We start from the raw sequence: 113810 nt of genomic DNA, 5'->3' as shown, positions 1-113810 counted from the left end.
AGTTCGCGCGGCGGCGTGTCGCTCGGGCGCGGCAGCCTTCCCGCCGGCACCGTCCATGCCTTGCTGAAGCGCCGTCTCGTGCGCCTCACGCCGGAAAACACCTTCGCCATCACCGAGGCCGGACGCGCCGCGCTGATGCACCTGCAACACGGGCCGGCGCCGGATTCCCCCACACCGGGCCCCGACCGGCGGCTTCGCGAAAAGACGCCGGCCGGCGGAGACGGACACACCCCGGCCCTGCAGGTGAACGAGGCTGAAAGCCCGCTCGCCTGGCTCCACAAACGGCGCGACCGCAACGGCGTGCCCTTCCTCGATGCCGCCTGCTTCGAGGCGGGCGAGCGGCTGCGCCGCGACCTGACGCTGGCGCAGATCATGCCCCGTGTCACCAGCAACTGGTCGCCGGCGCGCGGCGGCAGCGGCAACGGCGGCCCTGCACCCGCCACGGAAGCGATGGTTTCCGCGCGCCAACGCCTTCACCGGGCGCTTGACGCCGTCGACAGCGAATACGCCGGTATCCTGATCGACGTCTGCGGCTTCCTGAAACGCATCGAGGAGGTGGAGCGCGAGCGCCGCTGGCCACCCCGTTCCGGCAAGGTCGTGCTGAAGCTCGCACTGCGCCGTCTCGCCGATCACTACGGCCTCGGCGCGCAGGCCACCGGCCCGACGCGCGGCAGCGGCATCAGGGTCTGGATGGACCGCTGACATACCGCCGGAGCGGAACGGCGCATCCTTGAAAAGGCATGAAAAAAGAAATCCGGCCTCGCGGCCGGATTTCAGCGTTCACGGGTCCGCGACGCGCCTCAGCGCGTCGGAACGGGCTTTTCGCCACGATAGTCGTAGAAGCCACGGCGGGTCTTGCGGCCGAGCCAACCCGCCTCGACATACTTCACCAGCAGCGGGCAGGGACGATACTTGGAATCCGCCAGCCCCTCGTAGAGCACCTGCATGATCGACAGGCAGGTGTCGAGGCCGATGAAGTCCGCGAGCTGCAGCGGGCCCATCGGATGGTTCGCGCCGAGACGCATGGCGGTGTCGATGGATTCCACCGAACCCACACCTTCATAAAGCGTATAGATCGCCTCGTTGATCATCGGCAGCAGGATGCGGTTGACGATGAAGCCGGGGAAGTCCTCCGCCACCGTCAGGCTCTTGCCGATTTTCTCCACGAGAGCGCGGGTCGCCTCGAAGGTTTCCTCGGAAGTGGCGATGCCGCGAATGACCTCGACCAGCTGCATCACCGGCACCGGGTTCATGAAGTGGATGCCGATGAACTGCTCCGGCCGGTCGGTGGTGGAAGCAAGGCGCGTGACCGAGATGGACGACGTATTGGTGCCGATCAGCGCGGTGGGCTTCAATGCCGGGCACAGGGCCTGGAAGATTTTGCGCTTGATGTCCTCGTTCTCGACCGCCGCCTCGATCACCAGATCGGCGTCGTTGAAATGTTCATAGGTCGGCGCGGACGTGATGCGCGCCAGGATCAACGTCTTCTCTTCTTCCGTGAGGTGCCCCTTCGACACCTGCCGCGCGAGGTTGCCGTTGATGGTGGCGAGACCCGCGTTGATGCGCTCCTCGCTGATGTCGTTGAGCGCAACCTCGTAACCCGAGGCTGCGGCAACCTGCGCGATGCCGCCGCCCATCTGCCCGGCCCCGATGACGCCCACCTTGCGAATCTCGATCGACATGTTACCCGTCCGTTGCGTTGTTGCTGACTGGTGTGGTGAATCCGTTGGCTGACTGGGCGGCAGCGGGCACAGTGTCGCTTCCGATCCCAGGATCGCCGGACACCTTATAGATACATTTTGACGTATTTTCTTCAGACGGGCCAGTCAATCCATCTGAAGACGTCCCGCATCGCGAGGATGCGGGACGGAAGGCTCAGCCGAGCGCCTTTTCCAGCTCCGGCACCACCTTGAACAGATCGCCGACGATACCGTAATCGGCCACCTGGAAGATCGGCGCGTCCTCGTCCTTGTTGACGGCGACGATGACCTTCGAGTCCTTCATGCCGGCAAGGTGCTGGATAGCCCCCGAAATGCCGAGCGCGATGTAGAGGTCGGGCGCCACGACCTTGCCGGTCTGGCCGACCTGCAGGTCGTTGGGCGCGTAGCCCGCGTCCACGGCTGCGCGGCTCGCGCCGATGGCGGCGCCCAGCTTGTCCGCGAGCGGCGCGACGACTTCCTGGAACTTCTCGGCCGAACCGAGCGCGCGGCCGCCGGAAACGATGATCTTCGCCGCCGTCAGTTCCGGCCGCTCCGACTTCGCCACTTCCTCGCCCTTGAACTGCGACACCGCCGGGTCAGCGGCAGCCTCGACGTTCTCGACGGCGGCGGAACCGCCCTCGCCTGTCGCCTTGAACGCCGCGGTGCGCACGGTCAATACCTGCTTGGCGTCCGTGGTCTGCACGGTCTCGATGGCGTTGCCCGCGTAGATCGGGTGCTCGAACGTATCGGGCGAAACCACCTTCGTGACGTCCGACACCTGCGCGGCGTCGAGCAGCGCCGATACGCGCGGCAGAACGTTCTTGCCGTTCGAGGATGCGGGCGCCACGATCGACCGGTAGTTGCCGGCGAGGCCGGCGATCAGCGCCGCGAGCGGCTCGGCAAGCCCGTGCGCATAGACAGCGCCCTCGGCGAGCAGCACCTTCTCCACACCTTCGAGCTTCGCGGCGGCGTCGGCAGCGGCGCGCGCGCCCTCACCCGCCACGAGAACGTGAACCGGCTCGCCGAGTTCCCGCGCCGCGGTGAGCGTCTTGGCGGTGCCGTCCTTGAGCGCCTGATTGTTGTGATCGGCAATGAGCAAGGTCGTCATGATCAGAGCACTCCCGCTTCCTTGAGCTTCGACACCAGTTCGGCCGCATCCGCCACCTTGATGCCGGCCTGACGCTTGGACGGCTCGGCGGTGTTCAGCACCTTGAGGCGCGGCGACACGTCGACGCCGAGCGCCTCGGGCGTGGTCTCCGCGATGGGCTTCTTCTTCGCCTTCATGATGTTGGGCAGCGACGCATAGCGCGGCTCGTTGAGGCGCAGGTCGGTGGTGACGATCGCCGGCAGCTTGAGCGACACGGTCTGCAGGCCGCCGTCGACCTCGCGCGTCACGTCCACGGAGCCGTCGCCCACGACCACCTTCGACGCGAATGTGCCCTGCGCCCAGCCGAGGAGCGCGCCGAGAATCTGGCCCGTCTGGTTGGAATCGTCGTCGATGGCCTGCTTGCCGAGAATGACGAGGTCGGGCTTCTCCTGCTCGACGATTTTCGCCAGCACCTTGGCCACGGCCAGCGGCTCCACCCGCCCTTCGGCCTTGACGAGGATGCCGCGATCGGCGCCCATGGCAAGGCCGGTGCGGAGAGTTTCCGTCGCCTGCGCCGGGCCGATCGAAACCACGACGACCTCCGTCGCCTTGCCCGCCTCCTTGAGGCGCAACGCCTCCTCGACAGCAATTTCGTCGAACGGGTTCATCGACTGTTTGACATTGGCAAGGTCAACCCCCGTACCATCGGGCTTGACGCGAATCTTGACGTTGTAGTCGACCACCCGCTTGACGGGCACCAGCAACTTCATTGACGACCTCCGTTGGACTTTATTGGAACTTATCTCAAGTAAAGCCTTACCTTCACTTTTTATACTGAACGTCTCCTGCAAGGGAAAGCAACTGAATAAATTTCCGGCTGGTATTCTGTTTGCTCACGCATTCCCATCCGCCCCGGCCGCCGCTTCCCAAACAGCCGTTTGAGACGGCTGCGCGAACGTAACGACGCCGGTTCGCGCTTGTCAATCTCCATTCACGGATCGTCCGCCACCGCCGGTTTTCCCATGCCTTTGCCGATGCCCGCGCCGAAAAGCGGCTGGTCGCGCCGCCGCAGCACGACAACCAGCGCGCCACCGGCCGCGAATCCGCCCAGATGCGCCAGCCAGCCCACGTCGTCGCTGCCAAACCACGCCTGGACAATCTGGAATGCGATCCAGAAGCCTATGGCCCACAGCGCCGGCACCTGCAGCGGAATGCGGTTGAGGAACAGGCCCCACACCCGGGCGCGCGGATAGAGCAGCAGATAGGCGGCGGCGAGCCCGGACACCGCGCCCGAGCCGCCGACCAGCGGGCGCAGAGACTCCGGGTGGCCCGCCGCATAGGCCAGCGCCCCCGCCGCGCCGCAGGCGAGATAGAACAACGCGAAGCGCGCATGGCCCATCGCGTCCTCCACGTTGTCGCCGAACACGGCGAGGAACAGCATGTTGCCGGCGAGGTGCAGGAAGCCGAGATGTACGAACTGCCCGCTGACCAGCGTCGCCGGCTCCGGCACCAGCGGCAGCCCATCCGGCAGGGCGGCGCTGCCGAGCAGCACCGCCGGGATGACGCCGAAAGCCGCCGAGAGCCACGTCTCGTCCGCGAGCCTGCCGGGCAGGAGGCGCAACGCATAGGCGGCGTAGAACAGGCACGACAGCGCCAGCACGCTCCATGTCGCCCAGGCGACGCGGATCGTACGATAGGCAAGGCCGTCATAGATCGGAATGAACATGGCGACTCCCTGCGGCGTCCGGCTCCGTCGTCATAAGGGTTCCGTCAACGGTTCGCGCCCGGCCGCCACAGCACGTCCAGCGCGCCGTTGTCGTTCGCCGCACGGGCAAGCACGAACAGCAGGTCGGACAGCCTGTTGAGATAGCGCAGCGCCACCGGCGACACCTGCCCCGGCTCCCGCGCCGCCAGCGCCACCGCAACCCGTTCCGCCCGCCGGCAAACGGTGCGCGCCACATGCAGCGCCGCCGCGGCGGGCGAGCCGCCGGGCAGCACGAAGGAACGCAGCGGCGCCAGCGCCGCATTGAAGGCGTCGATCTCCCGCTCCAGCCGTTCCACCTGCGCCTCGACGACGCGCAGCGCCTCGAAAGGCTGCGGTTCCGCGCCGCCCGGCGTCGACAGGTCGGCGCCAAGATCGAACAGGTCGTTCTGCACGCGCGCCAGCGCCGCGTCGATGTCGCCGGCAGCGTGGAGCCGGGCGAGACCGAGGACCGCGTTGGCCTCGTCGACCGCGCCGACGGCCTCGATGCGCAGATCGTCCTTGCGGCGGCGCTCGCCGCCGGTCAGGCCGGTGGTGCCGTCGTCGCCGGTGCGGGTGTAGATGCGGTTGAGGCGAACCATGATGAAATTGTCACCGTCCGGATCGATATCGCGTTTCAATGGCTGCCGGCGCCGATCCACAGCACCAGCAGCACGACGACGACAGCGGCGAACTGGAACAGCACGCGAAGCTGCATCAGCTTCTGCGACCGTTCCGGACTGCCGCCGCGCATCATGTTGACGAGGCCGAGCACGAGCACGACCGCGACGGCCGCCAGCATGACCGGCACCAGGACATAACCGAGTGCACCCATGGCTTCCTCCCGCCTCCGTTCAGTCGCGGCGCAACAGGCGCTCCAGATAGTCGCGCTCCTCCGCGGGGCGCGTGGGGTCGCCCAGCCGCCGGCGCAGCTCCTCCAGAATGCGGCGCGCACGCACGATGGCCGATTCGTCTGCGCCGGGCACGCGCGTCTCACCGTCGGACCAGCGGCGCTGGCCTGTCGAGCGGCCGAGCGGATCCTGTTCGCCCGGTCCCGGCTCGCCGGTTCCCGGCTGCGAACCCGGCTCCCCATTTTCGCCCTGCTGCGCCTGCCGCATCTGCCGGGCGAGCCCCTGCGCGCCGTCCAGCAACGCCTCCAGCGCCCGGCCCTGGGCATCGACCGCCCCGTCTCCGTCGCCGTCCGCGAGCCTTTCCTCGGCATCGCGCATCGCGCGCTCGGCCGCGCCGAGGCCCGGCTCGCCCTCCAGCCCCTGCTCGGAAAGGCCGCGCTGCAGGCGCTCCAGCTGGTTGCGCAGGGCCTGCTGGCGGCCGGAGAGATCGCCGTTGCGCTCCCCGCCGCCGGCGTTCCCCTCGCCACCCTCGGAGGCCTCGCCGTTCTGCCGGTAGGTGTCGTCGCGCAGGCGCTGCTGGTTGCGGATCATCTCGTCGAGCGAACGCATCGCCCGGCCGGCCTCCCCGGCCTGCGACCCCTGCTGCGGCGCACCCTGCGCCATCTGCAGATTGTTGAGGATATTGTTGAGCTGCTGCAGCAGCCTGTCCGCCCCGGCGAGATCGCCCTCGCGCACCATCTGTTCCATGCGGTCGATCATCGCCGCGAGTTCCTCGGGCGTGATGGTCTGCGTGGGGGTGCCGCCCTGTCGCTGCGCCGCCGGATCGCGGTTGCGCGCCTGATTGCGGGCCATTTCCGACAGATGACGGTTCATCGCCTCGCGCAGCGCCTGGGCGAGACGGGCGATCTCGTCCGCCGGCGCGTTGCGGTCGATGGCCTCCTGCAGCGCCTGCTGGGCGGCGCGCAGGGCGCGTTCCGTATCGCCGGCGTCGCCGTCCTCGATCCTGAGCGCCATGCCCCACAGGAAATCGGCGACGGCGACAAGGCCCTCCCCGCTGGAGGCGGAGGAGAGCATCCGCTCCGCCGTCACCAGCCCCAGATAGACAGCACTGTCGGGCGTGAAGATGTCCGGCGCGATCATCAGCGCGCGCAGCGCGAGCCGTACATCGCGCCAGTCATGCGGATGGAAGACGAGGTTGCGGCGCTGTTCGACCAGCGCCTTCGCCAGCGGGTTGGTGAACGGGCGCTGCGGCAGCGTCACGGTCAGCGTTTCGCTGCGCCCCTCCTGTCCGGCACCGTCCCGCGCCACGAGCGTGAACTGCACGGTGGCACCTGCCCACGGATGCGCTGCGAGGTCGGCGGTGGTACGCAGCTCCTGCTCCGCCTCCCCGACGCGGGGTAGCGGCAGGGCGACAACGGGCGGCGGCACGAGCGCCTGCGCCGTATCCTCGCCGGGCAGGGAAACGACGCCCTGCGCGGCCGTGACGCCGTAATCGTCACCGGCGCGGAAGACGACGGTGAGCCCACCGCGCCGCGTGGCTTCCGGCGGCCCGACGAAGGCGATGACGGGCGGCCTGTCCGGAACGACGGCGATGCCAAGGGTCGCCCGGCCGTCGCCCGTGTCGCGCGCGACGGTTCCCGAGCCCTCGATGGTATAGCGGTTCTCATGGATGCCGTCGGCGGCGGGCTGCTCCGCAGGGCGGGCTATGAAACCGCCGGATATCGCCACGTCCTCCGCCGCGCCGCCGGCGGAACGCAGCACCAGCACGCTGCCGGCGGGTACCGAGACATCCCGCGTGCCGGCGCGGGTGAGATCGAGCATGACCGGCGGCAGGCGCGTGTAGGCGGGCGGGTCGATCCAGCCGTCGACGCGCGCCGCCACAGGATCGCCGGAGGCCTCGAAGCGCCAGTCGAAGGCAAGCGCCAGCCGCCTGCCCCGCTCCGTCCCCGCGATGAAAGCCGCCGCGACGAGCGCCACGATCAGCGCCCCGCGCAGGCCGTAACGGTCGTACTGTGCCGTCAGCGGACGCGGGAAGCGCGGCGGCAGCTTCGAGATCGCCTCCGCCGCCCGGCGCTGATGCAGCGTCCACAGCGCGCGGCTGGCGGCATCGTGCTGCCCCATCGCCTGCGTATCCGCGAGCGCGCTCGCGGGATCGGCCAGACCGGCGCCGTCCGCCCCGCCGTCGAGCGCCCGCAGCGCCTCGCGCCGCGAGGGATAGCGCACGGCGACGGCGGGCACGATCGCGGCGACGAAGGCCAGCGCGAAGACGATGACGCCCGCCATGCGCCCGCCAGCCGGCAACAGCGCCCACAACCCGAGCCAGGAGACGGCGAGGAAGATGCCCGCGACGCCGAGCGGCCACCACAGGCGCGGCCAGACGCGCTCGCCGTACAGCGCGATCCGCGTGCGCCGCACGGCGCGCTCAAGCTGCTGGCCCGCCTGTTGTGCCTTCACCTGTTGCCCTTCGGGGCCGCTCACCGACGTGGTCCTCGACATGTTCCTGAAAAAATCCCGTATGCGACGGTAGCACGCCCGGCTGCCCGGCGCACGCGCGCTGATCGATTTAACCGTTCACAAGAGGCGTCATCCGGGATGGCAACCGGGGCGCTGCCGGAAAGCCGCCCGTCTGCCGCAGCGCCTCGCCCAGCAGCATCGCCGCCGTCGCCGCCACGTTGATGGAACGCATCCCCGGCCGGATCGGCACGACGATCCGCGCGTCGGCCGCCGCATGCACCTCCTCGGGCGCGCCCGCCGATTCCCGCCCCACCATGATGACGTCGTCCGGCCCGAAGGCGAAATCCGTATAGACGGCGGCGGCCCGCGTCGTCGCCAGCACCAGCCGCAAGCCCGCCGCCGCACGCCATTCCTCGAACCTGCGCCAGGAATCGTGGCGGTTGATGACGACGTCTTCCAGATAGTCCATGCCTGCCCGGCGGAAGGCGCGGTCGGACACCGGGAAGCCCGCCGGCTCGATGATCTCGGCCGCCACGCCGAGGCAAGCGCACAACCGCAGCATCGTGCCGGCGTTCTGCGGAATGTCCGGCTGGTAGAGCGCGAGCCTCAGCATGAAACGCCCCCGCTCATTCGCCCACCAGCGACAGCGGCGGCTCGTCGACGCCCAGAAAGCCGCCCGACTGGCGCCGCCAGAGGCCAGCGTAGATGCCGCCCCTGCGCACCAGTTCGTCGTGGGTGCCCTGCTCCACGATCGCGCCCTGCTCCATGACCACGAGCCTGTCCATGCGGGCGATGGTCGACAGCCGGTGCGCGATGGCGATCACCGTCTTGCCGGCCATGATCGTGTCGAGTTCGTCCTGAATGGCGGCCTCGACCTCCGAATCGAGCGCCGAGGTCGCCTCGTCCAGCACCAGGATGGGCGCGTTCTTCAGCAGCACGCGCGCGATGGCGATGCGCTGACGCTGGCCGCCGGAGAGCTTGACGCCGCGCTCGCCCACATGGGCATCGAGCCCGCGCCGCCCGGCGGGATCGACGAGCGAGGGAATGAAGCCGTCGGCATGCACCTGCCGCGCCACCGCCCGGATGGCCTCCTCGCTGGCGTCGGGCCGGCCGTAGCGGATGTTGTCGCGCACGGAGCGGTGCAGCAGCGAAGTGTCCTGCGTCACCATGCCGATGGCGCCGCGCAGGCTTTCCTGCGTGACAGAGGCGATATCCTGCCCGTCGATCAGGATGCGCCCGCCCTGCAGGTCGTGAAAGCGCAGCAGCAGGTTGACCAGTGTCGACTTGCCCGCGCCCGAGCGTCCGACGAGCCCGATGCGCTCGCCCGCGCCGATGCGCAGCGTCAGGTCCTCGATGACGCCGGACTTGCGGCCATAGTGAAAGCGCACGTGTTCGAACGCCACTTCCCCGCGCGTTACCTGCAGCGGCTTCGCGCCGGGCCTGTCCACGACGGCATGCTGGCGCGAGAGCGTCTCCATGCCCTCCTGCACCACGCCGACGTTCTCGAAGATGCCCGTCACCACCCACATGATCCAGCCCGACATATTGTAGATGCGGATCGCGAGCCCGGACGAGAAGGCAATCGCCCCAGTCGTCACGCTGCCCTGCGTCCACAGCCACACGGCAAGGCCGGTCGTCGAGCCGATCAGCAGGCAGTTCAGCACCGAGACCGTCGCCGACATGGCGGTGACGAGCCGTGTCTGCTTCTGCGTCGCCTCCACGTTCTCGCCGATGCTCTCGCGGATGTACGCATCCTCCCGCTCGGCGTGGGCGAACAGCTTCACCGTCATGACGTTGGTATAGCCGTCGACCACGCGGCCCGTCAGCGTGGAGCGCGCGTGCGACACCGCCCTGGCGCTCTCGCGGATGCGCGGCACGAACCACGCCAACGCCGCGCCGTAGAGCGCCACCCAGATCACCAGCGGCATGGCGAGCCGCCAGTCGGCCTCCGCGAACAGCAGGATTGCCCCGCCCGCGTAGATGACGACGAACCAGAGCGAGCCGAACACCTCGACCACGGACTCGCGCAGCGCCATGCCCGTCTGGATGACGCGCGTCGCCAGCCGGCCGGCAAAGTCGTTCTGGAAGAATTCGAGGCTCTGGCGGATGACGTAGCGGTGGGCCTGCCAGCGGACCAGCGCCGGAAAGGCGGGCAGGATCGTCTGGCGCACGATCATGTCGTTCAGCACGTTGCACAGCGGGCGCACCAGCAGCACCAGCAGCGCCATGAACAGGAACCGGCCGCCGTAGTCCGCGAACAGGCGTTCCGGCGTCGTCTTGCCGAGCAGGTCGATGATCTCGCCGATATAGCGGAACATCAGCACCTCCAGCGCGGCGGCAGCGCCGCCCGAGATGACGAGCGCGACGAACACCGGCCACACCTGCCGCACGTAATGCCGGTAGAACGCCAGCAGCGTCTCCGGCGGGCGCTCGATCGGCACTTCCCGGAACGGATCGATCCGGGTTTCGAACCAGCGGAACATCGTCATCTCCTGTCGCGGCGGAGGCCGCCGCACTGCCTGTTTCCGGCCCGGCGGAAACAGGCCGAACACACACGGCCCCCGCGATCGCATGCCGTATAGAGCAAAATGCACCGAATCTGAATCGCCATTTTACCCTATCTCATTGTTTATTCATCAAATTCGTCCGGAAAACGGCGCCCGTTTTCCGGTTTTATGCCATAGCCGGCTATCATCGTTCCCCGCGCCCCAAAATGCCCGATCACGCGCGCCGGGCCTATGCGCGGGGGGCGCGATGGCGTATCAGGCGTGCGGTGCCGCACGTTCGGCTTTCGACAAGGGACACACTCGCACCATGGCTTTGCCCGCCAATCTGGACGACCTCAAGGCACGCGCCAGCGCGTGGTTCTCGACCCTGCGCGACCGCATCTGCGCCGACTTCGAGGCGCTGGAGGACGAGGCGGCCGGCCCCTTCTTTCCCGGCCACGGCGAGCCCGGCCGCTTCGCGCGCGAGGTGTGGGAGCGGAAGGGCAGCGATGGCACGGCGGGCGGCGGCGGCGTGATGTCGCTGATGCACGGGCGCGTGCTGGAGAAGGTGGGCGTCCATGTCTCTACCGTGTTCGGCGAGTTCTCGCCCGAGTTCCGGGCCCAGATACCCGGCGCCGCCGAGGACCCGCGCTTCTGGGCCTCCGGCATCTCCCTCATCGCCCATCCGTGGAACCCGAACGTGCCGACCGTGCACATGAACACGCGCCTGGTCGTCACCACGAAAGCCTGGTTCGGCGGCGGCGCGGACCTTACCCCCGTGCTCGACAGGCGGCGCGCGCAGGACGACCCGGACGCCATCCGCTTCCACGCCGCCATGCGCGCGGTGTGCGACGCGCACGCGGCAGTCGCTCCCTACGGGAAATACAGGGAGTGGTGCGACAGTTACTTCTATCTGCCGCACCGCGACGAACCGCGCGGCATCGGCGGCATCTTCTACGACCATCACTGGTCCGGCGACGCGGAGGCCGACCTCGCCTTCACCCAGGCGGTTGGCGAAGCGTTCCGCGCCGTCTATCCCGCAATCGTGCGCGCCAACCTGCCGACACCGTGGACCGCAGCCGACGTCTTCGAGCAGGAGGTGCGGCGCGGACGTTACGCCGAGTTCAACCTGCTCCACGACCGCGGCACCATCTTCGGCCTGAAGACCGGCGGCAACGTCAAGTCCATCCTGTCGTCGCTGCCGCCGAGGGTGCGCTGGCCGTAACGGGGCTTACTTCCCCCTCAGCCAGTCCGGCACGCGGTCGAGGCCGATCAGGTCGTCGTAGGTCGGGCGCGGGCGCACCACCGCCGCCCGCGCGCCGTTCACCAGCACCTCCGGGACCAGCAGGCGGCTGTTGTAGGTGCTCGACTGCGTCGCTCCGTAGGCGCCAGCTGTCATCACCGCCAGCAGATCGCCGGGCGCGACCGCCGGCAGGGCGCGCTGCAGCGCCAGATAGTCGCCGCTTTCGCAGACCGGCCCCACGACATCGGCCACGATGCGCGGCGTGCCGGGCGCCGGCTCCCGCACGGGCTTCACCGTGTGATAGGCCTCGTAGAGCGTCGGGCGGATGAGGTCGTTCATGCCCGCGTCGACGATGACGAAGATGCGCCCCTCGCCCTGCTTCACGTAGATGACCTTCGTCACCAGGATGCCGGCGTTGCCGACGATCATGCGGCCGACCTCGAACACCAGCTTCAGGCCGAGACCGCGCGTGTGGCGCTTGACGATATCGGCGTAGGCGGAGGGCAGCGGCGGCGGCTCTGCATCCTCATGGTAGGGAATGCCGAGGCCGCCGCCGAGGTCGACGTGGTCCAGCCTGTGGCCCTGCGCCAGCAGGTCGCGCGCCAGTTCCACGATCAGCGCCGTGGCGTTGTCGAAGGGCGCGAGATCCGTGATCTGGCTGCCGATGTGCATGTCGACGCCGGTCACCGTGATGCCCGGCAGCGCGGCCGCGCGGGCATAGACGGCGCGCGCGTGCGACAGCGGAATGCCGAACTTGTTCTCCGACTTGCCGGTGGAAATCTTGGCGTGCGTCAGCGCGTCCACATCCGGGTTGACGCGCACCGAGACGGGCGCCTTCACGCCCAGCGAGACGGCGACTTCCGACAGCGCCTCAAGCTCGGGCTCCGATTCGACGTTGAAGCACAGGATGCCCGCCTTCAGCCCCGCCGCCATCTCCTCGCGCGTCTTGGCGACGCCCGAAAACACGATGCGCTCTCCCGGCACACCCGCCGCGAGCGCCCGGCGCAGTTCGCCCTGCGACACGATGTCTACCCCGGCGCCCTGCCGGGCGAGCGTGGCAATCACCGCCTGGTTGGAATTGGCCTTCACGGCGAAGCACACCAGCGCCGGCACATCCGCGAAGGCTTCCGCGAACACGCGGTAGTGGCGTTCGACGGTGGCGGTGGAATAGCAGTAGAACGGCGTGCCGACCTCGCCGGCAAGCGCCGTCAGATCGACATCCTCGGCCTGCATGAGGCCGTCGACATAGGAAAAATGGTGCATGGCGTCGCCCGGAATGAAAACGTCTGCGTCAGGAAATGGCGGCGGTCAGAGCAGCGGATCGAGGATGAATTTCTTGTCCGGCGTCACATAGCCGCGGATCACCTTCTGCCCCTCGCGCCCCGACGAGTGGACACGCTGACCCGAATCGCGGATTTGCGGATCGTTCGGGTCCACGGGATATTCCAGCCCGCCCCGCCTTCCGCAGCCCGCGACCGCCGCGCACACGGCCACGGCAAGGCAGAGGCGGAACGCCGCATTGCGGGAAGATTTCAGGCGAAAACGGAGCACAGGGGAACGGAGCACGGGCAAACCTCCATGAAGCGGGCGCACTATAACCGACTGACGCGACAATTCGAGCCCTGTTTCGCATTCTCGCGCGGGAGATCGCGCCGCCGCGATCACGCAGATGCGATCACGCACACGCACGGGCGGGTTGAGATCGCCGCGCAATGGCTTACCTTGTCCCTGCCGGGTCGGCGCGGCGCGAACGCCGGGAATGTCCCTTTGCAGCGTATAGGTCCAACATGAGTGTTTCGTTTCGCCGCCTCGCCGTCACCGGCGCCGTGGCGCTCGTCATCGTCGGCGGCGTCATCGGCATCCGCGCCTACCGGGGGGGCGGCGCGCCGGGCGGCACCTGCCCGGCCTCGGCAGAGGTGCTCACGCGCCTGAAACCCTTGGCGACCGGCGAAGTCGCCGCCGTCCAGGTGGAGAATCGCGCGGCGCCGCTTACCGAACTCACCTTCCTGTCGGCGGACGGAAAGCCGCTGTCCCTCGCCGATTTCCGCGGCCGCACCGTTCTGCTCAACCTGTGGGCGACGTGGTGCGTGCCGTGCCGGGCGGAGATGCCGGCCCTCAACGCCTTGCAGAAAAAGCTGGGCGGGAGCGATTTCGAGGTCGTGGCCGTGAACATCGATACCCGTGAGCCGCAGAAAGCCATGCAATGGCTGAAGGACAACGGCATCGACAGCCTCACGCCCTACAGCGATCCGAAAGCGAAAATCTTCCAGACGCTGCGCGCGGACGGCAAGGCATTTGGTATGCCGACGACCGTGCTTGTCGACCGGGACGGCTGCGCGTTGGGGCATCTCGCCGGCGCGGCGGAATGGGCCTCGAACGACGCGGTAGCCCTGATCAGGGCGGCGATCGGCGGCTGAGGCCGCCGGCTCCCGGGCCTATTCGGCGGCGACCTCGATGCCGTTGTCGGCAAGGATCTTCTGCAGCTCGCCTTCCTGGAACAGCTCGCGCACGATATCCGCGCCTCCGACGAACTCGCCCTTGATGTAGAGCTGCGGGATCGTCGGCCAGTTGGCATATTCCTTGATGCCCTGGCGCATGTCGTCGCTCTCCAGCACGTTGATGCCCTTGTAGGACACACCAACGTAATCGAGAATCTTCACCACCTGTCCGGAAAACCCGCACATCGGGAAATCCGGCGTGCCCTTCATGAAAAGCACGACGTCGTTGGACTTGACCTCGTTGTCGATGAACGCAAGTACGTCGGACATGTTCGAAACTTCCTTGTGAAGCACTGCGGCGCAATCGGCGCCAGATATTAATCCTGCTGCGTTCCGGTGGTGAGCGCAAGAGCATGCAGCGCGCCGCCCATGCGGCCCTGAAGCGCGGCGTAGACGAGCTGATGCTGCTGGACGCGCGACTTGCCGGCGAACGATGGCGAGATCACGGTTGCGGCATAATGATCACCGTCGCCGGCCAGATCGCGGATCTCCACGAAAGCATCGGGAATGGCGGCCTTGATGAGAGCCTCAATCTCTGCTGCTTCCATTGCCATTGAAAATTCCTCTGGATTCAAATCGTTATTCGGGTTTACTCATGTAATCCGGAAGCCACGCCTCATGCCGGGCATGCAGCCTCCCGAGCGATATGGAGCCTTCGCCCGCGATCTGCAACGCCGCTTCGTCCGCCGTCGCGCCGAGCCGACGCAGGGGCACGCCAGCAGCCTGGGCCGCGGCCGTCACCGCAGCCACATCCGCCTGCGCGACTGTGACGACATAGCGCGCCTGATCCTCGCCAAACCAGAAGGCGTGCGCTGGCACACCCGCCGGCGCGGCATCGAGCGTCGCGCCGATGCCCGAGGCGATGGCCATTTCCGCGACCGCCACGAGCAGGCCGCCGTCCGACAGATCATGCACGGCGCTGGCGTGCTTGTCGAGAATGAGGCCGCGCACGAAATCGCCATTGCGCCGTTCCACGGCGAGATCGACAGGCGGCGGCGCGCCTTCCTCACGCCCCACGATCTCGCGCAGGTAGACCGACTGGCCGAGCCAGCCGGCCGTCTCGCCAACGAGCAGGATCGCCTCGCCCGGCCGCTTGAAGGCAAGCGTGGCATGGACCGAGACATCCGCGACGAGCCCAACGCCGCCGATGGTCGGCGTGGGCAGGATGGAGCGGCCCTGCGTCTCGTTGTAAAGCGAGACGTTGCCGGAAACGATGGGGAAATCGAGCGCGACGCATGCCTCGGAAATACCCCGCAGGCAACCGACGAACTGGCCCATGACGTCGGGCTTCTCCGGGTTGCCGAAGTTCAGATTATCCGTTATTGCCAATGGCTTGCCGCCGACGGCTGTGATATTGCGCCAGGTTTCGGCCACAGCCTGCCGGCCGCCAGCCACCGGATCGGCCTCGCAATAGCGGGGCGTCACGTCCGTGGTGAGCGCAAGCCCCTTGGGGCCTTCGCCGATACGTACGATGGCCGCGTCGCCGCCCGGGATCTGCACCGTGTTGCCGAGGATGAGGTGGTCGTACTGCTCCCAAACCCAGCGCTTCGACGCAAGGTCCGGCGTGCCGAGGAGCCGCTCCAGCGCCTCAAGGTCTGAGACGGGCGCGGCGACCGTCGCCGGGTCGAGCACCGGCTGCGGCACAGGCTCGTTCCAGGGCCGATCGTAGAGCGGCGCCTCGTCGCCGAGCTCACGGATCGGCAGGTCGGCCTTGACCTCTCCTTTATGGCGCACGACGAAGCGCTGCGTGTCCGTGGTGTGGCCGACGACGGCGAAGTCCAGGCCCCACTTGCGGAAGATGGCCTCGGCCTCGGCTTGCCGCGCGGGGTCGAGCACCATCAGCATGCGCTCCTGGCTTTCCGAGAGCATCATCTCGTAGGCCGTCATGCCTTCCTCGCGGCAGGGCACGGCATCGAGATCCAGCTCCACACCGAGGCCGCCCTTGGCGCCCATCTCCACCGCAGAGCAGGTCAGCCCCGCCGCGCCCATGTCCTGAATGGCGATGACGGCGCCGGTCTGCATCAATTCGAGGCAGGCCTCAAGCAGCAGCTTCTCTGCGAAGGGGTCGCCGACCTGCACGGTGGGGCGCTTCTCGCCGGAGTTCTCGTCGAACTCGGCCGAGGCCATCGTCGCACCGTGGATGCCGTCGCGGCCCGTCTTGGAGCCGAGATAGACGATGGGGTTGCCGACGCCCGCCGCCGCGGCGTAGAAGATGCCGTCCGCGCGCGCGATGCCCACCGCCATGGCGTTGACGAGGATGTTGCCGTCATAGCGCGTATGGAAGCCCACCGAGCCCGCCACCGTCGGCACGCCGAAGGAGTTGCCGTAGCCGCCGACACCCGCCACCACCCCGGCGACGAGATGGCGCGTGCGCGGATGCTCCGGCGCGCCGAAACGCAGCGAATTCAGCGCCGCGACCGGCCGCGCGCCCATGGTGAACACATCGCGCAGGATGCCGCCGACACCCGTCGTTGCACCCTGGTAGGGCTCGATGAACGAAGGATGGTTGTGGCTTTCCATCTTGAAGACGCAGGCGAGCCCGTCGCCGATGTCGATAATGCCCGCGTTCTCGCCCGGCCCCTGGATCACCCACGGAGCCTGCGTCGGCAGCCCCCGCAGATGGAGGCGCGAGGACTTGTAGGAACAATGCTCGTTCCACATCGCGGACACGATGCCGAGTTCGGTGAAGGTCGGTTCGCGGCCGACCAGCTCCTTGAAACGGGTGTATTCGTCCGGCGTCAGGCCATGCTCGGCGACGAGCCCGGGGGTGATGGTCGGCTCTTTGGCGGTCATCGGAAGCTCACAATGTGACGCCGCGATTATCGCGACTTTTCAGAAAGTTACGTTAGCCTGCTCAACAAACGGACAAGCTCACGCCGCCAACAGGCTCTCGAACAGCCCGCGGCCGTCCGTGCCGCCGACGAGGTCGTCGATCAGGTTCTCCGGATGCGGCATCAGGCCGAGGACGTTGAACTTTTCGGAATAGACGCCGGCGATGTTGTTCAGCGATCCGTTCGGGTTGGCCTGCGGCGTCACCGCGCCCGCGCGGTCGGCGTAGCGGAACGCCACGCGCCCGTCGCCCTCGATCTGCGCCAGCGTCCGCTCGTCCGCGACGAAGTTGCCCTCGCCGTGGGCGATCGCGACGTCGATGGCCTGCCCCTGCGCATAGCGGCGCGTGAAGGCGGTGTCGTTGCGCTCGACGCGCAGGAACTGGCGGCGGCAGATGAAATTCAGGCCGGCATTGCGCATCAGCACGCCCGGCAGCAGGCCGGATTCACACAGGATCTGGAAGCCGTTGCAGATGCCGAGCACCAGCCGGCCCGCCGCCGCGTGGCTGCGCACCGCGTCCATCACTGGCGCGCGCGCGGCGATGGCGCCGCAGCGGAGATAGTCGCCATAGGAAAACCCGCCGGGCAGCACGGCGAGATCGGTGCCGGCGGGCAGGCTGCTGTCGGCGTGCCAAACCTTGGTCACGCTCGCGCCAGCCTGAACGAGCGCCTGCGCCACATCGCCATCGCGATTGGAGCCGGGGAAGATGATGACGGCGGCTTTCATGTCAGGCGTCCAACAATTCGATGCTGTAGTTCTCGATCACGGTATTGGCGAGCAGCTTCTCGCACGCTTCCCCGAGCAGCGCCCTCGCGTGCTCCGGATCGGCTCCGGCGAGCGCGATGTCGAACACCTTGCCCTGCCGCACGCCGGCGATGCCCGCGATGCCGAGCGAGGCCAGCGCCCCTTCGATCGCCTTGCCCTGCGGATCGAGCACCCCGTTCTTGAGGGTAACCGTCACGCGCGCCCGCGGCGCATGGCCGGGGGCATGCGCGGTCGTCTTCTGCGGGGCGGTGTGTTCTGCGGCGGTCATGGCTTGCTCCCTGTCGAACGGCGGTCCCCTCCGCCCTGCGATCCGTCTCTTGCAGATAGGTACGCGAACGGGGGCCTCAAGCCCCCGCTGTAGTCAATATTGATGCTGTTCGCAATCCACTGCGGCATTCGTCCCGCGCAATCCATCCGCGCGCGGCTGCCAGCACCGCGGAACTGTAGCGGACGTGACACCGTGCCGCGCCATCCTTCCGCGTCGCGCCTTCCGGCGCGGCGTGCTACTCCACCAGGCGGGGGGAGTCCCCGCGCGCGGGGTTCTCGCTCTCACCCAGGATGCCGAGCCGGCGCGCCACTTCCGAATAGGCCTCAACCAGGCCGCCCATGTCGCGGCGGAAGCGGTCCTTGTCGAGCTTGTCGGAGGACTTGACGTCCCACAGCCGGCAGGAATCAGGAGAAATCTCGTCGGCGACGACGATGCGCATCATATCGCCTTCCCACAGCCGGCCGGTCTCCATCTTGAAGTCGACAAGGCGGATGCCGATGCCGAGGAAGAGGCCGGTCAGGAAGTCGTTGACACGGATGGCGAGCGCCATGATGTCGTCAATCTCCTGCGGAGTGGCCCAGCCGAAGGCCGTGATGTGCTCTTCCGACACCATCGGGTCGTTCAGCGCGTCGTTCTTGTAGTAGAACTCAATGATCGAGCGGGGGAGCTGCGTGCCCTCCTCGATGCCGAGCCGCGTCGACAGCGAGCCGGCCGCGACGTTGCGCACGACGACTTCGAGCGGAATGATCTCGACCTCGCGGATCAACTGTTCGCGCATGTTCAGACGCCGGATGAAGTGCGTCGGCACGCCGATCTCGTTGAGCTTGGTGAAGATGTATTCGGAAATGCGGTTGTTCAGCACTCCCTTGCCATCGATCACCTCATGCTTTTTGGCATTGAAGGCGGTCGCGTCGTCCTTGAAGTGCTGAATGAGGGTTCCCGGCTCTGGCCCTTCATAGAGGACCTTTGCCTTACCCTCGTAAATACGACGGCGGCGATTCATCGGCGTGTACCGTATCTTGAGGAAATCCATAGGGTGCCGTGGCTCCGAATTAAACGATCCGCGGCTCGAAACAGGCGGAAAACCGGTCAGTGACTTCCGATGCCGGACAGGCGGCTTGCCGTCTGCCCCGCAACCTATCCGATCGCGCGCAAAAGCACAACGCCGGCCGGCGGGTCTGCGGCCCTCGTCCGTCCGTGCTTTTGGCGCACCGGAAATATATCATTATAATTTATTATGGTTAACGGCAAGTTATGGTTAACGGCGCCGTCCGCCACCATACTGTTTCCGCGACGGCGTCGCCGTTCTGTCATGCTGCCGTCAGACGGAACACGCAAATTTTCCGCACATCCCTGCCGGTATCTTCCGGACGTGAGTCGGAACGGGCGTCATCTGAAAATGCACTGGCCATCGCCCGCACGGCACATTATATCGACTGTATCCGCAGAGGATGTAGATGTATCTGCACGGGGAGCACGACCGATGACAACTTTTAACGATCGTCAGAAGGCAGAAGAGGCCAAGTTCGCCATCGACCAGGAACTTCGCTTCAAGGCCGTTGCCCGCCGCAACAAGCTGCTGGGCCTCTGGGCCGCCGATAAGCTGGGCAAGACCGGCGCGCAGGCGGACGAGTATGCCCGCTCCGTCGTGCTGTCGGACTTCGAGGAGCCCGGCGACGAGGACGTGTTCCGCAAGATCCGCGCCGATTTCGACGCCGCCGGCATCGAGCAGTCCGACCACCAGATTCGCCGCGAGATGGAAGCGCTGCTGGTGCGCGCCCACGCCGAAGTCCGCAGCGGCGCGTAACCGCGTCTCCCACCCGGCACCGTCCGCCGTCGTTTCGGGGTGGACGGAAGCCGGGAAGCCGGGCTCATGCCTGTTCGGGGAACGGCAGCCCGAAGGACGACGTCAGGAACAGTCCGCCGTGGCGCAGGCCGCCACCATCGATGCCATGGCCGATACGCGGCGAAAGATGCCATTGCACGCCGAGGCCCTCGCCGGCCAGCCGCTCGGCCGAGAAAAACAGCCCGTCCACCGGGATCACCTCGTCCGCCTCCCCGTGCACGAGCAGAATCGGCGGCACAGCCGCCGCGCCCGGCCGGGACGCGGGCTCCGCGCCGCCCCCGGGCGGCACCACCAGAATGCCCGAATAGCCGACAATCGCAGCCGGCGCGACCCTGCGGCGCAGTCCGACGTGCAGCGCCATCATGGTGCCCTGGCTGAACCCGACCAGCGCCAGACGGTCAGGCGTGAGCCCGTGGCGCTGCAGCTCCGCGTCGAGAAACGCCTCCAGCGACGGCGCCGCGTGATTGACGCCGCGCCAGCGCTCGTCAGGATCGCGAAAGGTCAGCGCGAACCATTGCCGGCCCATGCCGGACGCCGGGCACGGCTCCGGCGCGTGCGGGGAGACGAAGGCCGCATCGGGCAGCCAGCGCTGCCATTCGCGTCCGATGTCGATCAGATCGTTGCCGTTCGCGCCATAGCCATGCAGGAAGACGACGAGCTGGCGGGCGTTGCCCGAACGTGCGGCGAGCCGCGGTCCGTCGATAATTGCCATGGAACCTCCGGTCGATAACGCATCAAGCCTATGAAACGGATACCGTTATCGGGATCAACCCGATGCATGGACTAAAGCATTTTCCAATCAGATGATTCCAGCTGATCGGAAAGTGCTCTAAAGCAATCCCGGCGGAAGTGGAGACACCTTTTACGTCCGGAATTGCATCAAAACAAGTAACATAGGCCATTGTTGCGTTTCAACGAAACGTAGAAATGGTCTGAATTCTATATTTTTCCGCAACTTGCATTCAATTTGACAACTCAGATTGAATGCAAACTGCTTTACGGAGACGTGTACGCGGGCGAAAATGGCGGCCTCGCTGCTCCGGCTCCGCGATGCGCCTTCAGGCGATGATATCGGGCGTCAACTGATCCTCAAGATAGGCGATGCGATCCTTCAGCGCGAGCTTGTTCTTCTTCAGGCGCTGCACCTGAAGCTGGAAAGCGGCTCCCTCGCCTTCAAGCGCGGAAATCCGCGCGTCAAGCTCGCGGTGCTCGCCGCGCAGCCGCTCAAGCTCGGCCGCCAGTATCGTGCGTTCTTCAGTATCCAGATCGAATGCCATCACCGCCCCGGCACTATCCGGATTGCGCCCACGTGCGGCACCTTATGCGAGGAAATGGTCGCGCCGCAAGGGTTCTTTGAACAGTTATGGACAGGATGACGCCATCCCCACATGAGGGTGCCGGAACGCCATTCCGGCCCCTGCTGCGCCGCACAATCGTTCTTGCGTGCGACATTTTTCTCCGTGCCGCGCGCGAATCGCGTTTGACCTTCCGTCGTTTTATGTCAGACTGACGACATCGGCAATCGGTATGGAGGTTATTCGATGTCCCTTGAAGGTCACCTCTTCGAATTGGAACGCCGTCACGAGTCAATCGAACGAGAAATCAAGACACACCTCACCAAACCTTACATCAATAGCGAACAGATAGCCGAGCTTAAACGCCGCAAACTTCAACTCAAGGATGAAATTACACGTATCTATTCCAGGAAGGATGGTCAAAAGCTTAACTGAAGCTTGACACACATCCGTTAGCGCCTGTGCCACCGCCGCGATAGCGACCGTCGCGGCGGACAGACAGCGCAGGCGTATACGCCAGCCGCAACATTCCGGATATTGCGCCCGGCCAGCGATAACCGACGAAAGTTGTAATCGCTCAAGGCTTGCGCGACATTTTCCATCCTCCTACGTTCCGCTGAAAGCGCGCCGGCCCGCTGCCTCACCGAATGCCCGGGCCGAGACCCGTCGCTCGAAGCTCAACGAGGGAGGAGAGCCGTGACCGCAGACAACACCCCATCATCGCCCGACGTCACGCCTGAAGGCGCCAACAGCGCTTATGCGCAGGCGTATGCCCGATGGCAGGCCGACCCGGAGGAGTTCTGGCGCGAGGCTTCCGGCGCCATAAGCTGGGTGCGCGCACCTTCCCGCATCTTCGACCCGCAGGAGGGCGTCTACGGCCGCTGGTTTCCGGACGCGACGCTGAACGCGAGCTACAACGCCATCGACCGCCACGTCGACGCGGGGCGCGGATCGCAGCCGGCCATCATCTACGACAGCCCGGTGACGGACTCGAAAAGGGTCATCTCGTACAACGGCCTGCTGAGCGAGGTGCAGACGCTCGCCGCCGTCCTCGCCGATCTCGGCGTCACGCAGGGCGACCGCGTGATCATCTACATGCCGATGATTCCGGAGGCCGTCATCGGCATGCTGGCCGTGGCGCGGCTCGGCGCGATCCATTCGGTGGTGTTCGGCGGTTTCGCGGCGCCGGAACTCGCGACGCGCATCGAGGACACGGAGCCCAAGGTCATCCTCACCGCCTCCTGCGGCATCGAGCCCTCGCGCGTCGTCGCCTACAAGCCCCTGCTCGACGAGGCGTTGCGGCTTGCCGACGCCAGGCCCGCGGTTCTCGTGTTCCAGCGTCCGCAGGCCCGTGCCGAACTGGTCGAGGGGCGCGATCACGACTGGGCCGGGCTCGTGGAGAGGGCCCGCGAAGCCGGGCTCTCCGCGCCGCCCGTCCCGGTCAAGGCGACCGATCCGCTCTACATTCTTTATACGTCCGGCACGACGGGCAAACCCAAGGGCGTCGTGCGCGACACCGGCGGCTATCTGGTGGCGCTGGCCTGGACCATGAAGAACCTCTACGACATCAAGCCCGGCGAGGTATTCTGGACCGCCTCCGACATCGGATGGGTCGTCGGCCACAGCTACATCGTCTACGGCCCGCTCATCAACGGCAGCACGACTGTCATCTACGAGGGCAAGCCTGTCGGCACGCCGGACGCGGGCGCCTTCTGGCGCGTGATCGGCGAATACAACGTGGCGGCGTTGTTCACCGCGCCCACGGCGCTGCGCGCCATCCGCAAGGAAGATCCGCACAGCAAGCTGCTGCCGCCGTATGACCTGTCGAAGCTGCGCACTCTCTTCCTCGCCGGCGAGCGCGCCGATCCGGACACCGTGAACTGGGCACGCGACACGCTGAAGATTCCCGTCATCGACCACTGGTGGCAGACGGAAACCGGCTGGGCCATCACCGGCAATCCGGTGGGGCTCGGCGTGCTGCCGGTCAAGGCCGGGTCGTCGACCGTGCCGATGCCCGGCTATGACGTGCGCATCGTCGACGAGGGCAACAACGAGGTGCCGGCCGAGACGATGGGCTCCATCGTCATCAGGCTGCCGCTGCCGCCCGGCTGCCTGCCCACCCTGTGGCGCAATGATGAGCGCTTCCGTGACGGCTACCTCTCCGAGTTCCCTGGCGCCTACAAGACGTCGGACGCCGGCTTCAAGGACAGGGACGGCTATATCTTCATCATGGGCCGCACCGACGACATCATCAACGTCGCCGGCCACCGCCTGTCCACGGGTGGTATGGAGGAGGTGCTGGCGAGCCACCCGGCGGTGGCGGAATGCGCCGTCATCGGCATCGCCGACTCTCTCAAGGGCGAGGTGCCGTGCGGCTTCGTCGTGCTCAAGAGCGGCGTCACGGACAATCCGGCTGATATCGAGAAGGATCTGATCGCGCGCGTGCGCGAGCAGATCGGCCCGGTCGCCGCTTTCCGCCTCGCGATCACCGTGGGGCGGCTGCCCAAGACCCGCTCCGGCAAGATCCTGCGCGGCACCATGAAGAAGATTGCCGACGGCCAGGCGTGGTCGCTGCCGGCGACCATCGAGGACCCGCAGTCGCTGGATGAAATCGCCGAGGCGCTGAAAAGCCACGGCCTCTGACAAGGAAGAAGAACGGAGGCGGCTGCTCTACAGCGGTCGCCCCTCGACCGCGCTGCGCAGCTTCTCCCGCGCCGTGCGCACCCCGTCGAGATGCGGGTTGACGGCGAGCGCCCGTTCATAAAGCGTAAGCGCGCCCTTGCGGATGCCCGTGCGTTCGAGGATTTCGGCGAGGGTTTGCAGCGCGACAAAATGTCGCCCGTCCCGCAGCAACACCTGATTGATATCCGCGACGGCCCGCTCGTCGTCGCCGATAGCGGCGAACACCTGCCCCCGCAGGGCATAGGCCTCCGTCCAGTCCGGCCTCAGGACAATGGCCCTGTCGATCAGCTCGATGGCGAGGGCGGCGTCGTCGACGCCAAGCGCCGTGTGGGCGCGCGTCAGCAGCAGGTCGGCAGTATCGCTGCCTGAGCGCAGCCAGTTGCGGGCGATGGCCGCCTCGATCCGTTTCGCCTCGCGCGCATCCCGCGCCCCGGCAAGCTGCTCGTAGAGCGTGTCGAGGGCGCTCCCGCTTTCCCGTGAAGCATCGGGCGAGGCGACACCGTCGGCGCGCGCAGCAGGCGGATGACCCGCGCCCAACAGGGCAAGCGCGAGCAACGTCGCGCGCACCGGAAGGCCCGGCCCGCACTGAAACAGCTTCCTGATGGCGGCAAGCCGGATCGCGAAAATCTTCATGCGGCGATGATAGCGGCTTCAGGGCGTGTTGCCAGCCAAATCTGTGCGGACAACAGAGGCCGAACCTCGCGAAGCACGGAAAAGGCGCGGCAAGCAATGCCGGACGCAATCCCCAGACAAGGTTGCCGTGACAGCTTGGGCAACGCGCCTGAATCGCCGCGACCTTATCGGGGTTAGTAGACAGAATCTTGGTTAGCAAATGGTTAACGCCGCGCCCGTCGGGCTGATGAATGGTTTTTACGTGGGATGGCCATGACCGGTCGTGAGCATGCCGAGAAGCTGTGGGGCAATATCCGCGACCTCGGGGCGCGGCGGCTCGCCGCGCTTGCCATCGTCGGCCTGACGGTCTTCCTTGCCGTGGCGCTGGGCGCCTATTACCTCAGCCGTCCGGAGATGGAGGTTCTTTACACGGGCCTGAGCAGGGACGACGTCACGCGCATCGGGGCGGCCCTGCGCGACGGCGATATCCCCTTCGACGTCAGCGCGGACGGCACCAGCGTCTATGTCTCGCACGGCAATACGGCTGCCGCGCGCATGCTGCTCGCGGGCAAGGGCCTGCCGCAGAGCGCGAGTTCCGGCTACGAACTGTTCAATGATCTCGGCTCGCTCGGCCTCACCTCCTTCATGCAGGAGGTGACGCGCGTGCGCGCCCTTGAGGGAGAACTGGCGCGGACGATCCAGACCATCAAGGGCGTCAAGGCGGCCCGTGTCCATATCGTGCTGCCGGACCGCGGCTCCTTCCGCCGGGAGCAGCAACCGGCCTCGGCGTCGGTGGTCATCCGCACGGAGCCGTCCGACGACACGAGTTCGGCACAGGCGATCCGCAACCTCGTGTCATCAGCCATTCCGGGCCTGACGGTGGAGCGCGTGTCGGTGCTCAACACGGACGGCGTGCTGCTCGCGGCGGGCGACAGCCGCAGCGGCGTGGGGCCCGGTCAGGCGAACGCCACGGAAAAATCCATCTCCGCCGACCTGCAGGAGAACGTCAGGCGGGCGCTGACCCCCTTCCTCGGTCTCGACAATTTCGAGGTCAGCATCGCCGTCGACCTCAACACCGACAGGACCAGCACGCATGAGACGATCTACGATCCGGATTCGCGGGTGGAGCGGTCGACGCGCGCCGTGCGGGAGTCGGAGGCCTCCCAGAACGCCAACCAGCAGACGCCGGCGACCGTGCAGCAGAATATCCCGCAGGGGGCGCCGAACGCGGCGCCGGGCGAGACGGCCAGCACCGACTCGAGCCGGCGCGAGGACGTCACCAATTACGAGATTTCGTCCAAGACGGTGCAGACGGTCCGCGAGGGCTACAGCGTCGAGAAGATGTCGGTGGCGGTGCTCATCAACCGCGCCCGCATCCGGCAGCTCATCGGCGGCGACCCGTCGCAGGAAGCCGTCGACAGACAGGTCGCCGAGATCGAGGCGCTGACGCGCTCGGCCGCAGGCTATTCCGAAAGTCGCGGCGACACCATCAAGGTGCTGGCGGTCGATTTCCCGGAGGACGGGCGGCAGCTCGATCCCTACCCGCCGCTGTCGATCACCGAACTCCTGCTGCGGCAGATGGGCAATGTCATCAACGCGGCAACCATTCTCGTCGTCTCGCTTCTGCTGATCTGGTTCGGCCTGCGGCCGGCGGTCAACGCCATTCTGGCCCGCCCGGAGATCAAGGGCGACGCCGAAGCGGTGCTGGCGCTGGACGATGCGTCCGGAATGGGCGAGGCGCAGCAAGGCACGCTCCAGGCGCGGCCCGCGCTGGCCGGCCCCGGCGAGGATTTCCATCTGATCGAGGACCTGACGGAAAGCATCCAGCGCAAGGCGCAAAAGAGGCTCGAACAGGTCATCGCTCTTGATGAAGACCGGGCCGCGGCCGTTCTGCGCGAGTGGCTCCATCGTGAAAGCGCTGCATCATGAAGACATCGCTCGCCGCCTGCCTGCCGGATTTCGATACTGACGACAGCTCCGGCTCCATCGCGGACTCCTCGGGCCCGCAGCCGGCGGCGCCGACGGAACCCCCGCCTCCTGCCCCGCGCGCGGAGGCCGGCCGGTTGCCGCCCGGCGCCCGGATCCGGTCGGCCAGCAGCAAGCTGCTGTCGGTGGCGCGGCCGGCGGAGCAGGCCGGCGAGCCCTTCATTGCCCCGCTCATCGATCCGGCGCCGCCGGTCGATATCGAGGCTCTGCTGAAGGAACATGGCGACAAGGTGCGCAGGGAGGCGGCCGGAAAGGCCGAGGCCACGCTTGCCGAGGCGCTCGGCAGGGAGCGCGAGGCGCATGCCGGACAACTCGCCGAAGCCCGCGCACAGTGGGTCGCCGAGGAGTCCACCCGGCTGACCGAGCGGATGACCGCCGCCCTGCAAGAGATCGAGGATGGCCTGTCCGGAACGGTGGCGCGGATGTTCACGCCCTTTCTCAAACAGGCCATTCGTGAGAAGGCGGCTGCGGCGCTGCACCGGACGGTCGCCGCCCTTCTCGGCGATGTGAATCATGCCAGAATCGAGATTTCCGGCCCAGGCGACCTGATCGATGCGATCCGCGGCGCCGTCATGGCGGGCGCTCCCGGCCACGCGGGGCGGATCGCCTTCACCGTCACGGAAAAGCCCGACGTCCGCGTGGTCGCCGGCAGCACAGTCTGCCTGACGCAGCTCGATGTCTGGAACGGCCTCATCGAGGAGGCGCTGGGCGGGCATGCGGATACATAGAGCGGGAAGGCTGTCAGGCAAGAGATCGTCCTGCCCCTGCACCCTATCGGAGTGAGCAGACGCGATGGACAAACTCGAACACGAACCGATCCTTATCCAGCGTCGCCACCATGAGGAGGAGGAGCATGGGGCACACGGCATCTGGAAGATCGCCTATGCCGATTTCATGACCGCCCTGATGGCGTTCTTCCTGATCATGTGGCTGCTGAATTCGACCTCCAGGGATCAGCAGGCCTCAGTCGCCAACTACTTCAACCCGATCAAGCTCGCCGACGTCTCGCCAACGCGCAAGGGCGTCCAGGAACCGCTGGAAACCGTTCGGGATCCGAAGGAGGCCGGGAAAGCGCCCGGTCCGACGCGGGAGGAAAACGCGAGCAAGGGCGCGAGCGAGAAGATGTCCGGCGACGCCGCCCATCCGGCGAAGCCCCGGTATCCCGAAAGCGCCCTGTTCGTGGACCCCTACGCGATACTGGCCAAGCTCGCCGCCGACGACAAGCCGGCCGCGAAACCCGCCCGGCAGCCGGCGGAGGCCGCGACGGAGCAGGCCGGCGCTCCGACGCCGCGCACGCCGACAATCCGCGATCCCTTCGACCCGTCCTACTGGCGCCTCGCCCCGCAGGGACAGCCGGCGGCGATTTCGCAGGACGGCCAGCCGCAGGCGGGCGCGTCCGGCGGCACGGAACGGCAGACGTCCAATGCGGCTACCGGCGAGGCCACCACCGGTCAGGCCGCCACGGCGCCCGGCATCATCGAGGCGCCACAGGAGGAACGGGCGCGAGAGGCCGCAGCGCTCAGGAAGGGTGTCGCCGACGCGCTGAAGGACGAAAGCCCCGCCCCCGGCGCGCCCGAGATCAAGGTCGAGAGAACGGACGAGGGCATCCTGATCAGCCTGACGGACGCCGAGAAGTTCAGCATGTTCTCCATGGGCTCGGCAGAGCCCAACCCGGCCGTCGTGCGCGCCATAGCCCGCATCGCTGCCGCCCTCGCCGGCCGCCCCGGCACGGTGGTCATTCGCGGACACACGGACTCGCTTCCCTTCAGGTCCGACACTTACGACAACTGGCGGTTGTCCTCGGCCCGCGCGCACATGGCGTCCTACATGCTCATCCGCGGCGGCCTCAAGGAGGAGCGTATCGAACGGATCGAGGGCCACGCCGACCGTCTGCCGCGCAACGCCGCGAACACCAGGGCGCCCGAGAACCGCCGCATCGAGATATTGCTCCGGGAGAAAGGCTCATGACCGTCAGCCATCCCCCTCCCCGGCGCGCGCCGCGTGCGGCCGCCTGTCTCGCCGCCGCGCTTCTGTTGCCAGCCGCCGGAATGTTCGCGCAAGCCGCGCCGGAAGCAGCCGCGCCCCAACCGGCGTTGCCCGAACCGGCGTTGCCCGAGCCGACGTTGCCCGAGCCGGACAGCGGCTCGCCCGGTGAGCCCTACCGGCTGCTGCGCACGTTGCAGTCCATCCAGGATCGCACGGCGCATGGCTCACGCGAGGCGCTGAAACTCCAGTCGCCGCTGCTGTCGCAGATCGAGCAGCAGTTGCTGGCCACGCCGGACGCGGCGTGGCAGGAGCCGCGTAATGCCCGCGCCGCCCTGAGCTTCGTGCTCAGCGGCGGTTCGCCCGTCATCCTGCGCAAGCTCGCCCGGCTCGATCCCCCGCCCGCCGTCGCGCCGGAACTGCTGAAAGGCGTGCTCGCGTACGTCGAGGGCGACGAGGAGGAAGCGCTTGCGCAGCTCGAAAACGTCGATCCCCGCGCCCTCGCGCCTGGCCTTGACGGACGCATCGCGCTCGTCCAGTCGACGCTCCTTGCGCGCCGCGATCCCGAAACAGCGATGGCCCGTCTCGATCTCAGCCGCCTGCTGCTGCCGGGCACGCTGATCGACGAAGGCGCGTTGCGGCGCGAGATGTTTTTCGCCGGCCAGCTCGGCAAGCGCGAGAAATTCAAGACGCTGGCGAAGCATTATCTGCAACGCTATCCGCGTTCGGTCTACGCAGGCGATTTCCACCAGCGCTTTTCGGCCGCCCTCGTGCGCCTCGACATGACCGGCACGGAGGAAGAGGCAAGATGGTTGTCCGACCTTCTGGCGGCGCTGGACAGACCCGCGCAGATCAACATCAACCTCATTCTCGCCAGGCAGGCCCTGTCGCAGGGCAAGACGCGGATGGCGGCGCTCGGTGCAACGCGGGCGCTCGAACTCGCGTCCGAGGACAGCACCGCTCGCGAACGGGCAAAGCTCTATCGGGCAGCTGCGATCATCGTCAACGAGAACGAATTCGCGCAGGGCAAGCAGGCCTTGCTGTCCATCGACCGCAAGCGCCTGCCGCCGGACGATGTCGGCCTGCTGGAGTCGGCGATCTATCTCGCCAGGCGCATCCGGGACCTGCCCGGCATGCCGGAGGCGCCGGCGCCCCGGGCAAGCGACGAGGCCGCCGCCGTCGCTGAGCGGGCCGGCGGCGGCATGGAGCCGCAGCTCGATGCCACGGTCACCCGGATCAGACAACTGATCAGCGACAGCGACAGGCTGATTGACGAGGAGTTGGGTTCATGAGCGCGATCGATGCCGCAGCCGCAGCGGCCGATACCCCCGCCGCCGGCAGGAAGCCGCAATCCGGCAAGGCCACCGACGACGGCAGCTTCACCCGTGTCTACGACAGCCTCGGGCAGGAGGCAGCGACGGGCGAGGAAACGACGGAAGAAACCACCGCCGGGCGGCACGATGCGCGATCCCGTGCACCGCATGTCTGGCCCCTTGACACAGCTGCGTCTCTCAACCGTGCGACCGTTGCCTCCCCTTCCCTTGCTTCCGCACCCATCGGCGCGCGCGACGGGATTGTCGAGCCCGGCCTGCCGGATTCCGACACGCCCGATCCCGAAGACGACAACGTCACGCCGGGCAGGCCGGACACGGCCTCGCCTGCGAAAACGGACCTTCCCGCCCTGCTGGCGGGTTTGCTGAGCAGGGGCGCGGAAACATACGGGACACCGGGAGCGTCCGCCGAACCGGAACAGGAGCAGCCGGAAGCCCGTCCGTCTCCGCATGACGCGCAACCACGGCGCGGCATCTCGGCCGTCGGCAATGCGGGCGCCACCACGGAAGCGCAGACGGCGCGCCTCACCGTCCTTGGCCGGGAAACGCATTTCGCGCCAACGGACATGCCCACACGCGGCGGCTTTTCCGGCGGCGGCCTATCCCGCGATGCGGCGTCCCACACCGCGACGGCGACTGCCCCCGTCAGTGTTCCGGAGGACGGCATCACTGCCGATCGGCGCATGGTTGGACAACGTGTCGGCACGGAAACATCCGACGAGCAGCAGGTCACGGCGCGCGCGGGCACGGCGACGCGGTCTGCCGTTGTGGAATCGGCAGCGCCCGGACCGGGCCTCCCCGACAGCGCGAATGGCGCGTTCGCGCGCGCCATCGGCCAGATCGTCGCGCAGGCGCGGGCGTTGACATCAGATTCAGAGCCGGCCAGCGACGCCCAGCGCGTGCCAGCCCCCGCGCCCGCTCCGGCTGCGCAGGGCGTCGGCGGACCAGTGCGCATCCTGCGGCTGCAATTGCAGCCGGAGGAACTCGGCCTCGTCACCGCGCGGCTGCGCATCGTCGGCGGCGCGCTGGAACTGCGTCTGACAGCGGAGCGGCAACAATCCGTCGAAATCCTGCGACGCGACAGCGAGGGCCTGTTGGAAGCGTTGCGGCGCGCAGGATACAAGCCGGAGATCGCAGCCATCGATTTCGCCCGCCCGCAACCCGCCGGCCAAACTCTGCCTGCGTCCCAGCCCACGGCGCAGACGGCGGGACAAGCGCACGGACAGGCGGGATATGAAGCCGGCGCGGGCCTCACCGGCGGCGACGGAGGGGCGGAGCGACGGCAGGCACCTGACCGCGAGGGCACGGACCGGCAGGCAGCGGGACGGGAGGCAGACGATATCCACGCGGATGCCACTCCGCGCGCACGGCGCGACCCGGGCGCCGTCTATCTCTGATGGTCGCGCTCCCCGTCCCGGAGTCGCGCTTGCGCGCCGGTTCCCGCTGCCTCGCAGGGTTATCCTGCACCCTTCTCGCCCTCGCCGCCGGGATGGAACGTGCAGGCGCCATGGCACCGAACGCCTGCGAGCGCGAGATGATCCGCGCGGCGCGGGAGTTCGACGTGCCGGTCAACATCCTCTACGCCGTCGGCCTCACCGAAACGGGCCGGCGCGGCTCCCTGCAGCCCTACGCCATGAACATCGCCGGCGCGGCCTATTTCGCGCCCGATGCGCGGGAGGCCGTCAGGCGCCTCAATGCCGAGCGCGCCAGGGGCGTGAGGCTGATCGACCTCGGCTGCATGCAGATCAACCACCACTACCATCGCGACAAATTCGCTTCCGCCGCCCAGATGCTGGACCCGCGCGCCAACGTGACTTACGCCGCACGCTTCCTGAAAGAGCTGCGCAGGCGCGAGGGCAACTGGACCATGGCGGTCGCGCGCTATCACGCCGGCCCCGACAACAACCCGGCGCAGAAGCGCTATATCTGCCGCGTCATCGCCAACATGGTGGCCACAGGGTTCGGCAACTGGACGCCGCAGGCAAGACGGTTCTGCAGGTGATGCCGGCCGCTCCGCCGCCTCTCACGGCGCGGGCCGCTCTATCGCCTTGCCGATACCGTCGACGAGCAGCGGGAAAAAGGGGTTCGACTGCATGCGCGACGTCATGCGCAGCACGGGATCGATAGTGACGGTGAAGGTGCCGACCTCGCCCCAGGCGTTGACCACGCCGGTCTGGATACCGAAATCGTCCGCCGGGTCCGGCGTGAGGCCATAGAGGCCGTCGGTGAGCGGAAACGGCACCGCGATGTGCGACAGCGAATAGACCTCCGGCGGATATCGCAGCGCGAGCGGCGTTTCGGTCGTGGCTGTCGCGCCGGCCTCCGCGGTGCGCGCCACCATGTCGCTGGTCAGCCTGTCGGCGCTGGTGACGAGAACCGTGCGGAAGCGACGCGGCATGGACGGCAGCTTCGCCAGAATCGCATCGCGCGTGTCGTCGTCGACCTGTGCGCCGAAGCGGGTGTTGAGATCGAAATTGGGATCGAACAGCACCAGCTCACTGCCATTGGCGGGCAGACGCGCGTAAAGTTCGGTGATGACGGCGGACGTGCTCACCGTGAAATCGAACACCGACTGGAAGGTGAGCACCGGCGGAAATTCCGCCATGCGCCCCTCCTCATCCAGCCGCCTCAGCCCGCCCTGCACGATCTGCGTCATGTCGAAGGACCACTGCGCGGCATTCACCGGCATGGAATTATACTTGAAGGGGTTGAACTCCGGCAGGATCGACAGCCAGGCCGACTGCGCGAAGGCGGGGATGACCGCAGGCAGGCCGGCAAGCCACGTGAAGCGCGCGAAAGGCGTGATGCCGACCATCGGCGACAGCAGGACGAGGCGGTCCGGCCGCTTCAACGCTCCGTCACCGAGCGCCTCGATGGCATAGTTGAGCGCCAGCGCGCCGCCGTTGGAATAGCCGACGACATGCAGCGGCGCCCCCTCGCCCGCGAGCCGGCGCGCCTCGCGCACCGCCAGCCGGGTTGCAGCTGTCCATTGTTCGAGCCGCGTCACCTTCAGCGACCCCGGCACCGTGCCGTGACCCGGCAGGCGGATGGAGACGACAGCGAAGCCGCGCTCGCGGTAGAGGTTGCCGATATGGCGCAGGCTGTAGGGGGAATCGGTGAGGCCGTGCAGCAGCACCGCGGCGCCGACAGGCTTGCCCTCCGGCAGCATCACGGCGGAGCGGTTCCAGTCCCGCGCGAAGCGCCATGGATAGACGGGGCTCGTCGTGGAGTAGCGGTTGTAGTGCGTGCGGTCATCCGGCTGCAGCGCGCTGGCTATGTCATGCCGGACGCGGCTGAACAGCGCCTCCTCGGCACGCAGGTAGTGCGCCCAGTCGGCCCTCTCCAGCTCCGCGGCGCCCGGCTCTTCCAGCTCGTAGGTATGCCACACCTCAAGCGGCAAGCCGCGCCGCATATCCCATCCGCGCCAGACGAGCAGAGCCGCGAATACAACCACGGCGAGGATCAGAATCCGTTTGAGAAGCCGGTGCAAAAACCTGAGCATGCAGCAATTTTCCTGTCAGCCGGCGGGGCGGGCGCGCTGTCCCGCCGGCGTGGGTATCAGTTGTCAGCCTTCCTTGCCGTCCGAAAGGCCCGCGCGGCGCAGGGCCTCCGCCAACGCGGAGCCGGCGCCTGCGGAAGACGCGGACTTGACGCCCTTCCGGTTGTCCGCGCGGCGCTCTTCCACGCGCTGCGGCTTTCCTTGCTCCGGCTTTACTTGTCCCTGCTTCCCCTGCTGTGCGTTCCGCCGCCCGCCGCCCGCCTCGTCGTCGAGGCGCATGCTCAGGGCGATGCGCTTGCGCGCGGCATCGACCTCCAGCACCTTCACCCGCACCACGTCGCCGGGCTTGGCCACGTCGCGCGGGTCTTTCACGAAGGTGTTGGCCATGGCGGAAATGTGCACAAGCCCATCCTGATGCACACCGATATCGACGAAGGCGCCGAAGGCGGCGACATTGGTGACGACACCCTCCAGCACCATGCCGGGTTCGAGATCGCCGATCTTTTCCACGCCCTCCCGGAAAGTCGCCGTGCGGAAGGCGGGGCGCGGATCGCGGCCGGGTTTTTCCAGCTCGCGCAGGATATCCGTGACGGTGGGGATGCCGAAGGTCTCGTCCGTGAAGCGCGCCGGCGGCAGCCCCCGCAGGGTCGGCGTGTCGCCGATCAGCGCACGGATGTCGCTTTTCGTTGCCGCCAGAATGCGCCGCACCACCGGATAGGCTTCCGGGTGGACGCCCGAGGCGTCGAGCGGGTCGTCGCCGTCGCGGATGCGCAGGAAGCCGGCACACAGTTCGAACGCCTTGGGGCCGAGCCGCGCCACCTTCTTCAGGTCGCTGCGCTTGCGGAAGGGACCGTTCTCGTCGCGGTGCAGCACGATGTTGCGCGCCAGCCCCTCGCCCACGCCCGAGACCCGCGCGAGCAGCGGCACCGAGGCGGTGTTGACGTCGACACCCACGCCGTTCACGCAGTCCTCCACAACCGCATCGAGGGAGCGCGACAGCTTCCCCTCGGCAAGGTCGTGCTGGTATTGCCCGACGCCGATGGATTTCGGATCGATCTTGACGAGTTCCGCCAGCGGATCCTGCAGGCGGCGGGCGATGGAGACCGCGCCGCGCAGTGTCACGTCGAGTTCCGGCAGTTCCTGCGAGGCGTAGGCCGAGGCGGAATAGACGGAAGCGCCGGCCTCGGAAACCACGATCTTGGTCAGCTTGAGCTGCGGATACTTGCCGATCAGTTCGGCGGCGAGCCGGTCAGTCTCGCGTGAGGCGGTGCCGTTGCCGATGGCGATCAGCTCCACCTTGTGCCGGGTGGCGAGCGCGGCGAGCGTCCCTAGCGCCTCGTCCCAGCGCCGCTGCGGCTCGTGCGGGAAGACGGCGGCGGTATCCACCACCTTGCCGGTGCCGTCGACCACCGCAACCTTGACGCCCGTGCGATAGCCGGGATCGAGCCCCATGGTGGCGCGCACGCCGGCGGGAGCCGCGAGCAGGAGATCGCGCAGGTTGCCGGCAAATACGCGCACGGCTTCATCCTCCGCCGCCTGCCACAAGCGCGCGCGCAGATCGAGCGACAGCGACACCAGGATGCGTGTGCGCCAGGCCCAGCGCACGGCCTCGCGCAGCCATGCGTCGCCCGGCCGTCCCCGGTCGGCGATGCCGAAGCGCTGCGCGATGCGCAACTCATATGGCCCCGGCCCCGTGGAAGGCGCCTCGCTCGCCGGCACCGGCTCGAAGCCCAGCGTCAGCACCTCTTCCTTCTCGCCGCGGAACAGCGCCAGAATGCGGTGCGACGGCAGTTTGGCGAAAGGTTCGGAAAAATCGAAGTAGTCGGCGAACTTGGCACCTTCGGTCTCCTTGCCCTCGCGCACCTTCGACGCCAGCCGGCCGGCCCGCCACATGTCCTCGCGCAGCAGGCCGATCAGGTCGGCGTCCTCCGAGAACCGCTCGACCAGAATGGCGCGCGCTCCTTCCAGTGCCGCCTGCACGGTCGCGACGCCCTTCGCCTCGTCGACGAAGCGCGCCGCCTGTGCCTCGGGCGCCTGTGCGGGATCGCCGCAGAGCACCTCTGCCAACGGCCCGAGCCCGGCCTCGCGGGCGATCTGCGCCTTCGTGCGGCGCCTGGGCTTGTAGGGCAGATAGATGTCCTCGATGCGCGCCTTGGTGTCGGCGGCGAGCAGGCTGGCGCGCAGGTCGTCCGTCAGCTTGCCCTGCTCCTCGACGCTGGCGAGCACAGCGGCGCGGCGTTCCTCCAGCTCGCGCAGGTAGCGCAGCCGCTCCTCCAGCGCGCGAAGCTGGGCATCGTCAAGCGCGCCGGTCGCCTCCTTACGGTAGCGGGCGATGAACGGAACGGTCGCCCCGTCGTCGAGCAGGGTTACGGCGGCCTCGGCCTGCTCCGCCCTGATTCCGAGTTCCTGTGCGATTTTCCGGGAGATGGAAGTCATGCGTCGTACCAGTTTCCAAACGTTCCTTGCGCCACGCGCCACCGGCCGGATCGCCGTTCGCGTGGAGGATAACCGTTAAAACGAACGTTGCGGGGTTGCCACAGGCTTTCAATTTCGTTAACAGCTTTGTGTCGCCCCTGAGCGCGACGGACACACGAGAGGCTGCTAATGACCATCCCCGCGCGTTGCCGTCCATCGTTGGCCAAAGCCGCCATCTCGTTTCCCGTCCTGCTGATCGGACTGGCGCTTGGCGGTTGTGGATACACTCCGGATCGCTCGTTGACGGCATCCTCCGCGGCAGTTCCAGACAATTCGCAGCCCGCAAAGGCCTCGCAGGCCGCCAAGGCGTCCCGCAGTGTGGCAAAGGCGCAGGGCAGGAATGCGACGGAAAACGTCAAGGTCTTCTCCCGTTCCACGTCGTCAGCGCAATCTCCCCGCAGGCGGATCGCCGTTAGCATGAACGAGCGCGAATGCCTCGTGCGGGCCATGTATTTCGAATCGCAGCGCGCCAGCCGCGACGGTCTGCTGGCCGTCGGCACGGTCGTGATGAACCGGGTCAACTCCCCGAGCTTCCCCGGCACGATCTGCGGCGTCGTCGGGCAGAAGTATCAGTTCGCGTCCGGCGTGCTGTCCCGGCCCATGACGCAGCGTGACCGCGCCCACGCCGACGCCGTGGCCGACCAGCTGCTGGCCGGCAGGCGCCACGACGGCATCGGCGACGCCATGTTCTTCCATGTGGCGACGCGCCGCTACAAATACCAGAACATGCGCTATCTGCAGGTTGCCGGCGGCAACATCTTCTACACGAAGGTCGGCCGCAATGCGCCGCGTGTCGTCGCGGGCTCGGCGCTCGCCTATGCCAACACCCCGCCGGACGTGGCGAAGGTCGAGGCGGCGCAGGTTGAGATTGCCAGGGTCGAGGCCGTCAAGGTCGACGTTGTGAAACCGCAGACGACGACCGTCGCCGCCATCGAAACGGCCGTCAGCCGGGAGCCGGCGGATGCCTCCGCCGCCATCACGGCCGCAGTGCCGGCGCCGGTTTCCATCCCGCTCCCTGTTCCGGCGGAGAGGCTGTCGTTCACCGCACCCGTGGATGAAGCCCTGCTGCGCGCGCGGTCGTTCAGCGCCGCGCCGCTCAAGCTCGCACAGTACCGCCTTCCGAAGTAACTCCGTCCGGCGGCATCGGAGAATTGAAAAGCCCCTGCATCGGCAGGGGCTTTTTGTTTTCCGGGCACGTTGCGCGGCACGTGCCCGGCCGGGTTCACTCCGTGATGTCGACCACCACCGAACCGATGCCCTCGAACGTCACCTCGACATGGGAACGCGGTGCGACGAAGGTGATGCCGGTCCACGACCCGGTGGTGACGTAGGTGCCCTCCTTCAGCCCGCCGAGGCTTGTCGCACCGCCGTTCGCCAGCCATGCGAGCAGGCGCGCGGAGGGGCCGGCCGCGTTGCCACCGCGCTGGTCGAGGACGATCTCGCCGTTGACCCGCAACCTGACCGGCTGGTTCAATGCATCGACGATGGCGCCCGCCTCGCGGCCGGAGCCGACGATCAGATGCGCGTGGTTGAACTGGTCGGCGATCTGGCTGAGGCGCGTGGCGCGCCCCCAGACGGCGAAATGCGTGTCCACCAGTTCGATGGCCGCATGGATGGAACCGACAGCCGCCAGCACCTCATCTTCCGTATAGGGCCTCTCGCGCGGCGGCAGTGCCCTGTCGAAGCGGTAGACCGTCTCGGCCTCGACGCCGAGCACCGCATGGCCGGCGTGGGCCACGCTCGCCGGCGACAGCGACACCGTCTGGCTGGTCAGCGCGGCACGGAACGGCTCCGACTGCGGATCCGCAGCTCCCACCTTCCAGCCGACGACGGGGCCGAGCCGGGTGATCAGCGCGTCCTGAACGGCGTAGGCCGTTTCCCAATCCGTCGGCCGCAGCGCCGGTGGCAGGTCGACAACGCGGGGGCCGCCATTGCGGGCGGCCAGAAGCCGCTCGGCTGCGGCCTCGACAGATTCGGGGGTAAAGGTTTCAACCATGGAAAACGTGCTCCGTCGCGATGAACAGAAGAGCCGACGCGCCGGCCAGCGCCGCCACGCGGCTCCACCACTCAGGCCGGCACCCAGCGATGGCGGTCGTCGGCGAATACGAGTATGCGGCCCTGCCAGATCGGCAGTTGGACAACCGATTGTCCCGGTAAACCGGCTATGAGCGCCAGCATGACGCGCGCAATGCCGCCATGCGCCACGATCACGGTATCGCGTTCCAGCGTGTCGAGAAACGCCTGCACGCGCAACGCCGCGCCAGCATAACTTTCGCCTTCCGGCGGGGAGAAGTTCCAGCGATCGGCGTCGCGGGCGCGGGCAAGTGCCGCATCGCGGGCGCGAATCTCGGGCCAGGTCAGCCCTTCCCACACACCGAAGGCAATTTCGCGCAGGCGGTCGTCGAACAGCACGCCGTCCTCCGGCATCGCGAGCGTGTCGCGCAGCAGCGACATCGTCTCCCGCGTGCGCATCAGCGGGCTCGAAAGGTAGTCGAGTCCGGCGAAATCGGGCCGCAGTGCGCGCAGGTGTCCGGCTGCCTGCCGCGCCTGCTTGCGGCCGGTGGCGTTCAGCGGCACGTCCCGCGCCCCCTGAAGCCGCGCTTCCGCGTTCCAGTCCGTTTCGCCGTGGCGAACGAAATACAGGGTGGGACGACCACTCACGTGCTATTCCTTCGACAGGACGATATCGGGCGCGTCGGGGTTCTTCATGCCGACGACGTGGTAGCCGGCATCGACATGGTGCACCTCGCCGGTGACCCCGCGCGACAGGTCGGACAGGAGGTAGACGCCCGTGTCGCCGACTTCCTCCGGCGTCACGGTGCGCCGCAGCGGCGCGTTGTACTCGTTCCACTTCAGGATATAGCGGAAATCGCCGATGCCCGACGCCGCAAGCGTCTTGATCGGCCCGGCGGAGATGGCGTTAACGCGAATGTTCTGCGGGCCGAGATCGGCCGCGAGGTAGCGCACGCTTGCCTCCAGCGCCGCCTTGGCGACGCCCATGACGTTGTAGTGCGGCATCCACTTCTCCGCGCCGTAATAGGTCATGGTGAGGATGGCGCCGCCGTTCGTCATCAGCTTCTCGGCGCGCTGGGCGACGGCCGTCAGTGAATAGCAGGAAATGAGCAGCGACTTGCTGAAATTCTCTTCCGTCGTGTCGATGTAACGCCCGGTGAGTTCATCCTTGTCGGAGAACGCGATGGCGTGAACCAGAAAGTCGAGCCCTCCCCAGAGCCGCTCCACCTCGGCGAACACGGCGTCGATGGTCTCCGGCACGGTGACGTCGCAATGCCCGACGACATGCGCGCCGATTTCCGCCGCCAGCGGCTCGACCCGCTTCTTGAGAGCGTCGCCCTGATAGGTGAAGGCAACCTCGGCGCCATGCGCGCGCGCCGCCCGGGCGATGCCCCAGGCGATGGAACGGTTGTTCGCAACCCCCAGGATAAGACCGCGTTTGCCTGCCATCAGGGGAGAGGGCGTCGCAATTTTGTCTGCCATGACGTCGGTTTTCTCTTTTCGGAATTGGGACTCTGTCGTCCGGGAAGTCACTTATTACCCGAGCACGACGCCGGGGGCAACGGGCGAAAAAGCCGTCTGAAACAACAGGCTGCTGCGGCGCACGCCGCAGGCGCGGCCGGGTGCGGCCCCGGCGCGACTCACGTTCCGGCGGCGGTGCGCCGCTTGCGCATGAGTTCCTCTAGTTCCGGATCGGGCGATTTCGGCAACTGAACATCGAGCGTGACGATGAGGTCTCCGTGGCCGCTCTTGGCTGGCAAGCCCTTGCCACGCAGCCGGAAATTCTTGCCGGCGCTCGAATACGGCGGAATGTTCATCGCCACTGCCCCGCCAAGCGTGGGCACGCGCACGCTGGCGCCCAGCACCGCATCCTCAAGCGAGACCGGCAGGCGCAGGCGCAACGTGGACCCGTCCACCGTGAAATCGCGGTGCGGCGCGAAGTGCACCGTCAGCAGCGCATCGCCCGATTCGCCGCCGAAGGGGCTTGGGTCGCCGAGCCCGCGCAGGCGAATCGTCTGCCCGTCCTTCACGCCGGCGGGCAGCGTCACCTCCACCTCGCGGCCCGTCGGCAACTCGACGCGGCACTTGCCGCCATCCGCGATCTGCTCCAGCGTGACCACGATCTCCGCCTCGACATCCTGCCCGCGCGGACGCTCGCGCGCGCCGCCGCCGCGCGCGCCCGCGGACTGGGTCCGCCCGCCGGAGCGCATGGCCTCGCCGAACAGGTCGGAGAACAGGTCGCCCGGATCGAAGCCGCCGCCGCGCGCGCCGCCGAAGGGGCTGCCGCCACCCGTGGAATAGCGGAAGCCCGAGAAGCCGCCGGCGTCCGCGCCAGCCCCCGCTCCCGGCCCCGCCGCGCCAAAGCCGCGCGGCTTGCCCTCCGCATCGATCTCGCCGCGGTCGAACTGGCCCCGTTTATCCTTGTCGCCCAGAATCTCATAGGCCGTGTTCAGCTCGGCAAATCTGTCCTTCGCCTTGGGATCGTCCTTGTTGCGATCAGGGTGCCATGTTTTTGCCAGACGGCGGAACGCCTTCTTGATATCGGCCTCACTCGCCGTCTTTGGAACGCCAAGTATGTCGTACGGGTTGCGCATCAATCCACTCCGGCGGTGCTACCGGGCGTGTACCGCACCGGCGACCGCATTACCAACCGTCTGGCCCATATGGTCATAATGTTGCATAATAGCAACATCCTCATCGCCGCAAACGGGCTGCTGGTTGGTATGTTCTGTGGAATATCGGGCCGGTCAAGCGGCTTTTGCGGTGCAAACCGCCTTTCACGCGCCGGAGACGTCCATCGTGGCCCATTGGCCGTCCGGCAGGCGGCAGGCGGAACCCTTCAGCGCCTCCGACTGGCCCTGATACTGCAGGTTCGCGCCGAAGCGCCGGCAGACGAGATCGTTCTCCAGATAGGGTTTGCCGATCGCCACGAAATCGCCGCGGATGCCCGTGCGCGGGTTGGCCCAGGGCGCGACGGCGCCCGTGCCCAGCGGATCGAGCGCCGTGCCGAGCGCCATGCGGGCGAACTGCCAGTCCTCGGGCGCGAGTTCAGGCGACAGCATCGCCGCGCCCTTCCCCCCGACGGATGCGGTGGTCGGCGGATCGTCGTTGCCGAGCAGGCCGCCGACCGGCACCGCAATGCTGCACCCGCCGAGCAGCAGCACGGCCGACGCCAGGGTCGCGGCAGGGATAGGCGACAAATGGCGCGGCTTGTCCCGCATGATAAATCTGTACATCCTGCTGGACAGCTTCATCATGCCCTCATCCACGTTACGCACGCCCCACTCGAAATGAACGACACGATCGGGAGTATCTGGCCTTGGAGACGTTAAGGAGCGGTGACTTTTTCAGCCGCGAGGACCCCTTTGCACTGTTTTCCGACTGGTTGAAAGAGGCGGAGACATCTGAAATCAACGATCCCAATGCGATGACGCTAGCCACCGTCGACGCCGACGGTCTGCCGGACGCGCGCATGGTGCTGCTGAAATCTTTTGATTCACAAGGCTTTGTCTTCTTCACCAACGAGGAGAGCGCCAAGGGACGTCAGCTTGCGGCCGTCGCCAAGGCGGCGCTGCTGTTCCACTGGAAGAGCCTGCGACGGCAGGTGCGGGTGCGCGGCATCGTCGAGTGGGTGAGCGAGGCGGAATCGGACGCCTACTACGCTTCCCGCCCGCGCGGCAGCCGAATCGGCGCCTGGGCGTCGCAGCAGTCGCGCCCGCTCGAAAGCCGCTTCGCGCTGGAAAAGGCGGTGGCGGGCTACGCGGCGAAATACGCCATCGGTGACATTCCACGCCCCGCTTACTGGCATGGCTATCGCGTGCGGCCGCTGGCCATCGAGTTCTGGCACGATCGCCCCTTCCGGCTGCACGAGCGCGTGCGCTTCGCGCGCGACACGGCGGACGCCGCCGCGGGCGGCTGGCACAAGACGCAGCTCTATCCCTGAGCGGCGATTCCTACGACGCCGCGTCGGAGCAGGTTTGCGGACGACGCGGGGGAGACCGGCAGCCGGAGCGCCGGCAAGCCGGGTTTCATGCTGCGGGCGCGTTCCCCGAACCCGTCCGGCTGCCCGAAATTGCGGCAACTCCCGTCGGAGACATTGCCGTTCGGCGTGATTCGTCATATATGCAGCGCGGTAAAGCCGCCCGACGAAGCAGGTTCGGGGGCCGATCATACGAAACCATCGGATGCCTGCGGTGACATCGTCCTGTCATCTCGCAATGTCATCTGGCCTTGTCACATCTGAGCACCACCGCGCACGACCGCGCGGCCAGGGAACCCCATGAAGCTGCGCAATATCGCGATCATCGCCCACGTCGACCACGGCAAGACAACGCTCGTGGACAAACTCCTCCAGCAATCGGGAGCGTTCCGGGAGAACCAGCGCGTCGCGGAGCGCGTCATGGACTCGGGCGACATCGAAAAGGAACGCGGCATCACCATCCTCGCCAAGGCGACCTCCGTCGTCTGGGGCGATACGCGCGTCAACATCGTCGACACGCCCGGCCACGCCGACTTCGGCGGCGAGGTCGAGCGCATCCTGAACATGGTCGATGGCGCCATCGTGCTCGTGGACGCGGCCGAAGGCCCCATGCCGCAAACGAAATTCGTCGTCTCCAAGGCGCTCAAGATCGGCCTGCGGCCCATCGTGGCCATCAACAAGGTCGACCGTCCCGACGCCCGCATCCAGGAAGTCGTCAACGAGGTGTTCGACCTGTTCGCGGCGCTCGACGCCACCGACGAGCAGCTCGACTTCCCCATTCTCTACGGTTCGGGCCGCGACGGCTGGATGGCGCTCAATCCCGAGGGACCGAAGGAAGACGGTCTCGCGCCGCTCTTCGATCTGGTGCTGAAGCACGTGCCTCCCGCGAAGGTCGAGGAAGGCTCGTTCCGCATGCTCGGCACGCTGCTTGAGGCCAACCCCTTCCTGGGCCGCATCATCACCGGCCGCATCTCGGCCGGCACGGTGAAGCCGAACCAGTCGATCAAGGTCATCGACCGCGACGGTAACGTCGTCGAGCAGGGCCGTGTGTCCAAGATCCTCGCCTTCCGCGGCATCGAGCGCCAGCCGATCGAACTCGGCGAAGCCGGTGACATCGTCTCCATCGCCGGCCTGACCAAGGGCACGGTGGCAGACACGTTCTGCGCTCCCGAGGTCGAGGAACCGATTCTCGCCCAGCCCATCGACCCGCCGACGGTGACGATGTCGTTCCTCGTCAACGATTCGCCGCTCGCCGGCACCGAGGGCGACAAGGTCACGAGCCGCATGATCCGCGACCGCCTCTTCCGCGAGGCCGAGGGTAACGTGACGCTCAAGATCGAGGAATCGGGCGACAAGGATTCGTTCTTCGTCTCCGGCCGCGGCGAACTTCAGCTCGCGATCCTGATCGAGACCATGCGCCGCGAGGGCTTCGAACTCGCCGTGTCGCGTCCGCGCGTCGTGTTCAGCCGCGATGAGGCCGGCAGCCTGCTCGAGCCCATCGAGGAAGTCGTCATCGACGTGGACGAGGAATACTCCGGCTCCGTCGTGCAGAAGATGTCGGAGCGCCGCGCCGAGATGATCGAGATGCGCCCCTCTGGCGGCAACCGCCAGCGCCTGCTGTTCCACGCTCCCACGCGCGGCCTCATCGGCTATCAGTCGGAACTGATGACCGACACGCGCGGCACGGCGATCATGAACCGCCTGTTCCATGAGTACGCCCCCTTCAAGGGCGAGATCCCCGGCCGCCGCAACGGCGTGCTGATCTCCAACGATCAGGGCGAGGCCGTCGCCTACGCGCTGTGGAACCTGGAGGATCGCGGCCCGATGATGATCGAGCCCGGCTGGAAGGTCTACACGGGCATGATCGTCGGCGAGCACAACCGCGAGAACGACCTTGAGGTGAACGTGCTCAAGGGCAAGAAGCTCACCAACATCCGCACCACCTCCAAGGACGAGGCCGTGCGCCTGACGCCGCCGATCCGCATGACGCTGGAGCGTTCGCTCGCCTGGATTCAGGACGACGAACTGGTGGAGGTGACGCCGAAGTCCATCCGTCTGCGCAAGGTCCACCTCGACCCCAACGAGCGCAAGCGCGCCGAACGCTCGAAGGAAACCGCCGCCTGATTGCCGGCGCGGTCACCCGGATGCAAGACGCGGGAGGCATATGCCTCCCGCGTTTTTTATTGCCCGAATGGAAACATGGGCGCCCGTCTCACAGCCCCTCGAACAGCGCGGTCGACAGATAGCGCTCGGCGAAGGACGGGATGATGATGACGATGTTCTTGCCCGCGAGTTCCGGGCGCGCGCCGATCTCAAGCGCCGCGGCGATTGCCGCGCCGGAGGAGATGCCGACCGGGATGCCCTCGATGTGGGCGAGCAGGCGCGAGTTGTCGAAAGCCGTCTGGTTGCCGACCGTCACCACCTCGTCGATCACGGAGCGGTCGAGGATCGACGGCACGAAGCCGGGACCGATGCCCTGAATCTTGTGGGGACCGGGCGCGCCACCCGACAGCACCGGCGAATCCTCGGGCTCGACGGCGACGACGCGCACGGAAGGCTTGCGCTCCTTCAGCACCTGCCCGACGCCCGTGATGGTGCCGCCGGTGCCCACGCCCGCGACGAGCACGTCCACCTCGCCGTTGGTGTCGTTCCAGATTTCCTCGGCGGTCGTGCGCCGGTGGATATCCGGGTTCGCCGGGTTGGCGAACTGCTGCGGAATGACGGAACCGGGGATCGCCGCCTTCAGTTCCTCGGCACGCGCTATGGCGCCCTTCATGCCCTGCGCGCCCGGCGTCAGCTCAAGTTCCGCGCCGAGCAGAAGGAGCATCTTCCGCCGCTCGACGGACATCGTCTCCGGCATGACGATGATCAGCCGGTAACCACGCGCCGCCGAGACGAAGGCAAGCGCGATGCCGGTGTTACCCGACGTCGGCTCGATGATGGTGCCGCCGGGCTGCAGGACGCCCTGCTGCTCCAGCGCGTCGATCATCGCCACGCCGATGCGGTCCTTCACGCTCGAAATCGGATTGAAGAATTCGAGCTTGGCCAGCAGATTGGCCTTGATGCCCTTTTCGGCCGCCAGCCGGCTGAGACGCACGAGCGGCGTGTCGCCGATCGTCCCGGTGATCGAATCGTAAATGCGCCCCCTGCCCCGTTTCAACGCCTTGTCTGCTTCTCCCGCTGCGGTCATTTTCGTCTCCTGTGTGCGTTATGTGCCCCAATCCAAACTCGCCTGCGCCGAACCGGCCGCAGGGCAACACCCCGACCGGCACGGCCTGTAACAGCCATCGATAAGCGATCGGCCGGCGGGCGACAACCGGATACGTCCTCCGGCGAAAAGGCTTGCCACGCCGGCAGTTGGCGCCGATGCGGCCGGCGATCCCGCTCAGATGGTGAAATCGCTCGTCACCGTGGGCGGGCTCAACGTCGTCGTCTTCTCTGCCCGGCGGCAGATATCCTCGACAGTCACCGCGTCGAGCCGCGCCAGAAACGCGCCGGACGCCTCGCGGACGACCGGGCCGATGACCTGCTCCACCAGCGCGGATTCCGGAACCGGCGGCAGATTCTCGTCGCTTGCGGCGGCCATAGCCGCGCGCACGATGTCGCCCGCGCTGATGCGCCGCCGCTCACGCGCGAGTTCATAGCCGCCCCGGGGGCCGCGAACGCCTTTCAGGATGCCCGCCCGGACAAGCTGCTGCAGAACCGTCTCCAGATGACGCGGCGGCAGATGATGCCTGGCAGCGAGGAACTTCGCGGCAACGGGCGCCGGACGCGCGTGGATCGCGACATCGACGACGGCCGCAATGGCAAGCAAACTGCGGCGGGATAACAGGTACATCGACTATCCTTGCCTCCCGTCGCGCGCCGCCGGGTGGCAGGGCGGGCGCGACGCATCAATCACTCAACCAAAATTACCGAAACAATCAGGAAATAAAAGTCTTTTCCGTAATATTTCTGTAAGTAGGAGGCATTATCCCTATTCCACGCGGCAGAACTGATAATTCCCGCCGCGCACCTCAGATACCCGTCGATCCGAAACCGCCCGTGCCGCGTGCGGTGTCGTCGAGATCGTCGACCGCCTCCACCGCCGCACGCAGCACGGGCGCCACGATGAGCTGGGCGATGCGCAGCCCGCGCGTGACCGCGAACGGCTCGCTGCCCGTGTTGAGCAGGATGACGGCGACCTCGCCGCGATAATCGGCATCGATCGTGCCCGGCGCGTTGAGCACGGTGACGCCGTTCTTCAGCGCGAGGCCGGAACGGGGGCGCACCTGCCCCTCCGTGCCGGGCGGCAGCGCAAGCACCAGTCCGGTCGGCACGAGCGCCCGCCCGCCCGGCGCAATCACGACAGGCGCATCCTCCGCAACGGCAGCCGCGAGGTCGAGCCCGGCGGCGGCGGCGCTGGCATAGGCGGGCAGCGGCAGGCCGCGGGCGTGAGGGAGCTGCACGATGCGCAGCACGTGTTCGGTCAGCAATTCACTCATCATCGTCGTCCTTCGGCAGTCTCGGTTCTCGGCATCACGCCTGCGGATCGGCAGCCCGGAGCGCGGCCGCCGCCCTCGCCACCAGCCGGCGCGCCACCTCGGTCTTGTCCATGGTCGGCCAGCTTTCGATGCCGTCCTTGCTGACGAGATGGACGGTGTTGCGCTCGCCGCCCATCACGCCGGTGCCCTTGCCCACGTCGTTCGCGACGATCCAGTCACAGCCTTTGCGCTCAAGTTTGGCGCGCGCGTGATCGAGCACGGTATCGGTCTCCGCCGCGAAGCCGACGACGAGCCCGGGGCGCGGCGCCCCCTTGGCGACGGTCGCCAGAATATCGGGATTCTCGATGAGGGTGAATTGTGGCATCGTGCCCGCGCCCTTCTTGATCTTGGCGTCGGCCTCCTCTGCCGTGCGCCAGTCCGCCACCGCTGCGGCGAAGATGGCGATATCGACCGGAAGCGCGGCGAGCACCGCCGCCAGCATGTCGCGCGCGGTAGTGACGTGGCGCACCTTCACACCGTGGGGATCGGGCAGGTTGACCGGGCCGGAAACGAGGATGACTTCCGCGCCCGCCTGCGCCGCGGCCTCCGCGATGGCGTGGCCCTGCCGGCCGGACGAGCGGTTGGCGATGTAGCGCACCGGATCGATGGGCTCGTGCGTGGGGCCGGAGGTGACAAGCACCCGCTTGCCGGCGAGCGGCAGCAACGCGAGCTGCTTCTCGTGGCCGCCATCCCCTGACAGCAGCAGCGGCACAGGCGACAGCAGCGCTTCGATGGCGGCGAGGATTTCCGCCGGCTCCGCCATGCGGCCGAAGCCCGATTCGCCGCGCTCCGCCATGGCGCCGCTGTAGGGGCCGACGAAATGGATGCCGTCGGCCTGCAGCGTTTCCACGTTGCGTCGAGTGGCGGCATGCGCCCACATGCGCGGGTTCATGGCGGGCGCCACCAGCACGGGCTTGTCGGTGGCGAGGAGCGCCGTCGAGGCGTAGTCGTCCGCATGGCCGTTGGCCATCTTGGCGAGGAGGTCGGCGGTGGCCGGCGCCACCACAACGAGGTCGGCCGAGCGCGAAAGCGCGATATGGCCGATGTCGGCCTCATCGGTAAGCGAGAAAAGGTCGGTGAATGCCTTTTCGCCGGTGAGGCTCGCCACCGACAGCGGGGTGACGAACTCGGTCGCCGCCTGCGTCATGATGGCGCGCACGCCCAGCCCGCGGTCCTTCGCGCGGCGGATCAACTCCAACACCTTGTAAGCGGCGATACCGCCGCCGATGATCAGCAGCAGGTGCCTGCCCGCCAGATGGTTGCGCGTATTCTCGTCAGCCGCCTCGTGTTCCATGGAATACCTCCCGATCATCCATCCTCACGCGGCTGCACCCGGCCCGGTTCACAACAGGCCGAGCAGCAGCAGCAACGCGATCGCCCACAGCGCCAGCGTCGCGCCGCGGTTGCCGCGCGCCTCCGCCTTGCCGATCGACTCCGTACTCGCCGGCGACAGGGTGAAGCCTTCCGCCGACGCCTTTTCGAGGCGCATGAACATCTTCTCGCCCCGCGCCAGGAGCGCCGGCAGGCGGGCGATCACGCCGCCCACGTCCTGCGCCCCGCGCCCGGCTTCCGCCAGCAGCCCGCGTGGGCCGAGGTTATGCCCGATCCACTCGCGCACCACGGGCTCCGCCGTGCCCCATATGTCGAGCTGCGGGTCTAGCTTGCGGGCGACACCCTCGACGACCACCATCGTTTTCTGCAGCATGACGAGTTCCGTGCGCGTCGCCATGTCGAACAGCGCCGTGATCTCGAACAGCAGCGTGAGCAGCTTCGCCATCGAGATCTCGTCCGCGCGACGGTTGTGGATCGGTTCGCCTATGGCGCGGATCGCCTGCGCGAAGTCCGCGACGGAATGGTAGTCCGGCACGTAGCCGGCGTCGAAATGCACCTGCGCGGTGCGCCGGTAGTCGCGGGTGATGAAGCCGAGCAGGATTTCCGCCAGGAAGCGCCGCTCCGCCCGCCCCAGCCGTCCCATGATGCCGCAGTCGACGGCGACGAGGCGGCCCTGCGGATCGACGAACAGGTTGCCCGGATGCATGTCCGCGTGGAAGAACCCGTCACGCAGCGCGTGCCGCAGGAAGGACTGGATCACGGTTTTCGCCAGCGCGGTGCGGTCGTGCCCCGCCGCGTCGATGGCCGGGATGTCGGAAAGCGGAATGCCGTGCACCCACTCGCTGGTCATCACCTCGCGGGCCGTCGCATCCCACTCCACCTTCGGCACGCGGAAATCCGCGTCGTCGCGGGTATTCTCGCCCATCTCCGAAAGGGCTGCCGCCTCCAGCCGCAGGTCCATCTCCATGGTGACGGAGCGCGCAAGCGTCTCCACCACCTCGACCGGGCGCAGGCGGCGCGTATCGGGCAGCAGGCGATGGAAGAGCCGCGCCGCGAAGCGCATGGCGCCGAGATCGCGCGCGAATCGCTCGCGCACGCCCGGCCGCAGTATCTTCACGGCCACATCCACATCGCCGCTGAGAAGCCGCGCGCGATGCACCTGCGCGATCGAGGCGGCCGCGATGGGCAGGCTGAACTCGGCGAACACCGTCCGCAGCTCCCCGCCGAAGGCGTTCTCCACGATCCGCACCGCCTTCTCCTGCTCGAAGGGCGGCATCTTGTCCTGCAGCGATTCGAGATCGTGCGCCGTGCGCGCGCCCACGACATCCGGCCGGGTGGCCAGAAACTGGCCGAACTTGACATAAGAGGGACCGAGCCGCGTGAGCGCGGCGGCGAGCCGCTCCGCGCCGCCGCCGAGGCCGGGCCGCTCGATGACGCGCGCCAGCCGGATAGCGAGCCGCCCCGCCGGCGGCAGCTCCGCCGTGTCGATGAGGCCGAGCGCTCCCTCGCGCGCCAGCACAAAGCCGACCCGCGACAACCGCGCCAGATGGATGAGGCTGCTGATCATGCGATGGTCACCCCTTGCCGGCTCACAGTTTCCAGCCGGAATGGATGGCGACGATGCCGCCGCTCAGGGGCCGGTAGCTGACGCGGCCGAAACCCGCCTCCCGAATCATGTCCGCGAATGTATCGGGCAACGGAAACTTGCGGATCGACTCCACAAGGTAGCGATAGGGCTCGCCGTCGCCCGTCACCAGCCGGCCGATGCCCGGTATGACATTGAAGGAATAGGTATCATAGACGGTGTCGAGCACCGGCACGTCGACGCGGCTGAATTCGAGGCACAGGAAGTGGCCGCCGCGTTTCAGCACGCGGTACGCCTCGCGCAGCGCCGCCGGGATGTCCGGCACGTTGCGGATGCCGAAGGCGATGGTGTAGCCGTCGTAGGCGCGGTCGGACAGCGGCAGCTTCTCGGCGTTGCCCTGCACGAAGCGCAACCGGCCGGCGTATGTCTGCCTCGCCCGCTCCCGCCCCACGCGCAGCATGTCGCCGTTGATGTCGAGGATGGTGACCTGCGTCTGCGGCCCGCCCGCTTCCAGCACGCGGAAGGCGATGTCGCCCGTGCCGCCCGCGACGTCGAGATGGCTGAAGGGGCGCTCGCGCGGCGGGCGCAGCATGGATATCAGCGCGTCCTTCCACAGCCGGTGCATGCCCACCGACATCAGGTCGTTCATCAGGTCGTAACGGTCGGCGACCTTGTGGAAGACATCGTCGACCAGTCCCTGTTTCTCGGCCAGCGGCACGTCCGTGAATCCGAAATGGGTCGTCGCCTCGCTCGTCATGATACCTTCCCGCTGCATCCGCGCACCGTGCGCACGGTTTCGCGGACCATAGCGAAAGCCTCGGCCCTTCGCTATGCTCATCTCGTTTTCCGCCCGCGCCCGCCGCCCGTAGCATGGCGCGGCGGACAGAAAACCGGAGCCCCCGCCGCTCCGACTCCTTGGTTCATGCATCGTCTTTCGTGGAAAGCGGACGCCGCCTTCCGGGATCGTGCACAAGACACAGAAGGCCCCATCGCTCCCATGCCGGAACTGCCCGAAGTCGAGACCGTGCGCCGCGGCCTCGAACCCGTGATGAGCGGCGCGCGCATCGTGCGCCTGGAACAGCGCCGCGCGGACCTGCGCTTTCCGTTTCCCGAACGCTTCGCCGAGCGCCTTCAGGGCAGGCGCATCGACGCCCTGTCGCGTCGGGCCAAGTATCTCCTCGCCGATATCGAGGGCGAGCTTGCGCTCGTGATGCATCTGGGCATGAGCGGACGCTTCCTCGTCGAGACGCCGGCGGGAAACGGCGCGCCGGGCGACTTCCACTTCGCCGCGGGCGGCAATGCGACGCATGACCACGTCGTGTTCCATCTCTCGAACGGCGCGCGCGTCACCTACAACGACGTGCGGCGATTCGGCTTCATGCTGCTCGTGCCGTGGGACGAACTCGAAACGCATGCCCTGTTCCGCCATATCGGCGTCGAGCCGCTCGGCAATGCCCTCGACGCGCAGGTGCTGGCAGCGCTGTTCGCGGGACGGCGCGCGCCGCTGAAGGCCGCACTGCTGGACCAGCGTCTGATCGCGGGGCTCGGCAATATCTATGTCTGCGAGGCGCTGCACCGGGCGGGCCTCGCGCCGGACCGCCCCGCGGGCAGCATCGTCACCGCCGACGGCAAGCCCACGGAAGCCGCCCTCCGGCTGACGCTTGCCATCCGCGATGTTCTCAACGACGCCATCGCGGCCGGCGGATCGACATTGCGCGATTTCGCGCATACGGACGGCAACCTCGGCTATTTCCAGCATACGTTCCGCGTTTACGGACGCGAGGGCGAACCCTGCGTCACGCCCGGTTGCCGGGGAACCGTGAAACGCATCGTCCAATCGGGCCGCTCGACGTTTTTCTGCCCTGAATGCCAGCAATAGTGACTGGCACAACCGTCATCGCGCGTGCCCGGCTCATTTTTCGGGAACTCCTCCGGTGGTCGCGCGTTGCCGGAAACGGGGAGCAGCAAAGATCAAGCAGATGAGGACCCGATGACCAACGCCAATACCACGACGCCTGGAAAGACGACTTCCGCGCGCGGCTTCGCCTCCATGGACCGGGAAAAGCAGCGTGCGATCGCTTCCAAAGGCGGACGGAGCGTGCCGAACGAGAAGCGCAGCTTCTCGCAGAACCGCCAACTCGCGGCGGAGGCCGGACGCAAGGGCGGACGCAGCGTGCCGGACGAAAAGCGCAGCTTCTCGCAAAATCCGACACTGGCCGCGGAAGCGGGACGCAAGGGCGGCCAAGCCCCCCATGGCGGCCGCGCCCCCGGCGAGGACGCCGCCGAGTAGGATGCACCGCCGGCCCGGCCCGAACGAAACGGATCGGGAGACAGCGACCGTCTCCCGTCTCGATCATGTCGATTTCTTAACGTGACAGCGCTTTGGCCGCCATGCGGATATCGACCCGCAGGCCTTCCGGCGGCCAGTCGAGCGCAATACTTCCGCCAAGCTGGCCGGTGACCGTGCGCCTGATGAGGCTGGAGCCGAAGCCGGTTTCCGTCGGGGCAGCCGCTACAGGAGGGCCGCCACTCTCGCGCCAGGTGAGAACGCAGCTCTCCCCTTCCCTGCGCCACATCACCGTTACCTGCCCGGTTGCCGCCGACAGCGCGCCGTACTTGGCGGCGTTGGTGGCGAGTTCGTGCAGGATGAGGCCGAGCGCCGTCAGCGCGCCCTGCCCGATGGAAAAAGTGTCGGAGGGCTCCTCCTCCGGTTCCTCCAGCACAACTCCCCGGCCGTCGCCGCAATAGGGCGCCGCGATCACCTTCACCAGCGCCCGCAACTGCGACGCGAAAGAAGCGGGCGCGCCGTCGTCGGCATGCCGCTCGACCCGGTGCACCAGCGCCTGCGCCCGCCCCAGCGCCTCCAGCCGGCCGCGAACGCTGGCCGCCATTTCCTGTGGCGACCCGGCGGTGCGCGCCGAGGCGCTCACAAGGCCACCCGCCACGGTGAGGATGTTGCTGATGCGGTGACGCATCTCGCGCGTCAGAATCTCCTGCATGGCCAGCGCTTCCTTGAGCGCGTGAGCGTCGCGGATCATCTTGATGGCGATGCCGGCGAAGCTCGCGAGTTCCGTCAGCACCTGCGCGTCGCCGCCGTCGAAGCGCCGCCGTTCGTCGTGGGAGATCACCCACAGCGCGCCCAGGGGCTCCTTGCCGCCTTTGTAGATAGGTACGAGCAGAGCCTCGTAGCTGACGATGTCGGGCATCGCATAGGAGGAGTAGAACTGCTCCGGATAGGCGATCAGCACCGGCCCGCCCTCGTCGAGACACAGGCCGCAGGGGCTCGCGCCGCGCGGCGTGGTGCGGCCGATGAACGGCGCGCAGGCGCCCTTCAGAAAATGCCAGCGGAATACATCGCCCTCCGGCGCGTCGGGCTCATGCAGGCTGATGCCTGCCGAATGCGCCTCGCTGACCTCCATGGCGACAGCGACGAGATACGGCAGAAACGCATCCGGGCGCTCCAGCATCTGCCGCGCCAGGTCCTGCAGAGCCGACGTCTCCTTGCGCGGGTCGGACCGCCGCCGCGGCCGCAGGCCAAGCTCCTGAGTGATCACCGCGCCGACACCGGACGACGGAGAGGACAGTCCGTGTGACATCTGCACCCCTTTCCCGGCAACGAACGCGGCGCTCCCGCTCCATATCCGCTGGCCCGTTTTCCGACGATGCCACTTGCCGACGATGCCCCCCGTCCACCCGCCACCGGGCGGGAATGGGCCCGCCGAACCGCTGCGCATGCAACGCCCTTGCATTCCACTCCGGGCCGGTATGCAAGTCAAGTATAGGCAGGCAGTTCCTTGCTCAGGATGTTCCGGTGCGGGCGAGCCTCCTGTCGGCCTGTTCCGGCTCCGCGTGGCCAACGACGCGCGCCACCTCCGGCAGCTCCTGCCTCAGCAGCCGCTCCAGAATGTCGACCTGCGCGTGGACGGCGGCGATGTCGAGCGCCGGCGGCGCGCAGCAATGATAATTCACCACCAGCCCGCAGGGCGTTTCGCGCACGCGCACATGATGGATATCGTGAATGGAATCGGTGGCGGCAGCGCTGGCCCGCAGGATATCGGCGATCCGCGCGGCGACGGCGGGCGGCGCGTCCTGCCCGTCCAGCGGGTCGCTCTCCAGCGGCTCGATATGGGTCTCGACCTCGGTTTCGGCGCCGAATTCCTCGCGCAGCGCGTTCTCAAGCCGGGTCGCCGCCGCGTGGGCTTCGCCGAGCGACGTCCGGCCGTCGATCTCAAGATCGAGGCTGATCGACAGCCTGCCGCTGACGTTCTGCACCGTCACATGATGCACGGGCGCGCGGTTTCTGTGCGCGATCAGGTTGACGCGCTCCTGCACCGTCTCGGAGCCGAGCTGGACGGGGTTCGCCGTCACGGTGAACTCCGCGCGCTCCAGTTCGGCGGCGAGCGCCTGCGTCACCCGCTCGCGGATGGCCTTCACACGCTCCAGAGGCAGCGTGCGCGACACGTCGACCGCCACCTCGCCCAGCACACCGGAGCCGGCCGGGCGCACGCGCACCTGCGCCACGGCGACGACGCCCGGCACCGTCTGCACGATCTCGCGCACGCGCTCCGCCATGCCGGGGGGCGCCGTATCCAGCAGATTGGCGATGGTGCGGCGCGCCAGCCCGAAACCGGCGATGGCGATATACGCGGAAACGCCGATGGCGATCAGCGCATCCGCCGCCTGATAGCCGATCGCCGCCAGGCCCAGCGCGATCAGCACGAAGATGGAATTCACGAGGTCGGACGAGAAGTGCAGCGCATCCGCCTCCAGCGCCTCGCTGCCCGTCTCGCGCGCCACGCGCTTCAGCATCCACCAGCGCCACCCGTCGACGAGAATGGCACCGATGAGGATGAACGCCGCCATCCAGTTCGGCTCCACCGCGTCGGAACCGCTCGACAGGCGCCGCACGCCCTCCACCGCGACAACACCCGACAGCAGGAACAGGAATGCCGTCTCGGCGAGTGCCGACATCGACTCGAACTTGCCGTGGCCGAAGTGGTGCTTGTCGTCGGCAGGCTTGTGCGCCTCCCTCACGGCGAGCCACGTCAACGTCGTGGCGCCGACGTCGAGCAGGCTGTTGGCCGCGTCCGACAGCAGCGCCAGCGACCCGGTGGAGAAGCCGCCGATCGCCTTGGCAATGGTCAGTAGCGCGCTGACGAATATCGAAACCAGCGCGACACGTTCCTTGCGTCGGTTAGCGTCATCTACAGCATGGCCGTCATTCGCAGCATGCATCGATCATCTCCATCCTGCATTTGACATCGTGGATCGAAACCTGTTGGCTCATTGCCGCCGTTGCAGCATCGCGCGGGCGGAAAGCCGCAGGCCCGCGCGTAACATTGCCCGGGTGCAGGTCGCTCTATCAACGGCGGCGAGTCAAGTGGCGATAACACAGGAGAGGGATGCGCTCATGCGCTACGTTCACACCATGGTCCGGGTGCGCGATCTCGACGCCGCGCTCGATTTCTACGTCAACAAGTTTGGCCTCGTGGAAACACGCCGTACGCAGAACGAGGCCGGCCGCTACACGCTGGTGTTCCTCGCCGCGCCGGCCGATCTCGAAACCGCGCGCGAGTGGGGCGCGCCGGAGATCGAGCTGACCTGGAACTGGGACCCGGAGGAATACACGGGCGGCAGGAACTTCGGTCACCTCGCCTATCGCGTCGACGACATCTATGCGTTCTGCGACAGGCTCGCGAAGGCCGGCGTCGTCATCAACCGCCCCCCGCGCGACGGCCGCATGGCCTTCATCCGCTCTCCCGAAGGCATCTCCATCGAGATCCTGCAGGAGGGTCAGCCCCTGCCGCCGCAGGAGCCGTGGACGAGCCTGCCCAATATCGGCACCTGGTAAGCGTGCAGGGAGCAGATTCGTTTGACCTCAATCAATGGCGAACGGATCGGTATCCGGTGTGATGAGAGGTCCCGACCGGGATTGGGTGTATTCCACGGGCGCCCGTTCCGGCGGGGGTTTGCCGATGCCTCCCCGCGCGCTTCTCACTGGCCGCTGGGCGGCACAGGCGGCAAGAGCCACCATGAGAACCCCGATGACAAGCGCCGACAGAAATCTCCCCGGGCCCTTGCGCCTTCCCTCCGGCGGCATCGCCGTTTCCGTGCCGGTGCGCCCGTGCCCCTTGCTTGCCTGCCTCATAGATGCGTTCCTCCTGCAATGACTGGATTTTCTTCCAGTAGAAGTGAAACTCCACCCCCTGCCCGGTAACGCCGCGATTCCCTTCCTCATGCGCGATGCCGCAGCGTGGATACCATTGAACAGACGAATCATCCATAGAGCATCAAACCGGCAAAGGAATGCCGTTTTTCCGGATAAATCCGGTGCATCAACAAGGAGATAAAGCGGCGACGCCGCTGCTCCGGACGACCGGAGACGCGGCGGAACCCGTTTTCGCCATCCGGCTCACAACAACCACAACACTTCGGGCCGCGCGGGTGCGCGGCCGCAGACAATAACAGGGAGAAACGATGACCACAGGCGCGTTCGGGGAAATCGAGGGGCGGCGTGTCGACGAGATCGGCATCCGCGCGCCCGGGTCCGGCATCGAGGCAAAAGTCATCACCTGGGGTGCGGTCGTCCGCGACCTCAAGGTGCACCTAGGCGACGGGCACTGGCAGCGCGTCGTGCTAGGGCTGAACACGATCAGGGACTACGTCGCCCATTCCCCGCATATGGGCGCCATCGCCGGGCGCGTCGCCAACCGGATCGCCGGCGGGCGCTTCACCCTTGACGGCCGGACCTACGATCTCACGCGCAATCAGGCGGGACAGCATACGCTGCACGGCGGCAATGGCTTCGGCAACAAGCTGTGGACACTGGCGGACCACGACGAATCGGGCGTGACGCTGACGCTCGACTCCCCGGACGGCGACAACGGGTTTCCCGGCGCCGTGCGCGCCGTCTGCACCTATCGCCTGCGCGATCCCGGCATTTTGCGTGTGGAGCTATCAGCCACCACGGACCGGCCGACGCCCGTCAGCCTCGCCCACCATTCCTATTTCAACCTCGATGGCGGCGCGTCGATCTTCAATCACCGCCTGAGTATAGACGCCGATTTCTTCACACCGACGGACGCCGATCTCATCCCCACGGGCGAGATTCTCCCCGTCAACGGCACGCCGAACGACTTCCGCGCCAACCGCAGCATCCGCTTTCCGGATGCGCTTACCGGCGCGCCCGTCCACTACGACATCAACTTCGTGCTGCGGCGCGACAGGGTGGAGCCCGCCGACCCGGACGCAACGGCAGGCAAAGCCCCCGAACTCGCGCATGCCGCGGTGCTGTCGTCGCTCGTCAACAACCTGTGGCTCGACGTGTGGACCACCGAACCCGGCCTGCAGGTCTATGACGGCGGCAAGCTGAACGTGCCGGTGCCCGGCCTAGACGGCGTCCACTACGGCCCCGGCGCCGGCATCTGCCTTGAGGCGCAGAACTTCCCCGACGCCATCAACCGGCCGAATTTTCCCGACCCGGTGCTGCGCCCTGGCGACATATACCGCCAGGTCACCGAATACCGCTTCACGCGCAAATGACGACCAGCGGCACGGCATCCTGCCGGTGGATAATTTTCGCGGACCCGCTTGACGGACGATGCGGGCGCGTCTAAGTAATTCGCCATCGGGCGACACATTCAGCGCCGCTCGATGGGACCTCGTTCCCGGACACTCCGCTCGGAAGTGTCTCTACAACAGAGCGATCCCTTGCTGGGGAATAGTTTAACGGTAGAACTGCGGACTCTGACTCCGTCAGTCCTGGTTCGAATCCAGGTTCCCCAGCCAATTCTCGCTAAACTCTCTCAAAACCTTGTTTTTTGACTGCTCGCCACGCGGGTGGTTACTGTCGACGTCACGCTTGAACGGCAGACGAAGGGTTACCTCACGCGCTCCGGGAAGGCGGGCTCCGGCATCACTTGATTCGCGAGGGCTATAGCAACGCCTGGCGCCCGGCCGCAACTCCCTGCTGGAACGGTCAGGCTGAACGCGGGATGGCCCTTGCCGCACGACAGGTTCTCGACGACCGGGGATGCCGCCGCAGGTGATCATTCCCCGGCATTCGAGACCTCCCTGCCGGCGGCGGCCTGTCCGCGGTCGCCGACAACTTCCGGCCGGTCGCCCCGCCCGACGCGAGAGAGCACGGCGACGGGCAATATGCCGATCACGACGATCAGCAGCGCGGCGATCGACGCTTCCTCATAGGTGCCCCGCGCCGCCTCGCCGTAAAGATGCGTTGCCAGCGTCTCGAAATTCAGCGGGCGCAGCAGCAGCGTTGCCGGCAGTTCCTTCATGCAGTCTACAAAAGCCAGCAGCCCCGCGGAAACGAGCGCCGGCTTCGATAGCGGCAGATGCACCTTGCGGAATACGCCGGACGACGTCTGGCCCAACATGCGGGCGGCGTGGTCCAGAGACGGCGAGATGCGGCTGAAGCCGGCCTCGATACCGCCCGTCGCGATGGCCATGAAGCGGGCGCTGTAGGCCAGAACGATCGCCGTGCCGGAACCGAGCAGCAGGAGGCCGATCGATACCCCGAAAATTCGCTCCGCGCCGGTCGCAAGCATGCGGTCGAGCGCGCCAATCGGCATGAGAAGGCCAAGCGCGAGGACGGTTCCCGGAATGGCGTAGCCGAGCGTGGATATCCGCGCCGCCGTCGCAGTCGCGCGCCCCGGATAGGTGCGCGCCGCGTAAGCGACGACGAGGCCGCAGAGCAGCACGATGGCTGTCGCCGCCGTGGCGACAGTGACAGTGTTGACCACCTCTCCCAGCAGCCGTTCCGAAAGCCCCGCGAAGCGGTAGCGCTTGTAGGCCTCCACACCCAGATAGACCGCGGGCACGACAAAGCCGAGTGCAACAGGCACGATGCAGACGGCGAACGCACCCGCCGCCCGATATCCGGTCAACCGGAAAGTGCCCATCGCGCGCGGCCGCTGGGCGGCCGCCGTATAGCGCTGGTTGCGGCGCGCATGGCGCTCGATGAGCACGAGCCCCACCACCAGGAAGAGCATCGCAAGGGAGATCTGCGCGGCGCCCGGCATGTCGGAGCGGCTGATCCAGGTGGTATAGACCGAGACGGTCAGTGTCTTGACGCCGAGGAACTCGGAAGCACCGATGTCGTTCAACGTTTCCATCAGCGCCAGGCTGACGCCGACGGCGATGGCGGGGCGTGCAAGCGGCAAGGCCACCCGCCAGAATACATCGCGGCGGCGGCTGCCGAGCGTGCGCGACACTTCGACCAGGCTGGCCGCCTGCGTCAGGAACATCGAGCGCGTGGTCAGATAGACATAGGGATAGAGCACGAGGCCCAGAAGCAGAATGCAGCCCCCCATCGACCTGATGTCGGGAAGGCGGAACTCGCGAGGGCTGGAGTAGCCGAGCAGATAGCGCAATACGCCCTGCACGGAGCCGACCGGATGCATGATGTCGAGATAGGCGTAGGCGATGATGTAGGTGGGCACCGCCAGCGGCAGCAGCAGGCCCCATTCGAGAAACCGCCGGCCGGGAAAATCGTAGGCTGTCACGATCCATGCGGTGGTCGTGCCGATCAGCGTGGTCAGCACGCCGACGCCGACCAGCAGGACCAGCGTGTCACGGAGCGCCGCTGGCAGCACATACCGGATCATATGTGGCCACAGCCCTACGCTGCCCTCGAATGCAGTCAGGGTCAGCGCGGCAACCGGAAGGCAGACGAAAGCGGCAATGGCGAAAGCCGGAAGGCGCCATCTCAGCCCGAGAAGACGCCGCGAAACAGTTCTCATGGGATTGGAAATCGTCGCGGACATGATCGGCAGGGACGGCTGCCGGCCTTAAAGGCCGGCAGACGCAACAAGCGTGGGTCAGTTGTCGAAGCCGACTTTTTCAGCGAGTTCGCTGGCCTTCTTGCGGAAGCTCACGCCCTTGGCGAGGTCGACCGTGTCGGGCTTCAGCACGCCATATTCTGCGATCAGCGGGGAAACCGTCGCCTTGGCGTTGACGGGATATTCGAAGTTTGCCTCGGCGTAGATCTTCTGCGCCTCATCGGACACGAGATATTCCAGCAGCTTCACGGCTTCGGCCTTGTTCGGCGCATGGCGCGCGACAGCGGCGCCCGTGATGTTCACCTGCGTCCCGCCAGCTTCGAAGACGGGCAGAACCATCTTGATCGCCTTCGCCCATTGCTCCTGCTCGGGCCCGCCCTTGCCGCTGCGCATCAGGCCGACGTAGTACGAATTGGCCACGCCGATGTCGCACAGCCCGCCCATGATGTCGCGCGCGACTTCCCGGTCGCCGCCGCCGGCCTTCCGGGCGAGGTTCGCCTTCAAGCCCGTGAGCCACTTCTCGGCCGCCTCCTCGCCATGGTGGGCGATGTAGGAGCCGACCAGCGCGACGTTGTAGGGATGCTGCCCGGAACGGATACAGATCTTGCCCTTCCAGGCCGGATCGGCGAGCTGCTCGTAGGTGATTTCCTTAAGGTCCAGATCCTTTGCCGCATAGAGCGCACGGGCGCGCAGCGACAGCGCGAACCAGTTGCCGTTCGCATCGCGCAGCGAAGCAGGAATGCTGCCGGTCAGCACGTCCGACTGGACGCTCTGCGTCAGCCCCTTTTCCACGAGATCGACAAGATTGCCCGCGTCAACCGTCATGAGCAGATCCGCCGGCGATTTGTCGCCTTCCGACGCGACACGCTCGGCAAGGCCATCCTTCAGGAAGATCGTATTGACCTTGATGTCCGTCGATTTGGTGAACGCATCGAGCAGCGGCTGGATCAGGCCCGGCTCACGGGTCGTGTAGAGGTTGAGTTCCGCAGCCATGGCCCCGGACGTGCCGGCGACGACCGCTAAAAGCGAACCCGCCAGCATGTTTCTCAGTGTCATATGCGTCTTCATGCTTGACTCCATCTCTGTGCGCGTTTATGTAGAATTGTTATGATTACAATCTAGGTCAATCGACCCGATTGAAGGCTGGAGAAACAGCATAAAGCTGTAGCAGTAAAGTGCTACTTCGCCTAACGCATCGCCTGCGTTGAATCAGTCCTTCGGATTGCAGTCAGGTTATTGTGCCGATAAGAGATTTTCGGCCCGCTACGGCGATTCAGAAAACAAGAACCTGTTCGGGTGATACGGAAACATGCGCCGTATCGCCCTTGCGCAAGCGGCTGCGGTCCGTGGAACGAATTCTCAGGGGCTCGGCCAACGCTGCTACGGCGATGTGCATTTGCTCGATTTCGCCGATCAGCGCGCAATCCACGACCGTGCACTCCACCCCGTGGCCGTCGCCGTTCACGCGCAGGCACTGTGGGCGGATGTAGACGGTCGCCTGCGCGCCGTCGGCAAAGCCGGGAGCCGCAAACCTGCCGAGAGGCGTTTCCGCATATCCGCTCCGGCACGCAGTCCGCACCTTGTTGAAGGAGCAGAAGAATTCCGCGGCATACGGGCACGACGGACGTTCGTAGAGTTCCGCGCCCGCGCCGGACTGGATAATCCTGCCACCCCGCATGAGGACGACCATGTCCCCCGCGGAAAGCGCCTCTTCCGGATCGTGCGTGACCATGATGACGGTGGTGCCCAGCTCCTGCAGAAGTTCGATGGTCTCCGTCCGGATGTCGTTGCGCAATTCCCGGTCGAGGTTGGAGAACGGCTCGTCCATCAGCATGATTTCCGGTTGTGGCGCGAGGGCGCGGGCAAGCGCTACCCTCTGCTGCTCTCCGCCGGACAGCATGTGTGGGAAACGTGTCGCGAGGCGGTTCAAACCCAGCCGGCCGATGATTTCATCGCATCGCTCGCGCGCCGCGCGCCGGCCGACCCGCTTCAGGCCGAACAGGATGTTATCCGTGACATTCAGATGTGGAAACAGCGCATAGTCCTGAAACATGAACCCGATGTTGCGATCTTCGGGCTCCACGTGGCCTGCGGGACCGGAAATCTCCCTGCCGTCGAGCAGCACACGGCCCCCATCCGGCCAGTCTATCCCGGCGATAATGCGCAACAGGGATGATTTGCCGCAACCCGAGTGCCCGACGAGGCAGACGACGGCGCCACGTTCAACCGCGAGGGAAACGCCGTCGAGCGCCTGCACATTCCCGAAGCGGCGCGATATTCCTTCAAGTTCGAGATGACGATCGCTTATCGTCTGCCGGGTGTTCATCATTTTTCGTCCGGAAGTTTTCCTGGGTGGGTCGATAGTTTTCGGGAGCGTGTGGCCTTGCGCAGGCGCTCAAGCTCCCCCAGCGTGGACACGGCTTTTTGCGAGTCCGATGTTGCCAGACCGAGCAGGAGCATTTCCAGACACAAAACGGTCACGCCGTGCAGCGCCATTCGCTCGCTCTGCCCACGCGGAACCGCCAGCACAACGTCGGCCCGCCGGGCGAGTTCCGTGTCCTCCGAGTCGGAGACGAGAACCACGCGCATCCGCAGCCGACGCGCCTCGGCGAGCGCGACTTCGGCTTCGGGATAAGGCTTGCCGTAGGCCAGCATCAGCAGGGCATCGCCGTGCGCGAGGTCGAGAAGCTGGTCGGCAAGCTCCGCCCCCGTCCGGTCGAGCACGGCCTGCTTCTTCCCCTTTCGCCGCAACCGCGCCGCGAAATAGGCAGCGATATGGGCCGTCGGCCCGATACCGAAGAGCACAATGCGTTCCGCCGTATGCAGGATGTCCAATGCTGCCAGCACATTCCCGCGAAACGCGGGCTTGCCCAGGGCATCCAGCCCCGTGGCGAAGACTTCGAGAACCGTATCCAGCGCGGCCTCGACACTTTCCGACGCCTCGGCCAGCGTGCGCCGCAGATTGTCCACGGGCGCGTTGCGCTTGCCATAAGATGCGGCGATCTCGCTCCTCAGATCGTGCAGCCCGTCGAAGCCCAAGGCCTGGACGGCACGGATCACAGTCGCGTCCGACGTTCCGATCTCCCGCGCGAGATCGACGGCGGAGGAGGTCAGCACCGTCAGCCGATTGGCGTCGATAAAGGCCGCGACCCGTTTGAAGGACGGTGAAAGCTCCTCACAACGGCGCGCGAAGCGATCGCTGAACACATCGCGCTTTTTACCCCGTGCCCCACTGTGACCTGCAGACATCTGCGTCCTTATGCGGTGACCGTTCTTTCCGTAGTGCCTGTTACATTCATCCTGTCGGAAAGTAAATGCTACGCGATCCCATATGGAAGATTGAAGGAGGGGACTCCGCAGTCCTCTCCCGCCATCTGCCGCAGGTGCTCATCGGCGGCTCCGCCACCCAGGATCGGCTGAGTCATGGGCGTGATCCCCACGCTCCGGTGCACCTTACACTTGCGTTGCCTCGACGGGCACACTCCGCACGGCATCATCCGGCGTTTCAATCAGGCAGCTTATATCGCAACTGATGCAGTGACCACGGACATGCTGCCGACGCTCGCCATATCTGTGAAGTCGCCGGCGCTTCGTCTATATCGGCACGGCGAGGCCGTCGCGGATGGTGATCCGGCGGTCCATGCGGGCAGCGAGGTCGAGGTTGTGGGTGGCGATCAGCGCGCCGAGCCGCGAGGCGCGCACCAGCGCCACCAGCGTCGCGAAGACATGGTCGGCGGTCTTGGGGTCGAGGTTGCCGGTCGGCTCGTCCGCCAGCAACAGCCGTGGCGCGTTGGCCACGGCACGGGCGATCGCCACGCGCTGCTGCTCGCCGCCGGACAGCTCCGCCGGGCGGTGATCGAGACGCTCCGCAAGCCCGAGAAACGATAGCAATTCCGCCGCCCGCTGTTTGGCCATACGGCTGTCGAGGCCGCGGATGAGCTGCGGCAGGCAGACGTTCTCGATGGCGGAGAATTCGGGCAGCAGATGGTGGAACTGGTAGACGAAGCCTATCTCCAGCCGCCGCAGGCGCGTGCGCCCCGCGTCGTCGAGCCCGACCGTCGGCTGGGCGCCGATATAAACCTCGCCCGCGTCAGGCCGCTCCAGCAAGCCGGCACAATGCAGCAGCGTCGATTTTCCGGAGCCCGACGGCGCCACCAGCGCCACGATCTCGCCGGGCCACACGGCGACATCGATGCCGCGCAGGATCTCCAGCATGCCCTGCCCTTGCCGGTAATGGCGCCGCACCTGCGACAGGAACAGGGCGGGCGTCGGCGGCACGTTCGTCTGGCTCATGTTGTCAACCGTAACGCAGGGCTTCAACGGGATCGAGGCGCGCCGCCCGCCAGCTCGGATAGAGCGTTGCCAGCAGCGACAGCACGATTGCGGTGAACACCACGGTCGCCACCTCGCCGGGCTCGATGACCGCCGGCAGGCGGCTCAGGAAGTAGATTTCGGCGGAAAACAGGTCGGTGCCGGTCAGCGACGACAGGAACGAGCGGATCGTTTCCACGTTCAGCGTGATCACGAGCCCCAGCAGGAAGCCCGCCACCGTGCCGGAAATGCCGATGGAAGCGCCGGTGATCAGGAACACCCGCATGATGGCGCCGCGCGTTGCGCCCATGGTACGCAGGATGGCGATGTCCGCGCTCTTGTCCTTCACCAGCATGATCAGGCCGGATACAATGTTGAGCGCCGCAACGAGCACGATCAGCAGCAGGATCAGGAACATCACGTTGCGCTCCACCTCCAGCGCGGAAAAGAACGTGCGGTTGCGCTGGCGCCAGTCCGTCATCATGATCTGCCGCCCGGCCACCTGGTCGATCACCGCTCGCGCCTCGTCCACCCGATCGGCGTCCTTCAGGTACACCTCGATGACACTTACGTCCCCGTCGCGGTTGAAGTAGTTCTGCGCTTCCTCAAGCGGCATGTAGACGAAGGCGGCGTCGAATTCCGACATGCCGATTTCGAAGATGGCGACGATGGGATACGACTTGATGCGCGGCGCGGTGCCGAACGGCGTCGCCGCACCCTTCGGCGAGACGACGGTCAGCGTGTCGCCCGCCCGCAGGCTCAACTGCTCGGCGAGGCGCCGGCCGATCGCCACCCCGCCCTTCTCGTCGAAACCGGCGAGCGTACCCTCGCGGATGGTGTCGGCGACGAAGGGGGTCGCGGCGAGGTCCTGCTCGCGCACGCCGCGCACCAGCACGCCGCCCGCGTTATAGGGTGAGGAGGCGAGCGCCTGCCCCTCGACCATCGGCACGGCGCGCACGACGCCCGGCGCCGCCGCGACGCGCTGCGACACCTCCGCATAGTCGCGCAGCGGCGAATCGATGGGGGTGATGAAGATATGGCCGTTGACGCCGATGATCTTGTTCAGCAGTTCCGCCCGGAAGCCGTTCATCACCGACATGACGACGATCAGTGTCGCCACGCCGAGCATGACCCCGGCAAAGGAAAAGCCGGCGATGATGGAGATGAACCCCTCGCGCCGACGCGCCCGCAGGTAGCGCCACGCCAGCAGCCACTCGAAGGGCGCGAAGGGCTTCGTCGCGCCGGGATCGTTTGAATAGCCCTTCGCCATCGTCGTCACGTCCTCCGCCGCGCCCGCCCGTGCCCTGCCGTGCTCACGAAGCGATTCGCTCCACGGCATCCTCGACGGAGAGCAACTCGCGCTCGCCCGTCGCGCGGCGCTTGACCTCGACCTTGCCCTCGGCCAGCGACTTCGGCCCGACCAGCACCTGCCACGGCGAACCGATCAGGTCTGCGGTGGCGAACTTCGCCCCCGGGCGCTCGTCCCGGTCGTCGTAGAGCACGTCGAAGCCCCGTGTCGCGAGCGCCTTCTCCAGCCGCAGCGAGGCGGCATCCGTCGCCTGATCGCCCACCTTCAGGTTGAGCAGGCTGACATGGAACGGCGCGACAGCATCCGGCCATACGATCCCGGCATCATCGTGGCTCGCCTCGACGATCGCCGCGACGAGGCGCGAGGGGCCGATGCCGTAGGAGCCCATGTGCAGCGTATGCTCCTGCCCGTCCGGCCCCGTCACCGTCGCCTTCAACGGCGCGGAATACTTGGTGCCGAAATAGAAGATGTGCCCCACCTCGATGCCGCGCGCCGACACCTGCTTGCCGGTCGAAATGGCGTCGAACGTCGCCGGATCGTGCTTTTCGGACGTCGCCGCATAGAGCGCCGTCCAACGGTCGAAAAGGGCTTGCAGACCCTCCGCGTTGTCGAAGTCGGTATCGGCGGGCGGCACGGAAAAGTCGAGGAAATCCCGGTGGCAGAACACCTCGCTCTCGCCGGTCGAGGCGAGAATGATGAACTCGTGGCTGAGATCGCCGCCGATCGGCCCGGTGTCGGCCTGCATCGGAATGGCCTTGAGCCCCATCCGCGCGAAAGTGCGCAGGTAGGCGACGAACATCTTATTGTACGAGTGGCGGGCGCCGGCCGCGTCGATATCGAAAGAATAGGCGTCCTTCATCAGGAACTCGCGCGAGCGCATGGTGCCGAAGCGCGGCCTGATCTCGTCGCGGAACTTCCACTGAATGTGATAGAGGTTGAGCGGCAGGTCCTTGTACGAGCGGACGAAGGAGCGCACGATATCCGTGACCATCTCCTCGTTGGTGGGGCCGTAGAGCATCTCGCGGTCGTGGCGGTCGCGGATGCGCAGCATCTCCTTGCCATAGGCGTCGTAGCGACCCGATTCGCGCCACAGATCGGCCGACTGGATCGTCGGCATCAGGATTTCCTGCGCCCCCGCCCTCTCCTGCTCCTCACGGATGATCGCCGTGATCTTCTTCAGTACCCGCAGCCCGAGCGGCAGCCACGCATAGATGCCCGCCGACTGCTGCCGGATCATCCCGGCGCGAAGCATCAACCGGTGCGAGACGATCTCCGCTTCCTTGGGGGTTTCGCGGAGGTTGGGGAGGAAATAACGGCTGAGGCGCATGGGAACCCTGAATGGCAAGACGGACGCGATGGAATCGGATGATAACCCTTCATAGGGGAATAGCATCTGTCGCGCATCCTGCACACCGGTTTCCACCGCCCGCGCCCATTCCGCGGAGCGAGCGCGGCGGCTGCGCGCATGTCAGATTCAGGAAAAGCAAGATGATGACAATCTACGACGAATGTCGTATGAATGGCGCCGGCTGGCGATCGGATATCCGCGAAGGCGGCGCCGATGCAGCGGTCCAAGTCTCGGGAGGAAGTCAGTCGGGCGCGGCCAATGCCACAAAACAAGGTGGCCATATGCGTTGCGGCGGGTTGAGAATTTGGCTTTCACTTTCCAAGCAAGGCTCCGGCCTTGCTTTTTTCTTATAGCAGCTTCCATCTGGCACCGCTCACCGAAACCGCCCCCGCTCGCGCGACACTTGCGCGCAACCCTCCGTCACAACGTGACAGTGTGGATCAGCATCTGGATGAAGGCAAAAATCACCGCGGCGACGACCGTCGTGATCAGCGCCTTGCGCCACATCTTGGGGCGCTGCGGCGCGCCGGGCTCCGTGCCCGGCACCACCTCGTCCTCCCACTGGCTGCGCACGCCCAGCGGCAGAATGGCGAACAGCGTGATCCACCAGATGATGAAGTAGAGGGCGAGCATGCCCACGACGCTGTCCATGGCCGCCTCACACGATCAGGACATGCACGTGGCAGGTCGGCTTCTTGCCCCACTTGCGCTGCACCTCGGCACGCACCGCCCGCTCCACGGCGTTGACAACGGTATCGGGATCGCGCCGGCGCGCGCGCGGCAGCGATTCCAGCAGTTCGACGACGGTCTCGCCGATGATCTCGTCGAAGATCTCGCCATCGGCCGTCACCGGGGGCAGTCCGGACGTACCGACGGACACGTCGCCCGCCAGTTCGCCCTTGTCGGTGAGGGCGACGGCGATTGAGATCACACCGGCGAAGCCCAGCCTGCGCCGCTCCGGAACGGTGCGCTCGGCCGCATTGACGAGCAGATCGCCGTCCTGATACACGCGCCCGGTCGGCACCTCGTCGACGACGCCGGCAGCGCCCGGCGCGAAGCGCACCAACTCGCCGTCCTCGGCGCTTAGGATCACCTCGACACCCTGCTTGCGGGCGAAATCGCGATGCCCCGCGAGATGCATCGGCTCACCGTGGACAGGGAGCACGATCTTCGGCCGCACCCAGCGGTACATCTGCTCCAGTTCGCCCCGGCGCGGATGGCCGGACACATGTACGAGCGCCTCGCGATCGGTGATCACCTCGACACCGCGGCGCACCAGATTGTTGACGATCCCGTCGATGGATTTCTCGTTGCCCGGAATGGCGCGCGAGGAAAAGATCACCCTGTCGCCGGCCGCGAGCGAGATATCGGGATGGCTGTCGGTCGCGACCCGCGCCATCGCCGCGCGCGGCTCGCCCTGGCTACCGGTGAGCAGCGCCACCACCTTGTCGCGTGGCAGCTGGCTGTACGTTTCAGGCGTGCGAAACGGCGGCAGCCCATCGAGGTAGCCGAGTTCGCCGGCCACGCCACTCACGCGGTCCATGGCACGCCCGACGACGACGATCTCGCGCCCCGCCTTTGCCGCCGCCTCGGCCACGGCGCGGATGCGCGCCACGTTCGAGGCGAAGGTCGTCACCGCGACTCGCGCCGGCGCCTTCGCAATCAATTCGGCCAGCGAAGCGGCGACATCGGACTCGCTGGGGCTCGCCCCGTCGCGCAGCGCGTTGGTGGAATCGCACACCATCGCCAGCACGCCCTCGTCGCCGATCTGCGCCAGGCGCGCGCCATCCGTCGGCACGCCGACGAAGGGCGTCGGGTCGATCTTCCAGTCGCCCGTGTGGAGCACCGTGCCAAGCGGCGTGCGAATCGCCAGCGCATTGGCCTCGGGAATCGAATGCGCCACCGGGATGAACTCGATGTCGAACGGTGGCAGGGATATCCGCCCGCCCTGCTTCACCGTATGTAGCGGAATTTTCGGCGCGCCAGGCTCCGACAGGCGGCGCGTTTCCAGAAGGCCCGCCGCGAATGGCGTGCAGTAGACGGGCGCATTGAGCTGCGGCCACAGCTTCGCCAGCGCGCCGATGTGGTCCTCATGCGCGTGGGTGATGATGATGCCGAGGAGATCGCGGCGCTCCTCCGCAATGAAGCGGATGTCGGGGAACACCAGATCGACGCCTGGCGCTTCCTCCCCTGCGAAGCTGATGCCGCAGTCAACCATGACCCACTTGCGCCGGTCCTCGGGACCGAAACCGTAGAGGCCGAGATTCCTGCCGATCTCGCCAAGCCCCCCGAGGGCCACGAAAACCAGACCATCCGTGCGAGGCGCCATCCGCTGTCAATCCTTCCGTACCGTCGCAGCGGTGCCGAAGTGGACCTCACCGGCGGCAATCGCCAGGCTGCGTCCATCCGCCCGCTGCATTATCAGACGACCCGCGTCGTCTATCGTTTCAAACACGCCCCCGAGCACGCCCTCCGGCGTCTGCACGCTGACCGGCGCGCCCAGTCCCGACGCACGTTCGAGCCACAGATCGCGAATGACCGCCACGCCGCGCCCCTCGTCCCAAAGCCCTACACATCGCAGCCACTCGTCCGCAAGCGCGGAAAACAGCTGTTGCGCCGACATCGCCCCGCCCATCGACAGCAGCGACGTCGCCGGATAAGGCAACCCCTCCGGCGCCGCCACGACGTTGACGCCGATGCCGACCACCACGATTCGCCGCCCCGCGTCGAGCGGCTCGCTCTCCAGCAGGATGCCGGCGAGCTTCGACCCGTCAGCCAGGATGTCGTTGGGCCATTTCAGGCTGACGCGATGCCGCAGGAACGGCGCGACACGCACGATCGCCCGCTCCAGTGCAACGCCTGCCACGAAACCGAGCGTCGCCGCAAGCGCAACCGAAGCATTGGTGGTGAGCAGCAGGCTCGCGGCCAGGTTGCCCTTCGGCGAACTCCAGGCCCGGTTCCGCCGCCCGCGACCGCCCAGCTGGTGATCGGTCACAACCCACAGCGGCCCCGGATCGCCGGCGCGGCCACTCTCCATGGCCTCCGTGCTGGTCGAGCCGTTCAACACGTCAAAAGCCGCCAGTCTCACACCGGCGGCCTCAACCTCAGACGATAAAGAGAATCGATTGTCCGGGAGCATCAGAACAACGATTTCGCAGCCACAGCCGCGGCGCCCACCAGCGGCGCGGGCAACACCCAGAACAGCAGCACGACCACGCTCGACGCGCCCAGCACCAGCTTCAGCACCGGCGTCATCGGCTCATAGGGCGCCTTCGGCTCGTCGAAGTAGATGATCTTGACGACGCGCAGATAATAGAACGCTCCCACCACGCTCGTCAGCACGCCGATGATCGCCAGCGTGTAGAGCCCCGCCTCGATCGCCGCGCCGAACACATAGAGCTTGCCGAAGAACCCGGCCCACGGCGGAATGCCGGCGAAGGAGAAGAAGATCATCGCGAAGAAAAACGCGAGCGCCGGCTGCGAGCGGGACAGGCCGGCGAGATCGTCGATCCGGTCCACATAGACGTTGCCGTTGCGCAGCGCCAGAATGCCGGCAAAGGCGCCGAGTGTCGTGGCGAGATAGATCGCCGTGTAGATCAGCACCGCCTCGACGCCCTGGGGAGTGCCCGCCGCCAGTCCGACCAGCGCGTAACCCATGTGGCCGATGGAGGAATAGGCCATCAGCCGCTTGATGCTGCGCTGGCCGATCGCCGCGAACGAGCCCAGCGCCATCGATGCCAGTGCCACGAACACGATGATCTGCTGCCACTGATCGACGATCGCCGGGAACACCCCCATCAACACGCGCACGATGAGCGCCATCGCCGCCATCTTGGGAGCCGCCGCCAGGAAGGCCGTGACGGGCGTCGGCGCGCCCTCGTACACGTCCGGCGTCCACATATGGAACGGAACCGCCGAAATCTTGAACGCCAGACCCGCGATGATGAACACCAGCCCGAAGATGAACAGCACGCCATGCCCACCGGCCAGCGCCGCGGCGATATCGGAGAAGACGATGCTGCCCGTCAGCCCGTACACCAGCGAAGAGCCGTAGAGCAGCATTCCCGACGACAGGGCGCCCAGCACGAAATACTTCAGCCCGGCTTCGGTGGAGCGCGCGTTGTCGCGGTCAAAGGCGGCGATGACGTAGATCGCAAGGCTCTGCAGCTCCAGTCCGACATAGAGAATCAGCAGGCTGTCGGCCGAAATCATCAGCAGCATGCCAAGTGTCGACAGCAGCACCAGCACCGGGAACTCGAACTTGTCGAGCCGTTCCCGCACGAAGAACTCGCGCGACATCGCGATAGCCGCCGCCGAGCCGATCAGCGCCAGCAGCTTCCAGAACCGGGCGAAACCGTCGAGAACGAACGAGCCGTTGAACGCCACGATCTTCTCCGGCCCCTGGAAGGCCACAGCAATCCCCGCCAGCACCAGCAGGACGAGCGCGAGCGCGTTGACGAGGCCGCTCGCACGGTCGCCCCTGACCGCGCCGATCAGCAACAGCGCCAACGAGCCTACGGCGAGCAGCAGTTCCGGCAGCACCACGCCAATCGCCGGGAGAGTCACGGATGTCATCGCTCTGGCCTCACTGCACGGTAACGGCTGCGGTCTTGACGAGCGCAAGCGCCGCTTCGGTAGATTTTAACAGATGCTCCGTCGCCGGAGCGAACACGTTCAGAATGTCATCGGGCCGCACGCCGTACCAGATGATGAGCAGGATCAGCGGCAAGACGGACGCAATCTCACGCCGATCGAGATCAAGGATCGACTTGAGGCTTTCCTTCTCCAGCGGCCCGAAGATCACGCGCCGGTAGAGCCACAGCGCATAGGGCGCGGACAGGATGAGGCCCGTCGCGGCGAAGAACGCAACCCAAGGATTGGCGCGGAAGGCGCCGGCGAGCGTCATGAACTCCCCGATGAAGCCGGACGTGCCCGGCAGGCCGATGTTCGCCATCGTGAAGATCATGAATGCCACCGCGTAGTGGGGCATGCGGTGCACCAACCCGCCATAGGCCGCGATCTCGCGCGTGTGCATGCGGTCGTAAATGATGCCCACGGCAAAGAACAGCGCCCCCGACACAAGGCCGTGCGAGATCATCTGGAACATCGCGCCCTGAATGCCCTGCTGGGTGAGCGTGAACAGCCCCATGGTGACGAAGCCCATGTGCGCGATGGACGAATACGCGATAAGCTTCTTGATGTCCTGCTGCGCCAGCGCCACCAGCGAGGTGTAGATAATCGCCACCACCGACAGCGCGAAGACGAGCGGCTGAAAGTAGACCGAGGCATCCGGGAACATGGGGATCGAGAAGCGGATGAAGCCGTAACCACCCATCTTCAGCATGATACCGGCCAGGATGACCGAGCCCGCCGTCGGCGCCTCGACGTGCGCATCGGGCAGCCAGGTATGCACCGGCCACATCGGCATCTTGACCGCGAACGAGGCGAAGAACGCGAGCCACAGCCAGATCTGCAGGTTCGGGTCGAATTTGAACGCCAGCAGTGTCGGAATATCGGTCGTCCCCGCCTGCCAATACATGGCAAGGATGGCGAGAAACATCAGCAGCGAGCCGAGCAGCGTGTAAAGGAAGAACTTGAAGCTGGCGTAGATGCGCCGCTTGCCGCCCCAGATTCCGATGATAAGGAACATCGGGATGAGGCCGGCCTCAAAGAACACGTAGAACAGCACCAGATCGAGCGCCACAAACACGCCGAGCAGCGTCGTTTCCAGCACGAGGAACGCCACGTAGTAGGCACGCACGCGCGAGGTGATCGAGTTCCACGAGGCCGCGATGCAAAACGGCATCAGGAAGGTGGTCAGCAGCACCAGCGGAAACGAGAACCCGTCCACGCCGAGCTTGAAGGTCACGCTTTCGGCGAGCCACGGATGCGTCTCGACAAGCTGGAAGGCTGGATCGGCTGCATCGAACCGACCCCACGCGACGAGCGAGACGACGAAGGTGATGATCGTCGTCGCCAGCGCGATGGAGCGCGCGTTCGATTGCACGGCCGCGTCGTCGCCGCGCAGTGTCAGGATGACCGCCGCGCCGACCAGTGGCAGCAGCAGCAGGCCCGAAAGGATGCCAAGGCCAAACATCAGATCGCGCCCCCGAAAATGTACCAGGTGACAAAGGCCGCGACGCCGACAAGCATCGCGAATGCGTAGTGGTAGACGTAGCCCGATTGCAGCTTGACGACACGCCCCGTCACATCGAGCACCCGCGCCGAGACGCCGTCAGGCCCGAAGCCATCGATCAGCCAGCCGTCGCCCCGCTTCCACAGGAAGTTGCCGAGCCGTTTGGCCGCGCGCACGAACAGGAAGTCGTACAGCTCGTCGATGTACCACTTGTTGAGCAGGAAGCGGTAAAGCAGCGGATTGGCGGACGCGAGCTGCTGCGGCTTCGCCGGATCCAGCACATAGAACCACAACGCGATCAGGAAGCCGGCGACCATCATCACGAACGGCGCAAGCTTCACCCACAGCGGCACCTCATGCATCTCGTGCAGGATGTGGTTGTGTTCACCCGTGAAGATCGCGCCCTTCCAGAAGGCGTCATACCCCTCGCCGATGAACGCGCCCGAGAACACGAGGCCCGCGAACAGCGCGCCCAGCGACAGCACCACCAGCGGCCCGCGCATCACCCAGGGACTTTCGTGCGGTGTATGATCGTGGCCGTGATGTTCGTCATGCGCGTGGTCATCATGCGCGTGATCGGCATGAGCATGGCTGGCATGAGCATGCCCCTCTTCGGCATCGCTCCCCCAACGCGGCTTGCCCTCGAAGGTGAGGAAGTAGAGCCGCCAGGAGTAGAACGACGTCATCAGCGCCGCGAGCACCGTCGCGATAAAGGCGAAGGTCGCGCCCGGTGCGTGCGAGGCGTAGGCCGATTCGATGATCGCGTCCTTGGAGTAGAAGCCCGCCGTGAAGGGAAAGCCCGTCAGCGCCAGCGTGCCGACGGTCATGGCCGCGGCCGTGAAGGGAATGTACTTCCGCAGGCCGCCCATCTTGCGCATGTCCTGCTCATGGTGCATCGCGTGGATCACCGAGCCGGCGCCGAGGAACAGCAGCGCCTTGAAGAAGGCGTGCGTGAACAGGTGGAACACGCCCGCACCGTAGGCGCCGACCCCGAGCGCCACGAACATGTAACCGAGCTGCGAGCAGGTCGAATAGGCGATCACGCGCTTGATGTCGTTCTGGACGAGACCGACTGTTGCCGCGAAGAAAGCCGTCACCGCGCCCACAACGATCACCACCGACGAGGCGTCCGGCGCGTATTCAAACACCGGCGACATGCGCGCGACCATGAACACGCCCGCCGTCACCATGGTGGCGGCGTGGATGAGAGCGGAAACCGGTGTCGGGCCCTCCATGGCGTCCGGCAGCCAGGTGTGCAGCAGGAACTGCGCCGACTTGCCCATCGCACCCACGAAGAGCAGCAGCGACACCAGCGTGAGCGCATGCCATTCGAAGCCGATGAAGTGGAATGTCGCGTCCTTCAGCTCACCCGTGCGCGAGAAGATGTCGCTGAACGCGACCGAATCGAACAGCACGAAGGTCAGCAGCAGGCCGAGCATGAAGCCGAAGTCACCGACGCGGTTGACGATGAAGGCCTTCATCGCTGCCGCGCAGGCCGACGGCTTTTCGTACCAGAAGCCGATCAGCAGGTAGCTCGCGAGGCCCACGCCTTCCCAACCGAAGAACATCTGCACCAGATTGTCCGCCGTCACCAGCATCAGCATGGCAAAGGTGAACAACGACAGATAGGCGAAGAAGCGCGGCCGCGACGGATCCTCGTGCATATAGCCGATGGAGTAGAGGTGCACCAGCGCCGACACGGTATTGACGACGACCAGCATCACCACGGTCAGCGTATCGATGCGGAACGCCCAGTCGACGACGAGCGAACCCGACGTGATCCAGCGCGCCACCGGCACGGTGAACGTTTCCGTGCCGAACCCCACGGAGATAAACGCTACCCACGACAAGAGCGCGGATACGAACAGCAGGGACGTGGTGACGATCTCGCTGGCGCGCGCGCCGAGAAACCGGCCGAACAGGCCCGCGACAAGGAAGCCGACAAGCGGCAGAAAGACGATTGCCTGGTACATTCGGCCTGCCCTCAGCCCTTCATCAAGTTGATATCCTCAACCGCGATGGTGCCGCGGTTGCGGAAGTAGACCACCAGAATGGCAAGCCCGATCGCCGTCTCCGCCGCCGCCACGGTCAGCACGAGAAGCGCGAAGATCTGCCCCGCGATGGTGTTGGTGAATATCGAGAATGCGACGAGGTTGATGTTCACCGCCAGCAAGATCAGCTCGATCGACATCAGGATGACGATCACGTTCTTGCGGTTGATGAAGATGCCGAACACGCCGAGCGTGAACAACACCGCCGCCACCGTGAGGTAATGAACGAGCCCGATTTCCATTTTCCCTCGCCCTCCTCAGACACCCTGCCTCGACGGCACTTTCTTCAACTCGATGACGGTCTTGTGCGAGCGTGCCACCTGCTCGGCGATATCCTGGCGCTTCACGTTCGGCTTGTGGCGCAGCGTCAGCACGATCGCGCCCACCATCGCCACCAGCAGCACGAAGCCCGCCGCCTGAAAGGCGAACAGATACTGCGTATAGAGCACCTGCCCGATGGCCTGCGTGTTCGTCACCCCCGCGGCCGGCGCATCGGCGACGGCGCCCGCCGCCACCTGCAGGCTCGCCGGATCGGCGAACAGCGTGCCCACGACCATGACGAGTTCGATGAGGAACACGATCGCCACCAGCGCACCGACAGGCAGGTATTGCAGGAAGCCCGCCTTCAACTCGGCGAAGTCCACGTCGATCATCATCACGACGAACAGGAACAACACCGCCACTGCGCCGACATAGACGACAACGAGCATCATCGCCAGAAACTCGGCGCCGATCAGGACGAAGAGGCCCGCCGCGTTGAAGAACGCGAGGATCAGGAACAGCACCGACGTCACCGGGTTACGCCCGGCGATCACCATGAACGCCGACGCGATGCAGATACCCGCAAACAGATAAAAGAAGGCCGCTGCAGCCATGCCCGGATCCCGCCTTTGTGGCCCTGTCAGCAAACTTCCGCATGATGACACAGCCGATTGATATCAAACGATAAACCCGGCGAACCGGGTTCAAATTCAGCGATAGGGCGCGTCCGCCGCGATGTTGCGGGCTATTTCCCGCTCCCAGCGCGCGCCGTTGGCCAGAAGCCGCTCCTTGTCGTAATAGAGTTCCTCGCGGGTCTCCGTCGCGAACTCGAAGTTCGGCCCCTCGACGATGGCATCGACAGGGCAGGCTTCCTGACAGAAGCCGCAGTAGATGCACTTCACCATGTCGATATCGTAACGGGTGGTGCGGCGCGTGCCGTCGTTGCGGCGCGGCCCCGCCTCGATGGTGATGGCCTGCGCCGGACAGATCGCCTCGCACAGCTTGCACGCGATGCAGCGCTCCTCCCCGTTCGGATAGCGGCGCAGCGCATGCTCGCCGCGAAACCGCGGACTGATCTGCCCCTTCTCGTAGGGGTAGTTCAACGTCGCCTTCGGCTTGAAGAAATAGCGCATCGACAGCAGAAATGCCGACACGAACTCCTTCAACAACAGCGCCCTCGCAGCCTGATCGAGCCTCATCGCCCGCCTCGCTCTTTTAATGCCGCGCACCCGTGCGCGAACCTCAACCACCGATGGCAAGGCCCATCAGAAAGCCCGCCAACGGAAACAAGATCACGGTACCGGCCAGCACCATCCGCCGGAAGCCGATGGCCCACCGTTCGAGTTCGTCTCGCGTCATGGCCACCGGTTCGTCCTCGTCGCGTTCCGCCGCGTCGAGCCACGCCTCGATGACACGGGACGCAAGCCCGTATCCGATCAACCCCATTGACAGGCCGAGAAGCCCGCCAATTACCGCCGCCTGCGGCACAACCGCCGGCAGGCTCACCCGGCTTGCGCCCAGCCAGTCAACTTCAGCACGAACGCAACCGCGATCACCATGACGAGCGAGATCGGCAGGAACACTTTCCAGCCAAGCCGCATCAACTGGTCATAGCGATAGCGCGGCACGAAAGCTTTGGTCATGGCGAACATGAAGAACACCAGCGACACCTTGATCGTGAACCACACCACGCCCGGCACCCAGGTGAACGGGGGAATGCCGATCGGCGACGTCCAGCCCCCCAGGAACAGGATCGACGTCATCGCGCACATCACCATGATCGACACATATTCGCCGAGCATGAACAGCAGGTAGGGCGTCGAGCCGTACTCGACCATGAAGCCGGCCACAAGTTCCGATTCCGCTTCCGCCAGATCGAAGGGCGGCCGGTTCGTCTCGGCGAGCGCCGAGATGAAGAAGATGACCAGCATCGGGAAAAGCGGCAGCCAGTACCAGTTCAGGAACGTCAGCCATGGCAGGCCGAGCGACGTCGCGAGCCCGTGATCCTGCTGCGCGCGCACGATCTCGTTCAGGTTGAGTGATCCCGCGCAGAGCAGCACGGTGACGATGACGAAGCCAATCGACACCTCGTAGCTGACCATCTGCGCCGCCGAACGCAGCGCACTGAGGAACGGATATTTCGAGTTCGAGGCCCAGCCGCCGATGATGATGCCGTAGACGCCGAGTGACGAAATCGCCAGGATGTAAAGTACGCCGACATTGATATCGGCGATCGCCCAGCCGTCCGCGACCGGAATCACCGCCCAGGACGCCATCGCCAACACGCAGGTGATCAGCGGCGCCAGCAGGAACAGGAACTTGTTCGAGCTGTCCGGGATCGTCGGTTCCTTGAACACGAACTTCAGCAGGTCCGCGAAGGACTGGAACAGACCATAGGGGCCGACGACGTTCGGCCCGCGCCGCAACTGCACGGCCGCCCAGATCTTGCGGTCTGCGAGCAGGATATAGGCGATGAACACCAGCAGCGCGACGAGCAGCAGCAGGCTCTTGCCGAGAATGAGCAGCACCGTGAGCAGTGTTTCCATCGATCCGCTCCTATTCCGCTGCCTGACGGGTGACGCCCAGTGCAAGCGCCGAGCATTCCGCCATGATCGCCGACGCGCGGGCAATCGGGTTTGTCAGGTAAAAGTCCGTCACGGGCGATTCGAAGCCCGCCCGCTCCACCGCGCCGCCCAGCGCCGCGAGCCGCTCGATGGCAACCGGATCGGCCGGCTCCACCGCGTCGATCCGCGCCAGATGCGGATGCGACACGAACAGCGACTGGCGCAACTGCGCGATGTTGTCGAACGGCAGCCTGTGGCCCAGCACATCCGAAAGCGCCCGGATGATCGCCCAGTCCTCTCGCGCCTGCCCCGGTGGGAACACCGCCCGGTTGGCAATCTGCGCCCGCCCTTCCGTATTGACGTAGATGCCGGACTTTTCCGTATAGGTCGCGCCGGGCAGGATGACGTCGGCGCGGTGCGCGCCCTGGTCGCCATGCGTGCCGATGTAAACCACGAACGGACCGTCCGCGACCTTGATCTCATCCGCGCCGAGCAGGAACAGCACGTCAACGCCGCCCGCTGCCTGATGGGCCGCATCAAGCCCGCCCTCGCCCGGCACGAGGCCGAGATCGAGTGAACCGACCCTCGCCGCCGCCGTATGCAGCACCGAGAACCCGTTCCAGCCGTCCTTGACGGCGCCAGCTGCCAGCGCTGCACGCGCCGCGAGCGACAGAACGCCGAGGCCGTCCGGGCGCGTCAACGCGCCCTGCCCGACGACGACGAGCGGCTTTTCGGCGTTCTTCAACACTTCCGCGAAGGAATGCGTGCCGTCGGCAACGGCCGCCAGCGTCTCGGGCCCGGCGCCGAGATAGGTGTGCGTATAGGTCAGGTCGACCGGCTCGCCTATCACGCCGACCGACAGGTTGCCGCCCCGCCAGCGCTCGCGGAGGCGCGCATTCAGCACAGCCGCCTCGCGGCGCGGGTTGGTGCCGACGAGCAGCACTGCATCCGCCTCGTGCACGCCCGCGATGGTGGCGTTGAAGATGTAGCTTGCGCGCCCGAGAATAGGGTCGAGCACGGTGCCGTCCTGCCGCCCGTCGATGTTGGGCGAGCCGAGCCGCTGTAGCAGCGATTTCAGCGCGAAGCTCTCCTCGGCTGCCGCGAGATCGCCGACGATGGCGCCAATCCGGTCAGCCGCCGCCGCTTTTACCTTCTCGGCCACGCGCGCGAAGGCTTCCTGCCAGGTGGCCGGGCGCAGCCGGCCATTGTCGCGCACGTAGGGCTGGTCGAGGCGCTGCGTCTTCAGCCCGTCCCAGATGAAGCGGGTCTTGTCGGAAATCCATTCCTCATTGATGGCCTCGTTCACACGCGGCATCACGCGCATCACCTCGCGCCCGCGCGCATCGACCCGGATGGATGAGCCCAGCGCGTCCATCACGTCGATGGATTCGGTCTTGAGCAGTTCCCAGGGGCGCGCCTTGAACATGTAGGGCTTCGAGGTCAGCGCGCCGACGGGGCACAGGTCGATGACGTTGCCCTGCAGCTCCGACCGCATCGCGCTTTCGAGATAGGTCGTGATCTCCATGTCCTCACCGCGCCCGATAGCGCCGAGGTCCGGCACACCCGCCACTTCCGTGACGAAGCGAACGCAGCGCGTGCAGTGGATGCAGCGGTTCATGGAGGTGCGAACCAGCGGGCCGATATACTTGTTCTCGACCGCACGCTTGTTCTCGGCAAAACGGCTCGAATCGACGCCGTAAGCCATCGCCTGGTCCTGCAGATCGCACTCGCCACCCTGATCGCAGATCGGACAATCGAGCGGATGATTGATGAGCAGGAACTCCATCACGCCCTCGCGGGCCTTCTTCACCATCGGCGATCCGGTGAGGACCACCGGCGGCTCGCCGTTGGGGCCGGGGCGCAGGTCGCGCACGTTCATGGCGCAGGAGGCCGTGGGCTTGGGCGGGCCGCCCTTCACCTCGACGAGGCACATGCGGCAGTTGCCGGCGATCGAGAGCCGCTCGTGGAAGCAGAAGCGCGGCACTTCCGCGCCCGCCGCCTCGCACGCCTGCAGCAGCGTGTACTCCGCCGGGACGTCGATCTCCTTGCCGTCTACGATGAGCTTTGCCATCGACCTTTCCCTTATTCCGCCGCCACCAGCACCGGCTCGCCATGCGGATTGGCCGCATAGTCGTCGATGCGCTTCTCGATCTCGTGGCGGAAATGCCGGATCAATCCCTGGATGGGCCACGCCGCTGCATCGCCCAGCGCGCAGATCGTGTGGCCTTCGACGCGCGTCGTCACGTCGAGCAGCAGGTCGATCTCGCGCTTCTGTGCCCTGCCCTCGGCCATGCGCGAAATCACGCGCCACATCCAGCCCGTGCCCTCACGGCAAGGGGTGCACTGGCCGCAGCTCTCGTGCTTGTAGAACGCCGAGATGCGAGCGATCGCCCGCACGACGTCGGTCGACTTGTCCATCACGACCACCGCCGCCGTGCCGAGACCGGTCTTCATGGCACGCAGCGTATCGAAGTCCATCGGCGCGTCGATGATCTGCTCGGCCGGCACGAGCGGCACCGAGACGCCGCCGGGGATGACAGCGAGCAGGTTATCCCAGCCGCCCCGGATGCCGCCGCAATGGCGGTCGATCAGCTCGCGGAACGTGAGGCCCATCGCCTCTTCCACATTGCAGGGCGTGTTCACGTGCCCCGACACACAGAAGAGCTTCGTGCCCGCGTTGTTCGGCCGCCCGATGCCCGAGAACCACGCCGCGCCCCGGCGCAGGATGGTGCCAGCAACCGCGATCGACTCGACGTTGTTGACCGTCGTCGGGCAGCCATAGAGCCCCATGTTGGCCGGGAACGGCGGCTTGAGGCGCGGCATGCCCTTCTTGCCCTCAAGGCTTTCGAGCAGCGCAGTCTCCTCGCCGCAGATATAGGCACCCGCACCGTGATGAACATAAATATCAAAGGGATAGCCGTGGATGTTATCCTTGCCCACGAGCTTGGCCTCGTAAGCCTCGTCGACGGCCTTCTGCAGCGCGATGCGCTCCGCGATATATTCGCCGCGCAGATAGACATAGGCAGCGTGGGCACCCATGGCGAAGGACGCAATCATGCAGCCCTCGATCAGCAGATGCGGATCGTGGCGCAGAATCTCGCGGTCCTTGCAGGTGCCGGGCTCAGACTCGTCGGCGTTCACGACGAGATAATGCGGCCTGCCGTCCGACTTCTTCGGCATGAACGACCATTTGAGGCCGGTCGAGAAGCCGGCGCCGCCGCGCCCGCGCAGGCCCGACGCCTTCATCTCGTTGATGATCCAGTCACGGCCCTTTTCCAGCAGGAACTTCGTGCCGTCCCAGTTGCCGCGCTTCAGCGCTTCCGTCAGGCCCGGGCTATGGCGGCCGTAAAGGTTGGTGAAGATGCGATCCCTGTCAGCCAACATCGCGCTCACCCTTTCGTCTTGTCATCGGCCGCACGGTCCGCGGCTTTCGGCGCCGTATCGGGAGCTGCAGCCTGCTGGCTCTCGGGCTTGATCGGTTCCTTGCCCTCGGCCACACGGTGAGCCGGCGTATCCGCCACCTGCTCGCCGGCGCGCGTCGTCGCAGGCTTGGCCGGCTCCGGCACCGCCGCCTCGCGCGCGGCAAGAGCTGCCTTCTCAGCGGCCGCCTTTTCCTCCGCCGCCTTGGCCGCGGCCTCGGCACGCGCGCGCGCCTCCTCTTCCTCGAAGCGCTTGCGCCAGCTACCCACCACCGAGCCGTCGTAGAGCGACGGCTCAAGCAGCGTATTAATCGCATTCAGCGGCTCGGAGGCCACGCGCCCGTTCTGCGGCCCGGGCTTCACCGGACGGCCCGCAGCGAGATCGTCGAGCAGCTTGTTGAAGCTCTCCGGCGTCAGATCCTCGTAGTAGTCGTTGTTGATCTGCACCATCGGCGCGTTGCAGCAGGCGCCGAGGCATTCCACCTCCAGCCACGAGAACAGCCCGTCCTCGGTGACGTGACCCTGATGGCCGACACGCTGTTCCAGCACGTCCTGAATGTCCTGCGCGCCGCGCAGCCGGCACGGCGTCGTGCCGCAGAACTGGATGAAATAGCGCCCGACCGGCTGCAGGTTGAACATGGTGTAGAAGGTAGCGACCTCCAGCACCCGGATGTAGGGCATCTTCAGCAGGTCGGCGATGGTGCGGATTGCCGGCTCGGAAACCCAGCCGCCACCCTGCTCCTGCGCCTTCCACAGCAGCGAGATCACGGCCGAGGCCTGACGCCCCTCCGGGTACTTGGCGATGATCCGCTCAGCCCAAGCCGTATTCTCCGGCGTGAAGGCGAAGCCTTCCGGCTGAATTTCCTTTGGCGCTAGCCTGCGAACGGACATACCGTCACCCACTTCCTTGATCGCGTGAGAAACTCAGCGATCCACCTCACCGAACACGATATCGATCGAACCGAGGATTGCCGAGACATCGGCCAGCATGTGGCCCTTGCACAGGAAATCCATGGCTTGCAGATGCGCGAAGCCCGGCGCGCGGATTTTGCAGCGGTAAGGCTTGTTGGTGCCGTCCGCCACCAGATAGACGCCGAACTCGCCCTTCGGCGCTTCAACCGCCGCGTAGACATCGCCGGCAGGCACGTGGAAGCCTTCCGTGAACAGCTTGAAATGATGGATGAGCGCTTCCATCGAGCGCTTCATCTCGCCGCGCTTGGGCGCCACCACCTTGTGGTCCGCGCTGGACACGGGCCCCTGCCCGGCCGGCTCGCGCAGCTTGGCGATGCACTGGCGCATGATGCGCACGGACTGGCGCATCTCCTCCATGCGGATCACCTGCCGGTCATAGCAGTCGCCGTTCTTGCCGATGGGGATGTCGAACTCCATCTCCTCGTAGCATTCATAGGGCTGTGCCCGACGCAGATCCCAAGCCGCGCCGGAGCCGCGCACCATCACGCCCGAGAAGCCCCACGCCCAGCAGTCCTCCAGCGAGACGACGCCGATATCGACGTTGCGCTGCTTGAAAATGCGGTTGGGGAGCACGAGGTCTTCGAGATCGTCACAGACCTTCAGGAACGGATCGCAGAATGCCTCGATATCGTCGATGAGATCGAGCGGGAGATCCTGATGCACGCCGCCCGGGCGGAAATAGTTGGCGTGGAGACGCGCGCCACAGGCCCGCTCGTAGAAGATCATCAGCTTCTCGCGCTCCTCGAACCCCCACAGCGGCGGGGTGAGGGCGCCGACGTCCATCGCCTGCGTGGTGAAGTTCAGCAGATGCGCCAGAATGCGGCCGATCTCGGAATACAGTACCCGGATGAGCTGGCCGCGGCGCGGCACCTCGATGCCGAGGAGTTTCTCGACCGCGAGCACGAAGGCGTGCTCCTGATTCATCGGCGCAACGTAATCGAGCCGGTCGAAATAAGGCGTCGCCTGCAGGTAGGTCTTGTACTCGATCAGCTTCTCGGTGCCGCGATGCAGCAGGCCGATATGCGGATCGACCCGCTCCACGACCTCGCCGTCAAGCTCCAGCACGAGCCGCAGCACGCCGTGCGCCGCCGGGTGCTGCGGGCCGAAGTTGATGTTGAAGGTGCGAACGTCCGCCTCAGCCATGATTTCCGTCCTGACCGCCCGTGAAGAAAGCGATCGTTTCCGCTTCCGTCATCTTCTCCGTCTCGTTCGCGAGGGCGTAATAATCCGGCTTCACGTCGTAGAATATCTCGCTCGTCAGCCGCATGCCGTCATGTTCGCCGAAAGCCGCCACCGCGACCGCGTTATGGGCGCCGTCTTTCTGCCGCCAGAACAGGGACGAGCCGCATTCGCGGCAGAAGCCGCGCTCGCCCCACTCCGACGAATCGTAGATGCCGAGGGCGTCGCCCTTCACCATCGTGAGTTCGCCGCAGCGGCGTGCGAACCAGATGCCGCCCGACCAGCGCTGGCACATCGAACAATGACAGACGCCCGCCTCGTCGTTCTCCGGCACGGCCGTGAACTCAACCGCGCCGCACAGGCACCGGGCATTCAGGACAGCGTGACTCATGACGGCTTGCCTCCCGCCTTTTCGTCGCCCGGCAGCACATAGTCCGGCCCTTCCCACGGCGACAGGAAGTCGAAGGTCCGGAACTCCTGCACCAGCTTCACGGGCTCGTAGACGACGCGCTTCTTCTCGTCGTCGTAGCGCACCTCGACGTAACCGGTGAGCGGAAAATCCTTGCGCAGGGGGTGCCCCTCGAAACCATAGTCCGTCAGCAGGCGTCGCAGGTCCGGATGATCCGCGAACAGCACGCCGTAGAGATCGTAGGTCTCGCGCTCGTACCAGTCGGCGGCGGGAAACACGCCCACGGCGCTGGGAACCGGCGAGAACTCGTCCGTCTGCACCTTCACCCTGATTCGCCGGTTATGGCGCGGCGACAGCAGGTGATAGACGACGTCGAAGCGCTCGTCGCGGTCGGGATAGTCCACGCCGCAGATATCGGTAAAATTGATGTAGAGGTTCGCCGGATCGTCGCGCAGGAAAGTCAGCACCGCGACAATGGCTTCGCGCTTCGCCAGCACCGTCAGCTCGCCGTAGGCGACGAGCGTGCCCGTCACCGCGTCGGGAAGCGCAGCGGCAATAGCAGCCGCATGCTGCTCCAGCGGGGAGAGCAGTGGCCCCGTCTCCTGCACCTTGTCCTCGGTATCTGCGCTCATCGCGACAGCCCTCCCCTAGCGCTCGATCGTGCCGACGCGACGGATCTTCTTCTGCAGAAGCAGCACGCCGTAGAGCAGCGCCTCTGCTGTCGGCGGACAACCCGGCACGTAGATGTCGACCGGCACCACGCGGTCGCAGCCGCGCACCACGGAATAAGAATAATGGTAGTAGCCGCCACCGTTCGCACACGACCCCATCGAGATCACGTAGCGCGGTTCGGGCATCTGGTCATAGACCTTGCGCAAGGCGGGCGCCATTTTGTTGGTCAGCGTGCCGGCGACGATCATCACGTCCGACTGGCGCGGGCTGCCGCGCGGCGCGAAGCCGAAGCGCTCCACGTCGTAACGCGGCATCGACACCTGCATCATCTCCACGGCGCAGCAGGCAAGGCCGAAGGTCATCCACATCAGCGAGCCGGTGCGTGCCCAGTTGATCAGCTCGTCCGTCGCGGTGACGATGAAGCCCTTGTCGGCCAGTTCATCGTTGATGCCGGTGAAGAACGGGTCGTTCGCACCGACGGGCTTGCCCGTGTTCGGGTCGATGATGCCACGCGGCGCGGGAGCCACCAGCGTGCCGGGCGCGCCCGCCCCTGCCGCCGGACCGCCGGGTTGTCCGATCAATCCCATTCGAGGGCTCCCTTCTTCCATTCATAGACGAAGCCGACGGTGAGCACGCCGAGGAACGCCATCATCGACCAGAAGCCGAGCCAGCCAAGTTCCCCGAACGTGATCGCCCACGGGAACAGGAACGCCACTTCCAGATCGAAGATGATGAACAGGATGGCCACCAGGTAGAAGCGAACATCGAACTTCATGCGCGCGTCATCGAAGGCGTTGAAGCCGCATTCGTAGGCCGACAGTTTTTCCGGATCGGGATTCTTGTAGGCGAGGAGGAACGGGGACACGAGCAGCGCAAGGCCGATCACCAGCGAAACCCCCAGGAAAATGACCAGCGGCAGATAGTCCGACAGCAAATCCTGCATTCGATCCTCCAACGGCATCCCCCTTCCGGAAAACCGGACGAGGCGGTGGCTCACGAAACATGAGCCTGAGCGCGCGAGCCGTATCCAGAAACATTCCGGCGGAAACTACAGGAAAACCTGAAAAATTCCCCGCCTTAGACCGGTTCGCATGTGCGACGAAGGCTTATCGCACGCTCCGCCACGACGCAAGTACCCCCGGCGACCTTCACCCTTGTTTTTGCTTGCCCTACGACTTTAGGCTAAGGTGACGAAGTGTCCTACGACACGGAACGTTCTGCCATTTCAAGCGTTATGGTTTTAACGCAGGGATATGTCAGGAGATATGTCATGCACGATGATCTGCTAAAACCCGCCCGCCTGCAGTACTGGTCACCCGGCCGCCACGCCCGGCCCGAGCACGCGATCGATTTCCCCACGTTGGAAGACGCCGTCGCCTTCGCGATGACGCATCACAACGCCAACCGGGAGATTGCGTGGATCCGCACCGAAAGCGGCACGACGCTGCTGCCGTCCCGCATCGCCACGCTCTGGGAACTGCGCACCAACCGCGCCGCCTGACGTGCGGGCCGCGGAAGAGAGACGCGGGGAAGAAAGCGTCGCGGGACGGTCCTCACCGTGCCGCGACGTGCCTGCGTGCCGGAGACGGCTGTCAGTAGTCCCACTCCATGCCGATGCCGACCGAACCCGCTCCTTCCGCACCGGCCTCGCCCTGCAGCTTGATGTGGTCGGTGATGTTCACGTCCACCGTCACGCGGCTCGACGCCGGCGTCGCCCCCTGCTTGATGCCGAGATATATATTGTCGTTGATCCGCTTGCCGATGCCCACGTCGACATTGCCTGAGTCGTCCGCGCCGACGTCCACCGAATCAACGCCCAGCGACCGTCCGAGGCTTCCCAGCGCATCGCCGCCGCCCACGCCGGTGAGCTGCGCGATGGCCTGCGCCAGCCGGATGGTCTGCGAGGTCGAGAGCCGCGTAACCGGCCGTCCGAACAGCAGCCGTGCGAACACCTCGTCGCGCGGCAGTTCCGGCTGCGACGAGATCGAGATCTTCGGATTGGACGCATAACCCGAGACGCCGATCTGCGCCGTGACGTCGGAGGCGGGCGCCTCCGCGAGGAAATCGAGCGTCGGATCGAGGCTGCCCCCCACGAACGACACCTCCCCGCGTGAGAAGGTCAGCGTGCGGCCGACCACGGCGAGCGTGCCGCGCCGCATCTGGAAGCCGCCGTCGATCATCGGCGCGCCGCTGTCGCCGCGCACCCGGAGCGTTCCGCCGAGTTCCGCGTTGATGCCCTGCCCGCGCACGAAGACCCGGGAGGGCGCATTGATCGCCACGTCGAGCCCCAGCACGAAGGGTTTCGACGCTGCCGCCTGCGCGGCCGCGGCCTCCTGCCGTTCGATGCGCGCCCGGACACGCGGCGGCGGATGCACGTGCTGCACCTCGATGGGCGCGAGCGACAGCGGAAAGCGGTTGGGAATCGTGATCTGCAGGTTGTCGACGTTGATCGCGCCCGCCAGCTTCGGCGAGTGGGCTAGCGGCCCGGTGATGGCGAGGTCGAGGTTCGAGACCATGTTGACCATCTCGCTCGACACGAGCTGCGCCTTGTTCGCCTTGATCGTGATGTTACCCGGGAAGCCCGCGGCCGGATCGACGGCCACGCGCCCGGCGCCGTTCACTGTGCCGCCGTTGCGGGTGCGGGCGGAGAGGCTGGTGATCACAAGTTCGCGCTCGCTGCCCGTCACCACCGCCTGGATGTTGTCGAAGAACAGCCCCTGCACCGGGTCCGAGAACTGCCCGCCGGCGACGCGCACCGTGCCGCCAACCGCCGGCGCCGCCGTGGTGCCGCGCAGACGCAGGTCGATGTTCGCCCGGCCCGTCAGCGTCTGGCCGCTCGCCGAAAGGATGGTGTTGGCGATGCCGAGGTCGATCGGCCCGGTCACGGCGAGGTCGAGGTTGCCGTCGCCGAGCGGCGCCGAGCCCTGCACACGCAGCGTGACGTCGTTCTGCGCCCGGATGGTCGAATCCGTGGTCACACGCCCCTGCCCCAACGTGCCGCTCGCGGCGATGGCAAGCGGCCTCACGCCGGCGTTCGCCATCGCCGGCAGCGTCAGCCCTGCCACGTTGAGGCGGTAGCGCCCGTCCGGCCGCGCGGCGGCGCCGGTCACGTTCGCATCGCCGGACACCGTTCCCGCAAGGCCGAGGTCGGGCGCGAACAGTTCCGCGACGGCGAGCGGGAAGTTCTGGATCGTGGTGTTGATATTGAGTCGCTCGCCGGCGTCGCCTGCCACGCGCAGCCGCCCGCTGCCCGAGCGCACTTCGAGGCCGGCAATGCGCACCGTGCCGCCGGAGAGGTCGATACGCGCATTGGGCGCGACGTCAAGACGCTGGCGCCCGCGCGATACCCGCGCCTGGCTGATGGTGATGCTCGTCGCCTCGCCCAGAGCCACTCGTGCGGCTGCATTGACGTCCGAACCCTGCACGACGCCATCGATGCGCACATCGCTCGCCTGTCCGGTTCCCGTCGCGGTGATTGTGGCGCGCGGCACGGCAACGCCGCTTGCGATGGCCTCCGTCACATCAATCCGCGCGTCGAACACAGGCCGGCGCAGGAGATCGCGGCCGGAGGCATCGATGCGCGCGCTGCGCAGCGAGGCGCCGAAACCCGCGAACTGGTCGATGCCGCCGGAGACCCGCGCGTTCTGGCCGCCGTTCGCCGCCGCGAGATCCGCCTGCAGGTTCACCCGGCCGCCCAGTTCCGTAAGCAGCAGCGGCCCGAGATCGGCGAGATTGCCGGCAACGACATTGACGCGCCCGGTCGCGAGTTGCGCCGCGTTGAGCGCCACCGCGCCCTTGACCGAAACGGAGCCCAGCGCGATATCGAGGTCGTCGACGCGGGCCGCCCCGTCGCGGGCGCGGGCGAAGCGCCCGGTGCCGCGTGCCGCCTTGCCGTCGACAGAGCCGCCGAGCGCGAGCGTCCCGCTGACGGCACCGAGCAGATCCTTTGCATCCACGTCGAGTTTCAGCGCCTCGATGGGCCGCCCCATGGCGCGGGCCTGCGGCACCGACACGGTCGCCTTGCCGTCGAGCTTGTCCAGATTGCCGGTGAGCGCCACGGTGACATCGCCGCGCCCTTGCAACTGTGAATCAACCTTGGCGAGATCGGGCAGCGACAGTTTCGCTACCACGTCGGCCTTGCTTTGCGTGGCCGAGCCGTTCGCCGACAGATTGACGTGCGCGCCGTCGACCTTCAGCGCCTTGAAGCCGAAGCTGCCGTCCTCGCCGCGTTCGACGCCGCCCGCGAGCGTGAGCTTGCCGCCCGTCAGGCCGTCCGCCTGTGCCACGCCGGTGCGCAGCCCCTCCGCCGCGCCGTCGAGCGTGACGGACAGGCGCGAAAGATCGAAAGCCACATCGACATCGGCATCGAGCCGCGCGCGGCCCGCCAGTTCCGGCCCGGCGAACGCCCTGAGCGCCGCGAGGTCGGCCTTCTCCAGCGCCACCTTGCCGATGATCTCGTCCGGATCGACGATACCGGCGAAACGCAGCGAAAGCGGCGCGAGCGCGAGATGAGCGCTGTCGATCTTCGCCACCAGCGTCCGATCCGCGCTGCCGCGCACGGCGAGCTTCGCCGCGCCGCCAAGTGCCTGGGTGAGCGCGGCGTCGGGCGTGGCGATGCCGGCGATATCGCCGTCCACCGTCAGGTCGAAGCGCGTCGCCTCGTCGGCGACCGGCCCCTTGCCCAGAACATGCGCGGCGATTTTCACCTGTCTGGCGCGATAGCCCGTCGCCGCGAGGTCGCCCGCGGCGATCTCCGCCGTTGCGTCAAGTGCGGAAAGCGTGCCGCCCACGTTCACATCGAGTGTCGCGCCGGACCACGAGACGGGCGCGAGATGCGCGAACACGAGCGGCGGCCCCGCCGTCACGCGCGCACTGCCGGAAACCGCCTCCGTCGCCGGATCGAAGCTGCCCTGCGCGGTGAGCGCGGCCGCTGCCGATGTCAGTTGCGCCTGCGTCACGGCGATCTTGCCGTCGTCGTCGAAGCGCGCGGTCACGGCGAGCGCGCTGCGGCCGCTGGCGAGCGGCGCCACGGTCTGCGGCAGCAGCGCGGCGATGTCGGCGTCGATGGCCGCCGTCAGCACGCGCCCGGCATCCTGCCGCTTCACGGCGATCTCGCCGTTGGCACCCGCCTTGCCGGCAAGATCGAGCCGCAATTGCCCCTGCCAGTCATCGAGCGGCCCCGCCCCCTTTGCCGCGAAGCTGAGCGGCGGCAGGTCCGGCACGCCCGCGACTTGCGACACGATGCCGCCGGCCGGCTCCTGCGCCAGCACGTCAAGCGTCAGCACTTCGCCCTCCGGCGCGTAGCCGAAGCGGCCGGTGATGCGCCCCTCCTGCCCGTCGATGCGGTCGACGGCGAGATCGACGTTGAGCCCCTGCTTCAGATCGACGAGTTCGGCCGAGCCCTTCACGGCAAGGCTCGCCGCCTGCCCGAACAGCGCCGGGCCGAGCGCCACCTCGCCCACCTTCAGCTCGTTGAGGCGAATGCCGAACGGCAATTGCGGCAGCCCGCCACCCGCCGGCGGCGTCTCTGCCGCCGCCGCGCCCGAAGACGCCGGCGCGCGCGCCACTGCCACCTTGTCCGCCTCGACGACCGAAATATCGAGCACGCCCGAGAGCAGCGCGAGCGGGCTCCACGCCAGCCGCGCGCGGTCGACGTCGAGCCACACGCCCGTCCCGTCGCCGACCTTGACGTCACGCACCGTCATGTCGAACGGCACCGCGCCTTCCAGCCGGCCGATGGACAGCGACAGGTCCGGTCCGTTCGCCACGCTCTCGATGATATCGACCAGCGCGGCACGTCCGGTGTCGGTGCGGGTCATGAAGAAGAACCCGCCCACCGCCGCCACAGCGACGCCGCCTGTCAGTCGCAGCAGCAAGCCCGCGAGTCCCAGCTTCCCCCGCGTACGTCTTATGTGGCCGCGCCGATATCCGTTGTCATCGTTCAAAACGCTTGTCCCAGGCTGATGTAAAGTCCATAGGGCGGATCGCCCTTCTCGCGGTTCAGACCGCGCGCGACATCGAGGCGGATAGGGCCGATGCTGGTGTAGTAACGCAGGCCCAGACCCGCCGAATACCGCAGCGTCTCGTTGAACTCCGGCGTCGACGAGCGGAACGCCATGCCCGCGTCCGCGAACGCCACGACGCCGATGGTGTCGGTGACTTTGGCGCGCAGCTCCGCCGAGCCCTCGAACAGGCTGCGCCCGCCCACCACGACGCCAGCGGCGTCGGCCGGCCCAAGACTCTGGTAGTCGTAGCCGCGGACCGAGCCGCCGCCGCCGGCGAAGAAGCGATGCGGCGGCGGAACGCTCTCCAGTCCCGACCCGACGATGGAGCCGACGCGCGCCCTGCCCGCAAGCACGTAGCGCCTGTCCGCGTCCAGCGGCAGGTAGCCGGAGGCACTGACGTCGATTTTCGTCATGTCCACAGTCGAGCCGAGGAACGACGGATAGGGCGTGACCTTGCCGGAAAGCCGCACGCCCCGCGTGGGATTGAGCTTGTCGCCGGTGTTGTCGTAGGCAAGCTGCACCGGCAAGCCGACCAGCGTATACCAGCCGCTGTTGGTGTAGCTGGTGTTGGTGGGCGCCGTATACTTGGCGCGCTCCACGTCGATGCCGATCTGCCCAGTGAGTTCGTCGGAGAAAGTGCGCTTCACGCCGACCGAGCCGATGACGCCCTGGCGCGTGTAGGTTTCCGTGATCTCCTTCAGCGCCGCGACGTCGGCGACGAGATCGTCCTTCACCGTGAAGATGCCGGGCTTCAGGAAGCTAGCGCCGACCTTGTAGCCGAGTTTGTCCAGCGTGGTTGCGCGGCTGCGACCGTTGATCGTGTTGACATCGGTGCCCGAAACCTGCGCCTCCAGCCGTAGCCGCTCCGCGCCGCCGAACAGGTTCCTGTGGCCCCAGTAGACGTTGGCGGCCGGCCCCTCCGTGGTGGAATACTTGGCGCCGAAGCCCACGAAGCGCGGCAGCCGTTCGCTCACCTTCACCTCGATCGGCAACTCGTTCCCCGCCGTCAGATGCTCGGCCTCGACGACGCGCACGGAGTCGAACACGTCATACGCGCCGAGTTCCCGCCTCAGTCTGGCGATCGGCTCCGGCGAGAACACATCGCCTTCCTTGAACGGCACCCGCGCACTGACGAAATCCGGATCGAGCCTTTCGGTTCCCGAAACCGTCACCGGCCCGAAGCGGGCCTTCGGCCCGGTGTCGACGTGAAACACGACGTCCATGACGAGGCGCGAGTGATCCACCGTCGCCTGCCGCCCCGGCACCCGCGCAAGCGCATATCCCTGATCGCGGAAATAGCTGACGAGCGCCGCTTCCGTGCTGAGGACGGCGCTGCTCACCGCCGGCTCGCCGGCCCGGATGCCGAGCTTCTCCCAGTCCGGCGACGGCAGCGGCCGGCGCGTCGTGGCATCGATCAGCGCGAAGCGGCCGAAGGAATAGCGCTTGCCGGGCGTCACGGCGATGCGTACCGGCACCGGTCCCGGATGGCGCGCGGCCTCGATCCGTCTCGCGGCATCCGGACTGTCGAGCGGCGCGCCGGCGAGCGTGATATCGACGCGCCCGTTGTAATAGCCCAGCGCCTCCAGCGCCGAGATCAGCCGGCCCTTGTCCGCGTTGGCGCGGGCGATGAGCCCGATCGCGCCCGACGGCAGTTGCCGCCTGAGACGTTCGAGATCGGACACCTCCGTCAGCTTCGTCGCGGCGCTGTCTTCGGGAATGTCGAATGTCACCGTGTAGGTGACGCCGTCGGGCACCGGTATGGGCTCGGCCTCCTCCTGCGCCTCGCGCCCGAGGATCCGGTCGTAGAGGCGGCCGAAGAACGAGCGGCGCGGCTTGTCGTCCGCCGATGCGGAGGCCGGGGTATCCTGCGCCCATGCGCGGCCCGCCTCCGGCCCCGGCGCATACACGAGTGCCGCCAGCGCCAGCGCGGTCAGCGAAATGCCCCGGCGCGCGCCCGCGCCGGCACAGGGGTGCCTCCGCCCGCAGGCCGGCGAAAAGGCCGCTTCGCGGATCGGATCGGGAGCCGGTATGGTTCTCTCTTCAGTCACGCAACGTCGGGCCTCTCACGCACACTTTCTCACCAGATGCATCCGCGCGAAAGCTAATTACGCCCCGTTCATGCCACGAATGAGGCACTTCGGACGAGAATGCGTCGGCTCGCCAGTTCCGGGACACAACGGCACGGGCCCGATGAAACTGATGACAGGATGCTTATAACAAGCCTCCTTTGGCGATTGGTTAACGCTAAACCGTCATCCAGCATTCATTGCGCCAATCGGAAAGTCTCGCACAAGCGCACCCATGGCATTGTCCGGGGACAGCGAGCGGACGTGAAATCCGGGCCGCGCCGCCCCACTGTCATCACATGCGTATGCTTTGCCATCGCATGGCGCATGCGCCCACCCACCTTGCATCCAAGTCGTCAGCGAGATGTTATACGACCATGCTGGATCAGATTTTCCGCCTAGCGGGCATTATCGATTTGGGCGTCACGGACGCGGATAAAACCGGCACGGATAATACCGGCCCGGAAAGAGCCGGCTCGCGCGGGGAAACCGTGAACGGCGAGGAGAGCGGTGAGCGGCCCGAACAGGAAATGCCAAACATCTCCCTCCATGATGCAGGCAAGCGGGCGGCACCCGCCGCGCCGCAACTGGGGCTTGCGCTCGGCGGCGGCGCGGCGCGCGGCTGGGCGCACATCGGTGTGATCAAGGTGCTGGCGCGGGAGGGCCTGCGGCCAGCCGTCATCGCCGGCACGTCGATCGGCGCCGTCGTGGGCGGCTGCTATGCCGCCGGCAGACTCAGCGAGCTGGAAGCCTTCGCCCGCTCGCTCACCAAGCGCCGCATCGTCTCGCTGATGGATTTCCACCTCAACGGCTCTGGCCTGCTCGGCGGCGACCGCCTGCAGAAGCTGCTGCACGAGCATCTTGGCCCGACGCAGATCGAGGACCTGCCGATCCGCTTCGCGGCGGTGGCGACTGAACTCGGCTCCGGCCACGAGGTCTGGCTGACGCGCGGGCCGCTGGCGGAGGCACTGCGCGCCTCCTATGCGCTGCCCGGCGTGTTCGACGCCATCCGTGTGCGCGGCCGCTGGCTGATGGACGGCGCGCTGGTCAATCCTATCCCGGTGACGACGGCGCGCGTTCTGGGAGCGGAGGCGGTGATCGCCGTCAACCTCAATGGCGACCCGCGCGCCCGCGCCGCCATCATGCCCGCGATCGACCTCGACACGGAGGACGATCCGCCGGCGGATGCCTCCGGATCGGGCGACAGCCTGCGCCGCAGCTTCTTCGCGCCGCTGCAGAACGCCCTGCCCGCGACGCTCGCCGCCGGGCCGTTCAGCGCCAGCGTATCGGGCCCGCGGCGCGAACGCGGCCCCGGCCTTGCCACCGTGCTGATGGACGCCTTCAACATCACGCAGGATCGGATCGCCCGCTCGCGCCTGGCGGGCGATCCGCCGGACATCACCATCTCGCCCCGGCTGGCGCGCGTCGGCCTGTTCGACTTCGACAACGCCGCCGAGATCATCGAACTCGGAGTGCGCGCCACCGAACGCGCCTTGCCCGACATCGAGGAATACCTGACGGGCAGGCTCACGTAAGCGGCGGCTTCAGGCCGTCGCGATATATTCGCGCAGCGCCTGGTGCTCGTTCTCGAACTCCGCCAGACGGTGCTTGACGACGTCGCCGATGGAGATGATGCCCGAAAGTCGGCTGTCCTCCATCACCGGCACATGGCGGAAACGGCCCGCCGTCATCATTTCCATCACGTCGTCGAGGGTGTCGTAAGGCGTGCAGGTCTTCACCCGCGACGTCATGACGCGCGACACGGTGTTGTCGAGCGCGCGCGGACCTTCGCCCGCGAGCACGCGCACCACGTCGCGTTCCGACAGAATGCCGAGCACAGCGCCGTCGACGCCCGTCACCACCAGCGCGCCGACGCGCCGCTCCGCCAGCACGTCCACTGCCTCGCGCAAGGTCCGCTGCGGCGAGATGGTGATGACCGAACGTCCCTTGCCGTTCAGGATCGCAGTAACTGTGGTCATGGTGACCTCCCTTCTGATCGTGCCTCCTCTCTCACGGGCATTCGCTGCTTAACCGGAGAGAACCCTTATGCCCGTCTGCGCGGGCTTTACATCTATTCCATTGTGCCTTCCGTCGCCCGTGAAGGCAAGGCTTCCCTTCAGTGTTGCCCGCCCCGGCGGCGGGAGACGGGATCGAGCGGCAGGAAAAGCACGAGCCCGGCGAGGAAGCCGCCGATGTGCGCCTCCCACGCAATGGCGCCTTCCGCGCCCATGATGCCCGATGCGAAGCCAGCGAGCAGGTTGATGACGAACCATGCGACGATGAACGCCAGTGCCTGCCTGTTTTCCAGCAGCGCGATCAGCGGCTGCGCCGGCGCATCGAACCCCCGGCCCCCGCGCCCGAACAGGGCGGCGCCGCCGCCCGAGAACACGAAGCGCGACGCCGCCGCCATGACGCCCGAGATCGCGCCCGATGCACCGACCATCGGCAACACGTCGTCGGGACGCATCAGCCAGTAAAGCAGCGCCCCGGCAACGCTCGACAAGACGAACAGCACCAGAAACCGCACGGTGCCGAACCGCCGCGCCACCGGCGTGCCGAACGCCAGCAGCCACAGGGCATTGAACGCCAGATGCATCCAGGAAGCATGCAGCAGGCCGTAGGTCAGCACGGCCCAGGGCGCCGACCCGGTCGACAGCACATAGCGGGTGAGCGCCATCTGCTCGCCGCCGCCGGCGACCGCCGCCTCGACGATGGCCTGCGCCTGCGCGGGATCGAAGAACAGCGTCAGCCGGGCGGGAATGAAGGCGAACGTGAGCATCGCCTCGACTGCGGTACTTCCGGAAAGCAGCGACCGCAGGCCGTGCACCAGCACAAGGGCGGCGATGATGGCGACGATCACGGTCGGCGCATTCACGATCGGCTCGCGCGCCGGCGCGCGACGCGGATACGGATCGGGCCGATAGTCGGGCGGAGGAAGGTCTGACACGGGCACCTGCGCTGAATGGGAACGGCCGCGCGGGCGGACCGCGCACAACGCCCGCGACACTATCACGTCGGTGCGCGGGCGGGAAAGACGCTCCGGGCAGGGGCGCAGGATGCCGTCCACATATCGCGCCGCTTCTTTTCGGGTGCGGTCTTGACAGATCGGACAGCAACTGCATGTTTCCTGTCCGTTCACTTGTGATATGGCATATACCGGCGTTGGGCGGTCAGGGAATCAGACGATACGATGACGGATAACGATGATCTTTTCGGCTCGGCGGGGGAGGCCGCGGGCTCCCGGTCCGCCGCGACGGCCAGATCGGCCGCGGCCGGCAAGTCCTCCGTGACGTCCAGATCGTCCGCCGCCGCAAGGCCCGCGAGGAAGCCGGCCGCGGCGGAGCCCGCGCCCGCGTCCACCGAGGCCAGCTACACCGCCGCCTCCATCGAGGTGCTTGAGGGGCTGGAGCCGGTGCGGCGGCGCCCTGGCATGTACATTGGCGGCACGGACGAGAAGGCGCTGCACCACCTGTTCGCCGAAGTCATCGACAACGCCATGGACGAGGCGGTGGCCGGGCACGCGAGCTTCATCGAGGTGGAACTGGAGGCTGACGGCTTCCTCAGCGTCACCGACAACGGCCGCGGCATTCCCATCGACCCACACCCGAAGTTTCCGGACAAGTCGGCCCTCGAAGTCATTCTCACCACCCTGCATGCCGGCGGCAAGTTCGATTCGAAGGCTTACGAAACCTCGGGCGGCCTGCACGGCGTGGGCGTGTCCGTCGTCAACGCGCTCTCCGAAAAGCTGGAGGTCGAGGTGGCGCGCGGGCAGACGCTATACCGGCAGGATTACGCGCGCGGGCTGCCGCTCGGCCCGCTGCAGACGGTGGGGCGCGTGCACAACCGGCGCGGCACCAAGGTGCGCTTCAGGCCCGACGCTGAAATCTTCACCGCGGGCTCGCGCTTCGACCCCGCCCGCCTCTTCCGCATGGCGCGCTCCAAGGCCTTCCTGTTCGGCGGTGTCGAGATTCGCTGGCGGTGCGCGCCGGCGCTGCTGGCCGGCAACGACAAGGTTCCGCCCGAGGCCACCTTCCGTTTTCCCGGCGGCCTGAAGGACTATCTCACGCAGGAGATCGAAGGCCGCACACTCGTCGTCGACGGCCTCTTTTCCGGGCGCATCGACAAGTCCGGCGGCGACGGCAGGCCGGGCGGGCACGGCTCGCTCGAATGGGCTATCGCCTGGTATGCGGAGGACGACGGCCATGTCGCCTCATACTGCAATACCATCCCGACACCCGAGGGCGGCACGCATGAACAGGGCCTGCGCAACGCCCTGCTGCGCGGCCTGCGCGACCACGCCGAGCGTGTCAACCAGAGCAAGCGCGCGGCCCAGATCACGGCGGAAGACGTCATGGTTTCCTGCGCGGCCATGCTGTCCGTGTTCATCCGCGAACCGGAGTTCCAGGGCCAGACGAAGGACAGGCTCGCGACCGCCGAAGCTTCCCGCATCGTGGAAAGTGCGGTGCGCGACGCCTTCGACCACTGGCTCGCCGCATCGCCCCAGCAGGCGGGCCGCCTGCTCGACTGGACGGTGGACAGGGCCGAGGAACGGCTGCGACGCCGTGCCGAAAAGGACATCGCCCGCAAGACGGCAACCCGCCGCCTGCGCCTCCCCGGCAAGCTCGCGGACTGCACGAAGGCGGGGGCAGCGGGATCGGAGCTTTTTCTGGTGGAGGGTGATTCGGCGGGCGGCTCGGCCAAGCAGGCGCGCGACCGCGCCACCCAGGCCATCCTGCCGCTGCGCGGGAAAATCCTCAACGTGGCTTCAGCCGGACGCGATAAGCTCCTGCAGAACCAGCAGATCGCCGACCTCATGCTGGCGCTTGGCTGCGGCGTTGGTTCCGCCTATCGCGGCGCGGATCTCCGCTACGAAAAGATCATCATCATGACCGACGCCGATGTGGACGGCGCGCATATCGCCTCGCTCCTCATCACCTTTTTCTGGCGCCAGACGCCGCGCCTCATCGACGAACAACATCTCTACCTCGCGGTGCCGCCGCTGTTCCGCCTGACCCACAGCGGCAAGACCGTCTACGCGCGCGACGAGGCGCACCGGCAGGAACTCATGCGCACGACGTTCAAGGGCAAGAAGGCCGAGATCGGCCGCTTCAAGGGCCTTGGCGAGATGCTGCCGGCGCAGCTCAAGGAAACCACCATGGACCCACGCAAGCGCACCCTGCTGCGCGTCGTCGTCGAGGAAGACGCGCGCCCGCAGACCAGCGATGCCGTGGAAAGGCTGATGGGCAACAAGCCGGAAGCGCGCTTCTCCTTCATACAGGAAAACGCCGCCTTCGCCACGGATCTCGATATCTGACGCGGGGCGGCCAAATATCTCCGCCGGATGCCGAAAAAAGCCGCGCGGCGGAGGCAAGTTTTAACGATCATGCCGAATAGTGACGCTTGCGGAACACATTAAGAACTTGTATAGTGTTCGTGTTTCGTTTCATGGAATCCCGTTCCACGAAATGCCGCAGGGCGCTGATCCGGGAAGGATGTGTAGACCATGTTGACGCGCAAGCAACACGATCTGCTTCGTTTTATTCATGAACGCATGCGGGAATCCGGGGTTCCGCCTTCGTTCGACGAGATGAAAGATGCGCTTGATCTGCGCTCCAAATCGGGCATTCACCGCCTCATCATCGCGCTGGAGGAACGCGGCTTCATCCGACGCCTTCCCAACCGCGCCCGCGCGATCGAGGTGATTCGCCTGCCGGAGGCATTGTCCGCGCCGGTTCCGCGCGGGCGGTTCAGTCCCAGCATCGTCGAGGGCGGCCTCGGCCGGGACGGCGGCGCTGTGCGGGAAAGCGGACGCGAGACTGCGAGCCCGGTACGCGCCAGCGGGAACGTCTTGCGCGCCGCGGGCGAGCGGGTGAGCATCGATTCGGGTGAAGCGACGGCCGGCAACACGACGCAGATCCCCGTGATGGGGCGAATCGCGGCCGGCACGCCGATCAGCGCGATCCAGAACAGCAGCCACACGCTGGCGCTGCCGCCGGAGCTGCTGTCGTCGTCGGGGGAGCACTTCGCCCTTGAGGTGCGCGGCGATTCGATGATCGAGGCCGGCATTCTCGACGGAGACACGGTCATTCTGCGCAAGCAGGATATGGCGGAGACTGGCGATATCATCGTCGCTCTCATCGACGACGAGGAAGCTACCCTGAAGCGCCTGCGCAAACGCGGCTCCTCCATCGCGCTGGAGGCGGCCAATCCGGCCTACGAAACAAGGGTGCTCGGCCCCGACAGGGTGCGCATCCAGGGCAAGCTCGTCAGTCTGGTCCGCCGTTACTGAGGCGTATCGGGCAGCGAACACGTGAGCAGGCGTCTCTTCCGGCGCCGTACTCCGCAAAGCTTTGATTTGGCAAGTCTTTTATTTCAACGATTTAGCTGATCAGATCATTCCACCTGATCGAAGTGTACTCTAACGTCCTGCGGGCCGGCGCCAGGGCCGTCCTTCCCCGCCGGCCACATTGCTGTCATGCGTGCTTTCCACGATCAGTCCGCCATTGCCGGATGTCAGCGCGATGGCGCCCAACCGTTGCAGGTCTTCGCGATCGATCACATAGGCTGCGGCACAGTCTGGCGGCGTCTGGCGGGGCGTGATCAGCAGGGCGGCGCGCCTGCAATCCTCGGCGAGCGCAGCGGGGTCGCGGGTGAAGGCGACGCTGCGGCCATCGGCGAGCCGGGCGACGCAGCCGAACCTGTCGCAGGCGACGTTGTGTTTGAGCGCGGGATCGTCCGCTCGGCGCCCGTCGCCGTCCGCCTTCAACCACTGCTCGACGACGAAGGCGGAAGGATTGCCGAGGATGACGAATCGACCGCCGGCGCTCCGCACGGCGGCGCCGCGTCCCTCGCGGTCGATGCGAACGTCGGGCCGCGCGGGCGCGGCGGCAAACGCAACACCGACCGCCACCGGCAGAACAGCGAGCCACCGCAGCGGCGTCGACCACAGGCAGGCCCAGAGCATACCGAAGGCGAGCAGCGAAAGGGCGCCGACGCCGAAAGCCGGCACGACGACAACAGCGCCGGGAAAGCCGGCGGCGATCCGCGCGCCCGCCAACACCGGCACCGCAGCGAGGCCGGCGAGATGCCAGAAGGGGCCATCGAGACCGAGCGGATAAAGCGCCACGGCAAGGAAGGAGAACGGCATGACCACGAGTTCGACGATGGGCAGGCCGAAGGCATTGCCCAGGATTCCCCACGGGTTGAAGGTCTGGAAGTGATAGGTGCTGAAGGGCCCGGTCGCGAGCATCGCCACGACTGTGGTCATGACGCTCATCACCGTCATCCGGTAAAGCCGCCCTTGCCGCCCGTCGGCGGAGGACGCACCCAGCGGCCCGCCTTCCCGCAGTGGCAGGGCGTTCGCCGCCGGCTCGAGGTCATCCCACCGCTCGAAGAGCGCGATCAGCGCCGCCACGCCGGCGAACGACATCTGGAAGCTCGGACCGAGCATGGCTTCGGGCTGCAATGTCAGGCACACCAACGCTGCGAGCGCGAGGTTGCGCATGGAAAGCGCCGGCCGATCGGCGAGAATCGCACCCATGACGATCAGCGTGACGCACAAAGCCCGCAGGGTATCGATTCCCGCCCCGGAAAATACGCAATAGCCGCTCGCGCCGACGATACCGATGACGGCGGCGATTTTCCGGATCGGATAGCCGACCGCAAGGCCGGGAATCAGCGCAAGCGACAGGCGGGTGAGAAAAAAGAGCGTGCCGGCGACGAGCGTCATGTGAAAGCCGCCGATGGAGACGACATGGTAGATGCCGGCGGCGCGCAGCGCCTCGTTGGTCTCGTCGGCGATAAGTCCCCGCTTGCCCGTCACCAGCGCGGCGACGAAGGCCGCCTCCTGCCCTCTCACCCGCGTCTCGTGCGCCGTTTCCGCGCGCTTGGCACGGGTTGCCGGTGCCCGCTCTTGCCCGCCGGCCGTCTCGACGATACGGTCCGTCAACAGGTTGCGCTGCACGTCGATCCACGCAGCGAGCCGCGCAAGGAACGTCGCGTCTGCTGTCGCAGAACCGTTACCTTCGGGAAGCCGCAACGGTCCCGTCGTCGAGCCGACCGCGCCGATACGGCCGAAAAACGCATCCCGCGCGAAGTCGTAACCGCCCGGCCGCGCCGGTCCGGGCGGCGGCACGAGCCGCGCCGTCACCTGAATGCGTGTACCCGCTTCTATCTTGACGCCTTTCCGGAATGTCACGCGCACCCGCGCCGGCCGCTCGTCCGGCCCGAGTCCCGCGAACGAGGACACGTCGATCACCGCGCGCGGCCCTTGCAGGCGCTTCTCCACCGAGCGGACGTAACCTTCGAGCGGCCCGATGACGATGCGGTCGAGAACGGGCTGCATCACAAGCGCCGTTCGCAGGGCGCCGGCCGAGAAGCCGAGAAAGAGCGCGCCAAGGAAGATGGCCGTCAGACGGGTACGCCACGAATGGCGCAGCAGGAAAGCAGCCACGGCCGCAGCCGCCGCGAACAGCGGTGCGAGCCAAGGTGCCGGCTCCTGGTCTGCCGAGAAATAGAGAGCGATTCCAAGTCCGTAGACCACCGGCAACCACAGAAACGGCCGACGCCGCCCCGCCTCGGTCCGCAGCCAGTGCAGCAGGATGTCCCGCCAGCGGTCACCGAATCGGCCGATGCCGATTCCCGCCCATCCGGCCGGCCGCGCGGGCAGGACGCTGATCCATCGGCGTTCCCCGCCCATCGATTGCCCGCGCTCCCTACCCCGCAGCCCCAACTCGTGTTACACCGCCTACTATCACCGTTCCGGGCGCTTCGGCCAAGCCCGATCCGCCACATTTGGCACAAATGGATGGCGTATCAGGCCCGGAATGTCCTTTTCATCGTCAACGTTTTCCGGAATATCCGCTGCAATGTCCGCTCCTGTCGTCACGCGCTTTGCCCCTTCCCCCACCGGTTTCCTGCATATCGGCGGCGCACGCACCGCTCTTTTCAACTGGCTGTATGCGAAGCACCACAAAGGAAAGATGCTGCTGCGCATCGAGGACACCGATCGCGAACGCTCGACGGAAGCGGCGGTCGAGGCCATATTCGACGGGCTGCGCTGGCTCGGGCTGGACTGGGATGGCGACGCCATCCGCCAGTTCTCGCGCGCCGGCCGCCACCAGGAAGTGGCCGAGACGCTGCTCGCGCAGGGGAAGGCCTATTATTGCTACGCAACGCCGCAGGAGCTGGAGGCGATGCGCGAGCAGGCACGCGCGGAAGGCCGGCCGATGCGCTATGATGGCCGCTGGCGCGACCGCGGTCCCTCGGAGGCGCCGGCCGACGTTCGCCCGGTGATACGCCTCAAGGCGCCGCAAACCGGCGAGACCGCCATCGACGACCTCGTGCAAGGCCGTGTCTCGTGGCAGAACGAAAATCTCGACGATCTGGTGCTGCTCCGCTCTGACGGCACGCCGACATACATGCTCGCCGTCGTCGTCGACGACCATGACATGAGCGTGACGCATATCATCCGCGGCGACGATCACCTCACCAACGCTGCGCGGCAAAAGCACATCTACGACGCGCTCGGCTGGCCCGTGCCGGCGATGGCGCACATCCCGCTGATTCACGGACCGGACGGGGCGAAGCTGTCGAAGCGCCATGGCGCGCTTGGCGTCGATGCCTACCGCGCCATGGGCTACCTTCCCGGCGCCCTGCGCAATTATCTGGTGCGCCTCGGCTGGAGCCACGGCGATCAGGAAATTTTTTCCACAGAGGAAATGATCGCCGCGTTCAGTCTCGAAAACGTCGGACGCTCCCCGGCGCGGTTCGATTTCGCCAAGCTTGAGAATCTCAACGGTCACTACATGCGCGCGGCGGATGACGCCGAACTCGTCGCTGCCGCCGAGCGCATCCTGCCCGAAGTGGGGCCGGCCCGCGGCCTGCCGGACGCGCTCGACGCGGTGACGCGGGACAAGCTGCTCACGGCCATGCCCGGCCTGAAAGAGCGCGCGAGGACATTGGTTGAACTCATTGAAAGTGCGTATTTTATCTTTGCCGCCCGCCCGCTCGCCCTCGACGACAAGGCCCTCGGCCTGCTCGGAAACGGCGGCCGGGAACGACTGGCGCTGGTCGCCGAGAAACTCGCGGCGGCAGGCGAATGGACGCCGGAGACGACCGAAAACGTGGTACGGGAGACGGCGTCCGAAGCCGGCGTGAAGCTGGGCCAGATCGCGCAGCCGCTGCGCGCGGCGCTCACCGGGCGTGCCACCTCCCCCGGCCTTTTCGACGTTATGGCCGTCCTCGGGCGCGAGGAAAGCCTTGCCAGGATACGCGACCAGCTGGCAGTCGCGTAACCGGCGCCTCCCGCGTTACAACGTTGGAAAAATGAAACCCGCGACGTGTTTCTGAACGGCGCGGCTTTCGGTAGGGAGATTGCCGCACGTCGGGCCGAAACGGATTGCTTCGCCCGGTTCGACACGCGGCCGGCGCCACACGGTCCCGGCGACGGGAGAGGGGCCCGATCTTTCACATGCTTGAACGGCTGCCATGAATGCGCTACGCAAGCATCCGTCTTACCTCGATCGGATCGAAAACCACAGATTGTCGCGGATTTTTCATTATCATTTCAATCCCGGCTGTGCGGCTTTCGCTAGATCACTCAGCAAAGGGATTCATCCATGAGCGTGAAGACGAGCACGTTGACGATCGACGGGAAGGCGATCGAACTGCCGGTTAAAGCTGGATCGATTGGTCCCAGCGTCATCGACATCGCCCCGCTTTACAAGCATACGGGGATGTTCACCTACGATCCCGGGTTCACCTCCACCGCGAGCTGCGAATCGCAGATCACCTATATCGATGGTGACGAGGGTGTGCTGCTGTATCGCGGTTACCCGATCGAGCAGCTCGCCGAACACGGCGACTTCCTCGAAACCTGCTACCTGCTGCTCTACGGCGAACTGCCGACGCTGGCCCAGAAGCAGGACTTCGACTATCGCGTCACGCGCCACACGATGGTGCATGAGCAGATGACCCGGTTCTTCCAGGGCTTCCGCCGCGACGCGCATCCCATGGCGGTGATGGTCGGCTCCGTCGGCGCGCTGTCGGCGTTCTATCACGACTCGACCGACATCTCGGACCCGCAGCAGCGCATGATCGCCTCCATGCGCCTGATCGCCAAGATCCCGACCCTCGCGGCGATGGCCTACAAGTACTCGATCGGCCAGCCGTTCGTGTATCCGAAGAACTCGCTGGACTACACGTCGAACTTCCTGCACATGGCGTTCTCGGTGCCGTGTGAGGAATACGTGCCGAACCCGGTGCTGTCGCGCGCGCTCGACCGTATCTTCATCCTGCATGCCGACCACGAGCAGAACGCCTCGACGTCGACGGTGCGCCTCGCCGGTTCGTCCGGCGCCAATCCCTTCGCCTGCATCGCTGCCGGTGTCGCGTGCCTGTGGGGCCCTGCCCACGGCGGCGCAAACGAGGCGGCGCTCAAGATGCTGGAGGAGATCGGCACAGTCGACCGCATCCCGCACTTCGTCGCAAAGGCCAAGGACAAGAATGATCCGTTCCGTCTCATGGGCTTCGGCCACCGCGTGTACAAGAACTACGACCCGCGCGCCAAGATCATGCAGCGCACCACGCACGAGGTGCTGAGCGAACTCGGCATCAAGGACGATCCGCTGCTGGAGGTTGCACTCGAACTGGAGCGCATCGCGCTGCATGACGAGTACTTCATCGAGAAGAAGCTCTATCCGAACATCGACTTCTACTCCGGCATCACGCTGAAGGCGCTCGGCTTCCCGACCTCGATGTTCACGGTGCTGTTCGCACTCGCGCGCACGGTGGGCTGGATCGCGCAGTGGAAGGAGATGGTCGAGGATCCGTCCCAGAAGATCGGCCGTCCGCGCCAGCTCTATACCGGTTCGCCCCAGCGCGACTACGTGCCGGTCGAGCAGCGCTAGAGCGCGTTCCGATCAGAATTCGCTCAAAATAAGGAATTCAGAAGCTGTCCTGTTTCAACGTAAACAGGACAGCTTCTAACGCATAAAACCGGAAAATGGATACCGTTTTCCGGACAATATGATGCGAAAATAATTGAATTGGGCGGCGACACGATTCTTGGTTTATGCGCGGCGCCCTTGCCTCGCTCATAATATCATGTCGGCATCAGATGGCCGCGGATCTCGAATCCGCGGCCATTTTTTACGCGCCGCGTCATGCACCATGGCGTGATTCTTCCAACCCGCGGCCAGCCTGTGGCAATTTTGCCCGCATTTTCGCCACATACGATGTGAATTCAGGCACCCGGCCCCCCGAGAGGGCTGGACAACATGCCAAAATTCGACTGCTATAGGCTCGGTCGGGACCGCGATGACGGCCAGATTCAAACATGGTTCTGATGGAGTTCGATAGCCGGTCGGAATACCCGGCATCTTGATTGCCAAGACATACTTATTGTCAAGACAGCCTGCTAACCGAGACGGACGGACAGGTTTTCGATCGGCCGCATACCGCGTGAGGCGGCTGGAAGAGATCTGTTTTCCGGTTCGGATTGTCCGGCGGAGCTGATAATCTTCAAAAAATACTCAGGGGGCATCTCATCGATGGAAGTTTTCGTGCAGCAGCTCATTAACGGGCTGACTCTTGGTTCAATTTACGGCCTCATCGCCATCGGCTACACGATGGTATTCGGCATCATCGGCATGGTGAACTTCGCCCATGGCGATGTGTTCATGGTTTCCGCCTTTATAGCGCTGATTTTTTTCCTGCTGCTGACGACGTGGCTCGGGGTCAGTTCCGTCGCGATCGCGCTGCTGATCGTGCTCGTGCTGGCCATGGCGATGACCGCGCTCTGGGGCTGGACGCTGGAACGGCTGGCCTACCGACCGTTGCGCGGCTCGTTCAGGCTGGCGCCCATGATCTCGGCCATCGGTGTCTCAATCTTCCTGTCGAATTTCGTCCAGGTGGCGCAGGGAGCGCGCAACAAGGCAGTGCCCCCGATCATTTCCGACGTGATCGTGCTGTTCGAGCGGGACGGCTATGCGGTCGCGCTGTCCTACAAGCAGATCATCATCATGGCGGTCACCACCGTGCTGCTCACCGCCTTCTGGTTCGTGGTGCGCAAGACGTCGCTCGGCCGGGCGCAGCGCGCTTGCGAACAGGACCGCAAGATGGCGGCGCTGCTCGGCATCGACGTCGACCGCACCATCTCGCTGACCTTCGTGCTGGGTGCGGCGCTCGCGGCGGTGGCGGGCACGATGTACTTCCTTTATTACGGCGTGGTCGGCTTTTCAGACGGCTTCGTGCCGGGCGTGAAGGCGTTCACGGCGGCCGTGCTCGGCGGGATCGGCTCACTGCCGGGTGCCGTGCTCGGCGGGCTGATCATCGGCCTCGTGGAAACGCTGTGGTCCGCCTATTTCTCCATCGAATACAAGGACGTCGCCGCCTTCTCGATCCTTGCCATCGTTCTCGTCTTCATGCCGTCGGGCATTCTCGGCCGGCCTGAAGTCGAGAAAGTTTGACGGCGGGGGGCAGACGATGACCGCTTATCACAACGCTGTTTCTCCTACAGCGGCGGCCAGGCCCTCCGCCCTGGTGCAGGCGCTGCGCGAGGGCGCGGTCGCGGCGCTGGTGATGCTGGGGCTGTCGTTCCCGATCCTGCTCTTCCGCACGGATCAGGGCCCGAGCCTGCAACTCGTCCTCACGCCCCGCGTCGGACTGGTGGCGACGCTGTGCGCCCTCGCCTTCGCCGCGCGCGTGCTGGTCCATCTCAACGCCGTGCGGCGCGAACGGGCGGCTGCGGCACGCGCGGCGAACGCGCGGACCGTCGCGAAGGGGGCTGAAGCCGCGCCGGGCGCCGTCGCGCGCATCATGGGGACGATCGGCGTGCCGCTCTTCCTCGGCATGGCGATCACGTTTCCGCTGCTCGCGAGCCTCGCGGCAGGCAGCCTCAACGGCGCCCGCTACTGGATCGACCTCGGCATCCTGATCCTCACTTATGTGATGCTCGGCTGGGGGCTCAACATCGTCGTGGGCCTCGCCGGCCTTCTCGACCTCGGCTACGTGGCGTTCTACGCGGTGGGGGCCTATACCTACGCCCTGCTGTCGACGACGTTCGGCCTGTCGTTCTGGATCTGCCTGCCGGTGGCGGGCGTGCTCGCGGCGTTCTGGGGCATCATACTCGGCTTTCCCGTGCTGCGGCTGCGGGGGGATTATCTCGCCATCGTGACGCTCGCCTTCGGCGAGATCATCCGGCTGGTGCTGATCAACTGGGTAGAACTCACCAACGGCGGCGCGGGCATTTCGTCCATTCCGCGCGCGACCTTCTTCGGCATCCCCTTCGAGCGCGGCGAGGGCGGCTTCGCGGCAACGTTCGGCCTACCGTTCAATGCCATGCACCGCATCGTGTTCCTTTACTATCTCATCCTGGTGCTGGCGCTGGTCACCAACGCCGTCACCATGCGGCTGCGGCGGCTGCCCATCGGGCGCGCGTGGGAGGCGCTGCGCGAGGACGAAATCGCCTGCCGCTCGCTCGGCATCAACACGCGCAACACGAAACTCACGGCTTTTTCCATTGGCGCGGGCTTCGGCGGGTTTGCGGGCGCGTTCTTCGCCGTGCGACAGGGCTTCGTCAGCCCGGAGAGCTTCAACTTTCTCGAATCGGCAATCATCCTCTCCGTCGTGGTGCTGGGCGGCATGGGGTCGCAGTTCGGGGTCGCGATCGCGGCCGTCGTGATGGTTGGCGGGCCGGAACTGCTGCGGCATCTAACATTCACAAAGGCGATATTCGGCGCCGATTTCGATCCCAACGACTACCGCCTGCTGATATTCGGTCTTGCGATGGTCGTGATGATGGTATGGCGCCCGAGAGGGCTGATCGCGCACCGCGATCCCTCGATCGTACTGAAGGAGCGCAAGGCGATATCGGGGTCGCTCGTCAAGGAAGGGAACGGATAATGCGTTGGGAGAACGATCCCATTCTCACCGTGGAGCATCTCCGGATGCGCTTCGGCGGACTCGTGGCGGTCAACGATCTGTCCTTCAAGGTCGGCCGCCGGGACGTCACGGCGCTGATCGGCCCCAACGGCGCGGGCAAGACGACCGTCTTCAACTGCATCACGGGCTTCTACAAGCCGAACGAGGGCATGCTGACGCTCCGGCAGACCGACGGCGACGCCCATCTTCTGGAGCGCCTGCCGGGCCATCGCATCGCGCAGGACGCGCGGGTGGCGCGCACGTTCCAGAACATCCGGCTGTTCTCCGGCATGACAGTGCTCGAAAACCTGCTGGTGGCGCAGCACAACACGCTGATGCAGGCATCCGGCTTCACGCTCGCCGGCCTCTTCGGTCTGCCCGGCTTCCGCAACGCGGAGAAGGCGGCGGTCGAGAAGGCGCGCCACTGGCTGGAGAAGATCAACCTGATCGACCGCGCCGACGATCCTGCGGGCGATCTGCCTTACGGCGACCAGCGGCGGCTGGAGATCGCGCGCGCCATGTGCACCGACCCGGTGCTCCTGTGCCTCGACGAACCGGCGGCGGGCCTCAACCCGCGCGAAAGCCAGGAACTCAACACGCTGCTGCTGTCGGTGCGCAATGACCACGACACCGCCGTGCTGCTGATCGAACATGACATGTCGGTTGTGATGCAGATATCCGATCACGTCATCGTGCTCGATTACGGCACCAAGATCGCGGACGGCACGCCGGAGGAAATCCGCAACGATCCGCGCGTCATCGCCGCCTATCTCGGAGTGGATGACGAAGAGGTCGAGCAGATCGAGGCGGAGGTGGGGGCATGAGCGCCGTGATGCAACAGGAATCCGCGAGGGCGCCGCTGCTCTCGATCCGCGGGGTGAAGACCTATTACGGCAACATCATTGCGCTGAAGGGCGTCGATATCGACGTCAACGAGGGCGAAATCGTCACCCTGATCGGGGCGAACGGCGCGGGCAAGTCCACGCTGATGATGACCATCTTCGGCAGCCCCCGCGCGCGCGAGGGCACCATCACCTATGCGGGACGGGACATCACCCGCCTGCCAACCCACGAGATCGCGCGGCTCAACATCGCGCAATCGCCGGAAGGGCGGCGGATATTTCCGCGCATGACGGTGTACGAGAACCTGCAGATGGGCGCGGCCATCAACCAGTTCGCCCATTTCGACGCCGATCTGGAGCGGGTCACCGTGATGTTCCCGCGTCTGAAGGAGCGCCTGCACCAGCGCGGCGGAACGCTCTCGGGCGGCGAGCAGCAGATGCTGGCGATCGCCCGCGCGCTGATGAGCCGGCCGAAGCTGCTCCTGCTTGACGAGCCCTCGCTCGGCCTCGCGCCGCTCGTCGTGAAGCAGATTTTCGACGTCATCCGCGAACTGAACCGGAAGGACGGCATGACGGTGTTTCTCGTCGAGCAGAATGCCTATCATGCGCTCAAGCTCGCGCACCGCGCCTATGTGATGGTGACGGGCGCCATCACGCTTTCGGGCAGCGGGCGGGAGTTGCTGGAAAATCCGCAGGTTCAGGCCGCATATCTGGAAGGCGGGAGGTAAACATGCAGGGCATTCTTTACGAAGAATCGTCGGTGTGGCTGTTCCTGTTCGTCACGCTGGTGCTCGGCGGCGGCGCGGCGTGGATGACGGGGCGCGCGCTGGCGGTCACATGGGCGCCGGTGTGGCAGGGCATCGTCTACTTCCTGCTGCTGGGGGCGGCGGTGCGCTTCATCCATTTTGCGCTGTTTCATGGTACGCTGTTATCGCTACATTACTATCTCGTCGACTCGGTCTTCCTGATCGTCATCGGTCTCGCCGGGTTCCGCTATACGCGCGCGCGGCAGATGACGACCCAGTATTCGTGGCTTTACACACGGACGGGTCCTTTCACCTGGCGTGACAGGAACGCGGCGTGACGCTTCACCGTGGTGAATTTTATCGTGAACGGAGGGGTTATGTAATGAAGAAAACGATCGTTGGAACTCTGGCTCTGGGCCTGAGCCTTGCGTTGTCCGGCGCGGCCTTCGCGCAGGTGAAGATCGGCATCGGGGCGCCGCTGACCGGCCCCAACGCCGCTGTCGGCGACCAGTTCCAGAACGGCGTGGAGCAGGCCGTCGCCGATCTCAACGCGGCGGGCGGCATTCTGGGCGAGAAGATCGAGGTGAGCCTCGGCGACGACACGTCCGATCCCAAGCAGGGCGTGTCCGTGGCCAACAAGTTCGCGGGCGAGGGTGTGAAGTTCGTGGTCGGCCACTATAACTCCGGCGTGTCGATCCCGGCGTCGGAAACCTATGAGGAAGCCGGCATCCTCCAGATCTCGCCTGGCTCAACGAACCCCGTCTTTACCGAGCGCGGTCTGTGGAACACTTTCCGCACTTGCGGCCGGGACGACCAGCAGGGCGCTGTCGCGGGCGAATATCTCGCCAAGCACTACAACGGCAAGAACATCGCCGTCGTCCACGACAAGACGCCCTATGGCAAGGGTCTCGCGGACGAGACCGTGAAGGCGCTGCAGGCCAAGGGCCTGAAAGCCGTCGTCTACGAAGGCGTCAACACCGGCGAGAAGGACTACTCCGCCCTCGTCTCCAAGCTGAAGGCGGCCAATGTCGACGTGGTGTACTTCGGCGGCCTCTACACGGAAGCGGGCCTGATCACCCGCCAGATGCGCGACCAGGGCCTTTCCGCGCCGCTGATGGGCGGCGACGGCATCGCATCATCTGAGTACGCGGCCATCGCCGGTCCCGGCGCGGCAGGCACGCTGATGACCTTCAGCCCCGATCCGCGCAAGAACCCGGCCGCGCAGCAGGTGGTCGAGAAGTTCAAGGCCAAGAACTTCGATCCCGAGACCTACACGCTCTACAGCTATGCCGCCGTGCAGGTGCTGGCGCAGGCTGCCGAGGAAGCGAAGTCGCTCGATCCGGAGAAGGTTGCCGAGACCATTCGTTCCGGCAAGGCATTCAAGACCGTGATCGGCGATCTGTCGTTCAACGAAAAGGGCGATATCACCCGTCCGGACTACATCGTCTACGAATGGCGCAAGACGGCTGACGGCAACGTCGGCTACTCGGGCAACGAGGTCGAATGACCGTCGGCTACCCCCGACATTCAGAAACCCCGGCGGGCAATCGCCGGGGTTTTTCGTGGAAAGGCCGCCGGATGGCTGAGAAAACAGCCACCACGCCCCTGCCTGCCGCTATCCGATCTGCCCGAGCGCCGGAAACGTCTCCAGCAGCCAGAACGAGAACTGGTTGATGCTCCCGGTGAGAAAGGCGATGCCGGTGAGCACCAGCAGGCCGCCCATCACCTTCTCGACAAGGGCGAAGCGGGTACGCATGCGCCGGATGAACGACACCAGCGGCTTCATGACGAAGGCGGTGGCGATGAAGGGAATACCGAGGCCCAGCGAATAGACGGCGAGCAGGCTCGCCCCGCGTCCCACGCTGTCCCCCGACCCCGCGACCGCGAGAATGGCGGCGAGGATCGGGCCGATGCACGGCGTCCAGCCGAAGGCGAAGGCCAGCCCCATGACGTAGGCGCCCCAGAGCCCGGCGGGCTTGTCCACCTGCATGCGCGCCTCGCGATAGAGGAAGCCGAGGCGGAAGATGCCGAGGAAATGCAGCCCCATGATAATAATGACGATGCCGGCCAGCATGCCGAGCACGTCGAGATACTGCCGCACGACCTGCCCCAGCGCGGAGGCGGTCGCTCCGAGCAGGACGAAGACGGTCGAGAAGCCGGCCACGAACAGCAGCGAGGCGAAGAAGGCCCGCCGCGTCACGCCCGCGTCGTGGCGTTTGGTCAGACTGTCAAGCGTCGTTCCGGTGAGGAACGTGACATAGGGGGGCACCAGCGGCAGGACGCAGGGGCTCAGGAAGCTCAGGAGGCCGGCGAGAGCGGCCGCTGGATAAGTGACGTCGATCATGCAAGGGCTTGTATCCGCGAGGCCCCGTCCGCGGCAATATGGCATGAACGCGCATGGGCCGATATAGCGGCAATTTGATCGGCGAAAGTTCCGGAGGGCAGCATGGCGGATGAAACGCACAATCTGATCACCGATGTTCCGGGCCTGTGCGTCGGGCATGCGCACGATGCCGGCGCTGCCACCGGCGTCACGGTAGTGGTGTTCGACGAAGCGGCCGTCGCCTCGCTCGCCATTCTGGGCGGCGGGCCGGGCGTGCGCGACACCGCCCTGCTCGAACCGGAAATGACGGCGCAGGCCGTCGACGCGCTGGTGCTTTCGGGCGGTTCCGCCTTCGGGCTCGATGCGGCCGGCGGCGCCATGAGCGCGCTGGCGCGCCACGGGCGCGGCTATGCGGTGGGAAGCGTGCGGGTGCCGCTGGTGCCGCAGGCTGTGATATTCGACCTCCTCAACGGCGGCAACAAGCCCTGGGCCTCGGGCGTCGGGGCGCCGCCGCACCGCGAACTCGCCGAGCAGGCGGTCGAGGATGCACTCGCGTCCAGCGGGGTCTTCGTGCTCGGCACAATCGGCGCGGGCTATGGCGCCACGACGGTGAACCTCAAAGGCGGCATCGGCTCCGCCAGTGCACGCACCACGGAGGGCCACAGTGTCGGCGCCATCGTGGCCGTGAACGCGGTGGGGTCGGGCGTAATCGGCGGCGGCCCGCACTTCTGGGCCGCGCCGTACGAGCAGAACGCGGAATTCGGCGGGTTCGGCCTGCCGCCCTCCATTCCGCCGGAAGCGCTTGTGCCGCGTTTCAAGGGCGGGCCGGGCGAGAATACGACGATTGCCATCATCGCCACCGACGCGGCGCTGACCAAGGCGCAGGCAAAGCGTCTGGCGCTCGCTGCTCACGACGGCATGGCACGGGCGTTGCGCCCCTCCCACGCGCTGCTTGACGGCGACACCGTCTTCGCCGCCTCGACGGGCAGACGGCCGCTCGGCCCGTCGCCCTATGAACTGTCGGCGCTCGGAGTTGCCGCTGGCGATTGCCTGGCGCGGGCGATTGCACGCGGCATCTTCGAGGCGACGGCCCTGCCCTTCCCCGGCGCGCAGTTGGCCTGGCGGGACAGGTTCAGCCCAACGCCGCGATAAGCGCGCGCACCTCCGCCGCAGGATCGGCCGCGCGCATCACGCCGCCCATGACAGCGACGCCGGCAGCGCCCGCCGCGAGACAGACAGGAGCGGAATTCGCATCGATGCCGCCGATGGCGATCACCGGCACGCGCGCCGCCTGCACGATGACCGCGAGACCCGTCGCGCCAAGCCACGGCCCATAACCCGGCTTGCTGGCAGTGGCGAAGGCCGGACCGGCGATAATGTAGTCGAGGTGGGCGGGATCGGCGTCGCGCGCCTGCTCCGGCGTGTGCACGGACTGGCCGATGAGCGCATCCTCGCCGAGCACGGCCCTCGCCGCCGCCGCGTTGGCGGCCTCCGGCAGATGGACGCCATCGACCCCCGCCCGCAACGCAATCTCCGCCGCGCCGTGAACGGTGACGCGCCCCCCGACGGCGGCGGCGCGCCGCTTGAGGTCGCGTGCGAGTTCCACCTGCGCGTCGGCGTCCAGATCCTTCTCGCGCAGGCTGATCCAGCGGCAGCCACCCGCGAAGGCCGTGTCCGCCAGCGGCCCCAGCCCGCCCGCGCCGCCCGCAAGCTGACGCCTGTCGGTGACGATGAGGACGGACGGCGCTGGAAGCCGCCGGTTCACGATTCGATCAGGCCGAGCTGCGGGCTCGATGCCTCCGCGTTGCGGCGCCGGGGAATCCGCCCGGCGAGATGCGCCAGCCTGCCGCCGGCCACCGCGTGCCGCATCGCCATGGCCATGCGCACGGGATCGTTGGCCTTGGACACCGCCGTGTTCAGCAGCACCGCCGAGCAGCCGAGTTCCATGGCGAGCGCGGCGTCGGAGGCCGTGCCGATGCCGGCGTCCAGCACCACCGGCACGGCGCTCCGCGCGCAGATCATCTCGATCATGTGCGGGTTGGAGATGCCGAGGCCCGATCCGATCGGCGAGCCGAGCGGCATCACGGCGGCCGCGCCCGCGTCCGCCAGCTTCCTGCAGGCGATGGGGTCGTCCGTGCAATAGGGCAGCACCACGAAGCCCTTGTCGACGAGTTCGGCGGTGGCGCGCAGCAGTTCCTCGACGTCCGGATACAGCAGTTCGCGGTCGCCGATTACCTCCACCTTCACCCAGTTGGTGTCAAGCGCCTCGCGTGCGAGTTCCGCCGTCAGCACGGCATCGCGCGCAGTCTGGCAACCCGCCGTGTTGGGCAGGAAATGCACCGCACCGGCGAGCACGTCGACGAGGCTCTCGGCCGCACCTGTCAGGTCGATGCGGCGGATGGAGGCCGTGGTCATCTCGGTGCCGCTTGCCTTCACCGCGTCCAGCATCGCCTTCTGGTTGGGATAGCCCGCCGTGCCGAGGAACAGGCGCGATGTGAACGTGCGCCCGGCGATAACCAGCGGGTCGTCGTGAATGTCCGTTGCCATGATATCAGCCGCCCTGCCTTGCCTGCACGATCTCGATGCGGTCGTCGGCGTGCAGCGCCGTCAGCATCCACCTGTCGCGCGGCAGCACCGCGCCGTTCAGCGCCACCGCCACGCCGCGCGTGTCGAGGCCGATGTCGTGCCGGGCGAGAAGCGCCGCCAGCGTCGCGTCGCCGACCTGCTCGCTTCTGCCGTTTACACGCACCTGAATTTCACTCATTTTCCCGATCCCGGTTCGATCTTTTCAGCTTATGCCGCATGGGCATGAAAACGTTCCAGCGCAAAGGGCGCCGCCAGCGGATCGTGCTCGCCGTCCAGAATGAAGCGCGAGACGATGTCGGCCGTCACCGGCGTGAGCAGGATGCCGTTGCGGTGATGGCCCGTGGCGTAGACGAGGCCCGCGACCGGCCCTGACCCCAGGATGGGCGCGTCGTCGCGGCTGCCGGGCCGGAAGCCCGCCCACGTCTCGATCAGCGGCAGCTCCTCGATGCCGGGCAGCGCGCGCCAGGCGTTCTGCAGCAGCGAGAGGATGCCGCCCGCCGTCAGCCTGTCGTCGAAGCCACGCTCCTCCGCCGTCGCGCCGACGATGAGCCGCCCGTCGATACGGGGCACGAGGTAGACGCCGGATGCCCAGACCACGTGGCGAATCAGCGGGTTACCCGCATCCATGCCAACCGCCAGCATCTGCCCCTTGATGGGCCGCACGGGCGGGCGAATGTCCGGCGTGAGTCCGCCGATACCGCGCGACCATGCGCCCGCCGCGAGCACGACGGTAGATGCCGCGTGGCGCTCGCCGCCGACTTCGACACCCGCCGCGCGGCCGTTTTCGATGACGATGCGCTCCACCGCCGCATCCTCGCGCAGGTTCACG

103 protein-coding genes, 1 tRNA gene and 1 pseudogene (2 of these 105 only partly in view) are annotated in these 113810 nt (G+C 66.6%); 34 read left to right on the top strand and 71 right to left on the bottom strand.

Features of this window, described 5'->3' with window-relative positions:
• On the top strand, positions 1–702 hold the 3' portion of the coding sequence (locus tag FHS82_RS03705) for a DUF6456 domain-containing protein (RefSeq protein ID WP_166948791.1). Its footprint begins 144 nt before the window's first position; 702 of the gene's 846 nt are visible here — the last part of the coding sequence; its start codon lies off the left edge, out of view; its stop codon occupies positions 700–702.
• A gap of 98 nt (positions 703–800) precedes the next feature.
• Here the strand turns inward: FHS82_RS03705 and FHS82_RS03700 are convergent, their stop codons facing one another.
• The 9 genes from FHS82_RS03700 to FHS82_RS03660 all read right to left on the bottom strand — a co-directional run bounded on the left by FHS82_RS03700 (position 801) and on the right by FHS82_RS03660 (position 10316).
• On the bottom strand, positions 801–1682 hold the full coding sequence (locus FHS82_RS03700; protein WP_166948789.1) for a 3-hydroxybutyryl-CoA dehydrogenase: 882 nt from the start codon (positions 1680–1682) through the stop codon (positions 801–803).
• A 193-nt stretch (positions 1683–1875) separates the two neighbouring features.
• A complete protein-coding gene (locus tag FHS82_RS03695; protein ID WP_166948787.1) occupies positions 1876–2808 on the bottom strand; it encodes an electron transfer flavoprotein subunit alpha/FixB family protein in 933 nt (310 codons plus the stop codon).
• A gap of 2 nt (positions 2809–2810) precedes the next feature.
• Positions 2811–3557 (bottom strand): electron transfer flavoprotein subunit beta/FixA family protein, encoded by a 747-nt coding sequence (locus FHS82_RS03690; protein ID WP_166948785.1) that lies wholly within the window; start codon positions 3555–3557, stop codon positions 2811–2813.
• Between the two features lie 221 nt (positions 3558–3778).
• A complete protein-coding gene (locus tag FHS82_RS03685; RefSeq protein WP_166948782.1) occupies positions 3779–4513 on the bottom strand; it encodes a rhomboid family intramembrane serine protease in 735 nt (244 codons plus the stop codon).
• A 44-nt stretch (positions 4514–4557) separates the two neighbouring features.
• Complete coding sequence (locus FHS82_RS03680) at positions 4558–5130, bottom strand: cob(I)yrinic acid a,c-diamide adenosyltransferase (RefSeq protein ID WP_166948989.1); 573 nt, start codon at positions 5128–5130, stop codon at positions 4558–4560.
• Between the two features lie 35 nt (positions 5131–5165).
• Positions 5166–5363 (bottom strand): twin transmembrane helix small protein, encoded by a 198-nt coding sequence (locus tag FHS82_RS03675; RefSeq protein ID WP_166948779.1) that lies wholly within the window; start codon positions 5361–5363, stop codon positions 5166–5168.
• A gap of 19 nt (positions 5364–5382) precedes the next feature.
• Positions 5383–7875: a TIGR02302 family protein gene (locus FHS82_RS03670; RefSeq protein ID WP_166948777.1), complete on the bottom strand. Its 2493-nt coding sequence runs from the start codon at positions 7873–7875 to the stop codon at positions 5383–5385.
• Between the two features lie 67 nt (positions 7876–7942).
• Positions 7943–8446, bottom strand: a complete 504-nt coding sequence (locus tag FHS82_RS03665) for a tRNA (cytidine(34)-2'-O)-methyltransferase (protein WP_166948775.1) — start codon at positions 8444–8446, stop codon at positions 7943–7945.
• 13 nt (positions 8447–8459) lie between these two features.
• Complete coding sequence (locus FHS82_RS03660) at positions 8460–10316, bottom strand: ABC transporter ATP-binding protein (RefSeq protein ID WP_166948773.1); 1857 nt, start codon at positions 10314–10316, stop codon at positions 8460–8462.
• Positions 10317–10647: 331 nt separating this feature from the next.
• Between FHS82_RS03660 and hemF the strand changes: the two genes are divergently transcribed.
• Positions 10648–11544 carry an oxygen-dependent coproporphyrinogen oxidase gene (gene hemF / locus FHS82_RS03655; RefSeq protein WP_166948770.1) on the top strand — a complete coding sequence of 299 codons (897 nt, stop codon included), beginning with the start codon at positions 10648–10650 and terminating at the stop codon, positions 11542–11544.
• A 6-nt stretch (positions 11545–11550) separates the two neighbouring features.
• On the opposite strand, the gene lysA is transcribed toward hemF, so the two are convergent.
• Together lysA and FHS82_RS03645 are read right to left on the bottom strand one after the other, a co-directional pair.
• Complete coding sequence (gene lysA, locus FHS82_RS03650; RefSeq protein ID WP_166948766.1) at positions 11551–12825, bottom strand: diaminopimelate decarboxylase; 1275 nt, start codon at positions 12823–12825, stop codon at positions 11551–11553.
• A 45-nt stretch (positions 12826–12870) separates the two neighbouring features.
• Positions 12871–13128, bottom strand: coding sequence for a lipoprotein (locus tag FHS82_RS03645; protein WP_166948763.1), 258 nt, complete (start codon positions 13126–13128; stop codon positions 12871–12873).
• A 221-nt stretch (positions 13129–13349) separates the two neighbouring features.
• Here FHS82_RS03645 and tlpA point away from each other — a divergent pair, with 221 nt between their 5' ends.
• Complete coding sequence (tlpA, locus tag FHS82_RS03640) at positions 13350–13979, top strand: thiol:disulfide interchange protein TlpA (RefSeq protein ID WP_166948761.1); 630 nt, start codon at positions 13350–13352, stop codon at positions 13977–13979.
• An 18-nt stretch (positions 13980–13997) separates the two neighbouring features.
• Here tlpA and grxD read toward each other — a convergent pair whose 3' ends face one another.
• From grxD to purC, 6 genes are all read right to left on the bottom strand, one after another.
• Positions 13998–14330, bottom strand: coding sequence for a Grx4 family monothiol glutaredoxin (grxD, locus tag FHS82_RS03635; protein ID WP_166948757.1), 333 nt, complete (start codon positions 14328–14330; stop codon positions 13998–14000).
• Positions 14331–14377: 47 nt separating this feature from the next.
• A complete protein-coding gene (locus tag FHS82_RS03630; protein ID WP_166948754.1) occupies positions 14378–14614 on the bottom strand; it encodes a BolA family protein in 237 nt (78 codons plus the stop codon).
• A 25-nt stretch (positions 14615–14639) separates the two neighbouring features.
• Complete coding sequence (purL, locus tag FHS82_RS03625; RefSeq protein WP_166948752.1) at positions 14640–16853, bottom strand: phosphoribosylformylglycinamidine synthase subunit PurL; 2214 nt, start codon at positions 16851–16853, stop codon at positions 14640–14642.
• Between the two features lie 78 nt (positions 16854–16931).
• Positions 16932–17615, bottom strand: a complete 684-nt coding sequence (purQ, locus tag FHS82_RS03620; RefSeq protein ID WP_166948750.1) for a phosphoribosylformylglycinamidine synthase subunit PurQ — start codon at positions 17613–17615, stop codon at positions 16932–16934.
• Between the two features lies 1 nt (position 17616).
• Complete coding sequence (gene purS / locus FHS82_RS03615; protein WP_343042496.1) at positions 17617–17850, bottom strand: phosphoribosylformylglycinamidine synthase subunit PurS; 234 nt, start codon at positions 17848–17850, stop codon at positions 17617–17619.
• Between the two features lie 307 nt (positions 17851–18157).
• Positions 18158–18955, bottom strand: coding sequence for a phosphoribosylaminoimidazolesuccinocarboxamide synthase (purC, locus tag FHS82_RS03610; RefSeq protein ID WP_166948745.1), 798 nt, complete (start codon positions 18953–18955; stop codon positions 18158–18160).
• A 450-nt stretch (positions 18956–19405) separates the two neighbouring features.
• Here purC and FHS82_RS03605 point away from each other — a divergent pair, with 450 nt between their 5' ends.
• Positions 19406–19729 carry a DUF1476 domain-containing protein gene (locus FHS82_RS03605; protein ID WP_166948743.1) on the top strand — a complete coding sequence of 108 codons (324 nt, stop codon included), beginning with the start codon at positions 19406–19408 and terminating at the stop codon, positions 19727–19729.
• A 64-nt stretch (positions 19730–19793) separates the two neighbouring features.
• On the opposite strand, the gene FHS82_RS03600 is transcribed toward FHS82_RS03605, so the two are convergent.
• Positions 19794–20480, bottom strand: coding sequence for an alpha/beta hydrolase (locus tag FHS82_RS03600; protein ID WP_166948741.1), 687 nt, complete (start codon positions 20478–20480; stop codon positions 19794–19796).
• Positions 20481–20826: 346 nt separating this feature from the next.
• A complete protein-coding gene (locus FHS82_RS03595) occupies positions 20827–21045 on the bottom strand; it encodes a YdcH family protein (RefSeq protein ID WP_166948739.1) in 219 nt (72 codons plus the stop codon).
• A 264-nt stretch (positions 21046–21309) separates the two neighbouring features.
• Here FHS82_RS03595 and FHS82_RS03590 point away from each other — a divergent pair, with 264 nt between their 5' ends.
• Positions 21310–21498, top strand: a complete 189-nt coding sequence (locus tag FHS82_RS03590) for a YdcH family protein (RefSeq protein ID WP_166948737.1) — start codon at positions 21310–21312, stop codon at positions 21496–21498.
• Positions 21499–21759: 261 nt separating this feature from the next.
• A complete protein-coding gene (locus FHS82_RS03585) occupies positions 21760–23706 on the top strand; it encodes an AMP-binding protein (RefSeq protein ID WP_166948735.1) in 1947 nt (648 codons plus the stop codon).
• A gap of 27 nt (positions 23707–23733) precedes the next feature.
• Here FHS82_RS03585 and FHS82_RS03580 read toward each other — a convergent pair whose 3' ends face one another.
• Positions 23734–24378 carry a tetratricopeptide repeat protein gene (locus FHS82_RS03580; protein ID WP_166948733.1) on the bottom strand — a complete coding sequence of 215 codons (645 nt, stop codon included), beginning with the start codon at positions 24376–24378 and terminating at the stop codon, positions 23734–23736.
• 252 nt (positions 24379–24630) lie between these two features.
• Here FHS82_RS03580 and fliF point away from each other — a divergent pair, with 252 nt between their 5' ends.
• The 6 genes from fliF to FHS82_RS03550 all read left to right on the top strand — a co-directional run bounded on the left by fliF (position 24631) and on the right by FHS82_RS03550 (position 31659).
• Entirely contained in the window at positions 24631–26286 is a 1656-nt protein-coding gene (gene fliF / locus FHS82_RS03575; RefSeq protein ID WP_166948731.1) for a flagellar basal-body MS-ring/collar protein FliF, read from the top strand.
• A complete protein-coding gene (locus FHS82_RS03570) occupies positions 26283–27071 on the top strand; it encodes a hypothetical protein (protein ID WP_166948729.1) in 789 nt (262 codons plus the stop codon). The genes fliF and FHS82_RS03570 overlap by 4 nt, the downstream gene beginning before the upstream one ends.
• Positions 27072–27135: 64 nt before the next feature.
• Positions 27136–28311 (top strand): flagellar motor protein MotB, encoded by a 1176-nt coding sequence (locus FHS82_RS03565; protein WP_166948727.1) that lies wholly within the window; start codon positions 27136–27138, stop codon positions 28309–28311.
• The gene (locus FHS82_RS03560; RefSeq protein WP_166948724.1) at positions 28308–29618 is read left to right on the top strand and encodes a chemotaxis protein MotC; all 1311 of its coding nucleotides are present in this window, start codon (positions 28308–28310) and stop codon (positions 29616–29618) included. The genes FHS82_RS03565 and FHS82_RS03560 overlap by 4 nt, the downstream gene beginning before the upstream one ends.
• Positions 29615–31054, top strand: a complete 1440-nt coding sequence (gene fliK, locus FHS82_RS03555) for a flagellar hook-length control protein FliK (protein WP_166948722.1) — start codon at positions 29615–29617, stop codon at positions 31052–31054. Before FHS82_RS03560 ends, fliK begins: the two co-directional genes overlap by 4 nt.
• 92 nt (positions 31055–31146) lie before the next feature.
• Positions 31147–31659 (top strand): lytic transglycosylase domain-containing protein, encoded by a 513-nt coding sequence (locus FHS82_RS03550; protein WP_208394088.1) that lies wholly within the window; start codon positions 31147–31149, stop codon positions 31657–31659.
• Positions 31660–31680: 21 nt separating this feature from the next.
• Here FHS82_RS03550 and FHS82_RS03545 read toward each other — a convergent pair whose 3' ends face one another.
• Positions 31681–33159 carry an alpha/beta hydrolase gene (locus FHS82_RS03545; protein ID WP_166948718.1) on the bottom strand — a complete coding sequence of 493 codons (1479 nt, stop codon included), beginning with the start codon at positions 33157–33159 and terminating at the stop codon, positions 31681–31683.
• A 63-nt stretch (positions 33160–33222) separates the two neighbouring features.
• Positions 33223–35592, bottom strand: coding sequence for a Tex family protein (locus FHS82_RS03540; protein WP_166948716.1), 2370 nt, complete (start codon positions 35590–35592; stop codon positions 33223–33225).
• 456 nt (positions 35593–36048) lie between these two features.
• On the opposite strand from FHS82_RS03540, the gene FHS82_RS03535 reads away from it, so the two are divergent.
• On the top strand, positions 36049–36759 hold the full coding sequence (locus tag FHS82_RS03535) for a cell wall hydrolase (RefSeq protein WP_166948714.1): 711 nt from the start codon (positions 36049–36051) through the stop codon (positions 36757–36759).
• 94 nt (positions 36760–36853) lie between these two features.
• Here FHS82_RS03535 and FHS82_RS03530 read toward each other — a convergent pair whose 3' ends face one another.
• The 5 genes from FHS82_RS03530 to FHS82_RS03510 all read right to left on the bottom strand — a co-directional run bounded on the left by FHS82_RS03530 (position 36854) and on the right by FHS82_RS03510 (position 40901).
• Positions 36854–37627 carry a 2-keto-4-pentenoate hydratase gene (locus FHS82_RS03530; RefSeq protein WP_166948712.1) on the bottom strand — a complete coding sequence of 258 codons (774 nt, stop codon included), beginning with the start codon at positions 37625–37627 and terminating at the stop codon, positions 36854–36856.
• 71 nt (positions 37628–37698) lie between these two features.
• Complete coding sequence (locus FHS82_RS03525) at positions 37699–38292, bottom strand: histidine phosphatase family protein (protein WP_166948710.1); 594 nt, start codon at positions 38290–38292, stop codon at positions 37699–37701.
• Between the two features lie 3 nt (positions 38293–38295).
• The gene (fabI, locus tag FHS82_RS03520; RefSeq protein WP_246224996.1) at positions 38296–39126 is read right to left on the bottom strand and encodes an enoyl-ACP reductase FabI; all 831 of its coding nucleotides are present in this window, start codon (positions 39124–39126) and stop codon (positions 38296–38298) included.
• A 158-nt stretch (positions 39127–39284) separates the two neighbouring features.
• A complete protein-coding gene (locus FHS82_RS03515; RefSeq protein WP_166948709.1) occupies positions 39285–40238 on the bottom strand; it encodes a DnaJ C-terminal domain-containing protein in 954 nt (317 codons plus the stop codon).
• A 183-nt stretch (positions 40239–40421) separates the two neighbouring features.
• Entirely contained in the window at positions 40422–40901 is a 480-nt protein-coding gene (locus FHS82_RS03510) for an RT0821/Lpp0805 family surface protein (RefSeq protein ID WP_246224995.1), read from the bottom strand.
• Positions 40902–40957: 56 nt separating this feature from the next.
• On the opposite strand from FHS82_RS03510, the gene pdxH reads away from it, so the two are divergent.
• Positions 40958–41587: a pyridoxamine 5'-phosphate oxidase gene (gene pdxH / locus FHS82_RS03505; protein WP_166948986.1), complete on the top strand. Its 630-nt coding sequence runs from the start codon at positions 40958–40960 to the stop codon at positions 41585–41587.
• A 336-nt stretch (positions 41588–41923) separates the two neighbouring features.
• Positions 41924–43747, top strand: a complete 1824-nt coding sequence (typA, locus tag FHS82_RS03500) for a translational GTPase TypA (RefSeq protein ID WP_166948707.1) — start codon at positions 41924–41926, stop codon at positions 43745–43747.
• 88 nt (positions 43748–43835) lie between these two features.
• Here typA and cysK read toward each other — a convergent pair whose 3' ends face one another.
• The 6 genes from cysK to ubiE all read right to left on the bottom strand — a co-directional run bounded on the left by cysK (position 43836) and on the right by ubiE (position 49820).
• Positions 43836–44813, bottom strand: coding sequence for a cysteine synthase A (gene cysK, locus FHS82_RS03495; RefSeq protein ID WP_166948706.1), 978 nt, complete (start codon positions 44811–44813; stop codon positions 43836–43838).
• A 195-nt stretch (positions 44814–45008) separates the two neighbouring features.
• The gene (locus tag FHS82_RS03490; protein WP_166948705.1) at positions 45009–45461 is read right to left on the bottom strand and encodes an RrF2 family transcriptional regulator; all 453 of its coding nucleotides are present in this window, start codon (positions 45459–45461) and stop codon (positions 45009–45011) included.
• A gap of 178 nt (positions 45462–45639) precedes the next feature.
• Complete coding sequence (gene dut / locus FHS82_RS03485; protein ID WP_166948704.1) at positions 45640–46107, bottom strand: dUTP diphosphatase; 468 nt, start codon at positions 46105–46107, stop codon at positions 45640–45642.
• A 34-nt stretch (positions 46108–46141) separates the two neighbouring features.
• Entirely contained in the window at positions 46142–47440 is a 1299-nt protein-coding gene (gene coaBC / locus FHS82_RS03480; RefSeq protein WP_166948702.1) for a bifunctional phosphopantothenoylcysteine decarboxylase/phosphopantothenate--cysteine ligase CoaBC, read from the bottom strand.
• Between the two features lie 48 nt (positions 47441–47488).
• Positions 47489–49045 (bottom strand): 2-polyprenylphenol 6-hydroxylase, encoded by a 1557-nt coding sequence (gene ubiB / locus FHS82_RS03475; protein ID WP_166948700.1) that lies wholly within the window; start codon positions 49043–49045, stop codon positions 47489–47491.
• A gap of 22 nt (positions 49046–49067) precedes the next feature.
• Positions 49068–49820, bottom strand: coding sequence for a bifunctional demethylmenaquinone methyltransferase/2-methoxy-6-polyprenyl-1,4-benzoquinol methylase UbiE (ubiE, locus tag FHS82_RS03470; protein WP_166948698.1), 753 nt, complete (start codon positions 49818–49820; stop codon positions 49068–49070).
• Between the two features lie 240 nt (positions 49821–50060).
• On the opposite strand from ubiE, the gene mutM reads away from it, so the two are divergent.
• A complete protein-coding gene (gene mutM / locus FHS82_RS03465) occupies positions 50061–50942 on the top strand; it encodes a bifunctional DNA-formamidopyrimidine glycosylase/DNA-(apurinic or apyrimidinic site) lyase (RefSeq protein WP_166948696.1) in 882 nt (293 codons plus the stop codon).
• Between the two features lie 111 nt (positions 50943–51053).
• Positions 51054–51353, top strand: a complete 300-nt coding sequence (locus tag FHS82_RS03460) for a con-10 family general stress protein (protein WP_166948694.1) — start codon at positions 51054–51056, stop codon at positions 51351–51353.
• 76 nt (positions 51354–51429) lie between these two features.
• On the opposite strand, the gene FHS82_RS03455 is transcribed toward FHS82_RS03460, so the two are convergent.
• Positions 51430–52659 carry a sensor histidine kinase gene (locus FHS82_RS03455; protein ID WP_166948692.1) on the bottom strand — a complete coding sequence of 410 codons (1230 nt, stop codon included), beginning with the start codon at positions 52657–52659 and terminating at the stop codon, positions 51430–51432.
• 202 nt (positions 52660–52861) lie between these two features.
• Positions 52862–54298, bottom strand: coding sequence for a cation diffusion facilitator family transporter (locus FHS82_RS03450; RefSeq protein ID WP_166948690.1), 1437 nt, complete (start codon positions 54296–54298; stop codon positions 52862–52864).
• Positions 54299–54473: 175 nt separating this feature from the next.
• Here FHS82_RS03450 and FHS82_RS03445 point away from each other — a divergent pair, with 175 nt between their 5' ends.
• The 3 genes from FHS82_RS03445 (at position 54474) to FHS82_RS03435 (ending at position 56851) form a co-directional block, all read left to right on the top strand.
• Complete coding sequence (locus FHS82_RS03445; RefSeq protein ID WP_166948688.1) at positions 54474–54914, top strand: VOC family protein; 441 nt, start codon at positions 54474–54476, stop codon at positions 54912–54914.
• A gap of 626 nt (positions 54915–55540) precedes the next feature.
• Positions 55541–56605, top strand: a complete 1065-nt coding sequence (locus FHS82_RS03440; RefSeq protein ID WP_166948685.1) for an aldose epimerase family protein — start codon at positions 55541–55543, stop codon at positions 56603–56605.
• Positions 56606–56777: 172 nt separating this feature from the next.
• Positions 56778–56851, top strand: a tRNA-Gln gene (locus tag FHS82_RS03435).
• Between the two features lie 260 nt (positions 56852–57111).
• On the opposite strand, the gene FHS82_RS03430 is transcribed toward FHS82_RS03435, so the two are convergent.
• The 7 genes from FHS82_RS03430 to proS all read right to left on the bottom strand — a co-directional run bounded on the left by FHS82_RS03430 (position 57112) and on the right by proS (position 65807).
• Positions 57112–58845 (bottom strand): ABC transporter permease, encoded by a 1734-nt coding sequence (locus tag FHS82_RS03430; RefSeq protein WP_166948683.1) that lies wholly within the window; start codon positions 58843–58845, stop codon positions 57112–57114.
• A 54-nt stretch (positions 58846–58899) separates the two neighbouring features.
• Positions 58900–59916: an extracellular solute-binding protein gene (locus FHS82_RS03425; protein ID WP_166948984.1), complete on the bottom strand. Its 1017-nt coding sequence runs from the start codon at positions 59914–59916 to the stop codon at positions 58900–58902.
• A gap of 217 nt (positions 59917–60133) precedes the next feature.
• A complete protein-coding gene (locus FHS82_RS03420) occupies positions 60134–61186 on the bottom strand; it encodes an ABC transporter ATP-binding protein (protein ID WP_166948681.1) in 1053 nt (350 codons plus the stop codon).
• A complete protein-coding gene (locus tag FHS82_RS03415) occupies positions 61186–62109 on the bottom strand; it encodes a MurR/RpiR family transcriptional regulator (RefSeq protein WP_166948679.1) in 924 nt (307 codons plus the stop codon). Before FHS82_RS03415 ends, FHS82_RS03420 begins: the two co-directional genes overlap by 1 nt.
• Before the next feature lie 345 nt (positions 62110–62454).
• Positions 62455–63153: an ABC transporter ATP-binding protein gene (locus FHS82_RS03410; protein WP_166948677.1), complete on the bottom strand. Its 699-nt coding sequence runs from the start codon at positions 63151–63153 to the stop codon at positions 62455–62457.
• 4 nt (positions 63154–63157) lie between these two features.
• The gene (locus tag FHS82_RS03405) at positions 63158–64441 is read right to left on the bottom strand and encodes a lipoprotein-releasing ABC transporter permease subunit (RefSeq protein ID WP_166948982.1); all 1284 of its coding nucleotides are present in this window, start codon (positions 64439–64441) and stop codon (positions 63158–63160) included.
• A gap of 43 nt (positions 64442–64484) precedes the next feature.
• Positions 64485–65807: a proline--tRNA ligase gene (gene proS / locus FHS82_RS03400; protein WP_166948675.1), complete on the bottom strand. Its 1323-nt coding sequence runs from the start codon at positions 65805–65807 to the stop codon at positions 64485–64487.
• A 161-nt stretch (positions 65808–65968) separates the two neighbouring features.
• Between proS and FHS82_RS03395 the strand changes: the two genes are divergently transcribed.
• Positions 65969–66181, top strand: a complete 213-nt coding sequence (locus tag FHS82_RS03395; protein WP_166948673.1) for a hypothetical protein — start codon at positions 65969–65971, stop codon at positions 66179–66181.
• A gap of 67 nt (positions 66182–66248) precedes the next feature.
• Here the strand turns inward: FHS82_RS03395 and FHS82_RS03390 are convergent, their stop codons facing one another.
• From FHS82_RS03390 to FHS82_RS03300, 19 genes and pseudogenes are all read right to left on the bottom strand, one after another.
• On the bottom strand, positions 66249–66479 hold the full coding sequence (locus FHS82_RS03390; protein WP_166948671.1) for a DUF1467 family protein: 231 nt from the start codon (positions 66477–66479) through the stop codon (positions 66249–66251).
• 7 nt (positions 66480–66486) lie between these two features.
• Positions 66487–68157 (bottom strand): ribonuclease J, encoded by a 1671-nt coding sequence (locus FHS82_RS03385; RefSeq protein WP_166948669.1) that lies wholly within the window; start codon positions 68155–68157, stop codon positions 66487–66489.
• A gap of 6 nt (positions 68158–68163) precedes the next feature.
• A complete protein-coding gene (locus FHS82_RS03380) occupies positions 68164–68967 on the bottom strand; it encodes a biotin--[acetyl-CoA-carboxylase] ligase (protein ID WP_166948668.1) in 804 nt (267 codons plus the stop codon).
• Entirely contained in the window at positions 68967–70403 is a 1437-nt protein-coding gene (gene nuoN / locus FHS82_RS03375) for an NADH-quinone oxidoreductase subunit NuoN (RefSeq protein WP_166948667.1), read from the bottom strand. Before nuoN ends, FHS82_RS03380 begins: the two co-directional genes overlap by 1 nt.
• Positions 70404–70413: 10 nt before the next feature.
• Positions 70414–71925, bottom strand: a complete 1512-nt coding sequence (locus FHS82_RS03370; protein WP_166948666.1) for an NADH-quinone oxidoreductase subunit M — start codon at positions 71923–71925, stop codon at positions 70414–70416.
• On the bottom strand, positions 71925–73937 hold the full coding sequence (gene nuoL, locus FHS82_RS03365) for an NADH-quinone oxidoreductase subunit L (protein ID WP_166948665.1): 2013 nt from the start codon (positions 73935–73937) through the stop codon (positions 71925–71927). The genes FHS82_RS03370 and nuoL overlap by 1 nt, the downstream gene beginning before the upstream one ends.
• An 11-nt stretch (positions 73938–73948) precedes the next feature.
• Complete coding sequence (nuoK, locus tag FHS82_RS03360) at positions 73949–74257, bottom strand: NADH-quinone oxidoreductase subunit NuoK (RefSeq protein WP_166948664.1); 309 nt, start codon at positions 74255–74257, stop codon at positions 73949–73951.
• A 15-nt stretch (positions 74258–74272) separates the two neighbouring features.
• Positions 74273–74890, bottom strand: coding sequence for an NADH-quinone oxidoreductase subunit J (locus FHS82_RS03355; RefSeq protein WP_166948663.1), 618 nt, complete (start codon positions 74888–74890; stop codon positions 74273–74275).
• Positions 74891–74986: 96 nt separating this feature from the next.
• Positions 74987–75475 carry an NADH-quinone oxidoreductase subunit NuoI gene (nuoI, locus tag FHS82_RS03350; RefSeq protein ID WP_166948661.1) on the bottom strand — a complete coding sequence of 163 codons (489 nt, stop codon included), beginning with the start codon at positions 75473–75475 and terminating at the stop codon, positions 74987–74989.
• A gap of 43 nt (positions 75476–75518) precedes the next feature.
• Entirely contained in the window at positions 75519–75782 is a 264-nt protein-coding gene (locus tag FHS82_RS03345; RefSeq protein ID WP_166948659.1) for a hypothetical protein, read from the bottom strand.
• Positions 75779–76822, bottom strand: coding sequence for an NADH-quinone oxidoreductase subunit NuoH (nuoH, locus tag FHS82_RS03340; RefSeq protein WP_166948657.1), 1044 nt, complete (start codon positions 76820–76822; stop codon positions 75779–75781). The genes FHS82_RS03345 and nuoH overlap by 4 nt, the downstream gene beginning before the upstream one ends.
• 10 nt (positions 76823–76832) lie before the next feature.
• Positions 76833–78911, bottom strand: a complete 2079-nt coding sequence (gene nuoG / locus FHS82_RS03335; protein WP_166948647.1) for an NADH-quinone oxidoreductase subunit NuoG — start codon at positions 78909–78911, stop codon at positions 76833–76835.
• 11 nt (positions 78912–78922) lie between these two features.
• On the bottom strand, positions 78923–80224 hold the full coding sequence (nuoF, locus tag FHS82_RS03330) for an NADH-quinone oxidoreductase subunit NuoF (protein WP_166948644.1): 1302 nt from the start codon (positions 80222–80224) through the stop codon (positions 78923–78925).
• A 20-nt stretch (positions 80225–80244) separates the two neighbouring features.
• Positions 80245–81150 (bottom strand): annotated as a pseudogene (gene nuoE, locus FHS82_RS03325) (NADH-quinone oxidoreductase subunit NuoE); the annotation flags it as partial.
• A 33-nt stretch (positions 81151–81183) separates the two neighbouring features.
• Positions 81184–82374 carry an NADH-quinone oxidoreductase subunit D gene (locus tag FHS82_RS03320; protein WP_166948637.1) on the bottom strand — a complete coding sequence of 397 codons (1191 nt, stop codon included), beginning with the start codon at positions 82372–82374 and terminating at the stop codon, positions 81184–81186.
• The gene (locus FHS82_RS03315; RefSeq protein ID WP_166948634.1) at positions 82367–82801 is read right to left on the bottom strand and encodes a GFA family protein; all 435 of its coding nucleotides are present in this window, start codon (positions 82799–82801) and stop codon (positions 82367–82369) included. The genes FHS82_RS03320 and FHS82_RS03315 overlap by 8 nt, the downstream gene beginning before the upstream one ends.
• Positions 82798–83451, bottom strand: coding sequence for an NADH-quinone oxidoreductase subunit C (locus tag FHS82_RS03310; RefSeq protein ID WP_166948631.1), 654 nt, complete (start codon positions 83449–83451; stop codon positions 82798–82800). The genes FHS82_RS03315 and FHS82_RS03310 overlap by 4 nt, the downstream gene beginning before the upstream one ends.
• A 15-nt stretch (positions 83452–83466) precedes the next feature.
• Complete coding sequence (locus FHS82_RS03305; RefSeq protein ID WP_166948628.1) at positions 83467–84078, bottom strand: NuoB/complex I 20 kDa subunit family protein; 612 nt, start codon at positions 84076–84078, stop codon at positions 83467–83469.
• Positions 84069–84434 carry an NADH-quinone oxidoreductase subunit A gene (locus FHS82_RS03300; protein WP_166948624.1) on the bottom strand — a complete coding sequence of 122 codons (366 nt, stop codon included), beginning with the start codon at positions 84432–84434 and terminating at the stop codon, positions 84069–84071. The genes FHS82_RS03305 and FHS82_RS03300 overlap by 10 nt, the downstream gene beginning before the upstream one ends.
• A 327-nt stretch (positions 84435–84761) precedes the next feature.
• Between FHS82_RS03300 and FHS82_RS03295 the strand changes: the two genes are divergently transcribed.
• Positions 84762–84992, top strand: coding sequence for a hypothetical protein (locus tag FHS82_RS03295; RefSeq protein WP_166948622.1), 231 nt, complete (start codon positions 84762–84764; stop codon positions 84990–84992).
• A gap of 91 nt (positions 84993–85083) precedes the next feature.
• Here the strand turns inward: FHS82_RS03295 and FHS82_RS03290 are convergent, their stop codons facing one another.
• Both FHS82_RS03290 and FHS82_RS21400 read right to left on the bottom strand, forming a co-directional pair.
• Positions 85084–89367, bottom strand: coding sequence for a translocation/assembly module TamB domain-containing protein (locus FHS82_RS03290; protein ID WP_166948620.1), 4284 nt, complete (start codon positions 89365–89367; stop codon positions 85084–85086).
• A gap of 65 nt (positions 89368–89432) precedes the next feature.
• On the bottom strand, positions 89433–91544 hold the full coding sequence (locus tag FHS82_RS21400) for a BamA/TamA family outer membrane protein (RefSeq protein WP_166948618.1): 2112 nt from the start codon (positions 91542–91544) through the stop codon (positions 89433–89435).
• A gap of 395 nt (positions 91545–91939) precedes the next feature.
• Between FHS82_RS21400 and FHS82_RS03280 the strand changes: the two genes are divergently transcribed.
• Positions 91940–93097 carry a patatin-like phospholipase family protein gene (locus tag FHS82_RS03280; protein ID WP_246224993.1) on the top strand — a complete coding sequence of 386 codons (1158 nt, stop codon included), beginning with the start codon at positions 91940–91942 and terminating at the stop codon, positions 93095–93097.
• 9 nt (positions 93098–93106) lie between these two features.
• On the opposite strand, the gene FHS82_RS03275 is transcribed toward FHS82_RS03280, so the two are convergent.
• Both FHS82_RS03275 and FHS82_RS21020 read right to left on the bottom strand, forming a co-directional pair.
• Positions 93107–93541: a CBS domain-containing protein gene (locus FHS82_RS03275; RefSeq protein ID WP_166948616.1), complete on the bottom strand. Its 435-nt coding sequence runs from the start codon at positions 93539–93541 to the stop codon at positions 93107–93109.
• A gap of 137 nt (positions 93542–93678) precedes the next feature.
• Positions 93679–94509, bottom strand: coding sequence for a rhomboid family intramembrane serine protease (locus FHS82_RS21020; protein WP_166948615.1), 831 nt, complete (start codon positions 94507–94509; stop codon positions 93679–93681).
• 243 nt (positions 94510–94752) lie between these two features.
• On the opposite strand from FHS82_RS21020, the gene parE reads away from it, so the two are divergent.
• Both parE and lexA read left to right on the top strand, forming a co-directional pair.
• A complete protein-coding gene (parE, locus tag FHS82_RS03265) occupies positions 94753–96876 on the top strand; it encodes a DNA topoisomerase IV subunit B (protein ID WP_166948613.1) in 2124 nt (707 codons plus the stop codon).
• 189 nt (positions 96877–97065) lie between these two features.
• Entirely contained in the window at positions 97066–97851 is a 786-nt protein-coding gene (gene lexA, locus FHS82_RS03260) for a transcriptional repressor LexA (RefSeq protein ID WP_166948611.1), read from the top strand.
• Between the two features lie 129 nt (positions 97852–97980).
• Here lexA and FHS82_RS03255 read toward each other — a convergent pair whose 3' ends face one another.
• Positions 97981–100260, bottom strand: coding sequence for a ComEC/Rec2 family competence protein (locus FHS82_RS03255; RefSeq protein WP_166948609.1), 2280 nt, complete (start codon positions 100258–100260; stop codon positions 97981–97983).
• 169 nt (positions 100261–100429) lie between these two features.
• Between FHS82_RS03255 and gltX the strand changes: the two genes are divergently transcribed.
• The 8 genes from gltX to FHS82_RS03215 all read left to right on the top strand — a co-directional run bounded on the left by gltX (position 100430) and on the right by FHS82_RS03215 (position 109579).
• Positions 100430–101857 carry a glutamate--tRNA ligase gene (gltX, locus tag FHS82_RS03250; RefSeq protein WP_166948607.1) on the top strand — a complete coding sequence of 476 codons (1428 nt, stop codon included), beginning with the start codon at positions 100430–100432 and terminating at the stop codon, positions 101855–101857.
• Between the two features lie 324 nt (positions 101858–102181).
• A complete protein-coding gene (gene gltA, locus FHS82_RS03245) occupies positions 102182–103471 on the top strand; it encodes a citrate synthase (RefSeq protein ID WP_166948605.1) in 1290 nt (429 codons plus the stop codon).
• 642 nt (positions 103472–104113) lie between these two features.
• Positions 104114–105031: an ABC transporter permease subunit gene (locus FHS82_RS03240; protein ID WP_166948603.1), complete on the top strand. Its 918-nt coding sequence runs from the start codon at positions 104114–104116 to the stop codon at positions 105029–105031.
• 16 nt (positions 105032–105047) lie between these two features.
• Positions 105048–106466, top strand: a complete 1419-nt coding sequence (livM, locus tag FHS82_RS03235) for a high-affinity branched-chain amino acid ABC transporter permease LivM (protein WP_166948601.1) — start codon at positions 105048–105050, stop codon at positions 106464–106466.
• On the top strand, positions 106466–107308 hold the full coding sequence (locus FHS82_RS03230; RefSeq protein ID WP_166948599.1) for an ABC transporter ATP-binding protein: 843 nt from the start codon (positions 106466–106468) through the stop codon (positions 107306–107308). Before livM ends, FHS82_RS03230 begins: the two co-directional genes overlap by 1 nt.
• The gene (locus tag FHS82_RS03225) at positions 107305–108054 is read left to right on the top strand and encodes an ABC transporter ATP-binding protein (protein ID WP_166948597.1); all 750 of its coding nucleotides are present in this window, start codon (positions 107305–107307) and stop codon (positions 108052–108054) included. The genes FHS82_RS03230 and FHS82_RS03225 overlap by 4 nt, the downstream gene beginning before the upstream one ends.
• A gap of 2 nt (positions 108055–108056) precedes the next feature.
• Entirely contained in the window at positions 108057–108410 is a 354-nt protein-coding gene (locus FHS82_RS03220; RefSeq protein WP_166948595.1) for a DUF6867 family protein, read from the top strand.
• Between the two features lie 44 nt (positions 108411–108454).
• On the top strand, positions 108455–109579 hold the full coding sequence (locus tag FHS82_RS03215; RefSeq protein WP_166948593.1) for a branched-chain amino acid ABC transporter substrate-binding protein: 1125 nt from the start codon (positions 108455–108457) through the stop codon (positions 109577–109579).
• Positions 109580–109687: 108 nt separating this feature from the next.
• On the opposite strand, the gene FHS82_RS03210 is transcribed toward FHS82_RS03215, so the two are convergent.
• Entirely contained in the window at positions 109688–110416 is a 729-nt protein-coding gene (locus FHS82_RS03210; protein ID WP_166948591.1) for a cytochrome c biogenesis CcdA family protein, read from the bottom strand.
• A gap of 102 nt (positions 110417–110518) precedes the next feature.
• Between FHS82_RS03210 and FHS82_RS03205 the strand changes: the two genes are divergently transcribed.
• Entirely contained in the window at positions 110519–111547 is a 1029-nt protein-coding gene (locus FHS82_RS03205; RefSeq protein ID WP_166948589.1) for a P1 family peptidase, read from the top strand.
• Here FHS82_RS03205 and FHS82_RS03200 read toward each other — a convergent pair.
• The 4 genes in view from FHS82_RS03200 to thiO are tightly spaced (at most 29 nt apart) and all read right to left on the bottom strand, a layout consistent with a single transcriptional unit that may run on beyond the window.
• A complete protein-coding gene (locus tag FHS82_RS03200) occupies positions 111528–112160 on the bottom strand; it encodes a thiamine phosphate synthase (protein ID WP_166948587.1) in 633 nt (210 codons plus the stop codon). The two genes, FHS82_RS03205 and FHS82_RS03200, sit on opposite strands and share 20 nt — an antisense overlap.
• Positions 112157–112942, bottom strand: coding sequence for a thiazole synthase (gene thiG, locus FHS82_RS03195; RefSeq protein WP_166948585.1), 786 nt, complete (start codon positions 112940–112942; stop codon positions 112157–112159). Before thiG ends, FHS82_RS03200 begins: the two co-directional genes overlap by 4 nt.
• A gap of 4 nt (positions 112943–112946) precedes the next feature.
• A complete protein-coding gene (thiS, locus tag FHS82_RS03190; protein WP_166948583.1) occupies positions 112947–113159 on the bottom strand; it encodes a sulfur carrier protein ThiS in 213 nt (70 codons plus the stop codon).
• A 29-nt stretch (positions 113160–113188) separates the two neighbouring features.
• Positions 113189–113810: the 3' portion of a glycine oxidase ThiO gene (thiO, locus tag FHS82_RS03185; protein ID WP_208394051.1), read on the bottom strand. The gene runs 515 nt beyond the window's last position; the window shows 622 of its 1137 coding nt (coding positions 516–1137); the start codon falls outside the window, past its right edge; the stop codon is at positions 113189–113191.

This window comes from Pseudochelatococcus lubricantis (assembly GCF_011762225.1).
GTDB classification, from domain to species: domain Bacteria; phylum Pseudomonadota; class Alphaproteobacteria; order Rhizobiales; family Beijerinckiaceae; genus Pseudochelatococcus; species Pseudochelatococcus lubricantis.
Note: the sequence above shows the minus strand (reverse complement) of the source record. Positions and strands in the feature narration are given on the sequence as shown.

Coding starts and splice junctions, on each gene's coding strand:
- FHS82_RS03700 (WP_166948789.1), bottom strand. CDS start 1,682: ATGTCGATCGAGATTCGCAAGGTGGGCGTCATCGGGGCCGGGCAGATG.
- FHS82_RS03695 (WP_166948787.1), bottom strand. CDS start 2,808: ATGACGACCTTGCTCATTGCCGATCACAACAATCAGGCGCTCAAGGAC.
- FHS82_RS03690 (WP_166948785.1), bottom strand. CDS start 3,557: ATGAAGTTGCTGGTGCCCGTCAAGCGGGTGGTCGACTACAACGTCAAG.
- FHS82_RS03685 (WP_166948782.1), bottom strand. CDS start 4,513: ATGTTCATTCCGATCTATGACGGCCTTGCCTATCGTACGATCCGCGTC.
- FHS82_RS03680 (WP_166948989.1), bottom strand. CDS start 5,130: ATGGTTCGCCTCAACCGCATCTACACCCGCACCGGCGACGACGGCACC.
- FHS82_RS03675 (WP_166948779.1), bottom strand. CDS start 5,363: ATGGGTGCACTCGGTTATGTCCTGGTGCCGGTCATGCTGGCGGCCGTC.
- FHS82_RS03670 (WP_166948777.1), bottom strand. CDS start 7,875: ATGTCGAGGACCACGTCGGTGAGCGGCCCCGAAGGGCAACAGGTGAAG.
- FHS82_RS03665 (WP_166948775.1), bottom strand. CDS start 8,446: ATGCTGAGGCTCGCGCTCTACCAGCCGGACATTCCGCAGAACGCCGGC.
- FHS82_RS03660 (WP_166948773.1), bottom strand. CDS start 10,316: ATGTTCCGCTGGTTCGAAACCCGGATCGATCCGTTCCGGGAAGTGCCG.
- hemF (WP_166948770.1), top strand. CDS start 10,648: ATGGCTTTGCCCGCCAATCTGGACGACCTCAAGGCACGCGCCAGCGCG.
- lysA (WP_166948766.1), bottom strand. CDS start 12,825: ATGCACCATTTTTCCTATGTCGACGGCCTCATGCAGGCCGAGGATGTC.
- tlpA (WP_166948761.1), top strand. CDS start 13,350: ATGAGTGTTTCGTTTCGCCGCCTCGCCGTCACCGGCGCCGTGGCGCTC.
- grxD (WP_166948757.1), bottom strand. CDS start 14,330: ATGTCCGACGTACTTGCGTTCATCGACAACGAGGTCAAGTCCAACGAC.
- FHS82_RS03630 (WP_166948754.1), bottom strand. CDS start 14,614: ATGGCAATGGAAGCAGCAGAGATTGAGGCTCTCATCAAGGCCGCCATT.
- purL (WP_166948752.1), bottom strand. CDS start 16,853: ATGACCGCCAAAGAGCCGACCATCACCCCCGGGCTCGTCGCCGAGCAT.
- purQ (WP_166948750.1), bottom strand. CDS start 17,615: ATGAAAGCCGCCGTCATCATCTTCCCCGGCTCCAATCGCGATGGCGAT.
- purC (WP_166948745.1), bottom strand. CDS start 18,955: ATGGATTTCCTCAAGATACGGTACACGCCGATGAATCGCCGCCGTCGT.
- FHS82_RS03605 (WP_166948743.1), top strand. CDS start 19,406: ATGACAACTTTTAACGATCGTCAGAAGGCAGAAGAGGCCAAGTTCGCC.
- FHS82_RS03600 (WP_166948741.1), bottom strand. CDS start 20,480: ATGGCAATTATCGACGGACCGCGGCTCGCCGCACGTTCGGGCAACGCC.
- FHS82_RS03595 (WP_166948739.1), bottom strand. CDS start 21,045: ATGGCATTCGATCTGGATACTGAAGAACGCACGATACTGGCGGCCGAG.
- FHS82_RS03590 (WP_166948737.1), top strand. CDS start 21,310: ATGTCCCTTGAAGGTCACCTCTTCGAATTGGAACGCCGTCACGAGTCA.
- FHS82_RS03580 (WP_166948733.1), bottom strand. CDS start 24,378: ATGAAGATTTTCGCGATCCGGCTTGCCGCCATCAGGAAGCTGTTTCAG.
- fliF (WP_166948731.1), top strand. CDS start 24,631: ATGACCGGTCGTGAGCATGCCGAGAAGCTGTGGGGCAATATCCGCGAC.
- FHS82_RS03570 (WP_166948729.1), top strand. CDS start 26,283: ATGAAGACATCGCTCGCCGCCTGCCTGCCGGATTTCGATACTGACGAC.
- FHS82_RS03565 (WP_166948727.1), top strand. CDS start 27,136: ATGGACAAACTCGAACACGAACCGATCCTTATCCAGCGTCGCCACCAT.
- FHS82_RS03560 (WP_166948724.1), top strand. CDS start 28,308: ATGACCGTCAGCCATCCCCCTCCCCGGCGCGCGCCGCGTGCGGCCGCC.
- fliK (WP_166948722.1), top strand. CDS start 29,615: ATGAGCGCGATCGATGCCGCAGCCGCAGCGGCCGATACCCCCGCCGCC.
- FHS82_RS03550 (WP_208394088.1), top strand. CDS start 31,147: ATGGAACGTGCAGGCGCCATGGCACCGAACGCCTGCGAGCGCGAGATG.
- FHS82_RS03545 (WP_166948718.1), bottom strand. CDS start 33,159: ATGCTCAGGTTTTTGCACCGGCTTCTCAAACGGATTCTGATCCTCGCC.
- FHS82_RS03540 (WP_166948716.1), bottom strand. CDS start 35,592: ATGACTTCCATCTCCCGGAAAATCGCACAGGAACTCGGAATCAGGGCG.
- FHS82_RS03535 (WP_166948714.1), top strand. CDS start 36,049: ATGAACGAGCGCGAATGCCTCGTGCGGGCCATGTATTTCGAATCGCAG.
- FHS82_RS03530 (WP_166948712.1), bottom strand. CDS start 37,627: ATGGTTGAAACCTTTACCCCCGAATCTGTCGAGGCCGCAGCCGAGCGG.
- fabI (WP_246224996.1), bottom strand. CDS start 39,126: ATGGCAGACAAAATTGCGACGCCCTCTCCCCTGATGGCAGGCAAACGC.
- FHS82_RS03515 (WP_166948709.1), bottom strand. CDS start 40,238: ATGCGCAACCCGTACGACATACTTGGCGTTCCAAAGACGGCGAGTGAG.
- FHS82_RS03510 (WP_246224995.1), bottom strand. CDS start 40,901: ATGATGAAGCTGTCCAGCAGGATGTACAGATTTATCATGCGGGACAAG.
- typA (WP_166948707.1), top strand. CDS start 41,924: ATGAAGCTGCGCAATATCGCGATCATCGCCCACGTCGACCACGGCAAG.
- cysK (WP_166948706.1), bottom strand. CDS start 44,813: ATGACCGCAGCGGGAGAAGCAGACAAGGCGTTGAAACGGGGCAGGGGG.
- FHS82_RS03490 (WP_166948705.1), bottom strand. CDS start 45,461: ATGTACCTGTTATCCCGCCGCAGTTTGCTTGCCATTGCGGCCGTCGTC.
- dut (WP_166948704.1), bottom strand. CDS start 46,107: ATGAGTGAATTGCTGACCGAACACGTGCTGCGCATCGTGCAGCTCCCT.
- coaBC (WP_166948702.1), bottom strand. CDS start 47,440: ATGGAACACGAGGCGGCTGACGAGAATACGCGCAACCATCTGGCGGGC.
- ubiB (WP_166948700.1), bottom strand. CDS start 49,045: ATGATCAGCAGCCTCATCCATCTGGCGCGGTTGTCGCGGGTCGGCTTT.
- ubiE (WP_166948698.1), bottom strand. CDS start 49,820: ATGACGAGCGAGGCGACGACCCATTTCGGATTCACGGACGTGCCGCTG.
- mutM (WP_166948696.1), top strand. CDS start 50,061: ATGCCGGAACTGCCCGAAGTCGAGACCGTGCGCCGCGGCCTCGAACCC.
- FHS82_RS03460 (WP_166948694.1), top strand. CDS start 51,054: ATGACCAACGCCAATACCACGACGCCTGGAAAGACGACTTCCGCGCGC.
- FHS82_RS03455 (WP_166948692.1), bottom strand. CDS start 52,659: ATGTCACACGGACTGTCCTCTCCGTCGTCCGGTGTCGGCGCGGTGATC.
- FHS82_RS03450 (WP_166948690.1), bottom strand. CDS start 54,298: ATGCATGCTGCGAATGACGGCCATGCTGTAGATGACGCTAACCGACGC.
- FHS82_RS03445 (WP_166948688.1), top strand. CDS start 54,474: ATGCGCTACGTTCACACCATGGTCCGGGTGCGCGATCTCGACGCCGCG.
- FHS82_RS03440 (WP_166948685.1), top strand. CDS start 55,541: ATGACCACAGGCGCGTTCGGGGAAATCGAGGGGCGGCGTGTCGACGAG.
- FHS82_RS03430 (WP_166948683.1), bottom strand. CDS start 58,845: ATGTCCGCGACGATTTCCAATCCCATGAGAACTGTTTCGCGGCGTCTT.
- FHS82_RS03425 (WP_166948984.1), bottom strand. CDS start 59,916: ATGACACTGAGAAACATGCTGGCGGGTTCGCTTTTAGCGGTCGTCGCC.
- FHS82_RS03420 (WP_166948681.1), bottom strand. CDS start 61,186: ATGAACACCCGGCAGACGATAAGCGATCGTCATCTCGAACTTGAAGGA.
- FHS82_RS03415 (WP_166948679.1), bottom strand. CDS start 62,109: ATGTCTGCAGGTCACAGTGGGGCACGGGGTAAAAAGCGCGATGTGTTC.
- FHS82_RS03410 (WP_166948677.1), bottom strand. CDS start 63,153: ATGAGCCAGACGAACGTGCCGCCGACGCCCGCCCTGTTCCTGTCGCAG.
- FHS82_RS03405 (WP_166948982.1), bottom strand. CDS start 64,441: ATGGCGAAGGGCTATTCAAACGATCCCGGCGCGACGAAGCCCTTCGCG.
- proS (WP_166948675.1), bottom strand. CDS start 65,807: ATGCGCCTCAGCCGTTATTTCCTCCCCAACCTCCGCGAAACCCCCAAG.
- FHS82_RS03395 (WP_166948673.1), top strand. CDS start 65,969: ATGATGACAATCTACGACGAATGTCGTATGAATGGCGCCGGCTGGCGA.
- FHS82_RS03390 (WP_166948671.1), bottom strand. CDS start 66,479: ATGGACAGCGTCGTGGGCATGCTCGCCCTCTACTTCATCATCTGGTGG.
- FHS82_RS03385 (WP_166948669.1), bottom strand. CDS start 68,157: ATGGCGCCTCGCACGGATGGTCTGGTTTTCGTGGCCCTCGGGGGGCTT.
- FHS82_RS03380 (WP_166948668.1), bottom strand. CDS start 68,967: ATGCTCCCGGACAATCGATTCTCTTTATCGTCTGAGGTTGAGGCCGCC.
- nuoN (WP_166948667.1), bottom strand. CDS start 70,403: ATGACATCCGTGACTCTCCCGGCGATTGGCGTGGTGCTGCCGGAACTG.
- FHS82_RS03370 (WP_166948666.1), bottom strand. CDS start 71,925: ATGTTTGGCCTTGGCATCCTTTCGGGCCTGCTGCTGCTGCCACTGGTC.
- nuoL (WP_166948665.1), bottom strand. CDS start 73,937: ATGTACCAGGCAATCGTCTTTCTGCCGCTTGTCGGCTTCCTTGTCGCG.
- nuoK (WP_166948664.1), bottom strand. CDS start 74,257: ATGGAAATCGGGCTCGTTCATTACCTCACGGTGGCGGCGGTGTTGTTC.
- FHS82_RS03355 (WP_166948663.1), bottom strand. CDS start 74,890: ATGGCTGCAGCGGCCTTCTTTTATCTGTTTGCGGGTATCTGCATCGCG.
- nuoI (WP_166948661.1), bottom strand. CDS start 75,475: ATGAGGCTCGATCAGGCTGCGAGGGCGCTGTTGTTGAAGGAGTTCGTG.
- nuoH (WP_166948657.1), bottom strand. CDS start 76,822: ATGGAAACACTGCTCACGGTGCTGCTCATTCTCGGCAAGAGCCTGCTG.
- nuoG (WP_166948647.1), bottom strand. CDS start 78,911: ATGGCAAAGCTCATCGTAGACGGCAAGGAGATCGACGTCCCGGCGGAG.
- nuoF (WP_166948644.1), bottom strand. CDS start 80,224: ATGTTGGCTGACAGGGATCGCATCTTCACCAACCTTTACGGCCGCCAT.
- FHS82_RS03320 (WP_166948637.1), bottom strand. CDS start 82,374: ATGGCTGAGGCGGACGTTCGCACCTTCAACATCAACTTCGGCCCGCAG.
- FHS82_RS03315 (WP_166948634.1), bottom strand. CDS start 82,801: ATGAGTCACGCTGTCCTGAATGCCCGGTGCCTGTGCGGCGCGGTTGAG.
- FHS82_RS03310 (WP_166948631.1), bottom strand. CDS start 83,451: ATGAGCGCAGATACCGAGGACAAGGTGCAGGAGACGGGGCCACTGCTC.
- FHS82_RS03305 (WP_166948628.1), bottom strand. CDS start 84,078: ATGGGATTGATCGGACAACCCGGCGGTCCGGCGGCAGGGGCGGGCGCG.
- FHS82_RS03300 (WP_166948624.1), bottom strand. CDS start 84,434: ATGCAGGATTTGCTGTCGGACTATCTGCCGCTGGTCATTTTCCTGGGG.
- FHS82_RS03295 (WP_166948622.1), top strand. CDS start 84,762: ATGCACGATGATCTGCTAAAACCCGCCCGCCTGCAGTACTGGTCACCC.
- FHS82_RS03280 (WP_246224993.1), top strand. CDS start 91,940: ATGCTGGATCAGATTTTCCGCCTAGCGGGCATTATCGATTTGGGCGTC.
- FHS82_RS03275 (WP_166948616.1), bottom strand. CDS start 93,541: ATGACCACAGTTACTGCGATCCTGAACGGCAAGGGACGTTCGGTCATC.
- parE (WP_166948613.1), top strand. CDS start 94,753: ATGACGGATAACGATGATCTTTTCGGCTCGGCGGGGGAGGCCGCGGGC.
- lexA (WP_166948611.1), top strand. CDS start 97,066: ATGTTGACGCGCAAGCAACACGATCTGCTTCGTTTTATTCATGAACGC.
- FHS82_RS03255 (WP_166948609.1), bottom strand. CDS start 100,260: ATGGGCGGGGAACGCCGATGGATCAGCGTCCTGCCCGCGCGGCCGGCC.
- gltX (WP_166948607.1), top strand. CDS start 100,430: ATGTCCGCTCCTGTCGTCACGCGCTTTGCCCCTTCCCCCACCGGTTTC.
- gltA (WP_166948605.1), top strand. CDS start 102,182: ATGAGCGTGAAGACGAGCACGTTGACGATCGACGGGAAGGCGATCGAA.
- FHS82_RS03240 (WP_166948603.1), top strand. CDS start 104,114: ATGGAAGTTTTCGTGCAGCAGCTCATTAACGGGCTGACTCTTGGTTCA.
- livM (WP_166948601.1), top strand. CDS start 105,048: ATGACCGCTTATCACAACGCTGTTTCTCCTACAGCGGCGGCCAGGCCC.
- FHS82_RS03230 (WP_166948599.1), top strand. CDS start 106,466: ATGCGTTGGGAGAACGATCCCATTCTCACCGTGGAGCATCTCCGGATG.
- FHS82_RS03225 (WP_166948597.1), top strand. CDS start 107,305: ATGAGCGCCGTGATGCAACAGGAATCCGCGAGGGCGCCGCTGCTCTCG.
- FHS82_RS03220 (WP_166948595.1), top strand. CDS start 108,057: ATGCAGGGCATTCTTTACGAAGAATCGTCGGTGTGGCTGTTCCTGTTC.
- FHS82_RS03215 (WP_166948593.1), top strand. CDS start 108,455: ATGAAGAAAACGATCGTTGGAACTCTGGCTCTGGGCCTGAGCCTTGCG.
- FHS82_RS03210 (WP_166948591.1), bottom strand. CDS start 110,416: ATGATCGACGTCACTTATCCAGCGGCCGCTCTCGCCGGCCTCCTGAGC.
- FHS82_RS03205 (WP_166948589.1), top strand. CDS start 110,519: ATGGCGGATGAAACGCACAATCTGATCACCGATGTTCCGGGCCTGTGC.
- thiG (WP_166948585.1), bottom strand. CDS start 112,942: ATGGCAACGGACATTCACGACGACCCGCTGGTTATCGCCGGGCGCACG.
- thiS (WP_166948583.1), bottom strand. CDS start 113,159: ATGAGTGAAATTCAGGTGCGTGTAAACGGCAGAAGCGAGCAGGTCGGC.